92 protein-coding genes and 1 pseudogene (1 of these 93 running past the window's edge) are annotated in these 113,900 nt (G+C 73.3%); 44 read left to right on the forward strand and 49 right to left on the reverse strand.

The genetic code is table 11. From position 1 onward, the window contains the following. The 6 genes from ACWCYY_RS20005 to ACWCYY_RS20030 all read left to right on the forward strand — a co-directional run. Nucleotides 1-432 carry the final stretch of a nicotinate-nucleotide--dimethylbenzimidazole phosphoribosyltransferase gene (locus ACWCYY_RS20005; protein WP_380150198.1) on the forward strand. The gene continues 687 nt to the left of window position 1, outside the view, so the window shows 432 of its 1,119 coding nt (coding positions 688-1,119); its start codon lies beyond the left edge, outside the window; its stop codon occupies nt 430-432. A gap of 5 nt (nt 433-437) precedes the next feature. Continuing rightward, nucleotides 438-1,181, forward strand: coding sequence for an adenosylcobinamide-GDP ribazoletransferase (locus ACWCYY_RS20010; protein ID WP_449796803.1), 744 nt, complete (start codon nt 438-440; stop codon nt 1,179-1,181). Nucleotides 1,182-1,423: 242 nt separating this feature from the next. Further along, nucleotides 1,424-2,917: a leucyl aminopeptidase gene (locus ACWCYY_RS20015; RefSeq protein ID WP_380150197.1), complete on the forward strand. Its 1,494-nt coding sequence runs from the start codon at nt 1,424-1,426 to the stop codon at nt 2,915-2,917. Between the two features lie 379 nt (nt 2,918-3,296). Then, nucleotides 3,297-4,685: a dihydrolipoyl dehydrogenase gene (gene lpdA / locus ACWCYY_RS20020; protein WP_449796804.1), complete on the forward strand. Its 1,389-nt coding sequence runs from the start codon at nt 3,297-3,299 to the stop codon at nt 4,683-4,685. A 63-nt stretch (nt 4,686-4,748) separates the two neighbouring features. Further along, on the forward strand, nt 4,749-6,515 hold the full coding sequence (gene sucB / locus ACWCYY_RS20025; protein ID WP_449796805.1) for a 2-oxoglutarate dehydrogenase, E2 component, dihydrolipoamide succinyltransferase: 1,767 nt from the start codon (nt 4,749-4,751) through the stop codon (nt 6,513-6,515). 155 nt (nt 6,516-6,670) lie between these two features. Further along, nucleotides 6,671-7,186: a DUF4240 domain-containing protein gene (locus ACWCYY_RS20030; RefSeq protein WP_380150216.1), complete on the forward strand. Its 516-nt coding sequence runs from the start codon at nt 6,671-6,673 to the stop codon at nt 7,184-7,186. An 83-nt stretch (nt 7,187-7,269) separates the two neighbouring features. Here the strand turns inward: ACWCYY_RS20030 and ACWCYY_RS20035 are convergent. After that, nucleotides 7,270-8,109 (reverse strand): annotated as a pseudogene (locus ACWCYY_RS20035) (DMT family transporter); the annotation flags it as partial. Nucleotides 8,110-8,238: 129 nt separating this feature from the next. Between ACWCYY_RS20035 and ACWCYY_RS20040 the strand changes: the two are divergent. Next, nucleotides 8,239-8,838 carry a phosphoribosylanthranilate isomerase gene (locus ACWCYY_RS20040; RefSeq protein ID WP_449796806.1) on the forward strand — a complete coding sequence of 200 codons (600 nt, stop codon included), beginning with the start codon at nt 8,239-8,241 and terminating at the stop codon, nt 8,836-8,838. Between the two features lie 72 nt (nt 8,839-8,910). Here ACWCYY_RS20040 and pdxR read toward each other — a convergent pair whose 3' ends face one another. From pdxR to ACWCYY_RS20055, 3 genes are all read right to left on the reverse strand, one after another. After that, the gene (gene pdxR / locus ACWCYY_RS20045; RefSeq protein WP_449796807.1) at nt 8,911-10,398 is read right to left on the reverse strand and encodes a MocR-like pyridoxine biosynthesis transcription factor PdxR; all 1,488 of its coding nucleotides are present in this window, start codon (nt 10,396-10,398) and stop codon (nt 8,911-8,913) included. A gap of 338 nt (nt 10,399-10,736) precedes the next feature. Further along, on the reverse strand, nt 10,737-11,663 hold the full coding sequence (locus ACWCYY_RS20050) for a DUF2510 domain-containing protein (protein ID WP_449796808.1): 927 nt from the start codon (nt 11,661-11,663) through the stop codon (nt 10,737-10,739). Nucleotides 11,664-11,737: 74 nt separating this feature from the next. Next, complete coding sequence (locus ACWCYY_RS20055; protein WP_449796809.1) at nt 11,738-12,244, reverse strand: N-acetyltransferase family protein; 507 nt, start codon at nt 12,242-12,244, stop codon at nt 11,738-11,740. Between the two features lie 135 nt (nt 12,245-12,379). Between ACWCYY_RS20055 and ACWCYY_RS20060 the strand changes: the two genes are divergently transcribed. The 4 genes from ACWCYY_RS20060 (at nt 12,380) to ACWCYY_RS20075 (ending at nt 16,912) form a co-directional block, all read left to right on the forward strand. Then, nucleotides 12,380-13,288: a TIGR01777 family oxidoreductase gene (locus ACWCYY_RS20060; RefSeq protein ID WP_449796810.1), complete on the forward strand. Its 909-nt coding sequence runs from the start codon at nt 12,380-12,382 to the stop codon at nt 13,286-13,288. Nucleotides 13,289-13,640: 352 nt separating this feature from the next. After that, nucleotides 13,641-14,963 carry an FAD-dependent oxidoreductase gene (locus tag ACWCYY_RS20065; protein WP_345284785.1) on the forward strand — a complete coding sequence of 441 codons (1,323 nt, stop codon included), beginning with the start codon at nt 13,641-13,643 and terminating at the stop codon, nt 14,961-14,963. 480 nt (nt 14,964-15,443) lie between these two features. Beyond that, entirely contained in the window at nt 15,444-16,667 is a 1,224-nt protein-coding gene (locus ACWCYY_RS20070) for a cation:proton antiporter (RefSeq protein ID WP_449796811.1), read from the forward strand. Between the two features lie 74 nt (nt 16,668-16,741). Beyond that, nucleotides 16,742-16,912, forward strand: coding sequence for a hypothetical protein (locus ACWCYY_RS20075; RefSeq protein WP_449796812.1), 171 nt, complete (start codon nt 16,742-16,744; stop codon nt 16,910-16,912). Nucleotides 16,913-17,168: 256 nt separating this feature from the next. Here ACWCYY_RS20075 and ACWCYY_RS20080 read toward each other — a convergent pair whose 3' ends face one another. Next, nucleotides 17,169-18,866, reverse strand: a complete 1,698-nt coding sequence (locus ACWCYY_RS20080; RefSeq protein ID WP_449796813.1) for a regulator — start codon at nt 18,864-18,866, stop codon at nt 17,169-17,171. A gap of 297 nt (nt 18,867-19,163) precedes the next feature. Here ACWCYY_RS20080 and ACWCYY_RS20085 point away from each other — a divergent pair, with 297 nt between their 5' ends. Further along, nucleotides 19,164-19,925 carry a 3-hydroxybutyrate dehydrogenase gene (locus ACWCYY_RS20085; RefSeq protein ID WP_345284793.1) on the forward strand — a complete coding sequence of 254 codons (762 nt, stop codon included), beginning with the start codon at nt 19,164-19,166 and terminating at the stop codon, nt 19,923-19,925. A 320-nt stretch (nt 19,926-20,245) separates the two neighbouring features. Here ACWCYY_RS20085 and ACWCYY_RS20090 read toward each other — a convergent pair whose 3' ends face one another. The 11 genes from ACWCYY_RS20090 to ACWCYY_RS20140 form a co-directional block, all read right to left on the reverse strand. Continuing rightward, entirely contained in the window at nt 20,246-21,229 is a 984-nt protein-coding gene (locus ACWCYY_RS20090) for an IS481 family transposase (RefSeq protein ID WP_449796814.1), read from the reverse strand. A gap of 1,102 nt (nt 21,230-22,331) precedes the next feature. Beyond that, a complete protein-coding gene (locus ACWCYY_RS20095; protein ID WP_449796815.1) occupies nt 22,332-22,754 on the reverse strand; it encodes a tyrosine-type recombinase/integrase in 423 nt (140 codons plus the stop codon). A 237-nt stretch (nt 22,755-22,991) separates the two neighbouring features. Beyond that, the gene (locus ACWCYY_RS20100) at nt 22,992-23,867 is read right to left on the reverse strand and encodes a GNAT family N-acetyltransferase (protein ID WP_449796816.1); all 876 of its coding nucleotides are present in this window, start codon (nt 23,865-23,867) and stop codon (nt 22,992-22,994) included. Between the two features lie 67 nt (nt 23,868-23,934). Beyond that, a complete protein-coding gene (locus ACWCYY_RS20105) occupies nt 23,935-24,069 on the reverse strand; it encodes a hypothetical protein (RefSeq protein WP_449796817.1) in 135 nt (44 codons plus the stop codon). Further along, the gene (locus ACWCYY_RS20110; protein WP_449796818.1) at nt 24,066-25,196 is read right to left on the reverse strand and encodes a radical SAM protein; all 1,131 of its coding nucleotides are present in this window, start codon (nt 25,194-25,196) and stop codon (nt 24,066-24,068) included. Before ACWCYY_RS20110 ends, ACWCYY_RS20105 begins: the two co-directional genes overlap by 4 nt. A gap of 105 nt (nt 25,197-25,301) precedes the next feature. Then, nucleotides 25,302-25,493 (reverse strand): hypothetical protein, encoded by a 192-nt coding sequence (locus tag ACWCYY_RS20115; RefSeq protein ID WP_449796819.1) that lies wholly within the window; start codon nt 25,491-25,493, stop codon nt 25,302-25,304. 142 nt (nt 25,494-25,635) lie between these two features. After that, a complete protein-coding gene (locus ACWCYY_RS20120) occupies nt 25,636-25,854 on the reverse strand; it encodes a hypothetical protein (RefSeq protein WP_449796820.1) in 219 nt (72 codons plus the stop codon). 40 nt (nt 25,855-25,894) lie between these two features. Beyond that, nucleotides 25,895-26,347, reverse strand: a complete 453-nt coding sequence (locus tag ACWCYY_RS20125; RefSeq protein WP_449796821.1) for an ATP-binding protein — start codon at nt 26,345-26,347, stop codon at nt 25,895-25,897. Nucleotides 26,348-26,443: 96 nt separating this feature from the next. Beyond that, nucleotides 26,444-27,292, reverse strand: coding sequence for a helix-turn-helix domain-containing protein (locus tag ACWCYY_RS20130; RefSeq protein ID WP_449796822.1), 849 nt, complete (start codon nt 27,290-27,292; stop codon nt 26,444-26,446). A 26-nt stretch (nt 27,293-27,318) separates the two neighbouring features. Next, entirely contained in the window at nt 27,319-27,843 is a 525-nt protein-coding gene (locus ACWCYY_RS20135) for a DUF6879 family protein (protein ID WP_449796823.1), read from the reverse strand. Beyond that, the gene (locus ACWCYY_RS20140; protein ID WP_449796824.1) at nt 27,824-28,078 is read right to left on the reverse strand and encodes a hypothetical protein; all 255 of its coding nucleotides are present in this window, start codon (nt 28,076-28,078) and stop codon (nt 27,824-27,826) included. Before ACWCYY_RS20140 ends, ACWCYY_RS20135 begins: the two co-directional genes overlap by 20 nt. Nucleotides 28,079-28,483: 405 nt before the next feature. On the opposite strand from ACWCYY_RS20140, the gene ACWCYY_RS20145 reads away from it, so the two are divergent. The 6 genes from ACWCYY_RS20145 to ACWCYY_RS20170 all read left to right on the forward strand — a co-directional run bounded on the left by ACWCYY_RS20145 (nt 28,484) and on the right by ACWCYY_RS20170 (nt 35,054). After that, on the forward strand, nt 28,484-29,836 hold the full coding sequence (locus tag ACWCYY_RS20145) for an MFS transporter (protein ID WP_449796825.1): 1,353 nt from the start codon (nt 28,484-28,486) through the stop codon (nt 29,834-29,836). Nucleotides 29,837-29,917: 81 nt separating this feature from the next. Further along, a complete protein-coding gene (locus ACWCYY_RS20150; RefSeq protein WP_449796826.1) occupies nt 29,918-31,828 on the forward strand; it encodes a helix-turn-helix domain-containing protein in 1,911 nt (636 codons plus the stop codon). Nucleotides 31,829-32,043: 215 nt separating this feature from the next. Next, nucleotides 32,044-32,814, forward strand: coding sequence for a lipoyl(octanoyl) transferase LipB (gene lipB, locus ACWCYY_RS20155; protein ID WP_380150215.1), 771 nt, complete (start codon nt 32,044-32,046; stop codon nt 32,812-32,814). Between the two features lie 144 nt (nt 32,815-32,958). Further along, nucleotides 32,959-33,912: a lipoyl synthase gene (lipA, locus tag ACWCYY_RS20160; RefSeq protein WP_449796827.1), complete on the forward strand. Its 954-nt coding sequence runs from the start codon at nt 32,959-32,961 to the stop codon at nt 33,910-33,912. 152 nt (nt 33,913-34,064) lie between these two features. Beyond that, the gene (locus ACWCYY_RS20165; RefSeq protein ID WP_396292401.1) at nt 34,065-34,256 is read left to right on the forward strand and encodes a hypothetical protein; all 192 of its coding nucleotides are present in this window, start codon (nt 34,065-34,067) and stop codon (nt 34,254-34,256) included. A gap of 108 nt (nt 34,257-34,364) precedes the next feature. Continuing rightward, nucleotides 34,365-35,054 carry a DUF4191 domain-containing protein gene (locus ACWCYY_RS20170; RefSeq protein WP_345284803.1) on the forward strand — a complete coding sequence of 230 codons (690 nt, stop codon included), beginning with the start codon at nt 34,365-34,367 and terminating at the stop codon, nt 35,052-35,054. 74 nt (nt 35,055-35,128) lie between these two features. Here ACWCYY_RS20170 and ACWCYY_RS20175 read toward each other — a convergent pair whose 3' ends face one another. Next, nucleotides 35,129-35,596 carry an RDD family protein gene (locus tag ACWCYY_RS20175; protein WP_345284805.1) on the reverse strand — a complete coding sequence of 156 codons (468 nt, stop codon included), beginning with the start codon at nt 35,594-35,596 and terminating at the stop codon, nt 35,129-35,131. A gap of 260 nt (nt 35,597-35,856) precedes the next feature. Between ACWCYY_RS20175 and glnA the strand changes: the two genes are divergently transcribed. Beyond that, nucleotides 35,857-37,269 (forward strand): type I glutamate--ammonia ligase, encoded by a 1,413-nt coding sequence (gene glnA / locus ACWCYY_RS20180; protein WP_345284807.1) that lies wholly within the window; start codon nt 35,857-35,859, stop codon nt 37,267-37,269. Nucleotides 37,270-37,386: 117 nt separating this feature from the next. Here glnA and ACWCYY_RS20185 read toward each other — a convergent pair whose 3' ends face one another. Next, the gene (locus ACWCYY_RS20185; protein ID WP_449796828.1) at nt 37,387-38,079 is read right to left on the reverse strand and encodes a hypothetical protein; all 693 of its coding nucleotides are present in this window, start codon (nt 38,077-38,079) and stop codon (nt 37,387-37,389) included. A 146-nt stretch (nt 38,080-38,225) separates the two neighbouring features. On the opposite strand from ACWCYY_RS20185, the gene ACWCYY_RS20190 reads away from it, so the two are divergent. Then, nucleotides 38,226-39,494, forward strand: coding sequence for a hypothetical protein (locus tag ACWCYY_RS20190; RefSeq protein ID WP_449796829.1), 1,269 nt, complete (start codon nt 38,226-38,228; stop codon nt 39,492-39,494). 7 nt (nt 39,495-39,501) lie between these two features. On the opposite strand, the gene ACWCYY_RS20195 is transcribed toward ACWCYY_RS20190, so the two are convergent. Beyond that, the gene (locus tag ACWCYY_RS20195) at nt 39,502-40,392 is read right to left on the reverse strand and encodes a GNAT family N-acetyltransferase (RefSeq protein ID WP_449796830.1); all 891 of its coding nucleotides are present in this window, start codon (nt 40,390-40,392) and stop codon (nt 39,502-39,504) included. Nucleotides 40,393-40,452: 60 nt separating this feature from the next. Continuing rightward, complete coding sequence (locus tag ACWCYY_RS20200; RefSeq protein WP_345285832.1) at nt 40,453-41,202, reverse strand: VOC family protein; 750 nt, start codon at nt 41,200-41,202, stop codon at nt 40,453-40,455. 131 nt (nt 41,203-41,333) lie between these two features. Here ACWCYY_RS20200 and ACWCYY_RS20205 point away from each other — a divergent pair, with 131 nt between their 5' ends. Further along, nucleotides 41,334-41,975: a TetR/AcrR family transcriptional regulator gene (locus ACWCYY_RS20205; RefSeq protein WP_449796831.1), complete on the forward strand. Its 642-nt coding sequence runs from the start codon at nt 41,334-41,336 to the stop codon at nt 41,973-41,975. A 513-nt stretch (nt 41,976-42,488) separates the two neighbouring features. Beyond that, nucleotides 42,489-42,812 carry a hypothetical protein gene (locus ACWCYY_RS20210; protein WP_449796832.1) on the forward strand — a complete coding sequence of 108 codons (324 nt, stop codon included), beginning with the start codon at nt 42,489-42,491 and terminating at the stop codon, nt 42,810-42,812. A gap of 69 nt (nt 42,813-42,881) precedes the next feature. Here ACWCYY_RS20210 and ACWCYY_RS20215 read toward each other — a convergent pair whose 3' ends face one another. Continuing rightward, nucleotides 42,882-43,700, reverse strand: a complete 819-nt coding sequence (locus ACWCYY_RS20215) for an isocitrate lyase/PEP mutase family protein (RefSeq protein ID WP_449796833.1) — start codon at nt 43,698-43,700, stop codon at nt 42,882-42,884. A 293-nt stretch (nt 43,701-43,993) separates the two neighbouring features. Here ACWCYY_RS20215 and ACWCYY_RS20220 point away from each other — a divergent pair, with 293 nt between their 5' ends. The 8 genes from ACWCYY_RS20220 to ACWCYY_RS20255 all read left to right on the forward strand — a co-directional run bounded on the left by ACWCYY_RS20220 (nt 43,994) and on the right by ACWCYY_RS20255 (nt 63,505). Continuing rightward, on the forward strand, nt 43,994-44,638 hold the full coding sequence (locus tag ACWCYY_RS20220) for a GNAT family N-acetyltransferase (RefSeq protein ID WP_449796834.1): 645 nt from the start codon (nt 43,994-43,996) through the stop codon (nt 44,636-44,638). Nucleotides 44,639-44,803: 165 nt separating this feature from the next. Continuing rightward, a complete protein-coding gene (locus ACWCYY_RS20225; RefSeq protein ID WP_345285842.1) occupies nt 44,804-46,963 on the forward strand; it encodes a hypothetical protein in 2,160 nt (719 codons plus the stop codon). Nucleotides 46,964-47,053: 90 nt separating this feature from the next. Then, the gene (locus ACWCYY_RS20230) at nt 47,054-47,599 is read left to right on the forward strand and encodes a WXG100 family type VII secretion target (RefSeq protein ID WP_345285844.1); all 546 of its coding nucleotides are present in this window, start codon (nt 47,054-47,056) and stop codon (nt 47,597-47,599) included. A 38-nt stretch (nt 47,600-47,637) separates the two neighbouring features. Continuing rightward, on the forward strand, nt 47,638-49,974 hold the full coding sequence (locus ACWCYY_RS20235; protein ID WP_449796835.1) for a WXG100-like domain-containing protein: 2,337 nt from the start codon (nt 47,638-47,640) through the stop codon (nt 49,972-49,974). Between the two features lie 8 nt (nt 49,975-49,982). Continuing rightward, complete coding sequence (locus ACWCYY_RS20240; RefSeq protein ID WP_449796836.1) at nt 49,983-50,813, forward strand: hypothetical protein; 831 nt, start codon at nt 49,983-49,985, stop codon at nt 50,811-50,813. Nucleotides 50,814-50,819: 6 nt separating this feature from the next. Further along, on the forward strand, nt 50,820-61,196 hold the full coding sequence (locus ACWCYY_RS20245; protein ID WP_449796837.1) for a WXG100-like domain-containing protein: 10,377 nt from the start codon (nt 50,820-50,822) through the stop codon (nt 61,194-61,196). A 153-nt stretch (nt 61,197-61,349) separates the two neighbouring features. Further along, complete coding sequence (locus ACWCYY_RS20250; RefSeq protein WP_449796838.1) at nt 61,350-62,567, forward strand: cytochrome P450 family protein; 1,218 nt, start codon at nt 61,350-61,352, stop codon at nt 62,565-62,567. Nucleotides 62,568-62,716: 149 nt separating this feature from the next. Then, the gene (locus ACWCYY_RS20255) at nt 62,717-63,505 is read left to right on the forward strand and encodes an L-tyrosine/L-tryptophan isonitrile synthase family protein (RefSeq protein ID WP_449796839.1); all 789 of its coding nucleotides are present in this window, start codon (nt 62,717-62,719) and stop codon (nt 63,503-63,505) included. A gap of 68 nt (nt 63,506-63,573) precedes the next feature. Here the strand turns inward: ACWCYY_RS20255 and ACWCYY_RS20260 are convergent, their stop codons facing one another. The 9 genes from ACWCYY_RS20260 to ACWCYY_RS20300 all read right to left on the reverse strand — a co-directional run bounded on the left by ACWCYY_RS20260 (nt 63,574) and on the right by ACWCYY_RS20300 (nt 72,150). Then, nucleotides 63,574-64,362, reverse strand: coding sequence for an ABC transporter ATP-binding protein (locus ACWCYY_RS20260; RefSeq protein ID WP_449796840.1), 789 nt, complete (start codon nt 64,360-64,362; stop codon nt 63,574-63,576). Further along, nucleotides 64,359-65,423 carry a FecCD family ABC transporter permease gene (locus ACWCYY_RS20265; RefSeq protein WP_449796841.1) on the reverse strand — a complete coding sequence of 355 codons (1,065 nt, stop codon included), beginning with the start codon at nt 65,421-65,423 and terminating at the stop codon, nt 64,359-64,361. Before ACWCYY_RS20265 ends, ACWCYY_RS20260 begins: the two co-directional genes overlap by 4 nt. Beyond that, complete coding sequence (locus tag ACWCYY_RS20270; RefSeq protein ID WP_449796842.1) at nt 65,424-66,497, reverse strand: ABC transporter substrate-binding protein; 1,074 nt, start codon at nt 66,495-66,497, stop codon at nt 65,424-65,426. A gap of 53 nt (nt 66,498-66,550) precedes the next feature. After that, the gene (locus ACWCYY_RS20275) at nt 66,551-68,821 is read right to left on the reverse strand and encodes a heavy metal translocating P-type ATPase (RefSeq protein ID WP_449796882.1); all 2,271 of its coding nucleotides are present in this window, start codon (nt 68,819-68,821) and stop codon (nt 66,551-66,553) included. Between the two features lie 137 nt (nt 68,822-68,958). Next, nucleotides 68,959-69,219, reverse strand: a complete 261-nt coding sequence (locus ACWCYY_RS20280) for a hypothetical protein (RefSeq protein ID WP_449796843.1) — start codon at nt 69,217-69,219, stop codon at nt 68,959-68,961. 105 nt (nt 69,220-69,324) lie between these two features. Continuing rightward, nucleotides 69,325-69,555 carry a heavy-metal-associated domain-containing protein gene (locus ACWCYY_RS20285; protein WP_345285864.1) on the reverse strand — a complete coding sequence of 77 codons (231 nt, stop codon included), beginning with the start codon at nt 69,553-69,555 and terminating at the stop codon, nt 69,325-69,327. A gap of 133 nt (nt 69,556-69,688) precedes the next feature. After that, nucleotides 69,689-70,357, reverse strand: a complete 669-nt coding sequence (locus ACWCYY_RS20290; protein ID WP_449796844.1) for a sigma-70 family RNA polymerase sigma factor — start codon at nt 70,355-70,357, stop codon at nt 69,689-69,691. Between the two features lie 211 nt (nt 70,358-70,568). Beyond that, nucleotides 70,569-71,363, reverse strand: a complete 795-nt coding sequence (locus tag ACWCYY_RS20295) for a hypothetical protein (protein ID WP_449796845.1) — start codon at nt 71,361-71,363, stop codon at nt 70,569-70,571. 271 nt (nt 71,364-71,634) lie between these two features. Then, nucleotides 71,635-72,150, reverse strand: a complete 516-nt coding sequence (locus ACWCYY_RS20300) for a pyridoxamine 5'-phosphate oxidase family protein (protein ID WP_449796846.1) — start codon at nt 72,148-72,150, stop codon at nt 71,635-71,637. Nucleotides 72,151-72,308: 158 nt separating this feature from the next. Here ACWCYY_RS20300 and ACWCYY_RS20305 point away from each other — a divergent pair, with 158 nt between their 5' ends. Further along, on the forward strand, nt 72,309-73,487 hold the full coding sequence (locus ACWCYY_RS20305) for a low temperature requirement protein A (protein WP_449796847.1): 1,179 nt from the start codon (nt 72,309-72,311) through the stop codon (nt 73,485-73,487). Nucleotides 73,488-73,678: 191 nt separating this feature from the next. Here the strand turns inward: ACWCYY_RS20305 and ACWCYY_RS20310 are convergent, their stop codons facing one another. Further along, nucleotides 73,679-73,954 (reverse strand): hypothetical protein, encoded by a 276-nt coding sequence (locus ACWCYY_RS20310; RefSeq protein ID WP_449796848.1) that lies wholly within the window; start codon nt 73,952-73,954, stop codon nt 73,679-73,681. 110 nt (nt 73,955-74,064) lie between these two features. On the opposite strand from ACWCYY_RS20310, the gene ACWCYY_RS20315 reads away from it, so the two are divergent. Further along, nucleotides 74,065-74,715 (forward strand): HAD family hydrolase, encoded by a 651-nt coding sequence (locus tag ACWCYY_RS20315; protein WP_345285874.1) that lies wholly within the window; start codon nt 74,065-74,067, stop codon nt 74,713-74,715. A gap of 15 nt (nt 74,716-74,730) precedes the next feature. Here ACWCYY_RS20315 and ACWCYY_RS20320 read toward each other — a convergent pair whose 3' ends face one another. The 5 genes from ACWCYY_RS20320 to ACWCYY_RS20340 all read right to left on the reverse strand — a co-directional run bounded on the left by ACWCYY_RS20320 (nt 74,731) and on the right by ACWCYY_RS20340 (nt 79,933). Continuing rightward, a complete protein-coding gene (locus ACWCYY_RS20320; RefSeq protein WP_449796849.1) occupies nt 74,731-75,015 on the reverse strand; it encodes a DUF6011 domain-containing protein in 285 nt (94 codons plus the stop codon). Nucleotides 75,016-75,212: 197 nt separating this feature from the next. Beyond that, nucleotides 75,213-76,721 (reverse strand): PTS transporter subunit EIIC, encoded by a 1,509-nt coding sequence (locus ACWCYY_RS20325; RefSeq protein WP_449796850.1) that lies wholly within the window; start codon nt 76,719-76,721, stop codon nt 75,213-75,215. Nucleotides 76,722-76,765: 44 nt separating this feature from the next. Beyond that, nucleotides 76,766-77,728, reverse strand: a complete 963-nt coding sequence (gene murQ, locus ACWCYY_RS20330) for an N-acetylmuramic acid 6-phosphate etherase (RefSeq protein ID WP_345285880.1) — start codon at nt 77,726-77,728, stop codon at nt 76,766-76,768. Next, on the reverse strand, nt 77,728-78,636 hold the full coding sequence (locus ACWCYY_RS20335) for a MurR/RpiR family transcriptional regulator (RefSeq protein ID WP_449796851.1): 909 nt from the start codon (nt 78,634-78,636) through the stop codon (nt 77,728-77,730). The genes murQ and ACWCYY_RS20335 overlap by 1 nt, the downstream gene beginning before the upstream one ends. Nucleotides 78,637-78,715: 79 nt before the next feature. Beyond that, nucleotides 78,716-79,933 (reverse strand): cytochrome P450, encoded by a 1,218-nt coding sequence (locus ACWCYY_RS20340; RefSeq protein ID WP_449796852.1) that lies wholly within the window; start codon nt 79,931-79,933, stop codon nt 78,716-78,718. Nucleotides 79,934-80,030: 97 nt separating this feature from the next. On the opposite strand from ACWCYY_RS20340, the gene ACWCYY_RS20345 reads away from it, so the two are divergent. Continuing rightward, nucleotides 80,031-80,390 (forward strand): arsenate reductase family protein, encoded by a 360-nt coding sequence (locus ACWCYY_RS20345; RefSeq protein WP_449796853.1) that lies wholly within the window; start codon nt 80,031-80,033, stop codon nt 80,388-80,390. Between the two features lie 142 nt (nt 80,391-80,532). Here the strand turns inward: ACWCYY_RS20345 and ACWCYY_RS20350 are convergent, their stop codons facing one another. Beyond that, nucleotides 80,533-81,003 carry a pyridoxamine 5'-phosphate oxidase family protein gene (locus ACWCYY_RS20350; protein WP_449796854.1) on the reverse strand — a complete coding sequence of 157 codons (471 nt, stop codon included), beginning with the start codon at nt 81,001-81,003 and terminating at the stop codon, nt 80,533-80,535. A 53-nt stretch (nt 81,004-81,056) separates the two neighbouring features. On the opposite strand from ACWCYY_RS20350, the gene ACWCYY_RS20355 reads away from it, so the two are divergent. Further along, nucleotides 81,057-81,611, forward strand: a complete 555-nt coding sequence (locus ACWCYY_RS20355) for a DUF1697 domain-containing protein (protein ID WP_449796855.1) — start codon at nt 81,057-81,059, stop codon at nt 81,609-81,611. Here ACWCYY_RS20355 and ACWCYY_RS20360 read toward each other — a convergent pair. After that, nucleotides 81,602-82,414, reverse strand: coding sequence for a LysR family transcriptional regulator (locus ACWCYY_RS20360; protein ID WP_345285890.1), 813 nt, complete (start codon nt 82,412-82,414; stop codon nt 81,602-81,604). The two genes, ACWCYY_RS20355 and ACWCYY_RS20360, sit on opposite strands and share 10 nt — an antisense overlap. A 69-nt stretch (nt 82,415-82,483) precedes the next feature. On the opposite strand from ACWCYY_RS20360, the gene ACWCYY_RS20365 reads away from it, so the two are divergent. Continuing rightward, entirely contained in the window at nt 82,484-83,188 is a 705-nt protein-coding gene (locus ACWCYY_RS20365; protein WP_345285892.1) for an SDR family oxidoreductase, read from the forward strand. 10 nt (nt 83,189-83,198) lie between these two features. Here ACWCYY_RS20365 and ACWCYY_RS20370 read toward each other — a convergent pair whose 3' ends face one another. From ACWCYY_RS20370 to ACWCYY_RS20385, 4 genes are all read right to left on the reverse strand, one after another. Beyond that, nucleotides 83,199-84,155, reverse strand: coding sequence for a DUF1152 domain-containing protein (locus tag ACWCYY_RS20370; protein WP_449796856.1), 957 nt, complete (start codon nt 84,153-84,155; stop codon nt 83,199-83,201). Nucleotides 84,156-84,200: 45 nt separating this feature from the next. Further along, the gene (locus ACWCYY_RS20375; RefSeq protein ID WP_345285896.1) at nt 84,201-84,929 is read right to left on the reverse strand and encodes a hemerythrin domain-containing protein; all 729 of its coding nucleotides are present in this window, start codon (nt 84,927-84,929) and stop codon (nt 84,201-84,203) included. Between the two features lie 173 nt (nt 84,930-85,102). Beyond that, complete coding sequence (locus ACWCYY_RS20380; RefSeq protein ID WP_345285898.1) at nt 85,103-86,128, reverse strand: alpha/beta hydrolase; 1,026 nt, start codon at nt 86,126-86,128, stop codon at nt 85,103-85,105. 380 nt (nt 86,129-86,508) lie between these two features. Continuing rightward, a complete protein-coding gene (locus ACWCYY_RS20385; RefSeq protein ID WP_345285900.1) occupies nt 86,509-87,801 on the reverse strand; it encodes an ROK family transcriptional regulator in 1,293 nt (430 codons plus the stop codon). Nucleotides 87,802-88,009: 208 nt separating this feature from the next. Between ACWCYY_RS20385 and ACWCYY_RS20390 the strand changes: the two genes are divergently transcribed. After that, complete coding sequence (locus tag ACWCYY_RS20390) at nt 88,010-88,753, forward strand: SDR family oxidoreductase (protein WP_345285902.1); 744 nt, start codon at nt 88,010-88,012, stop codon at nt 88,751-88,753. Nucleotides 88,754-88,830: 77 nt separating this feature from the next. Here the strand turns inward: ACWCYY_RS20390 and ACWCYY_RS20395 are convergent, their stop codons facing one another. Next, entirely contained in the window at nt 88,831-90,591 is a 1,761-nt protein-coding gene (locus tag ACWCYY_RS20395; protein ID WP_380150182.1) for a carbohydrate-binding module family 20 domain-containing protein, read from the reverse strand. A gap of 242 nt (nt 90,592-90,833) precedes the next feature. On the opposite strand from ACWCYY_RS20395, the gene ACWCYY_RS20400 reads away from it, so the two are divergent. Then, nucleotides 90,834-91,331, forward strand: a complete 498-nt coding sequence (locus ACWCYY_RS20400; protein ID WP_345285904.1) for a SigE family RNA polymerase sigma factor — start codon at nt 90,834-90,836, stop codon at nt 91,329-91,331. A gap of 11 nt (nt 91,332-91,342) precedes the next feature. Further along, nucleotides 91,343-92,176, forward strand: a complete 834-nt coding sequence (locus ACWCYY_RS20405) for a hypothetical protein (RefSeq protein ID WP_449796857.1) — start codon at nt 91,343-91,345, stop codon at nt 92,174-92,176. A gap of 7 nt (nt 92,177-92,183) precedes the next feature. Here the strand turns inward: ACWCYY_RS20405 and ACWCYY_RS20410 are convergent, their stop codons facing one another. From ACWCYY_RS20410 to pulA, 4 genes are all read right to left on the reverse strand, one after another. Then, nucleotides 92,184-92,522 (reverse strand): P-II family nitrogen regulator, encoded by a 339-nt coding sequence (locus ACWCYY_RS20410; RefSeq protein ID WP_345285908.1) that lies wholly within the window; start codon nt 92,520-92,522, stop codon nt 92,184-92,186. Further along, nucleotides 92,519-93,841 carry an ammonium transporter gene (locus tag ACWCYY_RS20415; RefSeq protein WP_345285910.1) on the reverse strand — a complete coding sequence of 441 codons (1,323 nt, stop codon included), beginning with the start codon at nt 93,839-93,841 and terminating at the stop codon, nt 92,519-92,521. Before ACWCYY_RS20415 ends, ACWCYY_RS20410 begins: the two co-directional genes overlap by 4 nt. A 208-nt stretch (nt 93,842-94,049) precedes the next feature. Next, on the reverse strand, nt 94,050-96,377 hold the full coding sequence (locus ACWCYY_RS20420) for a M4 family metallopeptidase (protein WP_345285912.1): 2,328 nt from the start codon (nt 96,375-96,377) through the stop codon (nt 94,050-94,052). Between the two features lie 609 nt (nt 96,378-96,986). Continuing rightward, nucleotides 96,987-102,518: a pullulanase-type alpha-1,6-glucosidase gene (pulA, locus tag ACWCYY_RS20425; RefSeq protein ID WP_449796858.1), complete on the reverse strand. Its 5,532-nt coding sequence runs from the start codon at nt 102,516-102,518 to the stop codon at nt 96,987-96,989. Between the two features lie 293 nt (nt 102,519-102,811). On the opposite strand from pulA, the gene ACWCYY_RS20430 reads away from it, so the two are divergent. Continuing rightward, on the forward strand, nt 102,812-103,765 hold the full coding sequence (locus tag ACWCYY_RS20430; RefSeq protein WP_449796859.1) for a phosphatase PAP2 family protein: 954 nt from the start codon (nt 102,812-102,814) through the stop codon (nt 103,763-103,765). Between the two features lie 33 nt (nt 103,766-103,798). On the opposite strand, the gene ACWCYY_RS20435 is transcribed toward ACWCYY_RS20430, so the two are convergent. Further along, nucleotides 103,799-106,813 carry a bifunctional [glutamine synthetase] adenylyltransferase/[glutamine synthetase]-adenylyl-L-tyrosine phosphorylase gene (locus ACWCYY_RS20435; protein WP_449796860.1) on the reverse strand — a complete coding sequence of 1,005 codons (3,015 nt, stop codon included), beginning with the start codon at nt 106,811-106,813 and terminating at the stop codon, nt 103,799-103,801. A 146-nt stretch (nt 106,814-106,959) separates the two neighbouring features. Here ACWCYY_RS20435 and ACWCYY_RS20440 point away from each other — a divergent pair, with 146 nt between their 5' ends. Next, entirely contained in the window at nt 106,960-108,090 is a 1,131-nt protein-coding gene (locus ACWCYY_RS20440; protein ID WP_449796861.1) for an acyltransferase family protein, read from the forward strand. A 4-nt stretch (nt 108,091-108,094) separates the two neighbouring features. On the opposite strand, the gene ACWCYY_RS20445 is transcribed toward ACWCYY_RS20440, so the two are convergent. After that, nucleotides 108,095-109,321 (reverse strand): hypothetical protein, encoded by a 1,227-nt coding sequence (locus ACWCYY_RS20445; protein ID WP_449796862.1) that lies wholly within the window; start codon nt 109,319-109,321, stop codon nt 108,095-108,097. Nucleotides 109,322-109,562: 241 nt separating this feature from the next. On the opposite strand from ACWCYY_RS20445, the gene ACWCYY_RS20450 reads away from it, so the two are divergent. From ACWCYY_RS20450 to ACWCYY_RS20465, 4 genes are all read left to right on the forward strand, one after another. After that, nucleotides 109,563-110,330, forward strand: coding sequence for a hypothetical protein (locus ACWCYY_RS20450; protein WP_449796863.1), 768 nt, complete (start codon nt 109,563-109,565; stop codon nt 110,328-110,330). Between the two features lie 113 nt (nt 110,331-110,443). Next, complete coding sequence (locus tag ACWCYY_RS20455) at nt 110,444-111,877, forward strand: hypothetical protein (protein ID WP_449796864.1); 1,434 nt, start codon at nt 110,444-110,446, stop codon at nt 111,875-111,877. Nucleotides 111,878-112,092: 215 nt separating this feature from the next. Beyond that, nucleotides 112,093-113,034, forward strand: coding sequence for an ABC transporter ATP-binding protein (locus tag ACWCYY_RS20460; RefSeq protein ID WP_449796865.1), 942 nt, complete (start codon nt 112,093-112,095; stop codon nt 113,032-113,034). Beyond that, a complete protein-coding gene (locus tag ACWCYY_RS20465) occupies nt 113,031-113,870 on the forward strand; it encodes a hypothetical protein (RefSeq protein WP_449796866.1) in 840 nt (279 codons plus the stop codon). Before ACWCYY_RS20460 ends, ACWCYY_RS20465 begins: the two co-directional genes overlap by 4 nt. Nucleotides 113,871-113,900 lie beyond the last annotated feature (30 nt).

Below are 113,900 nucleotides of genomic sequence, written 5' to 3' on the forward strand. Positions count from 1 at the left end.
CGCCCCGTGCTCGGCGACCAGCTGGCGCTGCTCGCCACCGTCGGCGGCGCGGACTTCGCCGCCGTCACCGGCTTCCTGCTGCAGGCCGCCGTGCGCAAGCTCCCGGTGGTGCTGGACGGCGTGGTCTCCGCCGCCTGCGCGCTGGTCGCCCAGCGGATCGCCTTCCGCGCCCCCGAGTGGTGGCGCGCCGGCCAGTCCACCGGCGAGCCGGCCCAGGCCAAGGCGTACGACCGCCTCACCCTGACTCCCGTCCAGACCCTCGGGGTCTCGATGGGCGAGGGCGTCGGCGCGCTGCTGGCGCTGCCGCTGCTCCAGGCCGCGACGGACACCCTCGCCGACCCCGGGGACGTCCCGGCCGGCACCGCGGTCGCCTTCGAGCCGCCCGCGCCGCGGCCGCTGCCGACCGCCGCCGAACTGCTCGGCCGGGGCTGAACCCCTTGCTCGACGGGCTCCGGTTCGCCTTCGGGACACTGACGGTCCTTCCGGTCCGGGTGGAGCGCTGGGACCGGGAGAGCGGCGGGCGGGCGATGGCGCTGGCGCCCGTGGCCGGCCTGATCCTCGGTGGTCTGGCGGCTCTCGTCGGCGCGCTGGTGTGCTGGCGGGGCGGGCCGCTGCTCGGAGCCGTCGCCGCGATCGGCGTGCTCGCTCTCCTGACCCGGGGGCTGCACCTCGACGGGCTCGCGGACGTGGCCGACGGGCTGGGCAGCGGAAAGCCCGCCGAGGACGCGCTGCGGATCATGAAGCAGTCGGACATCGGGCCGTTCGGGGTGCTGGTGCTGCTGCTGGTGATGCTGGGTCAGATCGCGGCGCTGGCCCAGGAGTTCGGGCGTTCGACGACGGGCGGGGCGATGGCGGTGCTGACCGCCGCGCTGGCCGGGCGGTGCATGCTCGGCTGGGCCTGCCTGCGCTCGGTGCCGGCCGCCCGCCCGGGCGGGCTGGGGGCGATGGTGGCGGCATCCGTACCCTTGCCGGCCGCCCTGGCCGGATCGGCCCTGGCCGCCGTGGCGGTGGGCCTCTACGCACCGCGGTACGGGGTGGCGCTGGTGGTGGGGCTGCTCTGCGGGTGGCTGCTGCTGCGGCGCTGCGTACGGCGGTTGGGCGGCACCACGGGTGACGTCCTGGGCGCGACGGTCGAGACGGCGACGACGGGCACGCTGGTCTGCCTGGCCGCGATTTGGTAATGCCGGGGGCGCGAGGAACTGCGCGCGGGGGAACGGCAGCACCTGCAACTGACTGACGGCGGTTCAGTTGCCGGTGGGCCGCCTTCCGGTTCGCGCAGTTCCTCGCGCCCCCAGCGGTCCTGACGTAGGTGACCAACGCGCTGCAGCGACATCCCAGCATGCGGACTACCATGCGGTGAGCACTGTGCCGGGTGCGGCTCCCGTACCGGCCGTGAACCCGAGAAAGAACAGGACTCGTTTACGTGACTGCACTGTCTGTGAGCACCTCCTCCGCCGCCTCGCTGCGTGCGGACACCCTGGTGATCGGCGTGGCCAAGGGCCCCAAGGGCCCGGTTCCGGCTGCCGGCTCGGAGGTGGTGGCCGAGGCGTTCGAGGGCAAGCTGGCCGAGGTCCTCGCCACCCTGGGTGCGACGGGTGCCGAGGGCGAGGCCGTCAAGCTCCCCGCCCCGGCCGGGCTGAAGGCCTCGCTCGTGCTCGCGGTCGGCCTCGGTGAGGGCGAGCAGGGCTTCGGGCTGGAGGCGCTGCGCAAGGCCGCCGGTACGGCCGCCCGCGCGCTGGCCGGTTCCAAGAAGGCTGCGCTGGCGCTGCCGGCCTCCTCCGCCGAGGAGGTCGAGGCGGTCGCGCTGGGCGGCCTGCTGGGCTCGTACTCCTTCGGCTCGTACAAGAGCGACGCCAAGGCGCCGGTCGGCGAGCTGGTCGTGCTGGTGGACCGCAAGGGCAACAAGGACGCCAAGGCGGCCGTCGAGCGTGCCACCGCGGTCGGCGAGGAGATCAACCGCGCCCGCGACCTGATCAACGCCGCGCCGAACGACCTCAACCCGAAGTCCTTCGCCGCGATCGCGACCGCGGCCGGCAAGGAGCACGGCCTCAAGGTCGAGGTGCTGGACGAGAAGGCGCTGGCCAAGGGCGGCTTCGGCGGCCTGATGGGCGTCGGCATCGGCTCGGCCAACCCGCCCCGGCTGGTGAAGGTGGCGTACACCCACCCGAAGGCCAAGGCCACCCTCGCCTTCGTCGGCAAGGGCATCACCTACGACTCGGGCGGCATCTCGCTGAAGCCGGCCGGCCACAACGAGACCATGAAGTGCGACATGTCCGGCGCCGCCGCCGTGTTCGCCACCGTGGTCGCGGCCAAGCGCCTGGGCCTGCAGGTCAACGTCACCGCCTGGCTCGCCCTGGCGGAGAACATGCCGTCCGGCACCGCCACCCGCCCGGGTGACGTGCTGCGGATGTACGGCGGCAAGACCGTCGAGGTGCTGAACACGGACGCCGAGGGCCGCCTGGTGCTGGCCGACGCGATCGTGAAGGCCGGCGAGGAGAACCCGGACGTCATCGTCGACGTGGCCACCCTGACCGGCGCCATGGTGCTGGCCCTGGGCACCCGCATCTTCGGTGTGATGTCCAACAGCGACGAGCTGCGCGACCGCCTGCACGCCACCGCCGAGGCGGCCGGCGAGCAGTCCTGGCCGATGCCGCTGCCGGTCGAGCTGCGCAAGGGCATGACCGAGAGCACCGTGGCCGACCTGGCGAACATGGGCGAGCGGATGGGCGGCGGCCTGGTGGCCGGTCTGTTCCTGAAGGAGTTCGTCGCCGAGGGCATCGACTGGGCGCACCTGGACATCGCCGGCCCGGCCTTCCACGAGGGCGCGCCGCACGGCTACACCCCGAAGGGCGGCACCGGTTCGGCCATCCGCACCCTGCTGCGCTTCGCCGAGGACACCGCCAACGCGAAGGCCTGAATCCTCCGCTAGCGCGCTCACGGGCCCGGCGCATTGCCAGTTACCTGCTGGTAATACGCCGGGCCCGTTTCTGACAACGTCTGTTCGCCATAGGCGAAACTTTGTTCCGTAGTGCGGAACAACTGGGGCGGCAGGGGTCCGGGCACCCCCTTCTCCCCCGCCGTTACCCATCCGTGAGCTGCGGAGATACCCTCACACAGGGGACATCGGGCACCGCTCGCCGCGGTCCGCCGGTGCCGCCTCGGTGGCCCCGGCCACCAGCCGCCGCGAACAAGTGCGAAGATGTTTCTCCGGAAGACGTGGGCGCCTTACGAGGGCGCACGCTCACCGGACCGCGACCGGCCCGGCGAACCGCACCCCTTTGCATGGAGGACGTGACGTGGCGAACGACGCCAGCACCGTTTTCGACGTAGTCATTCTCGGAGGCGGAAGCGGCGGCTACGCCGCGGCGCTCCGTGCCGCGCAGCTCGGCCAGAGCGTGGCGCTGATCGAGAAGGGTGAGCTGGGCGGCACCTGCCTGCACCGCGGCTGCATCCCGACCAAGGCCCTGCTGCACGCGGCCGAGATCGCGGACGAGACCAAGGAGGCCGCCGAGTTCGGCGTGCTGGCCACCTTCCAGGGCATCGACATCAACGGCGTCCACAAGTACAAGGACGACGTCATCGCCGGCCTGTACAAGGGCCTCCAGGGTCTGGTCGCCTCCCGCAAGGTCACCTTCATCCAGGGCGAGGGCCGGCTGTCCTCCCCGACCTCGGTGGACGTCAACGGCCAGCGGGTCCAGGGCAAGCACATCGTGCTGGCCACCGGCTCGGTGCCGAAGTCGATCCCCGGTCTGAACATCGACGGCGACCGCGTGATCTCCTCGGACCACGCGCTCAAGCTCGACCGCATCCCGCAGTCCGCCGTCATCCTCGGCGGTGGCGTGATCGGCGTCGAGTTCGCCTCGGTCTGGAAGTCGTTCGGCGTCGACGTCACCATCGTCGAGGCCCTGCCGCACCTGGCGCCGCTGGAGGACGAGAACTCCTCCAAGCTGCTGGAGCGGGCCTTCCGCAAGCGTGGCATCAAGTTCGAGCTCAAGGCCCGCTTCTCCGGCGTCGAGTACACCGAGACCGGTGTCCGCGTCTCCACCGAGAACGGCAAGACCATCGACGCCGACCTGCTGCTGGTCGCCATCGGCCGCGGCCCGGTCTCGGCCAGCCTCGGCTACGAGGAGCAGGGCGTCGCCATGGACCGCGGCTACGTCCTGGTCGACGAGTACATGCGCACCAACGTGCCGACCATCTCGGCCGTCGGTGACCTCGTGCCGACCCTGCAGCTGGCCCACGTCGGCTTCGCCGAGGGCATCCTGGTCGCCGAGCGCCTGGCCGGCCTGAAGGCCGTGCCGATCGACTACGACGGCGTCCCGCGCGTGACGTACTCCAACCCGGAGGTCGCCTCCGTGGGTCTGACCGAGGCCAAGGCCGTCGAGCTGTACGGCAAGGACAAGGTCGTCACCCTCAAGTACAACCTGGCCGGCAACGGCAAGAGCAAGATCCTGAAGACCGCCGGCGAGATCAAGCTCGTCCAGGTCAAGGACGGCGCCGTGGTCGGTGTGCACATGGTCGGCGCCCGCATGGGTGAGCAGGTCGGCGAAGCCCAGCTCATCTACAACTGGGAGGCGCTGCCGGCCGAGGTCGCCCAGCTCATCCACGCGCACCCGTCGCAGTCCGAGGCCCTCGGCGAGGCGCACCTGGCGCTGGCGGGCAAGCCGCTGCACGCGCACGACTGATCGCGCCCACCCCGGCAGTATCCCCATACCTGTACGCAAGACTTGATAGGAGTCGCTGAAACCATGGCGGTCTCAGTAACACTGCCCGCGCTGGGCGAGAGCGTTTCCGAAGGCACCGTTACCCGTTGGCTGAAGGCCGAGGGCGAGCGCGTCGAGGCCGACGAGCCGCTGCTCGAGGTGTCGACTGACAAGGTCGACACCGAGATCCCCGCACCCGTCTCCGGCATCCTGGCGTCCATCAAGGTCGCCGAGGACGAGACGGTCGAGGTCGGCGCCGAGCTGGCCATCATCGACGACGGCTCCGGCGCCCCGGTCGCCGCTGCCGCCCCCGTCGCCGAGGCCGCTCCGGCTGCCCCGGCCGCCGCCCCGGCCCCCGTGGCCGAGGCCCCCGCCGCCGCGCCGGCTCCGGCCGCCGCCGCTCCGGCCGCTGCCGCCCCGGCCGCCGACGCCACCCCGGTGCTGCTGCCGGCGCTCGGCGAGTCGGTCACCGAGGGCACCGTCACCCGCTGGCTCAAGGCCGAGGGCGACACCGTCGAGATCGACGAGCCGCTGCTCGAGGTCTCGACCGACAAGGTCGACACCGAGATCCCGTCGCCGGTCGCCGGCGTCCTGGTGAAGATCCTGGTCGGCGAGGACGAGACCGCCGAGGTCGGCGCCCAGCTCGCGCTGATCGGTGCGGCGGGTGCGGCTCCGGCCGCCGCTGCTCCGGCCCCGGCCGCCGCTCCGGCTCCGGTGGCTCCGGCCGCTCCGGTCGCCGCTCCGGCCCCGGTCGCCGCTGCTCCGGCCCCCGTGGCCGCGCCGGCCCCGGTCGCCCCGGCTGCCCCCGTGGCCGCGCCGGCCCCGGTCGCCGCTGCCCCGGCCCCCGTGGCCGCGCCGGCCCCGGTCGCTCCGGCCGCTCCGGTCGCCGACAGCTCGGACGCGTACGTGACCCCGCTGGTCCGCAAGCTCGCGGCCGAGCAGGGCGTCGCGCTCTCCTCCGTCACCGGCACCGGTGTCGGCGGTCGCATCCGCAAGCAGGACGTCCTGGCCGCCGCCGAGGCCGCCAAGGCCGCTGCCGCCGCTCCGGCGCCGGTCGCCGCCGCGCCGAAGGCCGCCGCCGCCCCGTCCCCGCTGCGCGGTCAGACGGTCAAGATGACCCGCATGCGCAAGGTCATCGGCGACAACATGCTGAAGGCCCTGCACGAGCAGGCCCAGCTGACCACCGTGGTCGAGGTGGACGTCACCAAGATCATGACCCTGCGCGGCAAGGCCAAGGAGTCCTTCCTGGCCCGCGAGGGCGTCAAGCTCTCCCCGATGCCGTTCTTCGTGAAGGCCGCGGCCCAGGCGCTGAAGACCAACCCGGTCGTCAACTCCCGCCTGAACGACGCCGAGGGCACCATCACCTACTTCGACACCGAGGACATCGGTATCGCGGTGGACTCGGAGAAGGGTCTGATGACCCCGGTCATCAAGGGCGCGGGCGACCTCAACATCGCCGGCATCTCCAAGAAGACCGCCGAGCTGGCCGGCAAGGTCCGCAGCAGCAAGATCAGCCCGGACGAGCTGTCCGGTGCGACCTTCACCATCAGCAACACCGGCTCGCGCGGTGCGCTGTTCGACACCGTGGTCGTCCCGCCGAACCAGGCGGCGATCCTCGGCATCGGCGCCACCGTGAAGCGCCCGGTCGTCATCGAGGTCGACGGCGCGACCGCCGTCGGCGTCCGCGACATGACCTACCTCTCGCTCTCCTACGACCACCGCCTGGTGGACGGCGCCGACGCCGCCCGCTACCTGGTCGCGGTCAAGGAGATCCTCGAGGCGGGCGAGTTCGAGGTCGAGCTCGGCCTCTGAGCCTGACGGCCCCTCACGGGCTCCGGCTCCGCTGAACGCACAGGTGCCCCACCGGTCTTCGGACCGGTGGGGCACCTGGCGTTTCCGCCGCCGCGTCCGCCGGTCGGACGGCAGAGTTAGCGTCCGATGCGGGGAACGAGGATGCTGGAGCGGTGATGTACGAGACGGACTTCTGGCAGTTGATCGACGAGAGCCGGGACACGGCCGAGGGCGATCCGGACGAGCAGGCGGACGCGCTGGTCGAGCGGCTGGCCCAGCTGACGCCCGATGACGTGGTGGACTTCGCCCGGCTGTTCGAGGCGCGGTTCCAGCGGGCGTACCGGTACGACCTGTGGGGGGCGGCGTACCTGTTGCTGGACGGGGCTTCGGAGGACAGCTTCGACTACTTCCGCTGCTGGCTGATCGCGCAGGGGCGGGAGGTGTTCGAGGGCGCGCTGCACGAGCCCGACGCCTTGGCCGAGCTGGTCCCGGACTTCGACGAGGAGGAGGACGGCGAGGCCGAGGACGTCGGCTACGCCGCCGACGAGGCGCACGAGCAGCTGACGGGGCTTCCGCTGCCGGACCTCGGCGTGCAGCAGCCGCGGCGTCCGGAGGGCGACTCCTTCGACTTCGAGGACGCGACGGAGATGGCGAAGCGGTACCCGATGCTCTGGGCGCGGTTCGGGGACTGACGGCCGCTCAGGAGGGCGCGGCGGATCCAGCTGGTGTCGGCCGGGCGACGTTGCGGCGGGGGCGTGACTCCGAGGGCGACCGCCGCGCCGACCAGGGCCGCGCCGAGGAGGACGGGCGGGGTGAGCTGGGTAGTGCCGAGGAGTGCGCCCAGGAGGACGGCGGCGAGGGGGACGAGGCCCGCGAAGAGGCCGGCGCGGTCGACGCCCAGGCGGGCGACGCCCGCGTACCAGAGGAAGAAGGCGAGCGCGGTGACGACGAGGGTGAGGTAGGAGAGGGCGAGGGCCTCGGTGGGGGTCGGGAGGTGGAGGGCGCGGCCTCCTTCGAGGAGGGCGGAGGTGGCCGCCAGGAGCGGAGCGGCGGTCAGGCAGGCGAGGGCGGAGAGGCGGCGCGGGCCGAGGACGGGGAGGAGCGGGACGGCGAGCAGGGAGAAGCAGCACTCGCAGGCGAGGGCCCCGGCCGCGTAGAGGAGTCCGGTGGGGGTGGCGGCGGTGCTGTGGTTCTGGATCAGCAGGACGCCGGCGACGGTGAGCAGGCTGCTGACGGCGATCCGGGCGGAGGGGCGGCGACGGTCGAGGAGCGGTCCGGTGACGGCGAGGAGGACCGGGGTGGCGCCGATCACGGCTCCGACGGTCGCTGCGTCGGCGTGGGCGACGGCGTTGAGCAGGCAGACGTTGAACCCGGCCATGCCGGTGGCAGCGAGGGCCAGGACACGGCCCCGCTGACGGGGGGTCAGGCGGGGTGGCGGTGGGAGGCGACGGCCGGGGAGCAGGAGGATCAGTCCGGCGGCCAGGTAGCGCCAACCCTGGCCGGCGAGGAGGGGGTAGGCGGCGAGCAGCGGGCTGACGGCGGCGGAGCTGCCGACGGCGGTCATCGCGGTGGCGGCGGCGAGGCTGCCGCGCAGGGTACGGGAGTCCGGGGTCATGGGCAGCAGCCTGCGGGACAGTGGTCCGGTACGCCCGACCACTTCGAGGTGGGGGCACCGGACCACTTGGGGTGCCGTCCGGGAACGGCACTAGGCTGGCAGGGCCGTCGAGTGGGAGTGAGCGGGGACGTGTTCGTCAAGATCTGCGGTCTGAGCACCGCGCCGGATGTCGCGGCCGCCGTCGAGGCCGGGGCCGACGCGGTCGGGTTCGTGCTGACCGAGAGCCCGCGGCGGGTGACGCCGGAGCTGGTGCGGGAGTTGCTGGCCGGAGTGCCCGAGGGGGTGCTGTCGGTGGCGGTGTTCCGGGAGGAGCCGGCCGCGTACGTGCGGGAGATGGTGCGGGCCTCCGGGGTCGGGGCGGCGCAGCTGCACGGGAACCATCCGCCCGCCGCCTTCGCGGAGTTGGCCGACCTCGGGGTGCCGCTGATCCGGGCGACCTCGGCGGCGGCCGCGGCGGGGGCGTCCTGCGGGGACTTCGGCGAGGACCTGCTGCTGCTGGACTCGCCGGTGCCCGGCTCCGGGGAGGCGTGGGACTGGGCCGAGTTGGGGGCGAAGCCGCCGGGCGGGACGTGGCTGCTGGCGGGCGGGCTGACGCCGGGGAACGTGCGGGAGGCGATCGCGGCGGCCCGGCCGTGGGGGGTGGACGTGTCGAGCGGGGTGGAGGTGCGGCGCGGGGTGAAGGACCCGGTGCTGATCACCGAGTTCGTGCGGGCGGCGAAGGCGGACTGACGGACTGACGCTCGGCAGGGCAGCGACCTCAGGGGCGCGGGGAACTGCGCGAGTCCGGAAGGCGGCCCAGTGCTAGATCGGGGCACGTGAGCCAGTTGCAGGTGGTGCCGTGCCCCTGCGCGCAGTTCCTCGCGCCCCCGGAGTGACCACTCGATGCTGCTCGGCGAGGGCGTCGCGGAGCGTGGTCAGGGCGTCGGTGATGCCGGCGAGCGGGAGGTGGGCATAGCCGATCACCAGGGCGGGGGGACGGGGGCCCGGGGTAACCTGGTGATGGGCGCCGCCGTGGATCAGGACGGAGCGGGTGAGCGCTGCCGCGGTGAGGGCCGACTCGTCGGTGGTGGGCGGGAGTTGGAGGTAGCCGTGGAGCCCGGCGGAGACGCCGAGCAGGGTGGCCTCGGGGAGGAGCTCGGCGGCGGCCCGGGTGAAGGCCTCGCGGCGGCGGCGGTAGCGGGCCCGGACCCGGCGGAGGTGACGGTCGAGCAGCCCGCTGGTGATCAGTTCGGCGAAGGCGCACTGGGTGAGGCCGTCGGTGCCGAGGTCGCGCCGGGAGCGGACCCGGTCGAGCGCGGCCGTGAGCGGCGGCGGGACGGCGAGCCAGCCGATCCGCAGCCCGGGCACCAGCGCCTTGCTGGCGGTGCCCGCGTAGACCACGTGCTCGGGCGCGAGTTCCTGGAGGGCGGCCGGACGGACCTCGCGGTCGAACCAGAACTCGCCGTCGTAGTCGTCCTCGACCACCAGGCCGTCGCTCTCCCGGGCCCAGCGGACCAGGGCCTGCCGCCGGGCGGGTGAGAGCACCACGCCGGTCGGGTACTGGTGCGCGGGCGTGACGAGCACGGCGCGGGCACCGCTGGCGGCCAACTCCCTTACGTCGATGCCCTCGTGGTCCACCCGGACGGGGACCACCCGCATCCCGCACTCCTCGATGAAACGGCGCTGGCTCCGGTGCCCCGGGTCCTCCACCGCGAGGGTGCGGATGCCGAGCCGGGGCAGCGCCTCGCAGAGCAGCGAGAGCCCCTGGGCGAAGCCGGCCGTCACCATCACCGAACCGGCCTCGGTGCGGACGCCGCGGACCCGGCCGAGGTAGTCCGCGAGGGCCCGGCGCAGCGACGGGTGTCCGGCGACCGGCGGGTAGTCCAACTCCTCCCGCCCGGCGGCGGCCAGGACGGTGCGGTAGCTGGCGAGCCACTCCTGGCGGGGGAAGCTGCCGGGGTCGGCACGGCCGGTGCGCAGGTCCCAGCGGACGGGGGCGGCCGGTTCGGGCTCGCGGAGGGCGACGGCGGGCGGCGGGGCGGCGGAGTCGGTGCCGCCGGCCCGCTCGGCGACGCAGGTGCCGGAGCCGTGCCGACCGGTCAACCACCCCTCGGCGGCGAGCTGTTCGTACGCCTCGACGGCGACGCTGCGGGAGACGCCGAGGTCCTCGGCGAGCCGTCGAGTGGAGGGCAGGCGGGTGCCGGGGCGCAGGACGCCGTCGGTGATCCGGTGACGCAGCGCGTCCTGGAGCTGCCCGGCCAGCGAGGTGGCCGAGCTGCGGTCGACCTCGACCGACAGGTGCCAGGCCACGACCGCCCTCCCCCCTCGCTCCCGGGCGGCCAGTCTGTCACAGCGGCCGTGCCAGGGTCCCGACGGCGATGCGGCGGGGCAGCGAGTGGGGCAGCGAAGCGACAAGCGCGCAGCAGGCAGCCGAGCAGCAACGGGGCAGCGAGTGGGCGGCGAAGCAGCAGGCAGGCAGGCAGCCGAGCGGCGAAGCAGCAGGCAGGCAGGCGACAGAGCGACGGCGGGCGGCGAAGCAGCAGGCAGGCAGGCGACAGAACGGCGGCGGGCGGCGAAGCAGCAGGCAGGCAGGCGACAGAACGGCGGCGGGCGGCGAAGCAGCAGGCAGGCAGGCGACAGAACGGCGGTCAGGTGCCGCCCTGGGTGGCCAACGGGCGGATGGCGGCGATGAGTTGGTCGAGGAGCTCGGCGGGCGGGGCGTCCGGGTGCTCGTCGACCGAGCCGACCAGGACGGCGTAGCCGCCGCCTGCGGAGGGGACCGCGACCACCACGGCCTGGCCGTTGACGCCCGTGGCCGGGTCGACCTGCCAGCGTTCGGCGTAGCCGGGGACACCGGCCACGGTGACCGGGCCGGAGGCGAGGCGGCGGTGGGAGCTGAGCTTGCCGAACATCAGCGGGGCGTACTCCTCCATCCGCTCCTCGGCCACGGCCTGGGCACTGGAGCCGCTGAACGCGTCGGCGATCACCTCGAAGACGCCGCGCGCGCAGGAGCCGTCGCCGATCGAGCAGTCGTAGGGCCGGGTGGTGAAGTTGAGCAGCACGGAGTCGCCGTCGGGCCGGTTGTTCTTCCAGCCGGCCGGGAGCGGCACCCGCCAGCCGTGGGTGGTGTCCGGGAGCGAGCCGAAGGACTGCAGCGGCGTGCTGCTCGGCACCGCCGGGGACGGGATGGGCTCGGACGTCTCCGTCGGCGTCGGGCTCGGGGTGGGCGAGGACGAGGGCGACGGTGAGGGCGAGGGGGTGGCGGAGGTGCTCACCGTGGCGCTCGGGGGCGGGAGTTGGGCCTGCTTCCCGTCGCCGCCGTCCCGGCCGAGCCAGAAGGCGGTGCCCGCCGCCAGGGCCAGCACCACCAGACCGGCGGTCACCAGCACCGTGCGGCGCCGACCGGGCGGAGCCGGGCGGTCCGGGAGCGCGTCCTGCGGTGCCGCGGCGCCGCCCTGGCCGGGCGGGCGGTACTCGTCGGTCCAGGCGGCGCCGTCCCACCAGCGCTCGCGGGGCAGGCCGTCCGGCCCCGGTTCGAGCACGGGGTACCAGCCGGGCGGGGTCGAGTAGCTCATCCCGGTACGGTAGCGCTCAGCCGTTCGAGCTGTCAGGGCAGTTGACGAAGCGTCAGTGCGCGGCGGGCGGCCGCTCAGGAGGCGAGCGGGCGGCCCATCCAGATGTCGTCCACGTAGCGGCCGTCGATCCAGAACTCCTCCGGCAGCACGCCGTCCACGACGAAGCCGCAGCGCTCGTACAGGCGGCGGGCGGGGGCGTTGTGACCCAGCACGCGCAGGGTCATCTTGCGGATGCCGTCGGCCTTGGCCACCGCGCAGGCCGCCTCGACCAGGGCCTGGCCGACGCCGCGCCCGCGGGCGTCGGGCGAGACCGCGAGGCCCTGGATCTGCCGCACGTGCCGGTTGCTGACCAGCGGGGTGGGCGGGGCCTGGCGGATGTGGCCGACCACCTCGCCGTCGAGTTCGGCGACCAGGAACTGCTCGGGCAGGCGGCGGTCGTCGAAGATCTCGGCGTTCTCCTCCGGCCGCGGGACGACGTCGCTCAGCCAGGACCAGGCCTCGCGGTCGATCCGGGCGATCACCTCCTCGTCCTCGTCCCTGGCGGTGCGTATCAACAGGTCGTCGGCTCCCATGGTCGTCATCGTAACGACGGGGGTGCCCGCCCGGCCGGGAATTCCCCCGGCTCACCCTGGGCGGTGCGGCCGGCGGTGCGGCCGGCGCTGCGGCCACGGCCGTGCCGGTGCGGAGCGTCCGGGGCGACCTGCCAGGATGGGGCCATGCGTATCGCGGTGACTGGATCCACGGGACTGATCGGTTCGGCGCTCGTCCGCTCGCTTCTGACGGACGGCCACGAAGTGGTGCGGCTGGTGCGGCAGCGGTCCCGGACCGGCGTGCAGCCGGACGGGACGGTGGGCGTCGGCTGGAACCCGACCCGGCTGGAGATCGACCGGGCCGGGCTGGCCGGTGTCGAGGCGGTGGTGCACCTGGCCGGGGCGGGCGTCGGCGACCGGCGGTGGACCGAGGCGTACAAGCGCGAGATCCGGGACAGCCGAGTGCTCGGCACCGAGACCCTGGCGGCCGCGCTGGCCGAGCTGAAGGAGCCGCCCCGGGTGCTGGTCAGCGGCTCGGCGGTCGGCTACTACGGGCAGACCGGCGAGCAGGTCATCGACGAACGGGCCCCGGCCGGCGACGACTTCCTGGCCCGGATCTGCGTCGAGTGGGAGGCGGCCACCGCCCCGGCCGAGGCGGCCGGGATCCGGGTCGCCCACGCCCGGACGGGGCTGGTGCTGGCCCCGGGCGGCGGCGCGGGCGGGCGGCTGCTGCCGCTGTTCAAGCTCGGCCTCGGCGGCCGGCTGGGCGACGGGCACCAGTACTGGAGCCTGATCTCGCTGGAGGACGAGGTGGCCGCGTTGCGGTACCTGGTCGACACGCCCGGGCTCTCCGGCTCCTTCAACCTGACCGGCCCGGAGCCGGTGACCAACGGGGCGATGACCGAGCTGCTCGGCCGGGCGCTGGGGCGGCCGACGCCCTTCCCGGTGCCGCAGTTCGCGCTCAAGGCCGCACTGGGCGAGATGGCGGTCGAGGTGACGGGCAGTCACCGGGTCGTCCCCGAACGGCTCCTGGAGGCGGGCTTCCGGTTCCGGCAGCCGACGGCGGAGGCGGTGGTCCGGGCGGCGGTCGCCTAGTACCCCGCAGGGGGCTTGCGCTTGCGGCGGGCGGGGCTCCGGTCGTGGTGGTTCCGGGTCGTTCCGAGGTGGCGCGGGCAGGTCACGGGAGGGTGGTCGCAGGGGGCGCACGGCAGCACTGCCGCAGCGCATTGCGCGCCCCCGGTGACGGAACGCGCCCACGAATCCGTCCGATGCGCCCTTCAGGCGCACGCTCCGTGACCGTGCCCCACCTCCTGTCCCCACTCCTCGGGATTCGAACCGAAGTCGCGGCCTGATCCGTCGACTGACGGGGCATCACCTCCCCGGACCGTGTCCCGGCACCCTGCGGCCTGCCCGGCCGCAGCCCCGGGACCAGGGAGGGAGCACACCCGTGCCCGCACACGACTTCAACCGCCGCACCCGTCGCCGGACCGACCCGGACGTGATCGTGGTCGGCGCCGGACTCGCCGGACTGGCCACCGCCCGCACGCTGACGGGCCACGGCCTCGCCGTCCAGGTCCTGGAGGCCACCGAACGGCTCGGCGGCCGGCTGGCCGCCCACGAGCTGGACGGCTTCCGGCTCGACCACGGCGGCCAACTGCTCAACACCGACTTCCCGGAGCCCGGGCGGCGGCTCGACCTGGACCGGCTGGAGCTGCGACCGCTCGCGCCCGGCGTCCTGGTGCACAGCGGCGGCCGACGGCACCGGTTCGGGGACCCGCAGGGCGCCACCAGGACGGCGAGCGTGCGCGGCCCGTTCGGCAGTCCGCTGGACCGGGCCCGGCTCACCTCCGCCCTCGGCCGGCTCGCCGCCACCCCGGCCGCCCGGCTGCTGGCCCGCCCGGAGACCACCACCGCCCGCGCCCTCGCCGACCGCGGCCACTCCCCGCGCACGGTGGACGGCCTGCTGCGGCCCCTGCTCGGCGCCCTGCTCAGCGACCCCGAACTCGGCACCAGCAGCCGGGTCGCCGACCTGGTGCTGCGCTCCTACGCCCGCGGCCGCCTCTGTCTCCCGGCGGCCGGACTGGCCGCCGTCCCCGAACAGCTCGCCGAGGGCCTGCCCGCCGGGACGCTGCGGCTCGGCGTCCGGGCCACCTCGGTCTCCGCCGACGGCGTCGAAACGGCCGCCCACGGCCGGATCGCCGCCCGCGCGGTGGTGCTCGCCACCGACGCCCGCTCCGCCGCCGACCTCCTCCCGGGGCTGCGGCTGCCCGCCTTCCACCCCGTCACCACCTACTACCACGTGGCCGACCACTCCCCGCTGGGCGAACCGGTCCTGCTGCTCGACGGGGACCGGACGGGCGGACGGGCGGTACTCTCGCACTCGCTGGTGCTCAGCGACGTCTCCGAGGGGTACGCCCCGGCCGGGCGGGCGCTGATCGCCACCACCGTGCTCGGCGCCCGGCACTTCGACCACGGCGGGGCGGCCGGGTACGAGCCGGTCCTGCGGCGGCGCCTCGCCGAGCTGTACGGGGCGGAGGCCTCGCGGTGGGAGTTCCTGACGGTGCGGCACCTTCCGGACGCGGTACCGGCGATGCCGCCGCCGCACAACCTCCGACGGCCCGTCCGGGTCCTGGCGGGCCTCTACGTCTGCGGCGACCACCGCGACACCAGCACCCTCCAGGGCGCCCTGGTCTCCGCCCGCCGCGCCGCCCACGCCGTCCTGCGCGACCTCGGCCTCCCGGCCACGGCCCGCGCGGCGGAGGCCGCCTGACGCACCGCCGACGGTGGCGATGCCGGGGGCGCGGGGAACGGCGCGGGGTGGAAAGGCAGCACGTGCAGCTGGCTGACGGCGGTTCAGTTGCCGGTGGGCCGCCTTCCGACCCGCGCAGTTCCCCGCGCCCCCGGGCCTCCCGGCCCGGCAGGGCAGCGCCCCGCAGGGGCGCGAGGAACGGCGCGCGGGGGGACAGCAGCACGTGCGACTGGCTGACGGCGGTCAAGTTGCAGGCGAGCCGCCTTCCGACCCGCGCAGTTCCCCGCGCCCCCGGGCCTCCCGGCCCGGCAGGGCAGCGCCCCGCAGGGGCGCGAGGAACGGCGCGCGGGGGGACAGCAGCACGTGCGACTGGCTGACGGCGGTTCAGTTGCCGGTGGGCCGCCTTCCGACTCGCGCAGTTCCTCGCGCCCCCGGCCTCACCTCTTTTCGCCGGGGGTCGTGCCAGGATGACGATATGACGCAGAGTCGGGCATATCGCCCATGACGGCCGAAGACGCCGATGCCGTCGCGCTGGTCCTGATCCCGGCCTGTGCCGTCGCCGCGCCGCTGCTGGCGGACCGCCTCCAACGGTGGCTCGCCGTCCCGACCGTGGTGTTCGAGATCGTGCTCGGCGTGCTGATCGGCCCGGACGTGCTGCACTGGGCCGACGTCGGCGACCTGGTGGACGCGCTGTCGCAGTTCGGCCTGGCGATGCTGATGTTCCTCGCCGGCTACGAGATCGACTTCGCCCGGCTGCGCGGCGGCCCGCTCAAGCGGGCGGTCGCCGCCTGGCTGGTCACCGTCGTGCTGGCGCTCGGCTTCGGTGCGCTGATCAACCCGAGCCCGCTGAACGGCGCCTTCGCCGGCCTCGCACTGACCACCACCGCACTCGGCACCATCCTGCCGATCCTGCGCGACTCGGGGGTGCTGCCGACGCCGTTCGGGTCGATGACGATGGCCACCGGGGCGGCCGGCGAGTTCGGCCCGATCGTGGCCATCGCGGTGCTGCTGAGCGGCAACACGCCCGCCAAGTCGGCGGTCATCCTCGGCGCGTTCGCCCTCATCACGGTCGCGGCGGTGGGCTACGCGCGCCGTCCGCGCCCGGACTGGGCGACCCGGCTGATCCGGCGGACCATGCGGACCTCGGGGCAGTTCGCGATCCGTCTGGTGATGCTGGTGCTGGCCACGATGGTGGGGGCGGCGATCTGGCTGAGCCTGGACATGCTGCTGGGCGCGTTCACCGCTGGGATCGTCTCCAGGTTGCTGCTCTCCGAAGTGGCGGAGGCCGAGGAGGAGGTGATCGAGGCCAAGCTGGAGAGCATCGGATTCGGCTTCCTGGTGCCGGTCTTCTTCGTGGTGAGCGGGATGAACTTCGACCTGAAGGCCCTCCTCGACGACCCGGGGACCCTCCTGCTGGTGCCGCTCTTCCTGCTCCTGCTGCTGGTGCTGCGCGGGGTGCCGGCCGCCCTGCTGGCCCCGCCGGAGCTGGGCCGGCGGGACAGGGCCGCGCTCGGGCTGTTCGGGGCCACGGCGCTGCCGCTGGTCGTGGTGATCACCACCATCGAGGTGGACGACGGGCGGCTGCCCTCGTCCACGGCGGCGGCGCTGGTGGGGGCCGGGATGCTCTCGGTACTGCTCTTCCCGCTGCTGGCGCAGCGGCTGCGCGGACAGGGCACGCCGCCCCCGCCGGAAGGAGCTCCCCGGGTGCGGGCCGAGAGCTGGTGAGGCGCGCGGCCGGAGGTGACGGAGTGTCGGTCACCACCGGGCGGCGCCCCGGCGCGCGGGCCTACCGTCTATGCATGGCAACCGACGGCCTGGCGATCCTCGCCTCCCACAGCACCGAGGCGGTGCCGCCCGTCGTCGTGATCCCGCCCGCTCCGCCCGCGCACCCGATACCAGTGGTCCCGCTCTGGCACGCGGCACCGGACCGGCTCCTCCGCGAGACCGGCCGCCCGCGCGACCCGGCCTGACGTCCAGCGCCACCCAGCGCCACCCGGCCCGACCGCACGGCACCGAACCGCACCGGCACCGAGCCGGCACCACCGCGAGGCAGCACAGCACCGGCCCGTCCGCACGGGCGTACCCCTCCCTTCCCCCGGCCCCACCGACCACGGCGAGACCGACAGGACTCCCCCACGCCGGTCAGGCTCGCCCTTCCCATCCCGCAGGCCCCGGCCCTCCCCCGGCCGGGGCCTGCGGCGTGCGGGGCCCGTACCTGACGGCCGGTCAGATCACCCCCGCCTGGCGGGCGGCCTCGTCGAAGGCGCGGGCGGCCTGGCCGGCCCGGTACGGGGTGAGGCGGCGGTGGAAGTCGCGGAGGTACTCCACCGTGCGGGCGGAGCGCATCTCGCCCGCCGCGCGGAGCGCCTCGGTGGCCAGGCCGCAGGCCTCGTCCACCTCGCCGAGGCCGAGGCGCGAGCTCGCGAGGACCAGGCGGCAGAGGATGCGGCTGCGGGCGAAGGCCGGGGTGCGCAGCCTCAGGGACTTCTCGGCGTGCTGGGCGGCGGGCCGCCACTGCTGGAGGTCGCGGTAGCAGTGGGCGAACTCGTCGGCCAGCTGGGCCTCGTCGAAGTACCGCGCCCAGGAGGGGAGTTCGTCGCTGGGGCGGGCGATGCCCAGGGCCCGTTCGCAGCGCACCAGGGCGGTGGTGCAGGCCCGGACGTCGCCGAGCAGGGCGTGGCCGCGGGCCTCGGCGGCGTGCATCAGGGCCTGGACGGTGGGCGCGGCGGCGGTGCCGACGCCCTGCTGGGCGACGCGCGCCAGCTGGATCGCCTCCCGGCCGTGGCCGAGGTGGACGGCCTGCTGGCTCATGGTGGTGAGCACGTAGCCGCCGAGCACGCGGTCCCCCGCGGCCTGGGAGAGCCGCAGCGCCTGGACGAAGTAGCGCTGGGCCAGGCCGTGGGCGGCGATGTCGAAGGAGGTCCAGCCGGCCAGCCTGGTCAGGTCGGCGACGGCGCCGAACAGCGCGCGGCCGATCTGCTCGCCGTACCGGCCGCGCAGCATCGGCTCGGCCTCGCTCTCCAGGTAGCGCACCAGGGCCTGCCGGGCGTGGCCGCCGCCGTAGGCGTGGTCGAGGGCGCGGAAGAGGTCCCCGACGGCGCGGATGGCGGCGATGTCGCCCCGGCCGACCCGCAGCGTCGGACGCTGCTCGCGGGCCTCCAGCTCACCGAGCGGCGGCAGGCCGCCGCGGCTCTGGGCGGGGACCCGGCCGGGCACCCGGGGGACGGCCGCGCCCCGGGCGGGCGGCACCACGCCGCGCGCACCGGCCGGCGGCGCTCCGGGCGCGGGCGGACGGCCGGCCGGCGGTGCGTCGGGCAGGCCGGGCACCGAGCCGTCGCGGGCCACCCGTTCGTCGGTGCGGCCGATCAGCCAGTCCCGGCTGGGCACCACCAGGCCGGCCGGGGTGAAGGCGATCCGGCGCAGCTCGGACTGCAGGCCGGTGTCCTTGCGCCACATGGAGGCGACGATGTCGACCGCCTCCTGCGGCGATTCGGCGAACTCCAGCCCGGCGTAGACCGGGGCGCAGGCGTCCAGGCCGATGTCCTGGGCGGTGAGCCGGCGGCCCAGGCGGCGGGTGAAGACCTCGGCGATCAGCGCGGGGGTGGCGCCGCGCGGCTGCTGCCCGCGCAGCCAGCGGGTGACGGAGGTCTTGTCGTAGCGGAGGTCCAGGCCGTGCTCCAGGCCGAGTTGGTCGACCCGGCGGGCCAGCCCGGCGTGCGAGAAGCCGGCCTCCTCGATCAGTGCGGCGAGACGTGGGTTCTGGGTCCGGTCCCCTGAGGTGGTGTCAGCGGCGCGGGCCCGGTCCCCGGGCAGCGCCTCGGCCCCGGCGGCCCGCTCGTGCGGATCGTCGAGGTGCGGGTCGTGCGGATCGTGCGGGTCGAGCTGTCCGTACGCCGGGCTGTCGGTTGCAGGCCGTTGGGGCATATCTGTCTCACCTCTCGAGCGCCCCACCAGCCCCCACCTGTCTGGAGGTGCGCCCCCTGTCGGGAATCGGCGCGAATGTAGCGAGCATTTCGCCGCTATGGGTGGATCTGGGCGGGCAATCCTCCGAACGGGTGATGCAATGGCGCCCGTTGTAGGGAAGGTGCGTCGGTGGGTGTTTGGCTTGGACCGAGCCTGTCGCCGAATGGACCACCTGGTTTCGTCCACCACGGCCCCGCGCCACCCTGTGTGGTCCCGGCACATATGAGCGAGGGCCGCCACTTCCTACCGTTCTCGGCCATGGACACCTCTTCAGCCCGGCCGCTGGACGGCCGTACGGCACTGGTCACCGGCGCCGCCTCGGGCATCGGCCGGGCCTGCGCCGAGGCCCTGGCGGCGGCCGGCGCCCGGGTCTACGTCGTCGACCTGGCCGCGGCCCCGGCCGAGGAGCTCGCCGCCCGGATCGGCGGCGTCCCGGTGGTCGCCGACCTGGGCGACCCGGCGGCCGCCGACGCGCTGCCGGACGACGCCGACATCGTCGTCAACAACGCGGGCCTCCAGCACGTCGCGCCGGTGCACGAGTTCCCGCCGGACCGCTTCGCCCTGATCCAGCGGGTGATGGTGGAGGCGCCGTTCCGCATCCTGCGCCGGACCCTGCCGCACATGTACGAGCAGGGGTGGGGACGGGTGGTCAACATCTCCTCGGTGCACGGCCTGCGCGCCAGCCCCTTCAAGTCCGCCTACGTGACGGCCAAGCACGGCCTGGAGGGCCTGAGCAAGACCGTCGCCCTGGAGGGCGCCCCGTACGGCGTCACCAGCAACTGCATCAACCCGGCCTACGTCCGCACCGCCCTGGTGGAGAAGCAGATCGCCGCCCAGGCGCTGGCCCACGGCATCCACGAGGACGAGGTGGTGGAGCAGATCATGCTCGAACGCACCGCCGTCAAGCGCCTGATCGAGCCCGACGAGGTGGCCCAGCTCGCCGTCTGGCTCTGCTCCCCGACCGCCTCCTACATCACCGGGGCCTCCCTCCCGGTGGACGGCGGCTGGACCGCACACTGATCCCCCCTGCAACTCCCCTCCCCCCAAGAAGTGGTGACGCATGCCCAGTTCTCCCGACGCCGCGAGAACCTCCGGCGCCTCCCTCAAGAAGGTCGTCGGCGCGAGCCTGATAGGTACCACCATCGAGTGGTACGACGCCTCACTGTAAGGGGCTCTCACCTGCGGCTTTACGGTCGGCATGTCGCCAAAGTCAGCACAAAACCAGCACCGTACGCCCGAGTGGCTCAGGTCTAGCACGGCTCGTCTCAAGCCGGCGGCGGCGAACTTGTCGCCGCCGGCTACTCCCAGCGAGATACTAGGCATCGGCAGACCGCCAAGGCCTAGATGTATTGACCCGCGGGGTTGTTGACGCGGCTGATCAGTGGTTGTCCTCCGATGGCGGTGTGGCAACGATGGTAGTTGTAGCGGTGGAGGAAGTCGGGGAGCGCTTCGGTTCGTTCCTGGTTGCTGGTGTAAGGGCGTTGGTAGGCCCATTCGTCGAGCAGGGTGCGGTTGAAGCGCTCCACCTTGCCGTTGGTCTGCGGCCGGTAGGGGCGGGTGCGTTTGTGGGTGATGCCCGAGGCGTGGAGGGTGTCGCGCCACAGGTGTGACTTGTAGCAGGTGCCGTTGTCGGTCAGGACTCGTTCGACGGTGATGCCGAGGCCGGCGAAGAACCGCTCGGCCCGGCGCCAGAAGCCGGCGGCGGTCTCCTTGCGCTCGTCGGGCAGGATCTCGCTGTATGCCAGCCGGGTGTGGTCGTCGACGGCGGTGTGGACGAAGCTGTAGCCGATCACCGGGTGGCAGTTGCGGCACTCGCGTGTGGTGGAGTGCCGGTTGTTCTCGCCGGACTGGCGGTCCATCACGCGGTGGCCGCCGCCGTCGGGGATGTTGCCGAGCTTCTTGATGTCGACGTGGACCAGCTCGCCGGGACGCTCGCGTTCGTAGCGGCGGATGACCTGGCCGGTGGGTCGGTCCATGAAGCGCAGGCGGTTCAGGCCGTGGCGGGTCAGGATGCGGTGGACGGTGGAGGCCGGGATGCCGAGGATCGGGCCGATCCTGGCGGGGCCGAGCTTGCGTTCCTGGCGCAGGGCGCACACCTTCGCCTCCACGGCGGTGGGTGTGCGGTGCGGTGTCGTGTGCGGGCGGCTGGGGCGGTCGTGCAGGCCCGCGTCGCCTTCGGCTCGCCAGCGGCGCATCCACTTGTGGGCGGTGGTGCGGGATATGCCCATCTCGGCGGCTATGTGGGCGACCGGGCGGCCCGCGGCGACGCGCTCGACCAGGAGCCGCCTGCCGTGCACGGTCAGCCGGGCATTACGGTGGGGCACGAAGACCTCCGATGGGTGCAGTCCTAGACAGCTCCACCACATCGGAGGTCTTCACCTTTGAGCAAGCCCAACCACCGTCAACAACGCTCGTGGTCAATACACCTAGAGAGTCGCCCAACTGTCTTTGATGTCAGCTAGCCTGACTGTGTGTCTGATCGAGAGCCCACGCGCGTTACCCCCGAGGAGTGGCTACGCGGCACCCTTGAAGCCGACAACTTGATCTCGTCTGGTCTCCTCCAGTCGAAGAAGTGGCTCTCCGTCGAACAGAGCATGGATCCTAACGAGTCCACGTCAGCCCCGGCCCCGACCAACGGACCGCTGCCGCCGACGCCGGCGAGTTGGACTTTCAACCTAGGCTCGCCCGACAGCGGCGGCGTAGACCTGGCTTGGAATTCCGCGCACGCTCCGGCCAGTCCTGGCGACATCCTCTTCGAACTCGCTGACCTGGCGCGCGAGATGCGCCAGGAACTGACGGACATCGGCTCCTCGCCAGCCCTGATCACATCAGCCGAGGCTAGCTTCTACGCAGCAATTCGTGCTGCGGCTGAGGCAGAAGAGCCTCCACAGCGACGTGGATTCGATCTCCCGGGTCTTGCATCCGACCTGGGTCGGCATTTCGCACTACGGATCGTGCGCCGATTTGTTGCCGCACTCCCCCCTTCTCTGAGCGGGCCGAAAACCTGGCCCGCCTTCCAGCAGTTGGTTCTGGGTTGGCATCGACAGGCAACACTTGCGCGGCTAGCCGCCCTTGAGTGCGCGTATGCCGAGCTCACTCAAACTTTCCCGCAGCCAAAACTTCAGCTGCCTGCCCCCTCGCACACGCCACGACTGTGGGTTTGCGTTTGCGGGTCGGAGCGACTAGCAGCCCCTGTGGTGCCTCGGGCGCCGCAAGAGGCGCCCCTGCCGACCGTCAGTCAGCAGGGGCGCCGAATGGCTCTCGCCCTGGCCGCGTAGCCGTTGGTGCCCCCTTCTTGGGAGGGACACCTTGCCTCAGATCAACTTGCCGCCGGACACCCCGTGGTGGTTCGTCGGTGCGCTTGCCTTCGTTCTCGTGGTTGCTCTCGCGTTCTGCCTGGTCGCCAACTCGGTTATGCCGAGGCAGTCACGCGACCGGCTGGCCTGGTGGAAGCTGTGGTTCAGCAGGCCGCGGAAGTAGTGCGGTAACAGCCGAGCCCTGGGAGCGCCAATGCGGCGCTCCCAGGGCCGCGCAGGCCGCTTCTACGAGCACATCGAACTTCAACGGGAGGTTCAGTTCCAGCTCTTGGAGGAAGACTCCGTCAATTACAGTCCGGAGACGCTCGGGCGCGTCCGGCATGATGTGCGCATAGGCCTGGAGGGCGATCTTCGGATCGCGGTGCCCGAGCCACTCGGCGACCTCGTTGGCCGGAACTCCATTGCCCAGCGCCGCTGATGCAAAGAAGTGCCTCAGCCAGTGCGGCGCGATCGGGCGGGTGATGCCGGCCAGTTCGAGTGCACGATCGGCACTCCGATGAAGCGGCCCTTCGCCTACCTCAGCTTCGGCCACACGTAGTTCGCCGCCTGGTCATCTGAGACACGGGCCGCTGTTCCTATGGCTGCGGGAGGATAGCCGTCACGGACTTCCCGGCAAGTGTCGCGTATCAGCTGCTCCTACCAGGAGCAGCTGAATCGCCAGTGGCTGGAGACGAGTTCGACTCTGCGCAGGTACGGATCTGGCTTCGGCTTCGAGCCTCGACGGCGCAGCGCCTGGGGACCGTCGGCTGTACCGTCTCTTGACATCTGGTCAGATCGCCTCGATCCGGACGAAGCCGAGGTTTCGCAGCCCTTCGGCCTGGCAGAGCACGTCTGAGGCCCCGCCGACTTCGGTCTGGAGCAGCTGGTAGGTGGCGCCGTTCAGTGCGCCCCACCTCATGGCCGCGCGCCAGAGCCGCTTGCCGTGTCCTTGCCCTCGGTGCTCCGGCAGTACCGCGAAGTACTGCGGGAGCAGCCGGAGGGTACCCCGGTTGTCGGGCAGTGTCTCCATCGGGCCGATGGCGCCGCAGACTTGGCCGTGCTCGACGGCGACCAGCACAGGGCCGACGGCGCGTGACTTCATCTGTCCGTGAAGGAATTTGAAGCCCTCGCCCGCCATCTTGTCGGCGAAGAGCGTGAAGGTGGCCTGCACTGCTGGGATGTGGGTGTCGAGGGTGCTGATCTCGGGCACCGGCACTGTGGGGTGGTCGGCGGTGAACTCGCGGAGCTGTATCCGGGTGCAGGTGCCGCCGGTGGCCGTCGTCTCCGGCGGCAGGAAGCTCACCAGGCGTGCCGAGGCGGCTCCGTGGGTCGCGGCCAGTTTGGCTGCGAGCTCGGTGGCCTGGTCGATCCCCTCGCTCCGGTCCCCGTAGACGTGGACCTTGACAAGTCCCTTGCCGCGGTGGGTGATGGTGGGGATCAGCACCACGTCGGGCCGGTGCACCAGGTCGAGCGGGAGGAGTTCCTCCTGCTTGGTGGCCGACCACCGCTTGTCCTTGTCGTACGGCAGGAACGCGCCCCTGCTTCCGGCCATCGCAACCACGTCCGCGAACACCTGGGGGGTGAGGCTGCGCGGGTGGACGGGGCCCAGGGTCGGCACGTAGGGCACGGTCATGGCTGCACTCAGCCAGTCCCAGTCAAATCGCATGTGGGAGACGCTACTTACTGGTGGCCGGCAGGCCCTGTCACCGGGGCCTGCCGGGTTGCACCGATCGCTAGAACGGGTTGTCGTCGCCTGCGTTGCAGGAGCACTTCGTGGACTCGGCGAGCACGTCCAGGTCGTCAACGAGCTCGATCTCGTTGAAGCTGGTGCGGGTCGTGCCGAGCTGGATCAGGGCAGTGGGGTTCATGCGGACACCTCCTCTCGGGGTCGGCCGTGCTGGCAGTAACTTGCCAGTGGTGCCTTCGCCTCCTGGTAGAGCTTGGCCATCGGCCGGCAGACTCCGCAGGAGCTGGACAGCTGACAGCCGGAGCACCCACCGGTGCGAAGCATGAGGGAATCGGCGATGGCGCCGAGCTTGCGCAGCCCGCCAACGCCTTCGGCGATCAGGTCCACGTTCGGGTCGCGTCCCACCTTGCAGATCGAGGCGACACCGTACGGGTCGGAGTGGAAGAAGGTGTGGCCCGCGTTGCAGCCGGAGAACACCTTGCGCTGGCGCAGGTGCTTGGCAGACTGAGCCGGGAGGCTCTCGGCGCCGCCGTAGATCGTCGGGGCCATGTTGACGTAGGAGTTGTTCTCCAGGCCCCAGTTCTCCGCCATCGCGACCATCGCCGCTTCCTCGTCGGCGGAGTGCTCGGTGACCACCAGGTTGAGGCGCATCGGGATGGCGGCTTCCAAGGCTGCCGCCATGCCCTTCTGGAAGGTCGCGAAGGAGCCCTTGCGGTGGGTCAGCCCGTCGTAGCTGGCGGCGCTCGCGCCGTAGACGCTGACCACCACCCGGTAGGCCGGCATCCTGGTCAGCGCGTCCAGGATCTTCGGCTGCCACAGCCGGGAGCCGTTGGTGGAGACCGTCACCATCATGCCCAGCTCGTTGGCCAGGGTGTACGAGTCCACGAAGTCCCGGTCCACCGTCGGCTCGCCGCCGGTGATCTGGAGCCACAGCACCCCGGCCTCCTGCATGGTGCGCAGGAGCTGCTCCTTCCCCGCCATCGGCAGGCCCTCGAACTTCTTCTCGCCGAGGTAGCAGTGCTCGCAGTCGTAGTTGCAGCCGAGGTTGATCTCCCACGACGCCCTGCTGTACTGCGGATCGGCCTTCGCCCTCATCAGCAGGTACTCCGCCGCCGGTCGGCCGGGCGCCAGCTCCATGGCCCAGCGCTGCCGCGCCGCCTTCAACAGCCAGGCCGGGGCGGGCTGGCCCGCCGCCGTCGTGCGCTCCAGTTCCTCGAACTGGCTTGTCGGGACCTTCATCCCGGCCGTACTGCCAGGAAGGACGATCAGGCGATCGTCCAGGAACCGGCTGCCGATCAACTTGTGCATGGTGGTGCCGTCCTCTCTCTGAGGGGGCCTTGGTGCCCGCTCCAACCCGGGGTCACTAGCGGGGGAGCCTGCGAACGTCACGGGCTGGAGCGGGAGTTCAGCGGATCACTGCGGGGCCCGGTAGGGCGGAAGTTGCAAGGTCGGCCAGTCCTCCTGGTACACGACCCGAAAACCACGCGGCAGGAGCGGCAGGAGGAGCTCGCTGTCGTCGGTGAGGTCGGCCGCCTCCTCGGTCCCAGGGAGCCAGTGCGGGCTACCGAGGCGGTCTCTGGCCGGGGCGGCGTCGAAGCCAGTCACTCGGCCCTCCTTGTTCAGCAGTTCAGAATCATGAGGGCCAGGGGGAGCCCTACGACGGCCAATCCGGCAAGCAGAAGGGCCACGGTCTCGATAGCTGTCGTTCGGGTGCTCTGGGAGTCTTCCGGGCTCTCCCGGGACTCCGTCACCTGGTCTCTCGCTCCGGCATCCGGGACATTCGGCTGGTGATCTGGTCCGCCTCCAGGTGGACCAAGGCGGCTCCGTCTCGGTCGGCAACGACTGCCCAGGGGTCCTCGCCCTCGATGAACTCGTCCCCCGAGATGTCGGTCCTGTGTCCGTCCGGGGAAAGCCGGTACACCTTGAGGGTCATCCGGGATTGGGCGGCGCTGTACTTCTGAGCCATGGCTACCTCCGGGCATACTGGCGCTGGGTCGGGTGTCCAGTCAGCGAAGATTGAGATCGGCGTACGTGGTTTTTCCGTACGGCTCCAAGTTGCAGCCCCACTGGAGCGACAGAGCGTCGACCACCTGAAGGCCGCGGCCCGACACGACGAGGGGGTTACGGTCGTCGGTGATGATGCGTACCGGAAGCGCGCGGGAGCCGTCGCGGACATGTATCCGTAGGCGGTCCGGGCGAAGAAGCTGTACGCCGAGCTCTAGCTTGGTCAAGCAACCTGTCTTGATGGAGTTTGTGACCAACTCGCAGGCCACCAAGGCCGCATCGTGTACGGACCTGACGCCCCAGGCGCTCAGCGTCTCGGAGACCTTGGTCCTCGCCGCGCCGGCCGAAGCCGGAAGGTAGGGCAGCAAGAAGAGCTGCGTCCTCGCCGCGGTGAGCTTGGACCGCGAGGGCACCAACTCGACTGCCGTGAACACTGCTTGCGCGGTCATGGCCATGTGATCCCTCCCCTGCCGCTGGACGCTCGGTCACGACCTAGAAGCTAGGGGTAGCGAGGAGGAGGGTTCCATCACCTTGCACGGTCTTGCATGGAATCACCCGAGAGAGACGACAGCCTCCCTGACCAGCCCACGTGCGGCCTCGCCGTGTACGGCCATCGAAGAGAGGGTCTTGAATGCCTTCCCGTACAGGGCGATCTCGCTGGGCGCGGTGATCGTGAGGTTGGCTGACAACGTCTCGGCGATGACCTGCTCGTCGTCCAGCATCGTGAACGCTTCGAGAGGCCACATCTTCCGGGGCGCGGCGAACGGGATGATGCCCAGGCTCACGCGGGGAAGCTTCATGACTTCCACGATGCGAGCAAGCTGTGCCAGCATCGCCAGCCGATCGCCGAACGGGTAGCGGAGGACCGTCTCCTCAAGAACGATGGCGAAGCGAGTCGTGCCCTCGGTCAGCAACTTGCCGCGTTCGAGCCGCGCGGTCACAGCATCCGTGACGTCGTTCGGAGTGCCCTGGAAGTCAGTGAAGGCCCCCATCAGGGCCGTGGCGTACTCGCGGGTCTGAAGGATTCCAGGGGCGACGTTGGAGACGTAGATGCGACACAGGGAGGTGCGCTGAAGTAGAGCCTTGAAGTCCTCCTGAGACCGGCGCATCCCGTACCGGTGGACCTTCTTCCACTCCATGTACATCGAGTCCGCTGCGCGGCTTGCCGCGATGATGTCCGCGGCCCGGTCCTCCGCGCCACAGGCCGAACACCAAGCTCGGATATCTGAGTCCGAGGGCGGCGTCTTGGCGTGTGCGATGCGCGAGACCTTCGCTTCGCTGAAGCCGGTCCGACGAGCTACCTCATGACCGGTGATCCCGGCATCGCGCTGAAGGTCCCGGAGTCTCTTGGCGACGGCCGCACGGGCTGCTTGAGCGCTCGAAGATGGGGAGATGGCCATGAGGTAGCTCTTCAGTTTTCGACGGATCAGATGGAGTACTTCTCGTGCGGCGTAGCCCGACGCCAGACATGCTCGAAGGCGTTCGCACACAGCGACGCCACCTCCGGCTCCGTCGTGAAGTCCTCACCCAGGTACTCGCCGTCACCGGAAAAGTGCCCGAAGCGGACGACCTGACCATCGATCAGCCAAAAGTCGTTCCCAGGAAGCGCGATGTCCGACGCTTGACGACGGGCCAACCAGCGGACCTCTTCACCGGCATCGATGTTGACCTGAGTAGCCGCGTGCTCGTAGCGGATGTAGTCCGTCACCGGCTCGGAGACGATCCGGGCCCGACGAACGGATACCCCGCGCAAAACCAGCTCACTGATGATGGCGACCCATGGACCCCAGTAGTGCGAGTCCGGGTCAACGTCCCGTTCGCCGGTCTGACGCCACCGCTCGAAGTCCTCGGCTTCGTCGGAGACTCCGTAGGCGTCACGCATCTCAAGGTGGACTGCGCTGACCCGCGCGCCCTTGAGGAGTTCGATGAAGTCAAACTCGCTCTGCGTCATCGCACGCCTTCCTCAGGAGAGCCACCATCCGGCGCGGAATCCTGACTACCGTCTCGTGGTCGGGGATCGTGTTGTCGTGGTCGGGCCCGTGGCCGGCCTCCAACACCTTCGACAAGAGGTCGGCGTCCGCCGTGTACCCCTGGATGATGATGTCGCCGTCCTCGTCGTCGACCCACACGGTCGGACTGTTCGCTGTGCCGGTGTCCGGGTCAACCCCCACGAACCGTACTGCCATGACTGCCCCTCCTGTCACTTGGCTTGCGCGATCTTGCACCGTGACTTGCTCGGGCCATCGTGGCGCGTACACGTACGGGCTGTCCCCGCTTTTGGCCAACCCGTGAGCTGACCTTCGGCCAACCGTCCGGCAGTCCACCGCAGGTCACTCAGAGTCAGCACCAACTCAGCACGGGACGGGTGTGACCAGGTGTTTCGGGGCGCCTCCAGGTCAGCACCGAGTCAGCACCTGCGTCTCCAACACCCCGTCAGGAGTCACCCTTCGCCACCTTGCCTCCGCGTTCACTCGGAGGGTGGCGTGCCGCATCACAGGAGTCGCACTTCTTATGTGGTTTTCCCACATAGCCCACTGACCTGCGGTTTCCTACCGTGTGGCGACACCGTCCCCCGCCCGGAAGTGGTGACCATGGCCGCCTCGGCTCCTGCTAGACCTTCCACCAGCTCACTTCGCCGCGTAGTCGCCGCGAGCCTCATCGGCACGACCATAGAGTGGTACGACTACTTCCTGTACGGCACCGCCGCCGCGCTGGTCTTCAACAAGGTCTTCTTCCCGAACAGCGACCCGCTGACCGGCACCCTGCTCTCCTTCCTCACCTACGCCATCGGCTTCGCCGCCCGCCCGATCGGCGCGCTGGTCTTCGGCCACTTCGGCGACCGGATCGGCCGCAAGAAGCTCCTGGTGCTGAGCCTGCTGCTGATGGGCGGCTCGACCACCCTGATCGGCGTGCTGCCGACGTACCACCAGATCGGCGTGGCCGCACCGCTGCTGCTGACCGCGCTGCGGCTGGTGCAGGGCTTCGCGCTCGGCGGCGAGTGGGGCGGAGCGGTGCTGCTGGTCTCCGAGCACGGGGACGCGAAGCGGCGCGGCTTCTGGGCCTCCTGGCCGCAGGGCGGCGCCCCGGCGGGCAACCTGCTGGCGGCCGGCGTGCTCTCGCTGATGACCGCGGTGCTGTCGGACGAGGCCTTCGTGTCCTGGGGCTGGCGGGTGCCGTTCCTGCTCTCCGCGCTGCTGGTGATGGTCGGCCTGTGGATCCGGCTGGCGGTGGACGAGTCCCCGCTGTTCCAGCAGGCGCTGGCCGCGGCCGCGGCGCGCGAGGCGCAGGCGCCCGAGCAGCCGCCGCTGGTCGCGGTGCTGCGCCACCACTGGCGCGAGGTGCTCACCGCGGTGGGCGCGCGGATGGCGGAGAACATCTCCTACTACGTGATGACCACCTTCGTGCTGGCCTACGCGGTGGGCCACGTGCACCTGCCCAAGCAGACCGCGCTCAACGCGGTGCTGATCGCCTCGGCCGTCCAGTTCGCGCTGATCCCGCTCTTCGGAGCGCTCTCCGACCGGGTCGGCCGCAAGCCGGTCTACCTGGTCGGCGCGGTCGGGGTCGGCGTCTGGGCCTTCGTCTTCTTCGGACTGGTGGACACCAGGAGCTTCGGCTCGCTGCTGCTCGCGGTCACCGTCGGGCTGGTCTTCCACTCGGCGATGTACGCCCCGCAGGCGGCCTTCTTCTCCGAGCTGTTCGCCACCCGGATGCGGTACTCCGGTGCCTCCATCGGCGCCCAGTTCGCCTCGGTGGCGGCCGGCGCCCCCGCGCCGCTGATCGCCACCGCCCTGCTCAAGGACTACGGCAGCTCCACCCCGATCTCGGTCTACGTGGCGATCGCCGCCGTGATCACCGTGGTCGCCGTCCTCTGCGCCCGCGAGACCCGCGGCCGCGACCTCGCCGAGGTGGGCGCCGACGAGGCCCCCGCCCTGGCCAAGGTCTGATCGTTCGTCACGCGGCGGCCGGTACCAGTGCGGTACCGGCCGCTGCGCACCCGGCAGAGAACTGGCACGATGGCCCGCACCATGGACGACCCGCCCCTCCCCAGCAGCGCCGCCGCCCTGCGGCGGCTGCTCGACCTGCTCGCCTCCGGCGCCGCCACCGAGGACTTCGGCGAGGTGCTCGCCGAGGCGCGCCGCCGGGGCGCCCCGGCGGCGGTGCTGGCCGAGATCGACGACGCCACCTGGCTGGCCCTGCGGGTGCACCGGACGCTGCGTCAGCACCGGCGCCGGGAGGCCGAACTGACGGCGCTCTTCGACACCGCCGGGGACCTGGCCGCCTCCCGGGACCTGGACTCCGTCCTGCAGGCCATCGTCCGCCGGGCCCGGATGCTGCTCGGCACCGACACCGCCTACCTGACCCTGCCGGACCGGGCCGCCGGGGACACCTACATGCGGGTCACCGACGGCTCCGTCTCCGCGCTCTTCCAGAACCTGCGGCTCAGCCTCGGCGACGGCCTCGGCGGCCTGGTCGCGCAGTCCGCCCGCCCGTACGCCACCCCGGACTACCGGACCGACGAGCGCTTCCACCACACCGGCACCATCGACGCGGGCGTGCTGGACGAGGGCCTGGTCGCCATCATCGGCGTGCCGCTGCTGCTCGGCGGCCAGGTGATCGGCGTGCTGTTCGCCGCCGACCGCTCGGCCCGGGCCTTCTCCCCCGACGAGGTGGCCCTGCTCTGCACCCTGGCCGCGCACGCCGCCATCGCCCTGGACACCGCCAACTCCCTGGCCGAGACCCGGGCCGCACTGGCCGAGCTGAACACCGCCAACGCCGTCATCCAGGCCCACTCCGAGGCCGTCCAGCGCGCCGAACGGGCCCACGACCGCCTCACCGACCTGGTGCTGCGCGGCGCGGAGGTCCCGGACGTGGCCGCCGCGGTGGCCGCCCTGCTGGGTGGCGAGGTGGGCGTGTACGACGCCGAGGGGCTCGTACTGTCCGGGCGCGCGCCGGGGCCTGACGGACTGTCGGAGCTCGCCGCCGCCTCGCGCGCCGAGGGGCGCGCCGTCCGGCACGGCGACGCCTGGATCTGCGCGGTGCTGGCCGGCCAGGAACCGCTCGGCGCCATCGTGCTGCTCGGCCGGCCGGGGCTGGACGACGCCGACCGCCGCCTGTTCGAACGGGCCGGGGTGGTCACCGCCCTGCTGCTGCTCCTTCGCCGCTCGGTCGCCGAGGCCGAGAACCGGGTCCGCGGCGAACTGGTCGCCGACCTGCTCACCGCCCCCGGCCGCGACCCGGCGGGCCTGGTCGCCCGCGGCCGACGCCTGGGCGTCGACCTGAACCGCCCGCACCTGGTGCTGGTCGCCGCCGCCCCGCCCGCCGCCCCGCCCGCCGAACGGGCCCGGCTCGCCGGAGCCGCCGCCCGCTACCTGTTCGGCGCCCGCGGCCTCAGCGCGGAGCACGGCGAGGCCGTGGTGCTGCTGCTCCCCGACGAAGGGTCACCGAGCGCGGGCGAGGCCGCCGCCCAGGCCGCCGAGCGCCTGGCCCGGCTCACCGGCACGCCGGTGACGGTCGGCGCCGGACGGGTCGCCACCGGGCCGGTCGAACTGGCCGCCGCGTACGGGGAGGGGCTGCGCTGCGTCCGGGCCCTGCGGGTGCTCGGGCGGGACGGGGACGGCGCCTCCGCCGCCGACCTCGGCTTCCTGGGCGTCCTGCTCGGCGACGGGCACGACGTGGCCGCCTTCGTCCGGGCCACCCTCGGGCCGCTGCTCGACTACGACTCCCGGCGCGGCACGGAGCTGGTCCGCACCCTGCGCTCCTACTTCGACTGCGGCGGCAGCCTCACCCGCGCCAAGGACGAGCTCCACGTCCACGTCAACACCGTCGTCCAACGCCTCGACCGCGTCGAGGTCCTGCTCGGCCCGGACTGGAACCACCCGGAACGGTCGCTGGAGCTCCAACTCGCCCTCCGCCTCCAGCTCTTGGCACACGACTAGGCGCCCAGGGGCGCGAGGAACTGCGCGCAGGGGAACGGCAGCACGTGCAACTGACTCGACTGCCCCGACCTGACCCTGGTCCGCCTTCCGTACTCGCGCAGTTCCCCGCGCCCCTGGTGCCCTCCGGGCACCATGAGCCGGCGGCGTACAGTGGCGTGGTCGGTTTTGACGCCTGGCAAGGAGCAGCGGTGAGCGAGCACGTACGGTTCGTGCACATGGGCATAGGCGAGCGCTCGGTCCCCTACGAGGAAGCCTGGGCCGAGCAGCAGCGGCTCCACGAGCTCCGCGTCGCCGACGAGATCCCCGACACCGTGCTGCTGCTGGAGCACCAGCCGGTGTACACCGCCGGCAAGCGCACCAACCCCGAGGACTACCCCCTGGACGGCACCCCCGTGGTGCAGGTCAACCGGGGCGGCGAGATCACCTGGCACGGCCCGGGCCAGCTGGTCGGCTACCCGATCGTGAAGCTGCCGGACCCGATCGACGTGGTCGCGTACGTGCGCCGCCTGGAGGAGGCACTGATCCGCGCCTGCGGCGAGGTCGGCATCGCCACCACCCGGATCGAGGGCCGCAGCGGCGTCTGGAAGCTCGGCGCCGAGATCCCCGGCGCGGTGGTGGACCCGTCCGAGGTGGTCGAGATCGGCAAGCTGACCCTGCGGATGGGCCTGCCGCTCGGCATCGACCCGCGCCTGGCGGGCCCCGAGTACGCGCCCTCCAACGCGGGCCAGCGCGGCGACGACCGCAAGCTGGCGGCGATCGGCGTCCGGGTCGCCCGGGGCGTCACGATGCACGGCTTCGCGCTCAACTGCGACCCCGACATGACATGGTTCGACCGGATCGTGCCCTGCGGGATCCGGGACGCCGGGGTCGGTTCGATCAGTTCCGAACTGGGCCGCGACTTCGGCGTCGCCGCAGCCCTGCCGGTGGTGGAGCGGCACCTGCGCGAGGTGCTGGCCGAGCTGCCGGAGCCCGCCCTGGCCCGCTGAGGCCCCCGGCACCCCGCTCCGCGCGGGAATGCCACCCGCCCGTCACGCGCTGTCGTCCCTGCGAATACAGGGCCCGCGCCCGGTGAAACCCGCACAAGCACAGGCGTACCCTAGGGGTACCCCGTCTAGTTCTAGGAGTCGCACGTGTCCGCTGTCGCGCCCGACGGCAGGAAGCTCCTCCGCCTGGAGGTCCGCAACAGCGAGACCCCCATCGAGCGGAAGCCCGAGTGGATCAAGACCCGAGCCAAGATGGGGCCCGAGTACAACGCCCTCCAGTCGCTGGTGAAGAAGGAGGGGCTGCACACGGTCTGCCAGGAGGCCGGCTGCCCCAACATCTTCGAGTGCTGGGAGGACCGCGAGGCCACCTTCCTCATCGGCGGTGACCAGTGCACCCGCCGCTGCGACTTCTGCCAGATCGACACCGGCAAGCCCGCCGACTTCGACCGGGACGAGCCGCGCCGGGTCGCCGAGTCCATCGTCACGATGGACCTCAACTACGCCACCATCACCGGCGTCGCCCGCGACGACCTGGAGGACGGCGGTGCCTGGCTGTACGCCGAGACCGTCCGCCAGGTGCACGCGATGACCGCCGCCCGCGAGGCCGGCCGCACCGGCGTCGAGCTGCTCATCCCGGACTTCAACGCCGTGCCCGAGCAGCTGGCCGAGGTCTTCTCCTCCCGCCCCGAGGTGCTCGCGCACAACGTCGAGACGGTGCCCCGGATCTTCAAGCGGATCCGCCCCGCCTTCCGCTACGAGCGCTCGCTGGACGTCATCACCCAGGCCCGCGCGGCCGGGCTGGTCACCAAGTCCAACCTCATCCTGGGCATGGGCGAGACCCGCGAGGAGGTCAGCCAGGCGCTGGCCGACCTGGTCGGGGCCGGCTGCGAGCTGATCACCATCACCCAGTACCTGCGCCCCTCGGTGCGGCACCACCCCGTCGAGCGCTGGGTCAAGCCGCAGGAGTTCGTCGAGCTCCAGGAGGAGGCCGAGGAGCTGGGTTTCGCCGGCGTCATGTCGGGCCCGCTGGTCCGCTCCTCGTACCGCGCCGGGCGGCTGTACCGGCAGGCGCTGGAGCACCGCGAGCGCGCGGCGGTCTGAGTCGGACGTACGGCGGGAGGCCGGGGCGAACGCCCCGGCCTCCCGGCCGTTCCGGAGCACCGCGGACCGTTCAGCTCCGTTCCTGCGGGCTTTTCATCGGGCTTTGACCGTTCGGTCACCGCCCGGCAACACAGGAGGGGGACCCTGACAGCATGCAGAAGAAGACCGGAGTCCTGGTTTACGCACTGCGTCGCACCGAGCGGGTGCTGCTGGCCGGCGGCCAGCTGAGGGCCCGCCGCAACGCCTGGTCGGCGGTCGTGGAGAACCGGCAGCACGCCGCGGACCGCGCCGAGGTGGCCGGGCTCTTCCCCGCCGAGGCCGACGGACAGCGCCGCCACGCCTGACCTGCGCGGTCGCCGGACGGCCGGCGGGCACCCGTCGGGGGCGCGTCCGGGTTGCAGTTTGGGGGCGCCCTTGGATATCCCGTGCTCCCGCCACGTACCATGAGCGGTATGGCGAGGCAAACATCCGAAACCCCTGGGCGGCTCAAGCAGATCCGCCAGGCGTACACCATGACCAAGAAGGTCGACACCAAGATCGGCCTGATCATCGCGGCCGTCGGTCTGCTCACCTTCGGCGTGTTCCTCGCCATCGGCTTTGCGATCGACCACCCGATCTACCTGGGCATCCTCGGCTTCATCGTGGCCTTCCTGGCCATGGCGATCGTCTTCGGGCGACGCGCCGAGCGGGCCGCCTTCGGCCAGATGGAGGGTCAGCCGGGCGCCGTCGCGGCCGTGCTGAACAACATCCGCCGCGGCTGGAGCGCCAACCCGACCCCGGTCGCGGTCACCCGCAACCAGGACGCCGTCTACCGCGCGATCGGCCGCCCCGGCATCGCGCTGATCGGCGAGGGCAACCCGAACCGGGTGCGTGCCCTGCTGGCCGCCGAGAAGAAGAAGATGGCCCGCGTGGTCGGCGACATCCCGGTGCACGACATCGTGGTGGGCAACGGCGAGGGCGAGGTGCCGCTGAAGAAGCTCCAGGTGCACCTGATGCGCCTGCCGCGCTCCATCACCCCGGGCCAGGTCACCGAGACCAACGACCGCCTGCGCGCGCTGGGCGACCTGCTCTCCAAGGCTCCGATCCCCAAGGGCCCGATGCCCAAGGGCGCACGGATGCCCAAGGGCGGCCAGGTCCGCTGACCGCTCCCCCACCAACGCCACGGCCCCGCCGCGAGACTCTCGCGGCGGGGCCGTTCACTTGCTCCGGCGTCCGGTCAGATCCGCACCTCGACGGTGCGCACGGCCTTGTCGTGCAGCCCCCGGGTGTCGCGGTCCCAGACCACCGCCGGGATCACCAGGACGAGCAGCAGGGTGCGCAGCAGCACCTGCGGGATGCTCGCCCGCCCGCCGTCCAGCCGGACCACCCGCAGGCCGAACAGCCGCTTGCCGACCGTCGTCCCGGTGGTGGAGAGCAGGAGCACGGCGACGGCGTAGTAGAGCGGGGTGGTCCACATGTTGGCCGACCCCGGGGCGCCCTGGGCGATCAGCCCGAAGGAGACCAGGCTGCACAGCCAGCCGTCCACGAACAGCGCGCCGATCCGCCGGCCCGGGCCGGCCAGCGAGCCGGGGCCCTCCTTGGGCAGCCCGAGGCGCTCACCCCGGTACCCGAAGTCGGCGCCCATCTTCTCGGCGGCGGCCTTCGGTCCGTCGATCCACGATCCCAACGCTTCTCTGGTGTCCACGAATCCACACTATCCGGGCAGTCCCGGCGATCTTCGGGCCCCTCCCCCCGAGCGGGTGAATCGCTCTCGGCGGCCTTCACTGAGTGGTCTGGACCACTTGTCGGGCACCTGCCGTCCACGGGTGCTGATTTGCCCGGAACCGTACGCCTTTGACTCCCCCTTGAGCAGCCCGGTTAACATCTAGGAAACGAAAGGGTCACCAGCCGGAAACGGCCGATTCCTAGGGTTGACCCCTAAAACACGCTCGCTGAGGAGGATGGATGTTCAACAACGCCGCCGAGGTCAAGCAGTACATCGCGGACAACGACATCAAGTTCGTCGACGTGAGGTTCTGCGACCTGCCGGGCGTCATGCAGCACTTCTCCGTGCCAGCGGCGACCTTCGACCCGTCCGAGACCCTGATGTTCGACGGCTCGTCGATCCGCGGCTTCCAGGCCATCCACGAGTCCGACATGGCGCTCGTCCCCGACCTGGCCACCGCCCGGCTGGACCCGTTCCGCAAGGACAAGCACCTCAACATCAACTTCTTCATCCAGGACCCGATCACCGGCGAGGCCTACAGCCGCGACCCGCGCAACGTCGCCCGCAAGGCCGAGGCCTACCTGGCCTCCTCCGGCATCGCCGACACCGCCTACTTCGGGCCCGAGGCCGAGTTCTACGTCTTCGACTCGGTCCGCTTCGAGACCAGCGCGAACGCCTCGTACTACCACATCGACTCCGAGGCCGGCGCCTGGAACTCCGGCTCCGAGACCGGCGACGTGCGCGGCTACAAGGTCAAGTACAAGGGCGGCTACTTCCCCACCCCGCCGGTCGACCACTTCGCCGACCTGCGCGCCGAGATGTCGCTCGAACTCGCCGCCGCCGGGCTGGAGGTGGAGCGCCAGCACCACGAGGTGGGCACCGCCGGCCAGGCCGAGATCAACTACAAGTTCAACACCCTGCTGCACTCCGCCGACGACCTGATGCTGTTCAAGTACATCATCAAGAACGTGGCCTGGCGGAACGGCAAGACCGCCACCTTCATGCCCAAGCCGATCTTCGGCGACAACGGCTCCGGCATGCACGTCCACCAGTCCCTGTGGAGCGACGGCTCCCCGCTCTTCTACGACGAGCAGGGCTACGCGGGCCTCTCCGACACCGCCCGCTACTACATCGGCGGCATCCTCAAGCACGCCGCCTCGCTGCTCGCCTTCACCAACCCCTCGGTGAACTCCTACCACCGCCTGGTCCCCGGCTTCGAGGCCCCGGTCAACCTGGTCTACTCCCAGCGCAACCGCTCCGCCGCGATCCGCATCCCGATCACCGGCTCCAACGCCAAGGCCAAGCGCATCGAGTTCCGCGCCCCCGACCCGGCCTCCAACCCGTACCTGGCCTTCGCCGCCATGCTGATGGCCGGCCTCGACGGCATCAAGAACAAGATCGAGCCCCTCGAGCCCGTCGACAAGGACCTCTACGAGCTGGCCCCCGACGAGCACGCCTCCGTCCCCCAGGTCCCCAACTCCCTCGGCGCCGTCCTCGACGCCCTGGAGGCCGACCACGAGTACCTGCTCGCGGGCGGCGTCTTCACGCCCGACCTGATCGAGACCTGGATCGACTACAAGCGCACCCACGAGATCGCCCCGATCGCGCTGCGCCCGCACCCGCACGAGTTCGAGCTCTACTACGACCTGTAGAGGCACCACCGAGCTGCTGGACGCAGTTCGGGACCGCCAACGTTTCCGCAGGTCAGGGACTCTCCTGGCCTGCGGAAACGCATGTCGCGGGGCCGTGGCCGGCCCGTGCTGCGGCGCTCACTCCGAGGCTCGCTCCGGCGTTTGGTGGAAGCGGTCCACGCCGGTCGGTGTGAGTTCCCATCCGCCGAGGAACTCGTCGCGGACCCGGACCGCGAGGAGGACCGCGTCGGGCGGCGTCCGGTCGTCCGGGTCCGGGTCGGTCCGCGCGGAGCCGAGGTGGAAGGCGACGACGGGGGCCGCGGGATCGTCGGTGGCGTAGCTGAGGGTCTTGGGTCGGTGCGGGTCCGGCGGACCGAACGTGACGGACGGCGGGCCGAATTCGGCCAGGACGTCGGGCAGGGAGCGGTCGCTCTCCGTCCAGGTCACGGCCCGGTCGACGACGGCGGCGTGCTCGGTGGGCGTCAGGCTTCGGTCCAGCCGGAGCCAGCCCCGGCGGTGGGCGTCCTCGCCGTACTGGGACGCGATCACGTAGGTGTCGGAGTCGGGGAACGAGCCCCGCAGCAGCGCCGACGGGGCCAGGCGGGCGTTGGTATCGGGGATCCACACCTGACCCGAGGGACGCCGCTCGCCCGCTGCGAGCCGGTCGAGGAGGCGCGCCACCTCCGGCAGGCCGCCGAACTCCTCGGGCCGGCGCACCGCCTGGTTGAACTCCTCCCGCAGCCGTCCACCGTCCCCGTCGACCCGCTCCGGCAGGACCACCTCGGGCGCCGCGCGACGGGCTCGGGACCGTGACGAAACGTCAGACACCATGGCGCCAGTCTCCCAGCGCCTCCAGGGGGTCGGCAACGATCATCCGCACCGGGCGTTCGCAGGACCTGCGGAGGTGGGTGCCCGGGCCCCGAGGGCTCGATCGCCGTCGGGGTGCCGCTGTCGGTGACGCTGGTTAGCGTGTCGGCGTGACGGATCTCCAGGTCGTGGCAAGGGCGTTGGTCGGCGGCGGGTCTTCGGTGGAGCGGTTGGTGTGTCATCCGCGGCTGCCGTTGGTGGCCGTGTGGGAGTCCGAACGCCCGGTGGTGCGGGTGTGGGACCACGAGGGGGCGCAGCTGCGGGAGCTCGGGTTCGTGGGCGCCGAGGACGAGGGGTACGGCGATGCCGTCGGGTGGGACCGGATGGAGTTGATGCCGGCGGCGGCGTGGCATCCGGAGCGGGCGCTGCTGGTCGTGGCGACGGGGGAAGAGCTGTGGCAGTGGACTCCTGACGGGGTGTCCGTCATCGGTGGGGGCTCCTCGTACCGCTGTCTGGCGTTCAGTCCGGACGGGCGGGCGCTGTGGGCCTCGCCGTCGTACCGGGACGGGGCCGAGGACTGGGAGAGCTCGGACGTGATCGACCTCGGGTCCGGGGCCGTCGGCGGCGGGCCGAGGTGGGACACCGGGGTCACGGTGCATCCCGGCGGCGGGCTGGTGGCCACCCTGGCCAGTGACCAGGGGGCAACCTTCTGCGTGTTCGCCTCCACCGGGAGCGGCGACGGTGACGCGCCGTCCGCGATGAGGTGGCTGCGGCACGCGCTGATCCTGGACTGCGACGGCTACGAGGCCCCGGTCTTCAGCGCGGACGGCCGCCACTTCGCGATCCGCGGCAACGCGTACGGCAACTACGTGGAGGTCTTCGCGTTCCCCTCGCTCCGGCGCGTGCTGTCCGCGCCGCTGGGCGACCCCGACCCCGGCTTCCCGTATCCGCCCGGCTGGCTCGCGCAGATGGAGTCCTGGGCGGGGTACAACCTGGCCTTCGCCGAGCGCCCGGGCGTGCTCTGGATCGCCACTCCCGACGGTTCCCTGCTCGAGGTGGAGGTCGAGAGCGGCGCCACGACGGAGCACGGCGGCCCGCCCGGGGCCCGGCTGACCGCGCTCGCGGCGACCCCGGCGGGCGAGCTCCTCACCGCCACCGATGGTGGTGGGCTGCTCCTGCTCTCCGTGCTGACCGACGCCGCGACGGCGGCGGCCACCGTGGACAGCAAGGAGCTCGCCGGAGCCGCGGTCGCCGCGTTCCTGGCGGCCACCTCCGAGGTTCCCGCCGAGGGCGACCCGGAGGCCGGCCTCGTCCTGACCGACGGCACCCGGACCTGGGAGGACGATGACCTGTCGACGGTGGAGGAGGCCGACCCGACGGATCCGAGCTGGCTCCGACTCCGGGCCGCCGTCAACAAGATGACGGCCGAGGGCGCGTGACCGGTCCTCAGCCCAGGTCGAGCTGGTACTCGTGGGCGACGTGGGTGGGGAGGTAGCCGAGGGCGTCGTTGACGTGGCGCATGTGGGGGTTGTTGTCGGCGGTGTCGGTGAGGAGGCCGTCGAGGCGGGGGTGGTGGTCGCGGGCGGCGAGGATCGCGGCGGACTTCATCCAGCGGGCGAGGCCTTGGCCGCGGTGGGCGGGGAGGACAGCGGTGCCGTAGTGCTGGGCGTCGCCGGTGCCGTCGGCGGGGACGACGAGTTCGGTGAAGCCGACGACGCTGCCGTCCGCGGTGGAGACGGCGGCGACGGTGTGGAGGGTCTCGCCGCGGGCGGCGACGGCGACGGCCGCGGCGTGGACGCGGTCGAGGTCCCAGACGACGGTGCCGTAGTCGACGGCACCCATCGGCATGTCGTCCATCGCGGTGCGTGAGGCGACGTAGGTGTCGGCGAGGTCCTCGGGGACCCGGCCCTCCCAGGAGGTCAACCGGTAGCCCGGGTGCGGGGATCGGGCGGCCGCCTCGAGCGCCGGCAGATCGGCGTCGGCCAGGGCGAGGCGGGCGTAGGTGAGGGTCAGGGCGACCCGGAAGCCGCGGGCGGCGAGGAAGGCCTGCCCGGGGGTGCCCTCCTCCGCCTGGGCGATGACGCTGCGTCGGCCGTCGGCGCGGGCGGCCGCCACGACGGCGGCGAGCAGCTCGGTGCCCACCCGCCGGCGCCGCTCGGCGGGGTGGACCCGCAGGTCGAGTTCGGCGAGGTGGCGCTGGCCCTGCTTGTCGAACAGGCGGAGGGCGGCCGACCCGACGGGGTTGCCGTCGGCGTCGGAGGCCAGCCAGGTCAGGCGGCGGCTGGCGGCACCGGGGGCCTGCTCGGCGTCGGTCAGGGCGGTGATGCGGAGGGACAAGCTGACTCCGTTGCTGGCGGTCGTGCGGACGGCGTGCTCAGGAAGGGTACTGACGGTACGTCACTGCGCCCACGGCAGACCCCGGGTGCCCTCGGTGCCCGCCACGGAGGCGACGCCGTCCGCGCGCATCGCGACGTGGGCCTCGGCGTCCCGTGGGGCGTGCACCCGGCGCGGCAGGTCGGGCGGCAGGACGAGGGTGTGGCCCGCCGGGACGGTCTCGGTGCGGCCCGAGTGGCTGACCTCGAGCGCGCCGGCGGTCACCGTCCAGACCTGCTCCCGGCTGACGGCGTGCTCGGGGCCGGTCTGACCGGCCGTCATGGCGACGGTCCAGGTGCTGAGTTCGGAGCTGCCGCGGCTGGGCGCGGCGAGGCCGGTCATCCGGGCGTTCGGCGTCTCGGTGACGTGCTCGGCGGCGGGGGCGACGACCCGGGCGGTCGGCGGCTCGGCCCCTTCCGGGGTGGCCCACTCGACCAGTTGGACGACGACGCCGTTGGGGTCGGTGAGCTGGAACAGCCGCTCGCCCCAGGGCTCCTCGCACAGCGGGAGGGTGATCGGGGCGCCGGCCTCGCGCAGCCGCCGCTCCTCCCCGTCGAGGTCGGTGACGGTGAGCGCGAGGATCAGCCCGGTGGCCCGCTGGTGACGCTGCTCGGGCGGGAGCACCTCGGTGCCGGTGCGCAGCAGGACGACATCGGCGGCGGCGTCCTCGCGGCCGAGCGAGACGAAGCCCTCGGCAGCGACGGTGACCCGGTACCCGAGGTGGGTGCAGAGGAACTCGCGGGAGGCGTCCACGTCGTCGACGGTGAGGGACACGGTGGTGGTGGTGACGTTCAGAACTGCTCCTCAGTTGGGGTTACTCGGACTAACTTTGCGACGGACGTAACTTTAGGGCGGGCATAGCCAGTAGGGCAAGCATAATTTTGCGTCGGGGGTAAGATTTTCCCGTGACGACCGAACCGGGGCTCCGTGAGTCCAAGAAGCAGGAGACCAGGCAGCTGATCTCCGACTGTGCGACCAGGCTCTTCGTCGAGCAGGGCTTCGAGCAGACCACCATCGCCGAGATCGCCGCCGCCGCCCGGGTGGCCAAGAAGACGGTCACCAACTACTTCGCCCGCAAGGAGGACCTGGCCCTCGACCACCACGCCGAGTTCACCCAGGGCCTCGCCCGGGCCGTCGCCGAGCGCGGACCGCAGGACGCGCCGCTGACGGCCCTCGGCCGGACCTTCCGGGCCGCCCTGCTGGCGCACGACCCGGTGGTCGGCTTCACCGGCCCGACCTTCGCCAGGATGGTCGCCGACAGCCCGACCCTGACCGCCCGGCTGCGCGAGCTGCACGACCTGCGCGAGGAGGCCCTGGTCATCGCCCTGGCCGAAGCCGCCCCGCCGAACACGCCGTCCATCGCCCCCCGGGCCACCGCCGCGCTGATCGCGGCCTCCGACCGGCTGCTGTTCCGCCGCATCCAGAAGCTCACCCTGGCCGGCCGCAGCGACGACGAGATCGAGGCCGCGCTCCTCCCCGAGGCCGACCACCTGTACGCCCTGCTGTCCGCCGCCGTCGCCAACGACCCGACCGGCACGCCCTGGTGAACCCGTCTCAGGGACGGGCGCACGGTCTCCCGCGCGACACGCCCACCACCTCCGGGGTGCGCTCTACGTCACTGGGTGGAATGCCGCCCCGGACCCGTGACCCCGTCGGCGAGTGGTAGTTGGACCCGGCGTGACAGAGCCTGCGCATACCGGCCCCCTGCCCGTGGCCCCTCTCCCCTGGACGACGGTCCAACCCCTGCTCGCGGCGTTGACGGCGGCAGGGGTCCCCCTGCGGACCGGCGACCTGGAGCAGTTGAGACTCGCGGCGGTGATCGGCCCCGACTTCGCCCGGGTGCTCGCCCGGTGGATCCGGGACGCGCACACGGGATCAGGGGCAGGCACCGGGACCGGAGCGGGGACGGGCACGACCTCGGCGCCGCTGCCGTCCGGCCCGGTGCTTCGGAGCATCGCGCCCCGGCCCGAACGGCCCGCACTCGGCGGACCGTCACCGACCGTCCGGAACCTGCAGGCCTCCTGACCGACCGCACCCCCACCACGACCGACGGACCGGACATGCCTCTGATCAACGAACCTCGCCGCTCCCGGAGCGAGTTGGCGCACCCCTCTGCGCACACCGCGACGCACTCGTCGGCGCACTCATCGGCGCACTCCGCGCACCGGCAGGGCGAGCCGTCCGAGCGCGCCGACGCCGGCCTGACGACCGGTCACCAAGCCGCGGCGCAGCTGCTCGGCCTGCGCGAGGTGGCCCTGCCGGCCGCCGTGGTCGCGGCGGCCGACCTGCTGCTGGACGACGCGCTGCACAGCGAGGACCCGGTCACCCGTGAGGCCGCCGCCGTCACCCGGGGGAGGTTGCGGGCCGCGCTCGGCCTGCACTGACGCCGGGCGGCAGGCGGCAGGCGGCAGGCGGCAGGCGGTTCAGCCGACCGGCCGCAGCCGCCGAACCGCTCAGCCGACGGGCGGCTCGCCGAGCAGGACCGCGTTGACGGCGGCCCAGTCGAGCTGACCGGCCAGCTCGGCCGAGGTCCCCGCGCCCAGCAGCTCGCGGGCCGCGCGCTCGGCGAGGGAGTACGCCGCCTCGGCGATCGAGGAGCCGGCACTGACCCGGGCCGCACCGGCGGCGGCGTACTCGGGGACGGTGAGCGTGCCGGGGCCGGTCAGTACGTTCACGGGGACGTCCACCGCGCCCACCAGGGAGCGGAGTTCGTCCGCGTCCAGGGCGCTGAGGACGAAGACGCCGTCGGCTCCGGCGGCGGTGTAGGCGTGCGCACGGCGGACGGTCTCGTCGAGGCGGGCCGCGCCGGGCGGCAGGCGGTGGGTGTCGATGCGGGCGTTGAGGTAGAGCGGGATCCCGGCGGTGTCGGCCGCCTCCCGCGCGGCGGCGATCCGTTCGGTCTGCTCGGCGACGGGGCGGAGGGTGTCCTCCAGGTTGATGCCGACGGCGCCGGCCTCCAGCACGCCGGTGACGGTGCGGTGGACGCCTTCGGGTTCCTCCGCGTAGCCGCGTTCGATGTCGGCGGTCACCGGCAGGTCGGTGGCGGAGGCGATCCGGGCGATGGCGGCGAGCGCCGGTCCGCGCTCCAGCCGTCCGCCGTCGGGGGCGCCCAGGGACCAGGCGACGCCCGCGCTGGTGGTGGCGATCGCCCGCGCTCCGGCGCGTGCGACCAGGAGTGCGGAGGCGACGTCCCAGGCGTTCGGCAGGACGAGCGGGCGGCCGGGCACGTGCAGGGATCGGAAGACCCGGGCCTTGTCGAGGAGTGTCGGCATGCGGGCATTCCATCACGCGCCTTCACGCGCCTTGACGCGGTCCGGGCGTGACCACCGTCACCGCCGAACGGGCCCTGGTGGCGACCCCCGCGAAACCTCCACATCGGTGCCCGGGGGCGTTCCTGCCCTGGTCGGCGCGGTGCGCCCCCGGGCTGGGGGCCGTTCCGTGTGCTGACGAGTGGTCAGACTCTGTCGACAAATCGCTCTTCCGGGGGTCGAGTTGACCTTACCCACAGGTAGGGGCGGGTCGAGCCGGGTTGATTGACCGGCTTCAAGGTGCTTCGATACGGGCCATGGGGAGGAACCGAGGCGCCACCTGTTCGCTGAGCACGGTGAAAGCGCTCTCAGGTCTGCGCGACGGCCAGGTGCTGATCCGCAGACCTCAGGAGCGGGACGCCGACACGCTGCTGGCCGGGTCGCACGACCCGCTGGTGCGCGAGTTCATGCAGGGCATCCTCAGCCACCCCGACCGCGAGTCGGCCGTCCGCTGGATCACCGAGGTGGCACCCCGGCTCTGGGAGGCCGACCGGGCCGCGTACTTCGCGGTGGCACTGGCGGCCGAAGGCGGGCCCGCGGAAGAGGGTGAGCCCGAGGCCGAGCCCGAGGCCGAGGGCGGGCCCGCGATCGGACTCGCCGAGCTGGTGGACCTGAGACCCGAGGAGGGCGCGGCCGAGATCTCGTTCTGGCTGCTCCCCGAGCACCGGCGGATGCGCACCGCGGCCTCCGCGATGCGGCTGGTCTGCCGTTTCGGCTTCGAGGAGCTGGGGCTGCGGCGGATCGACGCCTACGCCGCCGCCGAGAACATGGGGGTGCAGGTGGTCGGGGCCTCCATCGGCTTCCGCCGGACCGGCTTCCGCCCCGCGCTGTTCCGCAGCTCCCGCACCCAGGAGCTGCGCGACGCCGTCTACGCGACCCTCGTCCCCGAGGACCTCTGCTGAGCGACGACCGCTCCGTGCAGGGTGCGTTCACCCGTCAGTGCGCGGTCCGTTCGTCGCACGTTGGCTCCACGCACGCTCGCTCCACACACACTCGTTCCACGAGTACTTGATCTACGCGCATCGCGCGGCTGGTTTGTCCATGTACCAGGGCTGGGGGTTCGGAAGATGTCGGGACCGGTGGAGTTCTCGGTCGGCGGGGAGCAACTGCCGGGAGGCAGGCTCGAACTGACCCTTGATCAGGTGGGCGCGCTGCGGGTGCGCCACCGCAGCGGCGACACCGAGGTGGTGCGCACCGCCACGGTGGACCCGGCGGTGCCCGCCCGGGTGCTGAACGCGCTTCGAAACGCCGGCCCCGGAACCGGCGGCGGGGTCGCCGAGGCCCGGCGGCTGACGCTCGGCGAACTGGCCTGGGCCGACGGCACCGACACCCCCGTCCCCGGCATCGCCCGGCTGCTGGAGGCGCTCGCCGGCCAGCTGATCCGCCCCGAGGCACCGGCCCAACTTCCGGGCAACCTGGTGCAGTTGGCGGCCGTCGACCCGGCCGAGGCCGCCCCGACGGCCGCCATCGGCACCGTCTCCGGCCGCCCCGCGTTCGCGCTGGCGGTCGCCGGGCGCGGCTTCGGCCTGGCCGAACTCGCGGACGGCGGAGCCTCCCTGGGCGACTCGGACGAGGAGGCCGGACTGCTGCCGACCGCCGTGGCGCTGGGCCGGGTCGCCGAGCGGGACCTCTTCGCGGTCGGTGCGCAGGACGGGGCCGTCCAGGTCTGGGACGCCACCACCGGGGCCCTGCTGCACGGGACTTCGGGCGGCGAAGGCGCGCAGGTGGTGGCCGCCGCGGTGGTCGAGGGCGTGCCGCTGGCGTTCTCCGGCGGCCGTGAGGGCGAAGTCCGGGCCTGGCGGGCCGAGGACGGCAGGGGCCTCGGGCTGCTCGCGGTGAACGGCCGCGGCGCCTCCGCCGTGGTCCACGCGAACTGTGCCGGGCTCGACCTGGTGGCGGCCGCGGGCAGCGGTGACCACAGCATCCGGGTCTGGGACGCGGCGGCGGGCGCCCGCCTGCACCTGCTGGTGGGCCACACCGAGCGGGTCACCTCCCTCGCGGTGCTCTCGCTGGGCGACCAGGCGGTACTGGCCTCCGGCGGCGTGGACCGGGAGATCCGGCTCTGGGACCTGGCCACCGGCGAGCCGCTGGCGGTCCTGGCCGGCCACTCGGCCACCATCACCGGCCTGGCCTTCACCGAGCTGGCCGGCGAGCCCGTGCTCGCCTCCTGCGCGCTGGACGGCACCGTGCGCACCTGGGACGTCTACCAGGGCACCGGCCTGAACGGCTGGGCCACCGGCGGCGCCTGGCTGACCGCGCTCGCGGTGGTGCGGCAGGGCGCCGGCTCGGCGCTGGCCGTCGGTGACGAGCGCGGTCGGATCCGGCTCTTCGACCCGGCCGACGGAACGGCGCTGGCGACCTGGGAGCCGGCCGGCCCCGCCACCGGCCCCCGCCCGCTGAACGCCCTGGCCACCGCCGTGCTCCCGGACGGCACCCAGGTGCTGGCCGCCGGGTACGGCGACGGCACCCTCCGGCTCTGGGAGGGAGGCCTCGAACGGCTCCAACTCGCCGAGGACGGCGGAGCGGTGAGCTCCGTCGCGGCGACCGACGGCCTGCTGGTCTGCGGCACCGTCACCGGCGCGGTGCGCTGCCACCGCCTCCCCGACGGCGCCCCGGTCTCGGTGCCCACCCCGCACACCGGCCCGGTGACCAGCCTGGTGCTCGGCGAGACCACCCTGGTCTCCGGCGGCGCGGACGGCGTGGTGCGGGTGCGCGGCGCGCTGGACGGCGCACCGCTGCTGCGGCTGGCGGCCCATCAGCAGGGCGTCACCGCGCTGGCGCTCGGCCCGCAGCTGCCCCGCCCGCTGCTCGCCACCGCCGGCGGCGACCGCACCGTCCGGATCTGGGACGCCGTCAGCGGCGCGCCGGGCCCGGTCGTGGACGGCCTGACCGCCCCGGTGGCGGCGCTGGCCTTCGCCACCCACGCCGGACGTCCGGTGGTGCTGGCCGGCACGGCCGACGGCGCCGTCCGGGCCTTCGACGCCGAGAGCGGGCAGGCCGTCACCGAACTGTCCGGGGGTGCGGCCCGGGTGCGCACGCTGGTCTGCCAGGAGATGGACGGCGAGGCCCTGGTCGCGGCCGGGGACGAGCGGGACACCGTGCGCCTGTGGCACCTGGGCAGCGGCACGCTGCTGAACGAGGCGCCGCTGGACCGCGCGCCGCTGGCCATCTCGTTCACCGAGACGGGCCTGTACGTGGTCGGCCCGGGCGGGGCCGTCACGCTCTGACGTCACGTCAGGTCATTTGGCGCGGCGAATAGTTGATGGTCGGCGGACTGGGCCGCCGACCACCGGTGGGGCAACGAGCGAGGGGTGGAAATGGCGGAGGGGAAGAAATTCCGGGTCGACCTGGAACAGGTCGAAGCGGCGGCGAAGATGATCCAGACCATGCTGGACGATCTGGAGGCGCCCACGGCGCAGCTGAAGGCGGCGGTGGAGCAGATCAAGCCGACGGTCTACGGCAGCGACCGGCTCGCCAAGTCGCTGACCGGCAGCACGGGTTCGGTCGGCGGTCTGTCGGACCACCAGAAGCAGGTGCTGGACGGCATCCAGAAGTTCCTCGCCAACAGCGCCCAGGTCGCGGCCAACCTGCGCACCGTGGTCGCCAACTACCGCAGCGTGGACGAGTCGAACGCGACCTCGCTGCGGGCCATCGAGGGCGCGGACGCGACCGTCGCCCCGGTCAAGCCGGACCCCCGGAGCAAGCCGGTCACGGTGGTCGTCGCGGGCGAGACCGGCGGACCGGTCACCGCCAACTCCACCTTCAACTCGGCCGACGCGCCGACGCTCGACTACAACGAGTGGGACGACCCGGAGCCCCCGCCGCCGCACCCCTCCGGTGGTAGCGGACCGAAGCTCGCCTGACCCCTGCCCGTGTCGACCCTCGCAGAAGGACGGACACCGTGATCCAGCTGCCCCCCGACCTGGCAGAAGTGCTCAAGGTCATCCAGAGCAACGAAGACGGGAAGGCCATCGTCTTCCCCGACGCCAACGAAGACCTGATCGGCGACCTGGCCCTCGCCTGGGAGAAGTGGAACACCTTCGCCGAGACCCGGGTCGGCGCCATCGTGGCCAACGCCAAGCTGGCCATGGAGGCCATGGAGGGCGAGGCCGCCGAGAGCTTCGCGGGCTACCTCCGCAAGTTCTGCGAGGGCGACGCCTCGCACGTCACCACCACGGTCACGGCGGCGAACGCCATCGCCCAGTCGCTGCGCGGCGCCATCGAGGCGGTCACGCAGACGAAGAACGAGATGATCCGCGAGCTCCAGTACACGAAGGAGTACATCGAGGACAACCCGGCCGGCAAGAACGACGACATCGCCAAGTCCGAGGGCATCAAGGAGGCCGTGGCCACCTACAACACGTACGTCGGCCAGGTCGGCAACAACGTGGACTCGATGCTCCGTCAGGGCTCGGGCCACTTCCAGGCGATGACGGCGGCCGCCGAGGTCGCCTCGCTCACCGGCGGCAGCGGGGGCGGCGGAGGCGGAGGCGGCACCGGAGCACCGCCGCGGACCGGCCTCGACGGGGTCTCGACGGTCAACGCGCCCAACGTGATGCAGACCGGGCTCACCATGCCCGGCGGCGTCGGCGCCCCCGCGCCGGTGGACATCCAGGGCTTCAACCCGGGCGGCGTGGGCCCCGGCGGCCTCGGCGGCCCGGGCGGCCTCCCGGGCGGCGGCACCGGGATGCCGGGCGGTGCGCCCGGCGGTGGCACCGGCGGCGCACCCGCCCTGCAGCCGTTCAAGATGCCGACGGCACAGGCGCCGACCCCGTTCAGCAGCGCCAGTCCCGCCCTGTCGCGCTCCCTCGGCAGCGGTTCCCCGGGCAGCTTCGGCAGCGGCGGGACCGGAGGCTCCTCGCTCGGCCCGGACGGGAAGCCCTCGTTCAAGCTGCCGTCGGCCGGCACCCCCGGCGGCCTCACCCTGGCGGGGCACCAGCCGCCGAACACCGAGGGCACGACCACGGGACAGCTGCGGCCGATGACGGCGCTGCGCCCGTTCACCCCGGGCGGGTCCGAGCCCGGCAGCATCGGTGGCATCGGCGGCCTCCCGCTCGGCAGCCGCGGCGGCACCGGCGGCACGCCGCTCAGCCCGCTGACCGGCCGCCCGGCCGGTCTGCCCGGCGGCACCCTGCCGAGCCGTTCAACTCCCTCGACCTTCTCACCCGGTGGACGCACGCCCGGCTCGATCGGCGGCTCCGGCGGAACCGGTTCCCGGATCGGTGGTGGCGGCTCCCTGGGCGGCAGCGGCCTCGGCGGCGGCGCCCGGGTCGGCGGCGCGGGTGGCGGCGGGTCCGCACTCGGTGCCTTCAACCCCGGCGGCGGACGGTCCGCGGGCGGCCTCGGCGGCAGCGGCGCGCACCCGCTCGGCACGCCCACGACGGCGGGCGGCGTCGGCGGCCGCGGTATCGGCGGCACCTCCGGTACCGGCCTCGGTGCGGGCGGCGTCGGTGCGTCCGGCGCGGCCGGTGCGGCCGGAACGTCCGCGCGAGGCATGGCCGGTGGCGGCATGCCCGGCATGCCCGGGATGGGGGCCGGGCACGGTGGTTCCGGCGCGGGCAAGTCCGGCTCGCGATTCGTCCGACCGACCCGCTTCGGCGTGGAGGAGGACGAGGAGGAGCCGGTGGCGCTGCGCGATGCCGGGATCCTCGGCCAGGCCGTCCACCACGACCCGCAGGACCGGCACTGGCAGCGGATGCGGCAGCGCTGGGTCGAGGAGTCGGGCATGGCCCCGGCTCCCGAGCCCGTGCACACCGCCGTGGCGGGTGTCGGGCAGGAGGCACCGGCGGCGGGTGGCGACTTCATGAGCCAGCTGAGCGCCGCCGTGCTGGGGCCGGAGGCTGCGGCCACGCTCAACGCGACGTCGGAGTCGGGCGGTTCGGGCTCCGGTTCGGGCGCGGGCTCGGCCTCGGGTGGCGAGACCACGGCCACGCCCGCAGCCGGCACCACGGGTTCCTCCGACGACGCGTACCTGGAGCGTGCCCGGTCGGTGGCCGAGCGGCGCGGTCGCACCGACGAGGACGCGCCCACCCTCGAACCGGCGGCAGCAGCGGCGCCCGCCGCTCCGGCTGACGGTCCGCCACCGCTCCGCGAGGAGGGCGGCTTCCAGGTGCCGACGCCGTTCATGCGGGCGGCACTCGCCCGGCTCGCCACCTCGGGGGGCTTCCCCGAGGGCAGCGGTGAGGCACCCGCCGCCCCGGCCGGCGCGTCCGGCGCGGCCACCGGCCAGGGACGCTGAGGAGCGATATGGAAGAACAGGAACTGAGGCGCACCGAGGCGGTGGCGGCCACCGAACCGGTGGCCGCCCGGGTCGCGGCGGATGCCGTCCAGCCCGCCGAGCCCCTCCAGGCGCGGCTCCAGCCGATGCAGATGGCCGAACCCGTGCAGGCCACCGCCCGGTTGGAACCCATGCAGATGGCCGAGCCGGTGCAGAGCACTGCCCGGTTGGAACCCATGCAGATGGCCGAACCCACCCGGGTCACCGAGCCCCTGCGGGCCACGGACCGGTTGACGCCGCTGGAGCCGACGCACGCCACGGACCGGCTGGCACCGCTGGAGCCGATGCAGGCGGCCGAGCCCCTGCGGGCCCGGGTCGCCGCCCAGCCTGCGGAGCAGGTCAAGCGGGTGGCGCAGTCCGCCGCTCCGTCCGGCGGGCCCGATGCCGGGCAGGGCTTCAACGTCGACCCCGAGAAGTACCGCGCGGCGGCGGGCCCGGTGCTCTCGGCGTCGGACCAACTCACCGAGCTGACGCGAGGGTTGACCGCCTACATGTCGGGGATGAGCGCCCGCGCCCCGTGGGGCAACGACGACTCGGGCGAGAAGTTCGCCAACGGCGAGAAGGGCTACCTCACCTACAGCGGCAAGGTGTTGGAGGGTCTCGGCAACCTGCCCGCCGCGCTCAAGTACATCGCGGACGGCCTCAAGGTGATGGCCGAGAGCTACGACAACGCCGAGGAGGGCCTGAAGACCGGCCTCACCTCGATGGAGGCCGAGCTGCCCGAGACCGCCCTGTTCCACCCCGACCTCGCCATGCGGGACATCGCCAAGGGACGTCCCCACCACACCGGAAGGCCCTGATAGAACATGGCGGTTGAGCTGCCCGAACCCCTTCAGTGGGTCCTTCTCCTGCTGGCCGGCACCCGCTGGCCGGAAGGCGAGGAGGACTTGATGCGCGAGATGGCCGACCGTTGGCGCGAAGCCGGGAAGACCCTGGCGGACGTCGGCACGTCGGTGGACTCGACCATCAAGCGGGCGCTCGACGGCCAACAGGGCAAGGCGGCCGAGGGGCTGTCCACGCACTGGGCCAAGTTCTCGGTGGGCAAGGGCACGGAGGAGGATCCCGGGTTCTTCCCCAGCATGGTCAAGTCCTGCGAGGGCATGGCCGAGATGCTGGACAACATGGCCAACTCGACCGAGTCAGCCAAGATCCAGATCGTCGCCCAACTGGGCATCCTGGCCTTCGAGATCGCGACCGCCGAGGCCTCCGCCCCGTTCACCGCCGGGGCCTCGCTGGCCACCATCCCGGCGGCGGTCGCGGTCAGCCGCGTCGTGGTCCAGCAGATCCTCAAGAAGCTGCTCAAGGAGGCCCTGGAGTTCGCGGCCAAGGAGGCCGCCCAGGAAGTCGCCATCAACCTGCTCGCGCAGACCATCCAGATCGCCGAGGGCAACCGCAAGGGCCTGGACACCAAGGAGCTCGGCCAGAGCGCCATCGGTGGCGCGGTCGGCGGTGCCGCCGGTGGCATGATCGGCAAGGGCATCGGCGCGGGCGCCGGCAAGGCCGGGTTCGGCAACGCCGCGAACAGCGTCGGCGGCAAGATGGCCAGCGGCGCGGTCTCCGGCGTCGGCGGGGACGTCGCGGCCCAGCTCGCCACCACCGGCACGGTGGACGGCGGCAGCCTGCTCGGCTCCGGCCTGAGCGGCGGCTCCAACGTCGGTCTCCAGCACGGGGCTTCGGCACTCAAGGGCAAGTTCGGCGGCGGCGACATCCCGAACGTCCCGACCGGCGGCACCCTGCCCGGCGCCGACGCCCCGCCGACCTTCGGCGGACGGCCCGGCGGCGGTTCCTCCTCGTCCGGTTCGGCCGGCACGCACGGCAGCGCGGACGGGACCGGCTCGACCGGCGGCGCCGAGGCGTACCGCGGCCCGAGTGGCGCCACCACGGACACCGGCGGCACCGCGGGCTCGTCCACCGGCGGCGGCCGCACCCTCTCGCCGTTCGGCTCGGACCGAGGCGGCTCCGGCTCCCACGACACCAACACACCCACCAGCAGCGGTGGTTCGGCCTCGGCCGGCTCCCACTCCGGTGGTGCGGGCGCCGCCTCGCGCGGTGGTGACTCCGCCCCCTCCGGCGGTACGCCCTCCGGTACGTCCAACCACAGCCCCACCCCCGACAGCAGCGGCGCCCCGCGACCGCAGTCCGCCACCGCACACACCGATGCACCGGCCCCGACGCCGACCCCGGCCCGCGCCGACACCCCGGCGGCCACGGCCCACCCGGACCCGACGCCCCGTCAGGCCGAGCCGACCCCCCGGGCTGCCGATTCCGCCCCGCAGCACGCCGCCACGCCCGACCGCACGCCGCAGGGCGACGCCTCGCCGACCCCGCGGCAGGCCGAAGCGCCCGCACCGACGGTCCGTCCCGAGCCCGAGGCCACCTCCGCCCGCCCGGAGCCGACCTTCCGCCCGCCGGTCGACCACACGCCGGTCGCCGAAACCGTCCGCCCGCAGCAGGACACCCCTCCGGCGGCCCGTCCGGAGAACTCCGTCCCGCACCAGGCCCCGCCCGCCGAGCACACCCAGGAGACCCCGGTCAGCCGGCCCCGGCCGACCGAGACCCCGATCGAGACCCCGGCCGCCGTCCGGCCCGAGCCGACCGTCCCGCACCAGCAGGCCGACCCTTCCGACCCGGTCCGTCAGCAGCCCGCTACGCACGAGGCCCCGCCCTCCCGCCCCGAGGCCGAGGCCCGCCCCACCCCCGTCCGGGCCGACTCCGAGCCGAACACCGTGCCGCAGGCCCAGCCGCGCCCGGAATCCGACCCGACGCCGCGTCAGCAGCAGCCCCAGGCCCAGGCCGAACCGCAGCCGCACACCACGGCCCCGGAGCCGACGTCCCGCCCGCAGCAGGACCCCCAGCCCCGGCCGGAGGCCCAGCCGCACGCCGCCGAGACTCCGGACCCGACGCCGCGTCAGCAGCAGCCCCAGCCGGAGGCCCAGCCGCAGCCGCACGCCCAGCCCCGCCCGGAGCCGGTCGCGTCCCCCGCGCCCGTGGCTCCCCCGCGCGGCGACGCCACCCCGGACGGCACCGCTCCGCACACCCCCCTGCCCGAGGGCACCCGCATCGCGGGCGGCCCGATCACCGCCCCGCGCCCGTCGGCGACGCCCACCGCGGACCGTTCGGACACCTTCCTGCCGCCGTCCACCGACCCGGCCGCCCCGCAGCAGCAGCCCCCCGCCCAGGTCCCGCCGGCCTCCCACGTCTCCCCGCCGCCCCCGGCCGCCGGCACGCCTACGCCGACGCCGACGCCCACACCCAACCGTGGCGGCCTCGGCCCGGTGGGCCGACCGTCCGGCCCGGGCCGGGACACCGCACCCCGCACCGACCGTCCGCAGGACCAACGCCCCACCGACGGGCCCCGGTTCACCCCCCGCCCCGCCACCGACACGACGCCGGCTCCCGCCCCCGAGCCGCGCGGCACCAAGCGCGGCCGCGAGGACGACACCCTCCCCCAGGGCCGTCCCGAGGGGCCGAAGCGGCAGCGCACGCCCGCCTACGAGAACACCGCCGGCCCGCTCCGCGACCGCGGCTACGAGCCGGCCACTCGGGAGCAGTACCAGGCCCTCACGGATCACCTGAACCAGCACGGCTCCAGCCCGCACCCGGACCTGACGCCCGAGCTCCTCGACCACGTCAACCCGCACACCGCCACCATGGACGGCGGCGACCTCTTCAGCTGCCTGGAGGCGGTCGAGGCGCTGCGCGACACCCACTACGGCAACCCGCGCCCCTCCGGCCTGCCGCACGCCTCCGTCCCGGAGAACAACTCCGCCTGGACGCTGACCAAGCGTCACGGCACCCCCGTGCCGCTCGGCACCGGGCAGCACGGCGTGGACACGGTGATCGACCAGGTCCGCAAGGCCGGGCCCGGCAGCTTCTCCACCGTCCTGTTCTCCGACGGCCCCGGCACCACCGGCCACGTGGTGGCGCTGGTGCACGGCCCGGACGGCACGCTGCGCTGGGCCGACCCGAGCACCGGCGAGGTCCGCGAGGCCCGGCCGGGCTCCCTGCCCGGCGACTGGGCGGGCGGCGACAAGCACGTCTGGGCCGCCACCTCGGACACCGACGGCGACTCGGTCACCCCGCGCGCCGACCCCTCGGTCTTCGACGGCGACGCGCCGAGCTTCGGCGTGCTCGCCGTCACCATCGACGGCAGCACGCTCAACCAGGCGGACCGCGCCGTGGTGGTCAAGCTCGCCGAGGCCATCGACGCCCAGGTGGAGAAGGCCGCCGCAGTGGCCCTGGCCAACCCTGATTCGGTGCCCAACCTCGACGGCCACACCGAGCGTTGGACCGACAGCTACACCAAGTGGGCGGACCCCGCGACCTCGACCGAGGACCGCCAGCGGATCGAGAAGCTGCTGCCCCGGCAGTTCGGCTACGCGGTCGAGTCGATGGTCACTCAGATGATCAAGGACGACGTCAAGCTGGACGCCGGCTACACCATCGAGACCCAGGTGACGCACGGCTCGACCCGCCCCGACCTGGTGATCATCAAGACCGAGGGTGGCGTCAAGCAGGAGCTCGGCTGGCTGGACATCACCGCCGACAAGTCCAAGGGCCACATCAACGACAAGCAGAGCGGACTCTGGCAGACCCGCCCGTACGTGGCCGAGGTGCTCTACCCGTCTCTGGAAACCGGTCAGTTGGCCCACGGTGGCACGCCCGATCAGCAGGCCTTCGTCCAGGCCCTGGTCGAGAGCCGGAAGGCCGAACAGCAGCAGTTCGCGCAGAAGTTGGACGACTTCGCGGACAAGGTCCCCGACCCCGTCGAGGGTTCCAAGGAGAAGAAGCGCGCCGACATCGAGAAGCAGCTCGGCGACCTCCTCGGCCGTCCCAAGAAGCTGACCCCGACCGAGGCCCGGAACGTGCTCAAGGCTCTGGCCGAGCACTACGAGGACTCCAGCTACAACCCGACCCAGTACGGCTACAAGAGCAGCGACCACACCTCATTCGTGGACGGTCGTCGCCTCCTCGGCGAACACTTCAACCCGCCGCCGACGCCCGATCCCGCCCAGCCCACGGCCGGCCCGTCCGGCACCAGCCGGACCGACGGCACCACCACCGACACCGACGCGCCGGACAACGACCGCTCCGAGAGCCAGGGTTCGGAGGACCGGATGCGGACCACGCCGGACCCGGAGCCCGCACCCGTGAAGGCCGACAGCCAGAAGTCCGACGACAGCATGCGGGACGCCTCCCCGCCGCCCGCCGCCACCTCCCGCGGGCTCGACTCCCCCGCCCTGGAGGGCTCGCGCTCCGCCCCGCCGCGGGACGACTACGCCGTCACCCGCCCCGCCGACGTCGCCGGCCTGACCCGCGACCTGCCCCAACTCCCGCCCCGGGACCGCGAGGCGGCGATCGCCGCACTCCCCGCCTCGGACCGGCGTGGCCTCGCCCAGGACCCGGCCTTCGTCTCGGCGCTGCGCGACTCCCTGCCGCCCGGCGACTTCGCGAGGACCGCCGCGCAGCTGATGGTGGACGTGGACGGCGGCGCCGACCGGCCCGCCTCCGCGCGCGCCGAGGCGACCGCCCAGCTCACCCGGATGCTCCAGGACCCGGACACCGCCGCCAGGCTGCTCACCGAGGGCAGCCGGATCGTCGTGGTTCCCAAGGACACGGCGATGACCGACCTGGCCCCGTTCGCCGACCTCGGCGGCCGGACGGCCGACAGCGAGGCGGGCGGCGGCCGCGGCTGGGACGACGTCCGCGGCGCCGGCGGCAAGTGGGCCGCCGTCACCGAGGAGAACCTGCTCGGCGAGCGCACCTCCGTCGGCCCGGACCAGCACTACGCCGACGGCTACTCCACCACCACCCACGAACTCGCCCACACCATCCACAAGTTCGGCATCACCGACGCGGACCGGCAGCTGATCCGCGACACCTTCGACAGCAAGCTGGACAACGAGGCGATCCCCCGTCTGTTCGGTGAGGACGGCCCCTCCGAGTGGTCCGACGGCGCACGCCGTCACGTCGACGGCAGCGAGGCGGAGAACTACGCCGCCCGCGACGAGTACGAGTACTTCGCCCAGGTCAGCAACGCCTACCTCGGCACCAACCACGGCACCGACCCGTACACCGGCCAGCCGCGCAACAACGGCGCGGACTGGGTGCGGGCCAACGAGCCCGAACTCCTCCCCCTGCTGGAGCGGTTGTACGGCCCGGACCCGTCCGCCGTCCACGACGCCCCCGCGAACCCGGTGCGCGCCACGGACGCCGACAACGACATGTACCAGGGCCTGCGCGAGTTCACCGCCCAGGTCGAGGGCGGCGACCTCCCGCCGCAGACGACCGACGCCGGGCATCACGAGCCGGCCGAACGCGGCGTGCCCGCCGACCAGGACACCGACCTCCCGTCGCCGCCCCCGCGCGCCGCCACTCCCCGCACCGAGGGCGAGCCGCCGCAGCACAGCTGGCCCTCCACCGGCCGCACCCTGGCCGATCCGGCCGACCGGGCGGCCGAGTTGGCCTCGCGCCACGGCGTCGCCGACCCCGACGCCCTCGCCCAGCAGATCCGGGACGTCCGCGCGGGCGACCTGGACGCCGTCCGCGACCTGCTCGGCGCCGAGCACGGCCCGGAGCTGCTCAAGGATCTCGGCCGCGAAGTGCCCGAGCACACCCTCTGGCGGCTCGGCACCCAGGACCCGGGCAGCGCTGACCAGTTGAAGGAGATCATCACCCACCGGCGCGGCGGCGTGCCGCCCACCGATCTGGAGGTCGAGGCCCGCCAGCAGGTGGCGCGGACGCTGGCCGAGCAGTCCCCGGTCACCGTCGTGGTCGCCTCCGGCCCCGGCTCCGGCCACCAGGCGGCGGCGGTCAACATGATCCGGTCGCTCCGCGAACTCGGCTACGACGGGCAGATCGACCTGGTCGCCCCGACCAACGTCCGCTCCCGCCTCGACCGGATGCTCGACGCCGGACTCCTCGGCGGCGGCCAGGTCCACTACGCGCCGGACGAGTTCGACCCGCACGGCGAGAACCAGCCGGCCCCGGTCGGGCAGGGCGGGCTCACCCTGGTCGCGGCCAGCGACGAGATCGGCGCGGACGGGGACAACTCCAAGGCGCTGCTCGACTACACCGGCGCCGACAAGGCCGTGGTGCTGGCGCCGTACGCCTGGGGCATGTCCACCCGTGCGGTCTTCTCCCGCACCGAGGACGGCGGCTTCGGCGTACTGCCGCTGGAGGGCACGGTCGACAAGAAGAACGCGCTGTTCCAGCAGCACGTCCCGGCCCCCGACCCGCACTCCTTCCCCGACAGCCCCGCCCTGCAGTCGATGGCAGGCCGGATCAACTCCGGCTCCCTGGACCTGATGCCGCTCTACGGCCTGGCCCGGCTCACCCCGGACCGCCAGGCGGCAGCCCCCGACAACCTCGCGGCGGGCATCCACCAGGCCGGGCTCGGCAAGCCGGCCGTCCTGCTCCAGGTCGGCAACCACGACGTCCCGTACGCCCCGCGGTACGAGGCCCCCTGGCTCAAGCGCGCCGACCTCGCGACCCTCGACGCCGACGGCATGAACCGACTGCTGGACACCCTCGGCCCGGACGACGTGCTGGTGCTCCGCTCCGGCCCGCTCAGCCAGGACTCCTTCGAGAAGGTCTTCCAGCTCGGCAGCCTGCCAGCCGTCCAGGAGGGCGCCAACACCACCGGCACCAGCCAGCTCACCGGCCGCCCCTACTTCTCCCCTGTCACCGGCACGACCCCCTACCCCGAGGCGGTTTCCTCCACCGCCGCCCAGGACCTCGGCTCCCGGGCCGGCGACCACCTGCCCGGCGACGCCAAGGAGCGGCTCGACGACTCCTGGGACGCCGCCCTGAAGCCCGACGCCTCCAAGGCCGAGGTCGACACGGCCGTCCGCGAACTCCGCGCTGCCGCAGACCTGTTGGCGGACCGCGCGGACGGCCTGACCGACCCGGCCGAGCAGCGCGCCCTGCGCGAGCTGGCCGAGAGCGGCACCAAGAGCGCCGACGCCCTGGAGCGGGCGCACGCGGCGGTCGCCGTCCGCGACCAACTCCAGAAGGTCACCGACGCACTGGCCTCCGGCAACGACTGGACCGCGGCGGTCGAGTTCGCCCCGGCCTACGACAGCCTGCGCAAGGCGGTCTACAACCGGGAGATCGCCGACGGCTGGCTCAACACCCTTCCCGCCGACGACACTTCGGGGCGCCCGTTCGAGCTCAAGAGCGACCAGTTGGAGGCCTTCGCCGAGGGGCTCGGCGACGACCACGAGCGGCTCGCCGAACTGCTCGGGGCCGGCATGACCCCCGATCAGCGGGCTGCGCTCGACCGCGCCCTCTCCCCGGAGGGCCGGGCGGCCGAGGAGCGCCGGATGATGCGGGGGGACGACCTCTCCCAGATCCCGCTCGGCACCGTCCCGGAGGCCAGGCAGCGGCTGGCCGAGGTCTCCGCCGCGATCCGCGAGCGGGAGAACGGCTTCGTCCAGGAGCTCAAGGACGCGGCCGACCTGCAGGCCGAGTCCACCGCCCCTGACCGCGATCAGGCCCAGGTGATCGCCGACGTACTCAACGGCTTCGCCCAGCAGGGCTCGCCGTACCAGCAGTACACCTCCGAGCTCACCGGCCGCGCGAACGACTGGCAGCAGAACCAGCTGCTGGTGGCCCTGGTCCACCTGAACGACCAGCCCACCGAGACCCTCCGCAGCTCCCCGCCCCCGTCGGTCGAACCCGAGACCGCCCCCGTCGTGGAGCCCACCCCGGTGCCGACCCCCCGCCAGGAGTCGACCCCGTCCACCCCCGAACCGCCGCGCGCCGCCACTCCGCAACCCCCGAGCCCGGAGCGGCCGTTCCAACTGCACCCGTCCGCCGAGGGTCCCAGCATCTTCGATGAGGACTTCACCCTCAACGACGACAGCGACGCCGAGGCCGGTCCGAGCATCTTCGACGACGACTTCACCCTCAACGACGACAGCGACAGCGAGACCGAGGCCGCAACCGCGACCCAGGGCCACCAGACCTCCCCTCCGCCGCCCGCCGCCCCGTTCCAGCTCGGCCCGGTCCGCGCCCCGGCGTCCGAGGCCGTGTCCGAGGCCGACGGCCCGTCCTCCGGCTTCGGTTCGACGAACCGTCCGCCGGTGGCCGGCCACGTCTCGCCTCCGCCGCCCGCCTCCGACCGCCGTTCCGTGCCGCCCGCCCAGGACCGTGGCGAGCCCCCGGCCAAGCGGCGTCGCACGCCCGCGTACGAGAACACCGACGCCGTCCTGCACGACCGCGGCTACCGCCCGGCCGACTCCGAACAGCACGCCGCGCTGCGCGAGTTCACCGACGGCCGGCGCTTCCCGCAGCCGACCCCCGAACTCCTCGGCCTGATCACCCCGCACGGGCAGCCCGTCTCCCCCGGGCCGGACTTCCGGCTCGGCGACGACCTCCAGAGCTGCCTCGAAGCCGTCGAGGCGTACCGCGACACCCACTACGGACGCCCCCGCCCGTCCGGACAGACCCACACCGGCGCGGTGGAGCAGCACGCCGCCCAGGTGCTCAACCGCCGCCACGACCTGCCGCACCTGTTCGGCGAGGGGCAACCCGCCGTGGACTCCCTGATCGACCACGTCGGCCGGGGCGGTCCGGGCTCCTTCGCCACCGTGCTGGTCGGCCGCGAGGGCGAGGTCGGCCACACCGTGGCGCTCGTCAACGGCGCGGACGGGACGCTCCGTTGGGTGGACCCGAGCACACGGCAGTCCTGGGAGGCCACCCCCGGCTCGCTCCCGGACCCGCGCACCGCCGGCTGGAAGGTCTGGGCCTCGGCCGCCGGACCGGACGAGTCCACCCTGCCCGGTCTCACCCCCGACCGGAACTTCCGGGCCGACTTCGGCGCACCGTTCCTGAGCTCGCTCTTCGGCAACTCCACCTCGGACACGACCCCCCAGACCGCGCCCCCGGTGGCCGCGCCGCAGCCACTCACCCTTCCCGACCCGGTCGAGGCGAACCGTCAACTCACGGACTCCCCGGCCGACTTCCTCCGGGACCACATCCTGTCCTACGACGGTGCACTCGGGATGGAGCTCAGGCGACCGGGACTCGACCAGCAGGAGGCGCGCCAGTTCATGGCCTGGGCCAACACCCAGCCCGACAACTGGTTCACCCTGGTCCCGGACCCGCGCCGCAACAACGCGCTGATCCTCACCCCGGCCGTCGAGAAGTACGTCGAGGCCCACCCGGACGACCCGTTCGTCTCCCGCTTCGCCGAGCGCTTCGCCAACCCGCCGGCCGACCAGCGGTACCTGACCGCCTCGTACATCCCCTACCTGGCCGGCGCCCCCGGCGGACAGCTCCACACCGTGGGCTCGACCCCCGTGCCCCTCGACCCCGATCCCACCGTCCCCGGCTCGGAGTTCGTCTTCACCGCCGTGATGAACGGCTGCGCCCTCGCCGTCACCCCGGGGGCCACCCCGGACGTCTTCACGGCCTGGCACTACCAGTCCAGCACCACCAACAACTCCAGCGCGCTGGACTTCCGCCGCACCCAGCAGCCCACCGACTGGTTCGGCTCGGAGGAGTACGAGAGCGGCACCCAGTCCGCCTTCTACGAGGTCACCAACTTCCTCTGGAAGAGCCCCACCGACGGCTGGCAGGTCGTCAGCCAGGAGACCAGCGTCGACCCGACGAACGAGGCCGCCTCCACCGTCACCGCCGTCCGTCAGCGCCCCCTCGACCTCACCCCACCGACCCCCTCCCAGGAGGCGGTGCACCTGGCCCGGATCTACACCGGCATGGCCGAGGCCGAACTCAAGCGCTTCGACACCGACGTGGCCGGCATCCTCAACCAGAACTGGGGCCCCAAGCGGGCTGAGGTCGCCCAGGAGCTCCAACGCCTGCGCAGCACCCTGCTCGTGGACCTCATCAGCCTCCGCGAGCAGGGCCACCTGGACCCCCGCGTCCCGTTCTCCGGCACCAACCCGGCGGCCGTCCCGCTCGGCACCCCGGCCCCCGGCGCGCTCACCTTCGCCACCCTCAACCAGGTCGCGCAGGCCGTCCCCGCCGCCCGCCAGACCGCCGGCACCCTCGCGGCGGAACGCCTCAACGCCCTCAACGCCGCCACCCCCGCCAAGGACCGCGACTGGCGCCAGGGCAAGCTCGACCAGCTCCTCACCACCTTCCTCCCCACGCCCCACACCCCCACCCCCTGGCACCAGCACCTCATCACCGAGACCACGGACCACCCCCGCGCCTGACCCACCGAACACACGTGCCAGGCCCGGGAACTCCGGGCGGCCGGCGGCCGACTGCTCTGGCGGGCGGCCCGCCGGTCGTCCGTCGTCGGTGGGAAGGGCCTGTGCGCCGTGTCGGGTGGAGAACGTCCAGCGGGGTCGTCGTCGGGGTGTCCGGTGCAGCGGGTGCCGCTGTACGGGGAGAGGTTCAAGCGGGATCCGTACCCGCTGTACCGGGAGCTGCGCGCGGCCGGCCCGGTGCATCCGGTGCGGTTCCCGTCGGGGGTGGCGGCCTGGCTGGTGACGGGGTACCGGGCCGCAGTGGAGACGCTCGGGGACGGGCGGTTGGGGAAGAACCACCGCCTGGGGAACGAGGGTTGGCGGAAGCTCGCGTCGATCATGCCGGAGCCGCAGCACTCCCGCCTCCAGGTGCACCTGCTCCACCAGGACCCGCCCCGGCACACCGCGATGCGCGGGCTGCTGGGGGAGGCCTTCGCGCCCCGCAGGGTTGAGGCCCTGCGGCCGAGGTTCCAGCGGATCGCGGACGGGCTGGTGGACGCGCTGCCGGAGCACGGCGGGGCGGACCTGGTGGCCGGGTTCGCGGCGCTGTTCCCGTTCCGGGTGCTGGCCGAAGTGATCGGGCTGCCGAGCGAGTTGGCGGAGCGCTTCGACCGGGACTGGGGGAAGGTGGTGCAGCCGGTCGGCCCGCAGGACCCGCGCCGGCCGGCCTACGAGCGCCGCCTGCGCGAGCTGGAGGGGTACATCGCCGAGGTGGTGGAGCGCTGCCGACGGCAGGAGGAGAGCGGGCTGCTGACGCGACTGGTGGCGGCATGCGACGCGGGCGAACTGACCCCGGCCGAGCTGGACTCGATGGTGTTCCAGCTCCTGGTGGCCGGCCAGGAGCCCGTCACCAACCAGATCAGCACGGCACTGGTGGCCCTGCTCCGCCACCCCCGCCAACTGGCCCGGTTGCGGGCCGAGCCGGACCTGCTGCCCCGGGCGGTGGAGGAACTGCTGCGCTACGACAGTGCGTTCGAGCTGACCACCTGGCGCTTCCTGGCCGTCGACGACGAGCTGCACGGCACCCGCGTCCCCGCCGGGGACTCGGTGATCGTCTCGCTCGCCGCCGCCAACCGCGACCCGGAGCGCTTCCCCGACCCCGACCGGCTCGACCTGGACCGGACGCCCAACCCGCACCTGGCCTTCGGCCACGGCATCCACTTCTGCCCCGGAGCCGCCCTCGCCCGGGCCGAACTCCAGATCGCCCTCGGCACCTTGGCCGGCCGCCTCCAGGGGCTGCGGCCGGCCGGCGAGCTCGACGCGCTCGCCTGGACACCCGCCGTACTGGCCCGGGGCGTGGACCGCCTGCCCGTGGCGTACGACCGTCGCTCCTGATCCAGCACCACCGCACCTACCGGAGAACCCTCTTGTCACGCGCCGCCGACGTTCTTGCCCTGCTGCTCCCCCACTGCCGGTCCACTCAGCGGGGGCGCCCGCTCACCACGGAGGACTTCCCGGAGCAGATAAGCCAGTTGGAGGGATTCGTGGCCGCCGGGGAGGAGATCACCTTCACCCTCCCCGGCTTCCCCTGCAAGTCACCCAGCCCCGAGAAGGTGCTCGGCCACCTGCCGGACGAGGGCGAGCGCCGCGCACTGGCCTTCCTGCACGGGCTCTGCGAGCGCGTCTCGACGGTGCACCCGCCCGGCGCCCGGCTGGTGGTCTGCTCCGACGGACACGTCTTCGGCGACCTGATCGGCGTGCCGGACGCCCATGTGGACTCCTACGCGGACGAGTTGGCCGCGATGATCCGTCAGGACGGCCTGCACCGTCTCACCCTCTTCGACCTGCGGGACGTGTACGGCGAGCGCACCCACGACCAGAAACGGGCCCTGGTGCACGAGCGCCACGCCCCGACCGTCGCCCGCCTCCGCGACGAACTCCGCGAGGACGAGCAGGCCTTGGCCCTCTACCGGGGGATCACCCGCTTCCTGGTGGAGGACGCGGCCGGCCGCTTCACCGGCACCCGCTCCGCCCTGCAGCGCGAGTGCCGCCGCCGCGCCTACGGGGTGATCCAGCGCAGCCGGGCCTGGGGCGAGCTGATAGCCGAGCAGCACCCCCGGGCCGTCCGGCTGTCGATCCATCCGCAGCCGCCCGGCTCGGCCAAGTTCGGCATCCACCTGCTGACGGCCGCGGACGGCTGGGCCACCCCCTGGCACGCCACGCCGCTGTACCGCGCCGACGGGCGCTGGGAGTTGGTGCGCCGGGCGGAGGCGGAGCGGTGCGGCCGGCTGGTCCTGCGGGACGGCCGCCCCAGCCACTACAGCGCCGCGTAGCCGGGGAACACCGGGGGCCCGATACCTGACGCCAGCAGGTACCGGGCCCTCGGTGCGTCCCGTCCCCGTCAGGGGCGGGCGGGCACCGCCGGTCGGCGGTGGTCGAAGGCGATCAGGGGATCGCCGGTGAGGGGGTGTTCGGTGACGGCGGCCCGGACGCCGAAGACCTCGGCCAGCAGGGCCGGGGTGAGCACCGAGCGCGGCGGCCCGGAGGCCACCACCGCCCCGTCCGCGAGGACGTGGAGGTGGTCGCAGACCGAGGCGGCGGCGTTGAGGTCGTGCAGGGCGACCAGGGAGGTGGTGCGCTGGGCGCGCAGCAGGGCGAGGAGTTCGACCTGGTGGCGGATGTCCAGGTGGTTGGTCGGCTCGTCGAGCACCAGGACCTCCGGCTGCTGGGCCAGGGCCCGGGCCAGCAGCACCCGTTGGCGCTCGCCGCCGGAGAGCTCCGCGAACCGCCGCCCGGCCTTCTCGGCCATGCCGACCTGCTCCAGCGAACGCGCGACCACCGCCCGGTCCTCGGCGCTGTTGGCGGCGAAGGCCCGCTGGTACGGGATGCGGCCGGTCGCGACGATCTGCCGCACCGACAGCTCGAAGCCCTCGCCGCGCTCCTGGGGCAGCGCGGCCAGATGACGGGCGGACTCCGAGCGGCTGACGGCGGCCAGGTCGCGGCCGTCCAGCAGGACCCGTCCGGCCCTCGGGGCGAGGTGGCGGTAGACGACCCGCAGCAGCGTCGACTTGCCGCTGCCGTTGGGGCCGACCAGCCCGGTGACCCGGCCCGACTCGGCGATCAGGTGGACGCCGGCCAGGACGGAGCGGCCGGCCAGGGTGAGGTGCAGGTCCTCGACGGCGAGTCTCATCGGGCGGCCTCCGCCTGTCGGTCCAGCAGGTAGAGCAGTACGGGTGCGCCGAGCAGCGCCGTCACCACGCCGATCGGCAGCTCCTGCGCGTCCAGTGCGGTCCGCGCCAGGGTGTCCACGGCGGTCAGCAGGACGGCCCCGGTGAGGGCGGAGAGCGGCAGCAGGCGGCGGTGCTCACCGCCGACCAGCAGCCGGCAGAGGTGCGGCACCAGCAGCCCGACGAAGCCGATCGCCCCGGCGCTCGCCACCAGCACTCCGGTCAGCAGGCTGGCCGTGACGAAGAGTTCGCGGCGCACCCGGTCGGCGTCCACGCCCAGCCCGGCGGCGGTCTCGTCGCCGAGGGTGAGCGCGTTGAGGGCGCGGGCCCGGCCCTGGAGCACGACCGCACCCAGGGCCACCGCCACCACCGGCAGCGGGAGTTGCCCCCAGCTCGCACCGCTCAGGCTGCCCATCAGCCAGAACAGCACGCCCCGGGTCTGCTGCTCGTCGCCCGCCTGGAGCACCAGGTAGCTGCAGAGCCCGGCGAGGAACTGGCCGACGGCGATGCCGCAGAGCACCAGCCGCAGCGGGGCGAAGCCGCCGCCGCGGCGCGCCGCCAGCCAGACCAGCAGGAAGGCCCCGAGCGCACCCGCGAAGGCGGCGGCGGAGACGCCGTAGGTGCCGAGCGCCCCTCCCGCCCCGAGGCCCAGGACGATGGCGCCGACCGCGCCGAGCGAGGCCCCGGAGGAGATCCCCAGCAGGTAGGGGTCGGCCAGCGGGTTGCGGACCAGCGCCTGGACGGCGGCGCCGACCAACCCGAGTCCCGCCCCGACCGTCGCCGCCAACAGGGCGCGCGGGAACCGCAGTTGCCAGACGATCAGGTCGCGGGAGCCGGGGACCGGCGCCCGGCCGGTGAGCCGCCGCGCGGTCACCGACCAGACCTCGCCGGGCGGGACGTCCACGCTGCCGAGCCCGACGGCCAGGGTGAGCACCACCGCCAGGGCGAGGACCAGCGCCGCGGCCACTGCGGAGGGGCGCGGGCGGAACCCCTCCCGGGTGGCGGCCGGGGCCGAAGTCACCATCTACGGACCGACCTTGACCAGGTCGGGGTGGAGCGTGCGGGCGATCCGCTGGACGGTGTCGGCGTTGCGGACACCGGCGATGGTGGTGACCTCGGAACCGATCCGCAGGAAGCGGCCCTCGCGGACGGCGGCGAGGCCCTGGGTGGCGGGGAAGGTGCGCAGGAACTGCTCGGCCTCCTCGTAGGCGCGGCGGTTCTCCTCCTCACCGCCCTTGTTGCGGATGCCCAGTTGGATCCAGTCGGGGTTGCGCGCGACCACCTCCTCCCAGCCGACCGGGCGGAACGAGGCGTCGCAGTCGGCGAAGACGTTGCGGGCACCGGCCAGGGTGATCACCGCGTTGGCCACCTGGCGGTTGCAGACCGCCATCGGCTGCTTGGTCCCGGCGTCGACGTCGAAGAAGAAGTAGGAGGGGCGCCGGTCGGCCGGCAGGGCGGCGAGCGCGGCGGTGACCTGGCCGGTCTTCTCGGCCATGGCGGCGGTCAGCCGACGGGCCCGGTCGGCGGTGCCGGTGACGGCACCGAGGCGCTCCACGTCGCGCTGGACCTCGGCCAGGTCGGTCCGAGGCGCCTTGCCCTGGGCCGCACAGGCGGTGGAGAGCAGGAACACGTGCTTGATGCCGGCGGCGGCGAACTCCTGCTCGCTCGGCGCCGCGCCCGTCCCGCCGCCCATCGCCATCGGCCCGAAGGTGTCCACGTACAGGTCGGCGCCCGAGCCGAGCAGCTTCTCCTTGGCGATGCCCTGCTGCCCGAGGACCGGTACCCGCGCCCCCCGCTCGGCCAGCGCACCGGGCAGGTAGCCCTGGCCGGGCGGGTAGCCGGTGCCCACCACCCGCTCCCCCGCGCCGAGTTCGAGCAGCATCTCCAGGGCGGCGGCGTTGCTGGTGACGATCCGGCCGGGCGGGCCGTCGATGACCGTCTCGCGGCCCGCGCAGTCCGCGACCGGGACCGGGAAGCCCGCCGTGGCGGCCGGGGTCCCCGTGGACGGCGCCGGGGAGGGGGCGCCGCCTCCGGACGAGCACCCGGATATGAGCAGGGCCGCGGCGGCGGCCACGCCGGGCAGGACACGGGTACGCATGGATGGTTCTCCTGACGCGGGGTCACGGACCGGGCCGGTCTGCACGGTCCGGATCAGTGGTCGGCCCGCGCCCGCCCCGAGTTCCCGGACCGCGCGCCGTCGCCCCGGCCTGACCGCCCGCCACCGCCACCGCCCCGGCCGGGCCTCCAGGTGCGCAGGCGCAGGCTGTTGGCGACCACCAGCACCGAGCTGGCCGACATCGCGAGGGCGGCGAGCATCGGGTTGAGCAGGCCCAGGGCGGCGAGCGGCAGCAGCACCGCGTTGTAGCCGAAGGCCCAGAGGAGGTTGGCCCGGATCGCGCTGCGGGTCCGCCGGGCCAGCCGGACGGCGGTCACCAGGGTCTCCACGTCGCCCCGCACCAGGGTCAGCCCGGCCGCTCCGATCGCCGCGTCCGTGCCGGAGGCCAGCGCGATGCCGAGGTCGGCGGTGGCGAGCGCGGCCGCGTCGTTGACGCCGTCGCCGACCATCGCCACCGTCCTCCCGGCGGAGCGGAGTCGCCCGATCACCTCGGCCTTCCCGGCCGGGGTGGCGGCGGCGTGCACCGTGCGGATGCCCAGCTCCTCGGCAACCGCGCGGGCCGGTCCCGGCCGGTCGCCGGTCAGCAGGACCACGTCCAGCCCCAGCCCGCGCAGCCGGTGCACCGCCCGCCAACTGCCCGCCCGCAGCGCGTCGCCGACCGCGAGCACCGCCGCCGGGCGGCCGTCCAGCTCGACCAGCACGGAGGTGCGGCCCTCGGCGTCGGCCGCGGCCAGGGCGGCCGCCAGGGCGGGGTCCTCGACCTCCCGGTCCGGCCTGCCCATCCGGACCTCGCGCCCCTCCACCGTGCCCCGTACGCCGAGCCCGGCGGTGGCCAGAAAGCCCTCCACCGGCGGGAGTTCGCCACCGCCCCGCCGGGTCGCCTCCGCGACGGCGCGGGCCACCGGGTGTTCGGACCCGCGCCCGAGCGCCCCCGCCAGCCGCAGCACCCGCTCCGGGTCCACGCCCGGCGCCACCGCCACGCCGCCCAGGGTCATCCGGCCGGTGGTCAGGGTGCCGGTCTTGTCCAGCACCACGGTGTCCACCCGGCGCAGGCTCTCCAGCGCCTCGGGTCCGCGCACCAGGACGCCCAGTTCGGCCCCGCGCCCGGTGGCGGCCAGCAGTGCCGTCGGGACGGCCAGGCCGAGGGCGCACGGGCAGGCCACCACCAGCACCGAGACGGCGGCGGTGACCGCCGCCTGCGGCTCGGCCCCGGCGCCGAGCCAGAAGCCGAGCACGGCGACGGCGAGGGCCAGCACCGCGGGCACGAACACCTCGGCCACCGCGTCCGCCAGACGCTGGGCCTTCGCCTTGCCGGTCTGCGCCTCGGCCACCAGGGCGGCGATCCGGGCCAGTTGGGTGTCCGCCCCGACGGCGGTGGCCCGCACCACCAGAAGCCCGCCGACGTTCAGCGCCGCCCCGGGCGCCTGGTCGCCGGGGCCCACCTCGACCGGAACGCTCTCGCCCGTCAGGACGCTCAGGTCGAGCGCGGATCCGCCCTCGACCACCACCCCGTCGGTGGCCACCCTTTCGCCCGGACGGACCGTGAACTCCTGCCCCGGGAGCAGCAGTTCGGCCGCCACGGTACGCTCGCCGCCGTCCGGTCCGCGCAGGCTGACCTCCCGGGCGCCCAGCGCCGCCAGGGCCCGCAGCGCGGCACCTCCGCGCCGCCGGGCACTCCCCTCCAGCAGCCGTCCGGCCAGCACGAACAGCGGGACGCCGACGGCGGCTTCGAGGTAGACGTGGGCGGCGCCGCCGCCGGCCCCGGCGGTCAGCGAGAACGGCATCCGCATCGCGGGATCGCCCGCCCCGCCCCACCCGAGCGCGTACACGGACCAGCCGAAGGAGGCGGTCACGCCCAGGCTCACCAGGGTGTCCATGGTGGCGGTGGCGTGCCGCAGCCCCTGCCAGGCCCTCCGGTGGAACCCGGCCGAGCCCCAGGTGACCACCGGCAGCGCGAGCGCGAAGCAGAGCCACTGCCAGGCCGGGAACTGCCACGAGGGCACCATCGACAGCAGCAGGACGGGCACCGCCAGGGCCGCCGTGACGGTCAGTCGGATCCGTTCGGCCCGGACCTCGGGCGAGGCGGCCGAGGGCTCCTCGGCCTCGGCACGACGGCGCTCGCCGGCCGGGTCCACCAGGGAGGCGGTGTACCCGCCGGCCTCCACCGCCGCGACCAGCTCGGCCGGGGGCAGGCCTTCGGGGTGGAGGACGCGGGCCCGGCCGGTGGCGAGGTTGACGGCGGCGGTCACGCCCGGCAGCCGGGCCAGGCGCTTCTCCACCCGGCCGACACAGGCCCCGCAGGTCATCCCGCCCACGAGCAGGTCGGTCACCGTCTCGGGCCCGGTGGCCGGGGCCGACGGAGCGTCGGACGAAAGGCCGACCGGAGCAGCGGCGGCCCGGGCTGACGGAGCACCGGACGAGAGGCCGCTCGGGGGAACGGCGCTCACCTGCCCGCCCCCGCCCTGCTGCCGGGCATGCCCGCGGTGTGGTCCATTCCGTCCATGCCGGGCATCCCGTCCATCCCGCCGTCCGTCGGCCCCGGGCCGCCGCCGGCGGGGCGCGGCCCCGGGGTGAGCGGGCCCGCCGCGTGGCCGGCGGCGAGGGCCCCGGTGAAGACCAGGGCGAGGAGCAGGGCGAAGCCCAGGAGGGCGGAGCGTGGCCGGAGACCCGGCCCGAGCGCTGTGGGGTTGGCGTTGACGTTCACACCGGAGCAGTCGGGGCCGGGCCCGGCCGAGTTCCCGCCCCGCCGGGCCCGTTCATCGGGACGGCGGACCGGACGGGCGGGCCGGACGGGCGGGGCGACGAGGCGTCAGACCCGGCCGCTGTACTCGAAGCCCGCCGTCTCGACGGCCGCCCGGACGGCCGCCTCGTCGAGTTCGGCCGCCGAGGCGACGGTGACCCGCTCGGCCTTGGCCTCCGCGGTGACGTCGCTGACGCCGGGGAGGGCGGCGAGCGCGGCGCTGACGGTCCGTTCGCAGTGGCCGCAGCTCATGCCCCCGACGGCGAGGACGGTGGTGACGGCGGCAGCGGTGGTGGACATGGCGGTGGCCTCCAGAGGATTCGGGACCCGGTCGGTGGACCGGTCCGGTGGTCGTCAACGACAACGCACGCACGGGGGCGGGGGCACCGGGACACGCCGCCCGGTGCCCCCATCGTGTGGTTCCGGGAACCGCTCAGGCCGCGCAGCCGACGAGGTCCGCGCGGGCCGCCTCCGCGAGCTGGCGGACCAGCGCGGCGCGGGCCCGGTTCACCCGGGATCGGACGGTGCCGATCGGACAGCCGGTCAGCCGGGCCGCCTCCTCGTACGGGAGCCCGCGCACGGCGGTGAGCACGAAGGCCTCCCGCCGCTCGGCGGGGAGCGCGGCCAGCAGTTCGGAGAGCGCCACGCCCTCCTCGAAGCCGGGCAGGTCGCAGTACTGGGCCCGCTCGACGGCGCCCTGCCAGTCGTCGGTGTCCAGCAGCCGGGGGCGGGCGGCGGCGAACCGGAAACGGTCGACCACCGCCCGGCGGGCGATCGAGAGCAGCCAGGTCCGCGCCGAGGAGCGGCCCTCGAAGCGGGGCAGGCTGCGCAGTGCCCGGAGGAAGGTCTCCTGGGTGAGGTCGTCGGCGGCCTGGGGTTCGCCGCTCAGGTGGGCGACGTACCGCCAGACGTCCATCCGGGTGGCCCGGACGAACCGTTCGACGGCGGCCGGATCGCCCTCCCGGGCGGCCAGCGCCCAACCGGTGACGGTGGCGTCGTCGGGGCCGGTGCGGCGGGCGGCCGCGCGCGGGGCGGTCGGTGACGGGACGGTGGGCGACGGGGCGGTGGGCGACGGGGCGGAGGTGGGCAGGACAGGGTTCAACGCCGTGGGTCTTTCTCGGAGTCGGAAGCGGCACGGACGGCCGCAGGACCGGCCCGGGGGCACACGGGTGCACGGATGCGCGGATGCGCGGATGCGCACGTCCACGGATGCGGAGGCGCACCGACGGGCGCGGCGCACGGGCACGCGGCAGCGGCGCCACGGCCCGTACGGGCGCGGCGTCGGCCGGGTGCGGCCCCGGGGTGACGGGCCGTCAGAGGACGGCGGTCCCGGGCGGCGGGCCCCGAGAGGTGATCGCGTGGACGAGCAGCAGCAGCCGCAGGCGCGGTGCCGGGTCCGGGCGGCGGCGCGGACGGGGCGGGGTCGCCGGGGCGAAGGCCCGGAGCAGGAGCAGCACGGGCGCGAACAGCCAGGCCGCGACGGTCCGGCCGAGGCGGAACACCGCGCGTTCCCCCGCCGCCAGCCAGAGGCCGAGCAGCAGGGCGGCCACCAGGTGGGCGGCGAGCATGCCGAAGCCCCCGCCGGTCATCTGGTGGGCGGCCGGGGCGGCCGCGGCGTGCAGGTGGCCACCCGCGAGGTGACCGGCGGCGTGGGCGTGGGTGCCCGCCGTCGCGGCCGGGACCACCAGGGCGGCGAGTCCGTCGACCGGCGGGCCGAGCGCGTCCAGGTCCAGCCCGGCGTCCTCGACCAGCCGGACGGCCTCGCCGGGCGAGAGCGGGTGGCCGTTGCAGAGCAGCAGCCGCGCCCACTGCACGGCCGTCCCGTCGGCCCCGGCGGCCACCGCCCCCCGGTCGGTGGCCTGGCCGAGCGAGAAGAGCAGGTGCAGCGCGGCCTGCACGCCGACCGTGAGCCCGGTGACCAGCAGCGGCCCGCGTTCCCGACGGGCCGTCAGCCAGCCGAGCACCCCGACCGCCCCGAAGGCGGCGGCGAGCACCCACCCGGGGACGGTGTCCCCGGACATCAGCACGTGGCCGGCCGCGCCGAGCAGCACGCAGGTGGCGGCGAACACCGCAGCCCGCCCCGCTCGTACGACTCGTCCCGACTCCATGGCCGACTCATCGTCGCACCCTTCACCCCCGTCCGGAGCCCTCGCCCCGGGGGTACCGACGCTCCGTCAGCCCGTTCGGAGCACGTGACGGGCGTCACCCCGGCCGTTCGGGAACCGGCGGCCCCCGGCGTCCGACTCCTGAGTGGGCATCAGCTGTGCGTCCGCCCGGCACGGGCCGCCCGACCTGCGGGAACGCCCCTCGGTCGACAGGCCGGCGGACCGCCCCCGACCCCGGTGTGAGAAGCGCCACGGGACGGCGCCCGAGAGGTGGTCAGACCAGCCACTCGCCGTCGCGCATCAGTTCGCGACCCGAGAGCTCGTCCGCCTCCCGCCAGGCCTGGATGCGGCGCGGGGTGATCCGGAACCAGCGGTACCGGGTGGCCGAGGCGGCCGGGTCGAACCCGGTGCGGGCGGCGAAGCGTTCCCGCTCCGGCGTCGGCAGGGCGTCCATCTCCAGGTGCTCGACCGCACCCTCGATCATCGTGACGTCCCTGGTCGGGCCGAGCGCCAGCCGGGTGGTTCCGGAGGCGGCGAGGTTCCGCCCGGTCGGGCTCCCGGCCGGGGTGGCCACCAGCAGGGCCGTGCCGTCCCAGTCGAAGGAGAGCGGCACCAGGTACGGGACGCCGTCCGGGGAGGCGCTGGCCAGCCAGAGGTCCACGTCGGCGGTCAGCCGGCGCTCGGTGTCGCTGCGGCGCTGCGCACCCGTGCGGGGACCCGTCGGGGCAGCAGCATCAGCAGCATCAGCGGTCACAGTGGTATCGGTGGTATCGGTGGTATCAGTGGTCATGGTCACAGCCTCCCGCCGGAGGCCCGTCCGCGCCGCCGAATTCCAGATTCCACCACGCCACCTGACCCTCCGTCGGCTTCAGCCGCCCGAGGCAACCGCCGGCCCCGCCCCCGGCGCGCCCGCCCCGCCACCGCCGGAGGCCGCCGCACAGTGGTCGGGTGAGCGACGCGGCGCAGGCGCAGCCCCCGGGAGCGGACACGGCGGCGGAGGGCGAGGAGCCCCGGGCCGGCTGGTTCGAGCTGTTCTTCGACCTGGTCTTCGTGGTGACGGTCAGCGTGCTGGCCCACGGGCTGCACGGGGACCCGGGGCCGGGGGACTTCGCGAAGTTCCTGGTGCTGTTCTTCCCGGCCTGGTGGGCCTGGGCCAACCTGACCGTCACCGTCAACCTGTTCGGCTCCGGCAGCCCGCGCATCCAGGCCATGCTGCTGGCCGCGATGCCCGCCCTCGGGCTGATGGCGGCGGCCTCCCCCGAGGGCCTGCACGAACGGGCCTGGGCCTACGCCCTGGGCGCCGCCTGGGTGCGGCTGGTGCTCTTCCTGATCTGGTGGGGCCACGCCCGGGCCGCCGACAACCCGCTGCCGCTCTGGCGGCCGGTGCTCTACTGCCTGGTGCCCGCCGCGCTCTGGGCGGTCTCGGCGGCACTGCCCTCCACCGCGCGGTTCGTGCTCTGGGGCGTGGCGATCGTGCTGGAGGTGGTGCTGCTGGCGGTCCGCACCGGCCTCGGCACCGGGCCCTACGACCGGCTCTCGGTGGAGCTGCTGGTGGAGCGGATCGGCCTGTTCGTGGTGATCGTGCTCGGCGAGAGCGTCTTCACGGTGGTGGTGGCCCTGGAGGAGCACTTCGTGCTCGCGGCCGGGGTCACCGCGCTGTTCGCCTTCGTGGTGGTCGCCGAGCTGGCCATGATCTTCTTCACCTGGGGCACCGAGAACGCCGCGCAGGGCCTGACCCGGGCTCAGAGCGGCCACGCCACCCGGGCCATGCGGGACACCGTGATGTACCTGCCGTTCGTCCTGGTCTCCGGCATCACCGTGATCGCCGCCGCCCTGGGCACCGCCGTCGCCGAGCCCGACCACGCGCTGCCGCCCGGCTCCCGCTGGGCGCTCTGCGGCGGGGTGCTCGCCTTCTACACCGCCAACGCCGCCATCTCGATGCGCTACGGCGACGGCATCCGCCGCGTCCTCGGCTGGTACCTGCCCTGCCTGGCCCTCACCGGCTGCCTGCTCCTGCCGGCCTCGATCCTGCTGCCGGGCTGGGCGGCGGTGGCCTGCGCGGCCGGCCTGGTCTTCCTGCTGGCCAAGCTCTCCCGGCGCCACGTCCGGACCCACCGGCGCGGCTAGGGGCTGTCTCCTTGATGGGGTCGGATCAGGCCGCGTCGTCGGGGTGCGTGCCTCGGCGGCGCCGAGGAGGGAGTCCATGCGGAACATCGGCGACCGACGAGAAGCCGGCGAAGGGCCCCTCCTGCCCGTCGGCGGGCAAGGAGGGCGCGTGCCCCGGCGGCGCGGACCCGGCCCCATCAAGGAGACAGCCCCTAGGGGCGCGCCCCCGCCGTGACGAACGCCTCCGCACTCGCGGCGGGCTTCTTGTCGTTGGGGCCGATGATCACGTCGATCCAGAACAGCGAGGCCAGCACGCACCAGACGGTGAGCACCACCTTGGCCGCCACGTGCAGGCGGCGGGAGTCCCAGAGCCAGATCGCGGCGACCGGCGGCAGGAACACCAGGGCACCCGCGCGCAGCAGTCGGTCGGTGGTGCTGCGGGGCGCGGCGGGCTGGTCGTACGGGTTCACGGCTGGTCCATCGTTCACGTGTGCGGGGGTAGCGGGGGCAGACGCGAACCGTACACGAACCGGTCTCCGATCCGGCATTCTCTGACCCGCCGTCAGGCCGTCCGCCGCAGCCCTCCTATCCTGCGCGGATGAACAGAGCGATCGAACTGGTGGTCTTCGACTGCGACGGCGTCCTGGTGGACAGCGAGCGGATCGCCGTCCGGGTGAACGTCGAGCTCGGGGCCGAACTCGGCTGGCCGCTCACCGAGCAGGAGGTGGTGGAGCGCTTCATCGGGCGCTCCTCCGCCTCGATCGCCGAGCAGTGGGCCGAGCGGCTGGGGCCGGAGGCCGGGCCGCTGTGGAGGAAGCTGTTCGCCGAACGGCACGCGGCGGCGGTCGACACCGGACTGCTCCCGGTGGACGGGATCGCCGAGGCGCTCGCCGGGCTCACCCTGCCGAGCTGCGTGGCCTCCAGCGGGGAGCACGCCAAGATGCGGCACACCCTCGGCCGCACCGGCCTGTACCCGTACTTCGAGGGCCGGATCTTCAGCGCCACCGAGGTCGCCCACGGCAAGCCCGCCCCCGACCTCTTCCTGCACGCGGCCCGGCGCTCCGGCGTCGACCCCGCCGCCTGCGTGGTGGTCGAGGACAGCCGCTACGGCGTGCAGGCGGCCCGGGCGGCGGGGATGCGCTCGCTCGGCTACGCGGGCGGCCTGACCCCGGCAGCCTGGCTGGAGGGCCCGGGCACCACGGTCTTCACCGACATGCGGGACCTCCCGGCCCTGGTCGCCTCGCTCTGACCGCGGACGCCCGCCTCAGAGCCCCGGCAGCGAGTCCTGCTCCCCCGGTACCACCCTGGTGCCCTCCTCCGGCCCCCGGCAGCCCGGGCCCAGGCGCAGGATGCGGGACTCCGGGTCGTGCAGCGGACGGCCGCAGCGGCGGCAGCGGAGCACCGGCGGCTCGGCGGCGGCGCCGGCCGGCGCGGGGATCAGGGCGGACTCCTCGGACTGTATCGGGCCAGTCTGACGGACCGTCCGTCCCCGGACCACCGCCGGGGGCCGCCTCCCCGCCCCGTCGCCCACCGGCTGCCCGGGTGACAAGACGTTTCCGCTGCGCCCGGCGGGCCGTTGGGAAGGGCATGACGAAGACGTGGAAGATCCTCATCGCCCTCCTGGTCGCCCTCGGCCTCGGCGGCCTCCTGGCCGCCGCCGCGGCGGCCCGCGAATGATCCGCGGACGGCGGCCGTCCGCCGCCCGGTGATCACAACTCCCGGGCGGCGGACGGTGGTTCGGGCCGGTCAGACCCCGACCTGCGTGCGTTCGTGGCTGGCCTCGGCCGCTGCGGGCACCGCGTCCGGCACCGACTCCGGCACCGCGTCCGGCTCGCCGTCCGTGTCCTCGGGGTCGGCGTTGAGCTCGGTGAGCATCTGCGGGGTGAAGCCGAAGAAGTAGGTGGCGAGGAAGCCGACCAGGTAGCCGGTGAGCAGCCCGCCGGCGTAGACGGCGACGGTGGTGGCCAGGCTGCCCTCGCCCTGGAGGAGCGGGAAGAGCGCCCAGCCGGAGGGGCCGATGGCGGTCGAACCGACCGTGGTGCCCAGCTGGTTGAAGAGTCCGACGAAGGCGCCGCCGGCCGCGCCGCCGACACAGGCGGTGACGAAGGGGCGGCCGAGCGGGAGGGAGACCCCGTAGATCAGCGGCTCGCCGACGCCCAGGAAGCCGGCCGGGAGGGCGGACTTGATGGTGGCGCGGATCGAGCGGTTGCGGCGCAGGCGGTGGTAGACCGCCACCGCGCAGCCGACCTGGCCCGCCCCGGCCATCGCCAGGATGGGGAGCAGCACGGTGTAGCCCTGCTGCTCGATCAGGGTGGTGTGGATCGGGATCAGCGCCTGGTGCAGGCCGAGCATCACCAGCGGGAGGAAGAGCCCGCCGAGGACCAGTCCGGCGAAGGCGCCGCCGCTGGCCAGCAGCCAGGTGGCGAACGAGCCGATGGCGGTGGAGACCTCACCGGCCAGGAACATCAGGCCGTAGAGCGTGACCAGGCCGGTGAGCAGCACGGTCAGGGTCGGGGTGACCAGGACGTCCAGTGCCTCGGGCACCCAGCGGCGGCACCACTTCTCGATGTACACGGCGAGCAGGGCGGCGCCCAGCGCCCCGAGCACCCCGCCCTGGCCGGGCGAGAGCGTCTCGCCGAAGACGGTGACCTTGGCGACGCCGGCGAAGACGATGACGGAGGCGACCGCGCCGCCGAGGATCGGGGTGCCGCCGAACTCCTTGGCGGTGTTGTAGCCGACGAAGACGGCGATCAGCGACATGAAGCCGGAGGCGATCGCACCCAGGGCCGGCACCAGGGCCGGGGCCCAACCGAGGTTGGCCAACAGGCCGTTGAGGCCGGCCACGATGCCGCAGCCGATCAGGGCGGGGATCAGCGGCACGAAGATGTTGGCGATCCGGCGGAGCATCAGCTTCACCGGGGTGGCGTTCTTCGCCTTCTGCGCCGCCTTGATCTCGGCGCCCCGGTCGGCGAGCTGCTCGGCGCTCTGCGCCTTGGGAGCGGCGTCCACGAGCTTCTGCAGCTCGGGGGTGACCTTGGCGACGGTGCCCGGGCCGAGCACGATCTGGTAGGTGTCGTCCTCGACGGTGCCCATCACGGCCGGGAGCGCCTTGAGTTCGGCCTCCTGGACCAGGGAGCGGTCACGCAGCCCCAGGCGCAGTCGGGTCATGCAGTGGGCGATGGAGGTGATGTTGCCGGGGCCTCCGACCAGCGGAAGTATCGCGGCGGCGGTGGCGCGGTTCTTGTCGTCCGTCATGGTGCTTCTGCCTTGCTGAAAGGGGGTGTTGAGGTGGGTCGGGGTCAGACCGCGAGCAGCGCTGCGCGCAGGTGGCCGTGGTGTTCGTCGAGGAGGCGGGCGGCGGTGGGGCCGTCGACGTCGGCGAGGACCACCAGGATGGCGTTCTTGACCTCGCCGTCGGTGGCGGTCAGGGCGGCCTCGACGGTGGCGTCGTCGGCGCCGGTGGCCTGGGCGACGATCCGGCGGCAGCGGGCGCGGAGCTTCTCGTTGGAGGCCCGCACGTCCACCATCAGGTTCCCGTAGGTCTTGCCGAGCCGGATCATGGTCACGGTGGAGAGCAGGTTGAGCACCAGCTTCTGGGCCGTACCGGACTTCAACCGGGTGGAGCCACTGAGGAATTCGGGGCCGACCTCCACCTCGACGGGGTGTTCGGCGGCCGCTCCGAGCGCGGAGTCGGCGTTGCAGGAGAGCCCGATGGTGAGCGCGCCCAGGCGGCGGGCGTACGCGACGGCGCCCACCGCGTAGGGGGTGCGGCCGGAGGCCGAGATGCCGACCACCACGTCGTCGGGGGTCAACTCCAGGGCGGCCAGGTCGGCTTCGGCGAGCTCCACGCTGTCCTCGGCGCCCTCGACGGCGGTGACCATGGCCTGGCGGCCGCCGGCGATCAGGCCGACCACCTGGCCGGGACCGGTGTTGAAGGTGGGCGGGCACTCGCTGGCGTCCAGGACGCCCATCCGCCCGGCCGTCCCGGCTCCCGCGTAGACCAGCCGGCCGCCCCGGGCCATCCGTCCGGCGGTGGCGTCGATCGCCGCGGCGATCTCCGGAAGCCGGCGGGCCACCGCCTCCGCGACGGTGCGGTCCTCGCCGTTCATCAGGGTGACGATCTCCAGGGTGGAGAGCCGGTCGATCTCGGCGAGTTCGGGGCGGAACGCCTCGGTGGCCAAGGTCTCCAGCTGGGCGCGGAGTTCGGCGTACGGGGCAGGGGTCGCGGCGGTCCCGGCGGCGGTGGCGGGCTGACTGGTCATCAGGGGTGGCCTTTCTTCGGGGAGGCGTGGCCGTGGCGGGGCGCCAGGGCCTGGTAGGTGGCGGCCAGGGCGGGGGCCGCGGTGGCGTAGGTGCGCTGGACGACCCCGATGCAGAGGCAGTCCACGACGAAGAGCTGGCTGAGCCGGGAGGCCATCGCGGCGGGCCGCAGCGAGGTCTCGTAGCCGCTGCTGGTGGCCAGCACCAGATCGGCGGCCAGGGCCACCGGCGAGTCGGGGCGGGCGGTGAGCGCGATGGTGAAGGCGCCGTTCCCGGCGGCGCGGCGCAGCGGCTCCACGACGTCCTGGGTGGAGCCGGAGTCGGAGACGGCGATGGCCACGTCCCCCGGGCGCAGCTGCACGGCGGTGGTGAGCGCGAGGTGCGGGTCCAGGTGGGCCTGGGCGATCAGGCCGATCCGCTGGAGCTTCTGCATCAGGTCCTGCGCCACCAGACCGGAGGCGCCGATGCCGTAGACCTCGGTGCGGCGGGCGGCGGCCACGGCCGTCACGGCCCGCTCCAGCCGCGCCGGATCGAGGAGTTCCACGGTGTCGGCCAGCGTACGGCGCCCGTCGCGGGCCAGCTTGGCGATCACCTCGGCGGGCGGGTCGTCCACCGTGATGTCCCCGGTCACCGCCGGCCCGCCGGCCGGGCGCCGGGCCGCGTCCTCGGCCAGCGCCAGCCGCAGGTCGCGGTAGCCGGGGTAGCCGAGCAGGCGCGCGGTGCGGACCACGGTGGCCTCGCTGGTGCCGGTGCGGCCGGCCAGCTCGGTGACGCTGAGGCGGGCGCACCCGGCCGGGTCCGCCGCCACGGCCGCGGCGACCCGGCCCATGGCCGGGGTCATCTCCGCCTGCCGCTCACTGATCCGGGCCGCCAGCGGGCGGGGGAAAGTTTCCTTCTCCGATGCGCTCACATCTGAAGGATATTTTCATCCCCGCCCGCCCACACCGTCCGAAGGTCACCAACCCGCCCGGGACCTTGGGCCCGGGGCCTCAGCCGAGGGTGACCGGCTGGGTGCGGTAGCCGCGCAGGACCAGGCGGTCGGTGCGGGTGCGCGGCCCGGCCGGGGCCAGCCGGGGGAAGCGGCGCAGCAGCTCGGGCATCGCCAGCGCGGCCTCCTGGCGGGCGAGTTGGGCGCCGAGGCAGAAGTGGGCGCCGGCGCCGAAGCTGAGCGGCTGACTGTCGGTGCGGTACGGGTCGAAGCGGTCCGGGTCGGCGTATCGGGACGGGTCCCGGTTGGCCGCACCGATCAGCAGGAAGAGGGCCGTCCCGTACGGGGTGGGCACCCCGCCGGCGGTCAGCTCGTCGCTGAGCGAGATCCGCGAGGTGAGCTGCACGGGCGAGTCGAAGCGCAGCACCTCGTCCACGAAGGAGGCCGGGGCGAGGGCGCCGGTGCGCAGCGCCTCGCGCTCGGCGGGGTGGTCGAAGAGCAGGGCCAGGCCGTTGCCCAGCAGGTTGGTGGTGGTCTCGAACCCGGCCACCAGGAGCAGCACCAGATTGGCCAGCAGCTCCCGCCCGGATATCCGGCCCGGGTCCTCGGCGGCCACCTGGACCAGTGCGCTGACCAGGTCGTCGGTCGGCTCCTTGGCCCGACGGTCGGCCAACTCGGTGAAGTAGCCGGACAGTTCGTCCGCAGCCTGGTCGGCGGCGGTCAGCTCCTCCTCGGAGACCAGCAGCTCCAGTGCCGCCGTCAGGTCGGAGGCCAGCGGCCGAAAGCGGTAGCGGTCCTCCTCCGGCACGCCCAGCAGCTCGCAGATCACCCCCACCGGCAGCCGGAAGGCGAAGGCGTCCATGAAGTCGACCGGGTCCCCGCCCGCCCCCGCCTCGGCCAGCTCGTCCAGCAGCCCCGTCACCGCGGCCCGGACGGCCGGCTCCAGGGCGGCCACCCGGCGGGCGGTGAAGACCGAGGCGATCAGGGAGCGCATCCGGCTGTGGTGCGGTGCGTTGGTCTCCAGGATCGAGCGGCTGAACAGGGTCTTGGAGCTGTGGTCGAGGAAGCCCTCCTCCCAGCGCTCGCGCAGCACCGCGTCCGGCACGTGGAAGGCCGTGGAGCGCAGCACCTGGTTGACCTCGCGGTGGCCGCAGACCAGCACCGCGTTCTCGCCCGCGGCGGCGGCCGGCCCGAGGCCGTGGGCCATCCGGTAGAGCGGGTACGGATCGGCCCGCCCCTCCAGGCCCATCAGTTCGCCGATGATCTGTTCGCCGTCCATGGACGTCCCTCCCCCGGTTCGACCGTCTGTACGGCTCAACCGGCGGCCGCGTCGGCGAGTTCCCGGGGCGCGGCGGGCCGCTCGGTATGTTGGGGGGATGGAGATCTGGATCAACCCGCGCTGCACCAAGTGCCGCGTCGCCATCAGTGAGCTGGACGCCGCCGGGGCGGAGTACACCGTCCGCCGGTACCTGGAGGACCCGCCGAGCGCGGCCGAGTTGGAGCAGGTGCTGGAGCGGCTGTCGCTGGAGCCGTGGGACATCACCCGGACCGACGAGGCGGTGGCCAAGGAGCTCGGCATGAAGCAGTGGGGCCGCACCCCGGCGGACCGGTCCGCCTGGATCGCGGCGATGGCGGAGCACCCGATCCTGATCCAGCGGCCGATCATCACCGCGGACGACGGCCACGCGGTGGTCGCCCGCTCCCCGGAGACCCTGGCCTCCGTCGTACCGAGGTGATGCCTCCGGGGGCGCGAGGAACTGCGCGCCGTGGAAAGGCAGCACGTGCAACTGGCTGACGGCGGTTCAGTTGCCGGTGAGCCGCCTTCCGATTCGCGCAGTTCCTCGCGCCCCTGGGTCGCTGCCCTGCCGGCCCGCCTGCCTAGCGTCGGCGGATCTCCCGGACGGGATTGCCCGGCTGCCAGATGCGGATGCGGAGTTCGTCGCCGTCGACCTCGGTGAGGACGACGGAGGTGGGGTGGAGGCGGAAGGCGTGGAAGGGGCCGGGGGCGGCCTCGGGGAGGTCGGCGAGGTAGGCGGTGAGCTCGGCCTCGTCGGTGATCTCGTGGGCGGTGCCGGAGACCTTGGCGTCGCCGCCGGCCATGCTGGAGTCGCCGGGGTGGCTGTGCAGGGCGAAGCGCCCGTCCCGCTGGAGGTCGAGGGCCTTCACCGCGCCGTACATCGAACCGATCGTCAGATCGGCTCCGCCGAACCGCACTTCGGTCCCGCTCACCCGGGGCGCCCCGTCCTTGCGGAGGGTCGCCAGCACGTGGTGCCGGTTGGCCTCGAAGCGGGCCCGGACCGCCGGCGCCAGGTCGGGCGCCTCCTGCTCGAAATCCTGCCAGGTCGTCATGGTCGACAGTGTCCCAACGCCCGGCGGACGCTCCGGCCTGCGACACTGCCCGCATGACAGAGAGCTACGTCGCCTTCCTCCGGGCGGTCAACGTCGGCGGCCGAACGGTGAAGATGGAGCGGCTTCGCGCGCTCTTCGCCGAGCTGGGCCTGGCCGACGTCCGCAGCTACATCCAGAGCGGGAACGTCTTCTTCACCACCGGGAGGACCGACCGCGCCGCCCTCACCCGCCGGATCGAGCGGCACCTGGAGGACGAACTGGGCTTCGCCGTCCCGGTGATGCTGCGCACCGTGGACGAGGTGGCGGCCGTCGTCGAGGCCGATCCCTTCGCCGCCGTGGAGGTGACGCCGGACGTCCGGCTGTGCGTGGTCTTCCTCTCCGAGCCGCTCCCGGAGGACCTGGAGTTCCCGGTCCGGGACCCCAAGGGCGGCTGGGAGATCCTCTCCGCCACCCCGGGTGCCGCCTTCACCGTCTTCCACCTGAAGAACGGGCGGCTTTCCGGAGATCCGGCCAAGTCCTTCCCCAAGTCCTACGCAGGCCAGGGCACTTCCCGCTTCTTCCACACCACGGTCAAGATCCTGGCGGCCGCCCGGAAGGATCAGGCCTGACGGCGCAGGACGGCGGTGGCGATCTCCAGGAAGCCCGCCACCAGCTCGGAACGGTCGTCCACCGGTGCGGCCAGGCAGGTCTCGACCGGCGGGTGGTCGGTGACCGGCAGGACGACCAGCTCGGGGCGGACGTAGGAGGCGGCGACGCTGACCGGGATCAGGGCGACGCCCTGGCCCGAGGCGATGAGTTCGAACTTCTCCTCCAGCGAGGCGGTCCGCCGGGCCTTCGCGTCCAGCACCGGTTCACCGTCCAGGTCGGCCAGGGTGAGGGACCGGCGGCCCGCCAGCCGGTGCGCGGCGGGGAGGCAGGCGACCTTGGTCTCCACGCCGATCGGGACGGTCCGCAGACCGGTGTCGTCGAACGGACGGCGCAGGTGGCCGACCTGGGCGCGGCCGTCGCGCAGCGGGGCGTCGCGTTCGGCCCAGGGCAGCGGCAGGACGTCGACCGCCACCTCCGGGTGTCGCGCCGTGAACTCCCGGATCGCCTCCGAGACCCGCAGGCCGGCCGAGAAGCCGACCACCAGCCGGTGCTCCCCCCGGGCGGCCTCCGCGACCCGGCGCAGGGCCCGGTCCACCGTGGCGCCGATCCGCCGGGCCTCCTCGTACAACTGCCGCCCGGCCGCGGTCGGTTCCACGCTCCGGGTGGTCCGGTCGAACAGCCGCTGTCCCAACTCCTGCTCCAGTGCGCGGATCTGACGGCTGAGCACGGGCTGGGCGATGTGCAGCTCCCGTGCCGCCCGGCCGAACCCCCCGTGCTCCACGACCGCACGGAAGTACCGGAGCTTGCGCAGGTCGAGATCCATACCCGCACGGTATCAACGGGCTCCAAAGGGTATTGGACGCACCGCCCCGGCCGTTCGGAGACTGGGGCCATGAACGACACAGGACAGCAGACCGCACTGATCGTCGGCGCCTCCCGCACCATCGGCCTCGGGATCGCCGCCGAGTACCTCCGCCGCGGCTGGGAGGTGATCGGCACGGTGCGCGGCGAGCACCGCACCGGCCTGCACGAGCTCGCCGGGACGGCCGGCGGGCGGCTCACCGTCGAGGAGCTGGAGATGACCGACCAGGGGCAACTCGCCGCCCTGCGCGACCGCCTGACCGCGGCCGGCCGCTCCCTGGACCTGCTCTTCGTGAACGCCGCCGTCGCCCGCGGCGACCTGCCGATCGGCGAGGTGCCGACGGAGATGTTCACCGAGGTCATGGTGGTCAACGCACTGAGCCCGATGCGGGTCGTGGACGTCCTCGGCCCGCTGGTGCGGCCCACCGGGACCGTCGGCGTGATGTCCTCCGACCAGGGCAGCGTCTCGCGCAACACCAGGGGCGGTCAGGACCTCTACCGGGCCAGCAAGTCCGCGCTCAACCAGCTGATGCGCTGTCACGCCGCCCGGCACGCCGACGACCCGAGGACCTTCCTGCTGATGGACCCGGGCTGGGTGCGGACGGAGCTGGGCGGGCCGGGGGCCGAGCTGAGCGTGGAGGAGAGCGTGCCGGGCGTGGTGGAGACGGTCGAACGCCACCGCGGCGCGCGGGGGCTGCGCTTCCTGGACCACCTCGGCGAGACCGTCCCCTGGTGAGCCGCGGGCCTCAGTGCGGGAACTGCCGGGGCGGCCGCTGGGCGGGCAGCCCGTCGCGGAACTCCTCGATCACGGTGCTGATCTGACGCATCAGCACGGTGCGTTCGATCCGGTCGAGGTAGCGGTTGCGGGCGGCCAGGGCCTCCACCGTGACGGTGAAGTACATCGACATCAGCGGGTTCACGAAGAGCGCGGTCCCGTTGGTGCGGTCGGTGAAGCGGACGTCGCCGAACTCGCCGCGCAGGGCGGCCGCGACCGAGCCCTGGACGATGCTGGGGTGCTCGGGGAAGGCGGCCCTGGCGTGCTCGACGGCGTCCAGGTAGAGCTGCCCGGAGCGGCTCTGCCGGGTGAGGGAGAAGGCGCCGAGGTAGCCGCCGTCGCGGTCCAGGGCGGCCAGGTTCTCCAGCACCAGGGAGTGGTTGACGCCGTGGTAGGCGTCGACGCCGAAGCCCAGGCAGGCCACCAGCCGGGTCGCCACCTCGGGCATCCCGGCCACCGCGGCGAGGCTGGCCATGTCCTCCTCGGGGGTGCCGAGGCCGGCCTCGTCGCCGCACATCAGGATGTCGGTGCCCCCGTCCACCAGCACGATCGCGTCGATCTCCAGGTGCCGCACCAGGGCCCGGTACGCGGCGCGCAGCGGCTTGACCCCGACGGAGCCGAAGGCCCAGACGGTGTCCGGGAGTCCGTGCAGCCGCAGCCAGCGGGCCAGCGTGCGCTCGGGGAAGTACCGTTCCGCCGAGGCGGTGTCCGGGGTGATCCGGGCCAGTTCGGGCTCCAGCCAGACCTCGCCGGGCAGGCCGTAGAGGTGGCTGAACGAGAGGCTCGCCAGGTGCACCTCGTGCCCGGCCTCGCGCAGCTCCAGCGCGAGCGGCAGCCCGGCGTAGACGTCGAAGCCACCCCCGGCCCCGGCCACCAGCACCCGCCGGGCATCCTTCAGACGGCTCATCAGCAACGGCTCGAACGACATCCGCGCATCGTAAGCCACCGCGCCGCAGGACCGAGGAGAGAGCCCCTACGGGCGCGGGCCCCACAGCTCGTCGGTGCAGCGGGCGTAGGTGTCGCGCCAGTGCGGCCAGTGCCGGGCGGTGGTGTCGTCGCAGTCGGCGAGCAGCCGGTCCACCTGCTCGGGCTCCACGCCCTCCAGCAGCCAGGCCAGCGCGTCCGAGCTGCCGGGGCCGTCGGCGGCGCGGATCAGGTCGAGCAGCTCCGGCAGGGTGCCCATCCGGGAGCCGGCCGGGAAGATCCCGTCCATCCGGGGCAGCAGCTGCCGCTCCTCGATCCGCAGGTGGGTCTCCAGCCGGGCGGCCAGCTCCTCCACCGCGTAGGCCACCGACCAGCTGCTGGCGGGGTCCCGGGTGGCGATCCGCACCAGGGTGGTGACCCGGGTGAAGGAGTGGTCGAGGTTGTGGTGGTCGGACTCCAACCAGTTGAGCAGCAGCCGCAGTTCGGGCGCGAAGCGGCGCAGCAGCGGCCACAGCCGGGTGTCCTGCTGCTCGTGGTGGCAGGTGAGCATGGCGGTCAGGAAGTCCCAGTGCCGCTGGATCGCCTCGGCGGTGGCGGTGTCGTCGGGCTGCAGCAGCCGCAGGGCGTTGGGGATCCGGGCCAGGTCGCGGCGGAGAGCGGCGTGCACCAGGCGCAGCCCGGCGAACGGGATCGCCTCGACGGCGGGCTGCGTCTCACGCGGCCCGCCCGCCTGGGCGGGGACCTTCGGGGATTCGACGGGCAGCAGGTGGCTGGGCATGGCACTCTCTTCACGACTGGCTGAGACCGGGCCGGTCGGGCGCCGCACTCGACGGCGCCCCGGCATGGTCTCCAGGGTGATGACAGCTCATCAGAGTCGAATCAATGTCTGATTGACGTGCAGGTCAGCGACCTGACGGGGACTCAGCCGCCCCCCGGGCCCGCCCGCCGCGCTCAGTCGTCGCCCTGCGGCCCGGCGAGGTTCTTGGAGAGCCACTCCAGGGTCACCGGGATCATCTTCTTGAAGTCCGAGGTCAGGTGCTTGCCCCCGGGCTGCTCGTAGTACTCGACGGTGGCGGGCGCCGCCGCCTTGGCGACCCAGTTCTTCACCAGCTTGACCTCGTAGGCGTTGGCGCCGCCCGCCGTGGCGAGCAGCCGCACGTCGGCCTTGCCGGCCGCGACCAGCTGGTCCGGGCTGTTCGCCAGCCGCTCGGTGTCGTGGCCCTTCCAGAGCGGGGAGTCCGGGTTGAAGTAGCCGTCGATCGGGACGGCGGCCTTGAACACGTCGGGGTGCTGGAGCGCCAGCTTGGCGCTGCAGAACGCGCCGGTGGAGGCGCCCATCAGGCCCCAGCCGTCCCGGCCCTTGACGGTGCGGAAGTTGGCCCGCACGAAGTCCGGGACGTCCTGGGCCATCCAGGTGCCCATCTTGGGCTGGCCCGGGATGTCGCTGCACTCCAGCGCCTTGGACTCGTTGGAGTCGAGGTTCTGCACCGGCATCACCAGGATGAACGGGTGCGCCTTGCCCTCCTTGGAGAGCTGCGCGCCGATCTCCTGGATCGGCAGCTGGTTGTCCGTCCAGGTGTTGTAGCCCGCGCTCTGTCCGCCGGCGTACAGGGTGAGCACCGGGAAGCCGGTCTTGGCGAACTTGGGGTCCTGGTACTCCGGCGGCAGCCAGACCCAGACCTTGCCGCTGACACCGGACTTGGCGCCGGTCAGCGTGGTCAGCATGATCGGCCCGGCCGAGGTGTCCCGGACCTTCTTCAGGTCGGCCGCCGGACCGGTCGGCATCAGCACCTTGCTCGGCTTCGGCGGCGGGGTGCTGCTCTGACCCGCGCTCGGACTGCCCGAGGAACCCCCCTTGCCCCCGGCCTTGCCGTCCTGGGCGGACGGCGCCGGGGTGCTGCCGCAGGCGGCCAGACCGAGGGCCAGTCCGAGGACGCCGACGGATGCCAGGACGGAACGGGCGGGCTTCAGGAACAAGGTCTTCTTCTCCGAGCGGTCGATCGCCCGGGCGTCTCCGGACGAGGTCCCCGGTGCGGGGCCCGGGCCGGGCGTCTCCTGCGGCCACCGCGGAGGTGCCCGGAACGCCGACCCTGGTCGGCGACCCGCTCCCGGCGGGGCAGGTGTGCCGTCCGTGATCCTACGACGCGGGCCCGGCGCGGGCCGGTTGCGATCTTCCCCTCCCGACCTCCGCCTTCCCGCCGTTCGACGGGGGTCACCCCCGCTGGTCGGCGGGGATGCGACCGCATTCGAACGGCCCGGCCCCGGTGGCGGCGTCGACCCGGCCCGCCGTCGGCGGCGTTGACGTGACCGGGGTCACGGCGGAAGCGGGAGCAAGGTCACACCCTCCCGGGGACGGGTCAGAGCTGTGAGCGCAGCAGGCCGAGCGCGGTGAACGGCTCGGTGATCACCCGCTCCAGCACCGGCACCGCCGAGGAGCGCACCAGCGTCCGCGAGCCGAACACCGCCGGCAGGATGTCGTCGGCCACCGCCAGGCCCCGGTGGCTGCGGCGGCCGACCTCGGTGCGCAGCTCGTCCAGGTACTCGTCGGCCACCAGGATGCCGCCCGCCAGCACCACCTTGCTCGGGTTGAGCAGGTCCACGATCCCGGCCACCGCGCGGCCCACCCGGCGGGCCCGGGTGCGCAGCAGCTCCTGCGCCCGCTCGTCGCCGCTGCCCGAACCGGCCGGGCGGGCCAGCGCGATCAGCCGCTCCAGGGCCAGCGAATCGCCGCCGTCCGGGCCGTCCGCCCGCCGCCGCTTCGGCAGCACCCCGAGCTCCCGGGCCCGGGCCACCAGGGCGGTGTCCGAGGCGGTGACGACCAGGCAGCTCGCCCCGCAGACCGGGCAGCGCGGGGCGTCCGGGTCGTCGGTGGCGGGCAGGTGCTCGATCGCCCCGGCCGCGGCGCCCGGACCGCGGTGCACCGTGCGGTCCACCACGATCGCGGCGCCCAGCACGTTGCCGATCATCACCAGCACGAAGTCGTCGGTCTCCCGGCCGGCGCCGAACCAGAGCTCGGCCCGGGCGATCGCACGCACCGTCTGCTCCAGCACCACCGGGCCGGGCAGCCGGCCCTCCAGCAGCTCCAGCAGTCTGACGCCGTGCCAGTCCAGCGGGCCGTGCTCCACCACCAGGCCGCGCGCGCCGTCCACCCAACCGCCGACCGTCACGCCGGTGCCGACCAGGCGGCGGCCGCCGAGACGGTCCCTCAGGAAGGCCGCCACGCCCGCGACCGCCTGCTCGACGATCCGCTCCGGGGAGAGGTCCGGCAGTTCGTGGTGCGGGAGTTCGCGCTCGGCCACCACGCTGCCGTCCGGGCCGACCAGGCCGAAGGTGGTGCGCAGCAGTCCGATGTGCAGGCCGAGCGCCACCACGTGGTCGCCGTCCAGCGCCAGCGGCACCCGAGGGCGGCCCTGGGTCGGCTCCACCGGGGCCAGCTCGGTGAGCAGCTGCGCCTCGATCAGGGCGGCGGTCAGCTTGGTCACGCTCGGTGCGGAGATCCCGGTGTGCCGGGCGATCTCGGCCCGCGAGACCGGCCCGTACGCCAGCACCGCGCGCAGCACCGAGGAGGCGTTGCCCTGCCGCATCAACTCGGCGCGCTGCCCCGACGTCACCAGGCCCGCGGGCATGGGCCGGCCGTCCTGCTTCTCCACTGTTCTCCCTGCCTCCTCCCGGACACTCTAGCGATCACCCCCCGCGGCCCCTGTGGCGCGCGTCACCTCCCCGTACGTCCCGCCAAGCCCCGCCCCCCTCCTGCGGCGCGCCGCTGGACGCTCCGACCAGTGACCCGCCCGCCCTCCGTACGCGATCATCGAGTCCCCTCACCGACTCACCGACCCCACCGATCCCGGGAGCCCAGCCATGGACCATCAGGTCGCCGTCGTCACCGGAGCGGGCAGCGGGGTCGGCCGCGCGGTGGCCCTCGAACTCGCCGCCCACGGCTGGCGGCTGGTCCTCGCCGGACGACGGGCCGACGCGCTCGACGCCGTCGCCGCCGAGGCCGCCTCCCCCGCGCTGGCCGTGCCCACCGACGTCACCGACCCGGCCGCGGTGGACGCGCTGTTCGACGCCGCCGTCTCCGCGTACGGCCGGGTCGACCTGCTCTTCAACAACGCCGGCAGCTTCGGCACCCCCACCCCCGTCGAGGACCTCGCGGTCGCCGACTGGCGCGCGGTGGTCGACCTCAACCTCACCGGTGCCTTCCTCTGCGCCCAGGCCGCCTTCCGCCGGATGAAGCTCCAGACCCCGCAGGGCGGACGCATCATCAACAACGGCTCCATCTCCGCCCACGTCCCCCGTCCGTACTCCGTCGCCTACACCGCCACGAAGCACGCCGTCACCGGCCTCACCAAGTCCCTCTCCCTGGAGGGCCGCCCCCACCGCATCGCCTGCGGCCAGATCGACATCGGCAACGCCGCCACCGACATGACGGCCGCCATGTCCACCGGCGTCCGCCAGGCGGACGGCCGCACCGCCCCCGAACCCACCATGTCCGTCGCCGACGTCGCCCGCACCGTCCGCCACATGGCCGCCCTCCCCCTGGAGGCCAACGTCCAGTTCGCCACCGTGATGGCCACCACCATGCCCTACATCGGCCGCGGCTGACGGACCGTCCGGAACGGGACCGGCCGCCCCTCCCCCGTGCGCTGGGGGTGGGGCGGCCGGCCGTACGGGGGAGGGTGTCAGGGGCGCCAGGTGTCGTTCAGGGTGACGGTGCCGTTGGTGGGGACGGTGGCGGTGCGGTTGGCGCCGGACTCCCAGGTGACGGCGCCGTTGGACTCCTTGCGGACGTACTTGTACTCGAAGGAAGTACCCGCTGCCATCGGGACGTTGAGCTTCCAGACCGGGTAGGCGGCGGAGGAGAGCAGCAGGGCCTTGGAGGTGTCCCAGCCGCCGAGGGCGGTGGTGTTGCCGACGACGTAGATGTTCTGGCCGTAGACGGTGGTGGCGTTCACCGCGAAGGCGGCGGCGGTGGCGGCCGTGGGCGAAGGCGTGGGGGTCGGGGTCGGGGTGGCGGTGGCGGAGGTCCGGGCGCCGACGTGCAGGGCGACGGCGTCGCCCGCGCCGACGGTGGCGGTGAACTTCCCGTCGGAGCCGACCGCGTAGCTGGTCCCGGAGCAGCTGCCGGACGCGAAGTCGCCGTGCTGGACGTCGCAGTAGGTGCCGGCCGGGAGCGAGGTCTGGAAGGTCTGGGTCAGCGCGCCGCCCTCGCGGTTGATCGCGACGTAGCCCTTGTCGCCGCGGCCGAAGCCGATGGCGTTGTTGCCGTTGGACCACCAGTTGACGATGCCGGTGCCCGCGACCGCGTTGCGGAACCCGACCATGTTGGCCACCTGCCGCCAGGCGTGGGTGCAGTTCCAGCCGTCGGTGTAGCAGGAGTTGACGGTGCCGCCGTTCGGCGGGCCGGCGTCGTGGTCGGTGAAGGCGTACCCGGAGTAGACGTTCGGCGAGCCGTACGGGTGGGCCAGCAGGAAGACGTTGGCCAGGGTGTAGGCGGAGCCGTAGGTGTAGTTGAGGGTGGAGCCGTTGCGCTCGGTGTCCCAGTTGTCGACGAAGGTGCGGGCCTGGGAGCTCGCCAGCAGGCCGTTGCCCCAGCCGGAGAGGTCGGAGATCCGGCCGCCGTTGAAGGCGCTCTTCAGCCAGGTCGCGGAGCGGAACTCGTCCACGTCGCCGACGCCGGTGTACTCGCCGGGCTGCACGGCCTCGCCCGCGCCGTAGATGACCTCGCTCACCCAGTAGGCGTTCGGGTTGCTCATCTTCGCCTTGATGCCGGCCAGGTCGGCGGCGGCGATGTGCTTGGCGGCGTCGATCCGGAATCCGTCCACGCCGAGCGAGAGCAGGTCGCTGAGGTAGGTGGCGATGGTCTGCTGGACGTACGCGGAGCCGGTGTTGAGGTCGGAGAGGTTGACCAGCTCGCAGTTCTGCACGTTGGAGCGGTCGGCGTAGTTGTTGCCGATCGCGGTGCGGCAGGAGTGGAAGTCCCAGTCCTGGTAGAAACCGGGGTAGTTGTACTTGGTGTAGTTGGTGCCGCCGGTGCCGGTGCCGGAGCCGGCCGACATGTGGTTGACCACGGAGTCGGCGATCACCTTGACGCCTGCGGCGTGACAGGTGTTCACCATGGACTGGAACTGGGCGCGGTCGCCCAGCCGTCCGGCGATCTTGTAGCTGACGGGCTGGTAGGAGGTCCACCACTGCGCGCCCTGGATGTGCTCCTGGGGCGGCGAGACCTCGACGTAGCCGTAGCCCTTGGGGCCGAGCGTGTCGGTGCAGGCCTTGGCGACGGAGTCGAAGCGCCACTCGAAGAGGGTGGCGGTGACGTCCTTGGTGCCCGGCGGGGTGGCCTGGGCGGTGGGGGCGAGCGAGAGTCCGGTGCCGAGCGAGAGCACCAGGGCGGCGGACGCGCCGAGGGCGCCGACGGCGCGGCGGGGGGAGGTGGTGACCACGGTGTCTCCAGGGGGCTGGGTGGGGCAGCCTGGGGGGGATTCGGAGGCCTGGGAAGCCTCTTGCGCAAGCTCGTTGAAACTTGCTGGAAACTTGCAACGCGCTGAACTTATGGCCGCCGCCCAGGAGCGTCAAGACTCCCGGAGGACACGGATCGGTCACCTGACCGAATCGTGTGATACCTCTGTCCCTTCCGAAGCGTCAGGTTCCATGACGTCAGCGGGAACCACGGTCGGGCGGGGGCATGGAGTTCGAGGAGTTCGCGAGTACCAGGAGCAGGCGCCTGTTCCAGATCGCGTACCTGATGTGCGGGGACTGGCACCAGGCGCAGGACCTGGTGCAGATCACCCTGGCCAAGATGTTCACCGTCTGGGGGCGGCTGCGGCGCGGCCGCGACGAGCCCGGGCTGGACGCGTACGCACGCAAGGTGCTGCTGCGGATGTACCTCTCGCAGCGCCGCCTGCGGCGCTCCACCGAGGTGGTCTCGGCCGAGCTGCCGGAGCAGCTGACGCTCGGGAACGAGGAGTCCGACCTGCGGGTCACCCTGGTCGCCGCGCTGGCCCAACTGCCGCCCCGCAACCGGGCGGTGGTGGTGCTCCGGTACCTGGAGGACCACAGCGTGGAGTCGGTGTCCGAGCTGCTCGGGTGCTCGCCCGGCGCCGTCAAGACCCTCACCACCCGCTCGCTGGCCAAGCTCCGGGGCATCCTCGGGGCGGACCGCGAACTCCTGCTGAGTCTGTGACGGAGCACTTCATGACCAGGAGCACGGACGACATGCCGCACGACCCCGGACTCGACGAACTCTTCGACGCGGTCCACCTCATCGACGCCCCGGTCGCCACCATGGTGGCCGAGGGCCGACGCCTCGGGATCCGGCTCCGGCGCCGCCGCCGGCTGCGGATCGCCGGCACGGCGCTCGCCGTGGCCACCTTGGTCACGGTGGCGACCCCGAACCTCTGGCGGCCCGACGAGGGCGGGGCCCGGGCCACCGTGGCCGCCAGCCCCCTGACGGAGCCGACGGCGCCGGCGTCGCCGACACCGACACCGACCGCAGCCGACCCCGAGTCGACCGTGCCGCTCACCCGGGAGGCGATGTTCACCGTGCTGTCCCGGATGCTGCCGAGCACCGGGACGGCCGTCCTGCTGCCGGAGGCCGCCCCGGGCACCGGGCCGGCCAAGGCCAACTGGCGCCCGGTGGACGGCTACTACGAGATCAGCGTCCGCTACCAGGACACCCGCGGCCGGGCCGACGTCCGGGTCGCGCTCTCCCGGCCGTCCGCCGAACGCTTCGACTGCGCCCGGGGCTCCGACTGCACCAGCCTGGTGCTCCCCACCGGGGAGCGGAAGTTGGTGGAGGACGCCGACTACCGCGACGGCCTCCGGCTGCTCACGGTCCGCCGCGAACGGCTGGACGGGATGGCCGTCACCATCGTGACCGGCAATGCCGTCATGGGCTCCGACGGCATCCCGGTCGGCTCGCGGTCCACGGTGCCGTTCTCCGCCGAGCTGCTCTGGGCCTGGACCGGCGCGCAGGAGTGGCAGGAGCTGGTGCCCCGGCGGCTCACCGAAGCGAGCGGCCGCCGCTGACGGACCCTCAGACCGCGTCCGGGCCGCGCTCGCCGGTCCGGACGCGGACGATGCCGTCCACCGGGACGACCCAGACCTTGCCGTCGCCGATCTTGCCGGTGCGGGCGGCGGAGACGATGGCGTCCACCACCAGGTCGGCCTCCTCGTCCTCCACCACGACCTCGATCCGCACCTTGGGCACCAGGTCGATCCGGTACTCGGCGCCGCGGTAGACCTCGGTGTGACCGTGCTGGCGGCCGTAGCCGCTGGCCTCGGTGACGGTCAGTCCGTGCACGCCGTGCGACTGCAGGGCGGTCTTCACCTCGTCCAGCTTGAAGGGCTTGACGACGGCGGTGATCAGCTTCATGACTGAGGGGCCTTCAGGACGGAGGGGGTGGCGGCCGGCCGGGTCGCGGCGGTCGCGCTGCCGTGGCCCAGGACGCCGTGATCGTACGCGGTCTCGGCGTGCACGGCGAGGTCCAGGCCGGTGAGTTCGTGCTCGGCGCTGGCCCGGAAGCCGATGGCGCGGTCGATCGCCTTGCCGATCCCGTACGTCACCGCGAAGGCGTAGCCGCCGACCACCAGAACCGCCAGCAGCTGCTTGCCGAGCTGCCCGAAGCCGCCGTGCAGCAGGCCCGCCGGGCCGCCGGTCATCACCGCGGAGGCGAAGACGCCGATCAGCACGGTGCCGATCACCCCGGCCACCAGGTGCACGCCCACCACGTCCAGCGAGTCGTCGTAGCCGAAGCGGAACTTCCAGCTGACGGCGTAGCAGCAGACCACACCGGCCACCGCGCCGATCACCAGCGCGCCGAGCAGGTCCACCGACCCGCAGGAGGGGGTGATGGCGACCAGTCCGGCCACCGCCCCGGAGGCGGCACCGAGGGTGGTGGCGTGGCCGTCCTTCTTCTTCTCCACCAGCAGCCAGCCGAGCAGGCCGGTGCAGCCGGCCGCCTGGGTGTTGAGCAGCACGGCGGCGGCGGTGCCGTTGGCGCCGAGCGCCGAGCCCGCGTTGAAGCCGAACCAGCCGAACCAGAGCAGGCCCGCGCCGAGCACCACCATCGGCAGGTTGTGCGGGCGCATGGCCTCCTTCCGGAATCCCAGCCGGGGGCCGAGCACCAGGGCCAGGGCCAGGCCGCTGGCCCCGCAGTTGACCTCGACCACCAGGCCGCCGGCGAAGTCCAGCACGCCCAGCCTGCTGAGCAGCCAGCCGCCGGGGGCGAACACCCAGTGCGCGACCGGCACGTAGACCAGCAGCGTCCAGACCACCGTGAACAGCACCCAGGCACCGAACTTGGCACGGTCCGCGACCGCGCCGGAGATCAGCGCGGCGGTGACGATCGCGAAGGTCAGCTGGAAGGTGGCGAACAGCAGGGTGGGGACCTTGCCGGTGAGCGAGGCGGGGGTGATCCCGGCCATCCCCAGGTGGTCGAGCCCGCCGATCAGGCCGAGCCCGCCGAGGTCCGGGCCGAAGGCCAGCGAGTAGCCGGCCACCAGCCAGACCACCGTGACGGTGGCGATCGAGACCAGGCTCATCATGATCATGTTGAGTGCGCTCTTGGTGCGGACCATGCCGCCGTAGAACAGCGCCAGGCCCGGCGTCATCAGCAGCACCAGCGCGGTGCTGGCCAGCAACCAGGCGGTGTCGCCGGTGTCCGGCCCGGCGGGGGTCTCTGCGAGCAGCATCTGCGGCCTTCCCGGGGTCCCTCGACGCGCCGGGGTGGGGTTGCGCGCCGGATGGGAGCCGAGTCTGGACGGGCCGGATTTCCGGATGCGGACGTACGTGTTTCGGGGGCGTTTCGTGTTGCCGGGCCGTTTCCGGATGCTCACGGAAGTACCCCGGCCCGACGGATGGGATCCGCCGGGCCGGGGCTCAACTACCGCTGAGGGTGCGTCAGCTGGTGGCGATGGAGGTGTCGTCGATCAGGAAGCTGGTCGCGAGCGACGCGTCCTCGACACCGTTGAACTTCAGGGTGACGCTCTGGCCGGCGTAGGCCGAGAGGTCGAAGGTGCGCAGCTGGTAGGAGGAGACGGCGTCCACGTTGGAGTAGGTCTTCAGCGCGGTGCCGTTCACCGAGACGGTGAGCTTGTCGTACTGGGTGGTGCCGGTCTCGGCGGTGTCGATGCGCAGGTAGAAGCCGAGGGTGGCCTTGCAGCCGGCCGGGATGGAGACGGTCTGCGAGGCGCTGTCGGTGTGCGAGGAGCCGTAGCCGTTCAGCCAGGCCTTGTAGGAGCCGGTGCGGGCGGGCTTGCTGGTGCCGCTGTCGATCACGCCCGAGGTCGTGGTCCAGGTGGTGTTGCCGGACTCGAAGCCCGCGTTGCCGAGCAGCTGCGCCGGGGTGCAGGTGCTGGTGACGTTGTTCACGGTCCAGGTGAAGCTGGCCGTGCCCGACTTGTTGGCGGCGTCCGTGGCGGTGACCGTCACGTTCGAGGTGCCCTCGGTGGTCGGGGTGCCGGTGATCTTCCCGGAGGTGGAGATCGACAGGCCGGCCGGCAGGCCGGTGGCCGAGAAGGTCAGCGGGGCGGTGCCGCCGCTGGCGTTGATCTGCAGGTTCACCGCGGTGTTGACCTTGGTGGTCTGGTTGCCGGGGCTGGTCACGGTGACGGTGCCCGGGTTGGTCGGCGGCTGGCCGACCGCGACGCCGGCCCACGCCATGCCGACCTGGTAGAGCTCGGTCGAGCCGGCGCCGTACAGGTCCTTGGCCGCGTTCTCGGTGGCGGTGCGGGCCTGGGCGTAGTTGGTGCTGGAGGTCATGTAGACGGTCAGCGCGCGGTACCAGATCGCCGCGGCCTTGTCCCGGCCGATGCCGGCGACGGTGATGTTGTTCACCGTCGGGCTGTTGTAGCTGACGTTGTTGACGACCTTCGCGCCGCTGCCCTCGGACAGCAGGTAGAAGAAGTGGTTGGCCGGGCCGGACGAGTAGTGCACGTCCACGTTGCCGATGCCCGAGTACCACGAGTCCTTGGAGGAGCCGTCCTTGGAGGGCTTGTCCATGTAACGGAGCGGCGTGCCGTCCCCGTTGATGTTGATCTCCTCGCCGATCAGGTAGTCCGGCGGGTCGGCGGGCAGGTTGGCGTACCACTCGACCATGGTGCCGAAGATGTCCGAGGTGGCCTCGTTCAGACCGCCGGACTCGCCCGAGTAGGTGAGGTTGGCGGTGTTGGAGGTGACGCCGTGGGTCATCTCGTGGCCGGCCACGTCCAGCGCGGTCAGCGGGGCGTTGTTGCCCGAGCCGTCGCCGTAGGTCATGCAGAAGCAGCCGTCGTCCCAGAAGGCGTTGACGTAGTTGCTGCCGTAGTGGACCCGGCTGAAGGCGCCGACGCCGTCGTTGCGGATGCCGCTGCGGTTGAAGGTGTTCTTGTAGTAGTCCCAGGTCGCGCCCGCGCCGTAGTGCGCGTCGACGGCGGCCGACTCCTTGTTGGAGGCGAGGCCGTTGCCCCAGGCGTCGGTGGCCTTGGTGAACAGGGTGCCGTTCCCCGAGGTCCCGTTGTTCAGGTTGGTGGTGTACTGGCCACCGCGCGCGGTGTCCTTCATCTGGTACGTCGAACCCGACAGCGAGGTGCCGATGGTGACGTTGCCGACGAAGACGCCCTGGCCGGTGCCCTTCTTGATGCCCTCGTACTTCTGGATCAGGGCGCCGGTCTGGGCGTCCGTCACCACGTGCATCCGGGACGGGGTGCCGTCCGACTCGACGCCCGAGACCACGGTCTCGTAGGCCAGCCGCGGGGCGCCCGAGGCGGCCCAGACGACCAGGCGGGGAGCGGTGTCCAGGCTGGAGCCCTGCTCGGCGGCGAGCGCCGAGGACTGGGCGGCCGGGGCGGCCAGCTTCGGGGTGGTGCTGAAGCCGGTCAGCGCCTCCGAACTCGCCTTGTCCACGCCCTTGGTGAGGCCACCGGCGGTCTGGTGGACGACCAGGTCGCCACCGAGCACCGGGAGGCCCGCGAAGGTGCGCTCGTAGCGCAGGTGGCGGGAGCCGTCGGCGTCGACCACGACGTCCTTGGCGACCAGCTTCTCCTGGCCGCCGAGGCCGAGGGACTGGACCAGGCCGGCGCCCTGCTGGTCGGCGGAGGCGAGGAGGCTGGCCTTGCCGGCCGCGATCGAGTTGACCTGGGAGGGGGCCTGCGGGGACGCCTGCGCCATCGTGGGCAGGGCGGTCACCACCAGGGCGGTGGTCGCGGCGAGCGCGGCCATCGTCACCCGGGCGTGGGTGTAGCGGGACATGCGGACTCCTTTTCCGACCGCCCGCGGGGTGCACGGACGGTGGAGAGAACCTGGCCGCGGGGTTGCGGCACAGCGGGGGCCCCGGGCTGCCTGTGCGACGCCCGGGTCGGTGCGTTGAAAGGAGTGGTGCTTGGTAGCGCCTTGCCTGCGCTGGAACGCCGCGTCGGTTGGGGACTTGGGGCCATCTCGTCCGCGGCAGGGGGAATCGTGGCAGCAAACCCGCCGTGAATGACAGATGCACGTCACGGATTGGCCGATATCCGACCCAGGCACACGAGCCTCGCACCGGTGCCAACTCCCGTGGTGCGCAAGGGGCTGGCGAAAACGCTTGTCGCCTTCCGGAACCGCTTCGCATCCGGCAGATCCGCACTGAACAGCGGCAGGATCGCCACCCGTCCGGACGGTCGGTCGGTCGGCGGCGCCGGCCCTCCGTGGACCCCGAAACAGCGCCGCCCGGCGCCCGGGTGTCACCACCCCGGGACGCCGGACGGCGATTTCCGGCCATGCGACTTGACGATGACTCGTATCAGCCACATGTCGTGCCTGTGAACGGGCCCGTCCGCTGTGAACGGACGGGCCCCTGTGAACGGACGGACCCCTGTGAGGGCGTCAGCCCTGGACGAAGACCGCCACCGTCCGGGCCGGCACCGTGAAGGTCCCGGTGGCCGGCTCGAAGCGGGCGCCCTTCACCACCGGATCGGCCCCGTCCGCCTGCACCCGGTGCAGGCGCTGCGCGCTGCCCGCCGCCCCGGGCACGGTCTGGCGCTGTTCGGCCGGGGTCGCGTTGAACACCACGGTGATGCCGCGCTCCGCGCCGGGCAGGCCGGTGCCGTCCAGGTGCATGGTGATCACGCCCGGCTGCTCGCCGGCCGTACCGGAGAGCGGGAAGGAGAGGCGGCGCTGCACCTCGGCCGTGGTGGCGAGGGCGAACAGCGGCGAGGACTGCTTGATCCGGACGAACTGCCGGTACTGCTCGTCCGCCGAGGAGATCTCGTTGCAGCCCACCCGCAGCTTCGGGTCGGCCAGCAGCTGCTTGGCCGCCGGCCACATCGCCTTGTTGTCGGCCGCCATCGGCAGGCCCCGGCCGAAGCCGTTGCCCTTGGCGCAGTCCCACTCGATCGCGTTGAACCAGTCACCGGAGTCGTAGGAGTTGGCGTCCAGCGACTTGGAGCGCAGCCGCTCGCTGCCGGCCTGCAGGAAGCCCGGGCCCTGGCTCAGCGCGGTGAGCGAGAGGCCGAGCGCCTGCATCCGGGCCCGGTCGGCGGGCGCGGTGGTGACGGGCAGCTTGTAGGCCAGCGCGTCGAACAGGTCCGCGTTGTCGTGCGCGTCGAGGTACTCCAGCGCCTCCCCTGGGTCGGCCGCGTAGCCGGTCGGGGCGCCGTTGTAGTCCACGCCCTCACCGGTGACGGTCCGTCCGCTGCTGTCGGTGAAGGAGTACCCCGCCAGGTTCCCGGTCAGTCCGACCTTCACCTGGTCCATCTGCCGCAGCAGCCGGGCCCGCTGCTCCTCGGGGGTGCCGTTGGCCGCCGAGCCGTTCGGGTCGGTGAAGAGCCCGGAGGCGAAGCCCTGCTGCGGCGCGGAGTCGAGCATGAAGTTGCCGCCGCGGGCGGCATCCCGGATCCGGTCGTTGAAGGTGGCGATGCCGGTTCCGGCCATGTTCAGCTGGGTGGCCTGGACGAAGCGGGCGTCGTTGGCGACGACGCCGAAGTTCCAGCCCTCGCCGTAGAGGAAGAGGTCCTTGCCCGCCACCCCGTCCTGGCGGAGCGTCAGCCGGTCCAGCGCGGAGCGGACGTCCAGCATGGTCTGCTTGGGGTCCAGGCCCATCAGGTCGAAGCGGAAGCCGTCCACCCGGTACTCGCGGGCCCAGGTCACCACCGAGTCGACCACCAGCTTGTTCATCATGGCGTGCTCGGGCGCGGTGTCCGCGCAGCAGGAGTCGGTGGTGACCTTCCCCGTGTCGCTCAGCCGCTGGTAGTAGCCGGGCACCACCTTGTCGAGCACCGAGTGCTCGGCCTGCCCGGAGGCGGCGGTGTGGTTGTAGACCACGTCCAGCACCACCCGCAGCCCGGCCTCGTGCATCGCCTGCACCATCTCGCGGAACTGCACGGTGCGCGCCAGGCCGTTCGGGTCGGTGGCGTAGGAGCCCTCCGGCACCGTGTAGTGCAGCGGGTCGTAGCCCCAGTTGTAGGCGTCGCCCGCCTGGACGGCCGCCACGCACTCCTGCTGCTGCTCGCCGTCGGCCGGCAGCGCGGCCAGGTCGCAGGCGGGCAGCTGCTGCTGGGCCCGGTTCTCCCGGATGGTGGCGATGTCGAAGGTGGGCAGCAGGTGGACGGTGGTGACGCCCGCCGCGGCCAGCTCCTTCAGGTGCTTCATCCCGGCCGACTTCGACTCGGTGAAGGCCTTGTAGGTGCCGCGCTCGGCGGCCGGCACGGTGCTGTCGGTGGCCGAGAAGTCCCGTACGTGCAGCTCCTGGATCTGCTGCTTCTGCGGCGGCACGGCCTGCGGGGCGCGGTGCTGGTCCCAGCCGCGCGGCTTGGTGTCACGGGCCGTCAGATCGGCCACCAGGGAGCGGGTGGAGTCGGTGGAGAGGGCCACCGAGTACGGGTCGGTGACCAGGTTGGTCACCACCTTGCCGACGCTCGGCGCCCAGACCTTCACCTGGTACAGGTAGTACCTGCCGTCCAGCTCCCCGGCGTCCCTGGTCAGCGACCAGACGCCGGTGGCCTCGTCCCGGCGCAGCGGCACCGTCCGCGGGGTGCCGCCGCTCGGCCCGTCGAAGAGCTGGACGGAGACCTCGGTGGCGGTCGGCGCCCAGAGCGACAGCGTCACCCGGCGCTCGCGCCACCAGCCCCAGCCGCCGGCCTCCCGGTACACCGGGCCGAGTTGGGCCTTCGCGGCCCCGGCCGCGTACAGGTCGTCCAGCACGCCGGGGATCTGCACGCCGGTGGCGGCCAGCGCGGCGCCGTTCGGCAGGTGCTCGGTGAAGAGCAGCTGGCCGCGGAGCGCCTCGGTGGTGCGGCGGGCGTCCCGGGCGTCCACGGTGAAGGCGCGGTACCCGGCCAGGTGCGGGTACTTCTTCTTCTGGTCCGCCGTCAGGGAGCCGGGGGTGAGCCGGATCCACTGCCCGGGCTTGCTGAGCACCCCCTTGTCGACGGTGATCCCGCCGGCCGGGTCGTAGATCAGCTGGGCGCTGGTGCCGCCGTTCAGCGCGGCGTCGCCCGCGCCGTAGTTCGCGGGCACCACGACCGTCTTCGCGTCGATCCACTGGGCCCGCGCGGAGGAGAGGTCCAGCTGCGAGGAGGCCCCGGCCGACTGCGGCAGCAGGTGGCCCTCCTGACCGCCGATCAGCCAGACCTCGCGGCCGCTGGTGGCGAAGTCCAGCGACTGGTCGTTGGGCAGGTCCTTGTCGTTGCCCCGGTGCAGGATGTAGCTCAGGCTGGTCGCCCCGGGGGCCAGCGGCACCTCGAAGACGGCGCCGTAGGAGTCCTTGCGGGCGGGCATCAGCGGGTTGCCCCAGTCGGTGGGGCTGGCCGCGCCGGTCCAGTCGTGCAGGCCCCAGCCGTCGTAGTTCCCGTCGGCCCGCTGGTAGTGGATGACGGCGGTGTTCGCCGGGACGGGCACGGCCGGGTCCGGGTTGCTCGTGTAGACCTTCGGATCGCCCTCCTTGACCCAGACCTCACCGGTGGTGCCGAGGTCGACGTGCCGGTCGCCGTCGGTGTCCTTGGTGCCGTTGTTCTCCACCACGAAGCCGACGTCGGCCGCGCCGCTCTTCAACTTCACGTAGGCGAAGGCCCCGTAGCCGTCCCGCCCGCTGAAGGCGTGCCCGGCCGGCCACTGGGTCGACTCGCCGTCCGCCAGGTCGCCCCAGGCGTACATGTTCCAGCCGTCGTAGTCGGCGTTCTTCCGCTGGTAGTGCACGACCGCGTACGGGCGCGAGGTGGCGCTCGGCACCGGCTTCGGGGCGGGGGTGCCGGTGGTGAAGCTCGCGGTCGCGGAGCGCAGGTTGCCGCTGCCGTCGCGGACCACGGCCTTGTACCGGACCACCGTGCCGGGGGCCACCCCGGTCAGGTCCTGGGTGGCCTTGTACGTCCCGTTGTCCGCCGAACCCAGCTGCTGCCAGGGCCCGTTGCCGATCTGCGCGGCGAACGACACCCGGTTGAACCCGCCGCCCGGCACCTCGGCGCCGACGGTCACCGTGCCGGTCGAGCCGTTCTCCGGTGCGCGCAGCGTGAGTTGGGGCGCGGCGGTGCTCTTCGCCAGCTTCTTGGCGGCCTTGTGCACCACCGAGGAGTACGCCGGGACGGTGACCGTCACCTTGCGGTCGGCCCCGCTGGTGAGCTTCTGCCCCGCCGCCGGGTAGAGCTGCTCGAAGTCGGTGCCGGCCGAGAAGGTGTCCAGCGTGACGGTCTTCGGCTCGGCCGCGTTGTTGACCGCGACCAGGTACTCGACCTGCTCCTTGGCGTCGATCCGGGAGAAGGCGTACACCCCGGCCCCGTCCGCGGCGTACCGCTCTATCTGCGCGCCGTCCGCCAAGGCCGGGTGCTGCCTGCGCAGTCGGGCCAGGTCGGCGATGCCCCGGTAGAGCGCACCGCCGGTGCCGTACCGGTCGGCCGGGCCCTTGGTGCCGCCGATCACCTCGTCCGCGTTGTACGAGGCGGTCTTCGAGGCGAACATGTCGTGCCGGGCGTCCTTGTCCCCGCCCGCGCCGGTGAAGCCCTGCTCGTCGCCGTAGTAGACCACCGGCTGACCCCGGGTCAGGAACATCAGCTCGTTGGCCAACCGGTCCTTGCGCAGCAGCAGTTCGGGGCTCGCGCCCTGGTTGTCGGCCTGCAGGAAGCTGCCGAAGCGGCCCATGTCGTGGTTGCCGAGGAAGGTCGGCAGGCCGTAGGCGTTGGTGTCGGCGGTGGTGTAGCGGTAGTCCTGCGCGTACAGCTCGGAGAGCACCCGGGCCGAGCCGCCCTGCGAGACGTACCGGCGGGCGCTCTCCTGGAAGCCGAAGTCCAGGGTGGCCTGCAGCTTGCCCTTGGTGACGTACGGGGCGGTCACCGCCGGGTCGCCGGAGTAGACCTCGCCGAACATGAAGAAGTCGTCGTTGCCCAGCTTGGCCGCGTAGCCCTTGAGTTCGGGGGCCCACTGGGACCAGAAGGCCGTGTTGACGTGCTTGACGGTGTCGATCCGGAAGCCGTCGACCCCGGTCTCCCTGACCCAGGTCTTGTAGATGTCCTGCATACCCTTGACCACCCGGGGGTTCTGGGTGTCCAGGTCGTCCAGGCCGGAGAAGTCGCCCTCGGTGGCGGACTCGCCGACGAAGGTCGAGTTGCCCCGGTTGTGGTAGAGCGCGGGGTCGTTCAGCCAGTTCGGGGTCTTGGCCCGCTTGTCGGCCTCGGTGCGGAAGACCGGGCTGTAGGGGAAGGAGTCGGCGGTGGTCCTCGGCCACTGGGCGGCCGCGTCGGCGATCGCGGTCTCGTCCACCGGGCGGCCGTCGGCGTCCAGGGTCGGGTAGGCGCCGGCCGAGCGGTAGTCGTACTTCTGCTCCTTGAAGTCGACCACGTCGGCGGTGTGGTTGGTGATGACGTCGAAGAAGACCTTGATGCCCCGGGCGTGCGCCTTGGCGATCAGCTCCTTGAGCTGGTCGTTGGTCCCGAAGTGGGGGTCGACCTTGGTGAAGTCGGTGATCCAGTAGCCGTGGTAGCCGGCCGAGGCGTCCGCCCCGGTGCCCTGCACCGGTCGGTTCTCGAACAGCGGGGCCATCCAGATCGCGGTGGTGCCCAGGTCCTGGACGTAGTCCAGCTTCTCGATCAGGCCCTTGAGGTCACCGCCGTGGTAGAAGCCCTTGTCCGCCGGGTCCAGGCCGTTGGCCATCCGGTCGCCGGGGATGCCGCCGGTGTCGTTGCCGCGGTCGCCGTTGGCGAAGCGGTCGGGCAGGACGAAGTAGAACTGCTCCCGCGTCAGGTCGTGCCGGTCGGCGCGCTCGGCCATCGCCCGGTCCGAGGGCGGCGCGGCCGGCGCCGGAGCGGCCACCGCGAGCGGGGCGGCCCCCAGCCCGGTGGCCAGCAGCGAGGCGGCGATCAGCACGGCCGTCCGGCCGGGTCGCTTGTAGGGGGTCGTGCTCCGTGGGCGGCGGGGCTGGACTTCGGCCACAGCTGGGCTCCCTTGAGGCGGCTCGTCGTCGAGTGGGTGGCTGGACGCTAGCGATTGCAAAATGTTTCAGCAAGATGCAGAAATCGTTGCAGGAGCAGTCTTGACCGAACCGTTGCCTCGGCGGGCCGCAGCCCGGGGGGCCACGTCGACCGGCCGTACCCGAAGGGGCCACAATGGACTCCATGTCAGCCTCCGGTACCCGACCCCCTACCCCCGAAGGGGGACGGGCGGTGAAGAATCCACTACCGCAGGATGAGCAGGCAGCCACAGCACGTCTGGCAGACTTCTCGTCCATGGGGGAACCGACCGAGATCCGCACCGCCGACGCCACGAGCGCACCGGCCGCGGCCCGGGCAGGTTCCGTCCCTGGCGAGGCCCGTACGAGCCACCAGCCGGACGGAGCCACCCTGGCCGCCCAGTCCACCGGCGCCGCGCTGCGCAGCCGCATCCGGGGGCAGCGCCGCTCCCCCGCCCGGCCCCGGCTCTGGTTCGAGCTCGCCCTGATCGGCATCAGTTACTGGATCTACTCGTTGGTCCGCAACGCGGTGCCCGAGCAGGAGGCGACCGCGCAGAAGCACGCCTCGTGGATCTGGGACCTGGAGCAGAGCCTCGGCATCGCGGTCGAACGCTCGGTCAACCACGCGGTCGACTCGGTCACCTGGCTGATCGTCGGGATGAACTACTACTACGCCACGCTGCACTTCATCGTGACCATCGGCGTGCTGGTCTGGCTCTACCGCTCCCACCCGGGCCGCTACGCGGCGACCCGCACGGTGCTCTTCCTGACCACCGGGCTGGCCCTGATCGGCTTCTACTTCTTCCCGCTCGCCCCGCCCCGCCTGATGACCGGCGGTGACTTCATCGACACCGTCAAGGTGCACGACACCTGGGGCTCGATGGCCTCCGGCGCGGCGGCGAACGTCTCCAACCAGTACGCGGCGATGCCCTCGATGCACATCGGCTGGTCGCTCTGGTGCGGGCTGACGATCTTCTTCCTGGCCCGCCCGCTCTGGGTCCGGCTGCTCGGCCTGCTCTACCCGGCGGTCACCCTGCTGGTGATCGTCTCCACCGCCAACCACTTCTGGATGGACGCCGTCGGCGGCATCCTCTGCCTGGCGGCCGGCTTCGCCGCCGCCCGCGTGGTCTACCACGTCTGGGCCTACCAGCTCCCCCGCATCCCGGGCGAACCCGAGGACGACACCCCGGTCACCGTCCCCGCCGCCTGGACCGAGAAGGCCGCCGCCTGACCCAGCACCACCCCGAGGGCCCGCCCCCGTCGATCAGCCGTAGAACAGGCGCTCGACGACGGAGCGGGCCCTTCGCGTGGTGCGGCGGTAGTCGTCGACCAGCTCGCCGGTGTGGCCGCTGCCGTAGCCGAGGTAGCGGGCCACCCCGGCGAGTTCGCGGGCGTCGGCGGGGAAGCTGTCGCCCGGGCGGCCGCGGACCAGCATCACCGCGCCGCGCACCCGGGAGGCCAGCACCCAGGCGGCGTCCAGCACCGCCGCGTCCTCGGCGGCCAGCAGCCCGGCCGCCTCGGCCGCCGCCAGGGCGGCCCTGGTCCGGGTGGTGCGCAGGGCGGGGACGCGGTGGCCGTGGAGCAGCTGGAGCAGCTGCACCGTCCACTCGACGTCCGCCAGGCCGCCCCGGCCGATCTTGGTGTGGGTGGTCGGGTCGGCCCCGCGCGGCAGCCGCTCGGCCTCGATCCGGGCCTTGATCCGGCGGATCTCCAGCAGATCCTTCTCCGGCACGCCGCCGCCCGGGTAGCGCAGCGGGTCGATCAGCGCCCGGAACCGCTCGCCCAGCTCCGCGTCGCCCGCCACCGGCTCGGCCCGCAGCAGCGCCTGGGCCTCCCAGACGTGCGACCAGCGCCGGTAGTACGCCTCGTACGAGGCCAGCGTGCGCACCAGCGGGCCCTGCCGGCCCTCCGGGCGCAGATCGGCGTCGACCAGCAGCGGCGGCTCGGTGGAGGGGGCGCCGAGCAGGGTGCGCAGCTGGTGGACGACGGTCTGGGCGGCCTTCGCCGCGTCGTGCTCCAGCGCGCCGAGCCGGGGCTCGTGGACGAAGAGCACGTCGGCGTCGGAGCCGTAGCCCATCTCGCGGCCGCCGAAGCGGCCCATCGCGATCACCGCCAGCCTGGTCGGCAGCTCGCCGTTGGCCGCCTCCCACTCGGCGGTGCAGGCCCGCAGGGCGCCCTGGAGGGTGGCGGCGTTGAGCGCGGTGAGCGCCTCCCCGGCCGCGTCGACCGCCTCGCCGGGATCGTCCCCGAAGCGGCCGAGCACATCGGCCGCCGCCGTCCGGAACAGCTCCCGCCGCCGGACCGACCGGGCCGCCGCGACACCCGCCGCGGCGCTGCCGGCCCGGCCGACGGCGGCCAGCACCTCCGCCTCCAGGGCGGGGCGCCCGCGCGGCGCCAGCCCGTTCGGGTCGCCCAGCATGGCGACCGCCTCGGGGGCCCGCAGCAGCAGGTCCGGGGCGAGCCGCCCGGCCGAGAGCACCCGGGCCAGCTGCTCGGCGGCGGCGCTCTCGTCCCGCAGCAGCCGCAGGTACCAGGGGGTGCGGCCGAGCGCGTCGGAGACCTGACGGAAGTTCAGCAGCCCGGCGTCCGGGTCGGCCGAGTCGGCGAACCAGCCGAGCAGCACCGGCAGCAGGGTGCGCTGGATCGCCGCCTTGCGGCTGACCCCGGAGGCCAGTGCGGTCAGGTGGCGCAGCGCGGCGGCCGGGTCGGCGTAGCCGAGCGCCTCCAGCCGGGCCTTGGCGGCGGTCGGCGAGAGGCCGGTCGCCCCGGCGGGCAGCTCGGCGACGGCGTCCAGCAGCGGGCGGTAGAACAGCTTCTCGTGCAGCCGCCGGACCTCCACCGCGTGCCGCCGCCACTCCCGTTGGAGCGCGGCGACCGCGTCCGCGTTGGTGTCGTCGTTGATCTGCGGGGCCAGCGAACGGGCCAGGCGCCGCAGGTCGGCCGGGTCGGTGGGCATCAGGTGGGTGCGGCGCAGCCGGTGCAGCTGGATGCGGTGCTCCATGGCGCGCAGGAAGCGGTACGCGGCGTCCAGCGACGCGGCGTCGGCCCGGCCGACGTAGCCGCCGGCGCTCAGCTGATCCAGGGCCTGGAGGGTGTTGGGGCTGTGCACCCCGGGGTCGGTGCGGCCGTGCACCAGCTGGAGCAGCTGGACGGCGAACTCGACGTCGCGCAGGCCGCCGGGGCCGAGCTTGAGCTGCCGGTCCAGTTCGGTGGCGGGGATGGCGTCCACCACCCGGCGGCGCATCTGCTGGACGTCGGCGACGAAGTTCTCCCGCTCGGCGGCCTGCCAGACCAGCGGGGCGGTGGCCTCGGCGTAGGCGGCGCCGAGCTCGGCGTCCCCGGCCACCGGACGGGCCTTCAGCAGGGCCTGGAACTCCCAGGTCTTGGCCCAGCGCTGGTAGTACGCCAGGTGGCTGGCCAGGGTGCGCACCAGCGGACCGTTGCGCCCCTCGGGCCGGAGGTTGGCGTCCACCGGCCAGATGGTGCCCTCGCCGGTGGTGTCGGAGCACAGCCGCATCAGCCGGGCGGCCAGCCGGGTGGCGGACTGCAGGGCCCGGTGCTCCTCGACCCCGTCGCGGGCCTCGGCCACGAAGATCACGTCCACGTCCGAGACGTAGTTGAGCTCCCGGCCGCCGCACTTGCCCATCCCGATCACCGCGAGCCGGCACTGCCCGGCCGCCTCCGGGTCCTCCTCCTCGGCGATCTCCAGTGCCGTCTGCAGGGTGGCCCCGGCCAGGTCGGCCAGCTCGGCGCCGGTCTGCGGCAGGTCGGCGGTGCCGCTCAGGTCGCGGGCGGCGATGGCCAGCAGGCAGCGGCGGTAGGCGGCGCGCAGCGCGTCGGCGGGCGGGGCGTCGGCGGCGCGCACCCGCTGGCGCAGCACGTGCTGGAAGTCCTCCCTCGCCGGGTGCACGTCGCGCAGTTCGAAGGTGACCAGGGCGTGCCAGTCGCGCGGGTGCCGGGCCAGGTGGTCGCCGAGCGCGGCGGAGGCGCCGAGCACCGAGAGCAGCCGGTCGCGCAGCGGCTTGGAGCTGGTCAGGGTGTCCCGCAGGGTCTGCCGCTCGGGCCCGTCGAGCGCCTCCAGCAGCCGGGCCAGGCCGAGCAGCGCCAGGTCCGGGTCGGCGGTCGCGCCGAGCGCGTCCAGCAGCACCGGGTCCTCGGCCAGCCCGTCCAGGCCCGGACCACCCAGCCCCGGCCCCGCCAGCAGCCGGACGGCCGCGTCCGGATCGGAGAACCCACGCCGCACCAGCCGTACTTCCAGCCGACTGCTCCGCTCCGCCACTGCGGCCCGCCTCCCTGTTCGCACCTGGGACGAGCGTACGGGCTCCCGGCCCCGGTGACCCGGACGACGGTGCGTCAGCTGGCGCGGCGTCAGGCCCGCCCGCCTCCGGGAGCAACCTCCGTGCCGCCGGTGGCGTTGGGCCCGGTGTGCGTCCGCCCTCCCGTCCGCCTTCCCGTCCGCCCTCCCGTCTCCCCTCCCTCACCGGCCTGCGGTTCTGGGCCGCCCTGCTGGTGGTGCTCTACCACCTCTCCCGCCAGCTGGGCGAGCTTCCGCTGATCAGTCCGCTGGTCTGGTACGGGCGCAGCGGGGTGACCTTCTTCTTCGTGCTCTCCGGTGCGGTGCTGGCCTGGACGTACGACGGGGCCCGGGTGCCGGTGCACGTCTTCCTGCGCCGCCGGCTGGCCCGGATCTGGCCGTTGCACGCGCTCAGCACCGCGCTCTCGCTGGCCGCCTACGCGGCGATCGGCGCCGCCGTGCCGGTGGGTGCCGCGCTCTGGTCGCTGCCGCTGCTGCACGCCTGGCTGCCGGCCACGGCCAAGGGCGGGAACCCGGCGAGCTGGTCGCTCGGGGACGAGGCCTGGTTCTACCTGCTCCTCCCGTTCCTGCTCGCGCTGCTGACGGGGCGCCGGCTGCGGGCGGTGGCGGTGGCGTGTCTGCTGAGCGGCCCGCTGCTCTGGCTCGCCGGTGCGGCGGTGGACGATCCGGCGCTGCGCAGTTGGCTGCTGGACTACCTGCCGCTCACCCGGACGCCGCAGTTCCTGCTCGGGGTGGTGCTCGGCCTGGCACTCCGCCGGGGCACCGCGCTCCGGGTGCCGCTGCTCCCGGCCGGGCTGGCGGTGCTCGCCTTCCACGCCGCGCTGGTGCCCTGGCACCTGGCCGTGCCGGACCAGCGCTGGTACGGACCGTGGTGCGCCTCGCAGTTGCTCGCCGCGCCGCTCTTCGCCGCGCTGATCGCGGCCGCCGCGCAGGCCGACCTGAACGGCCGGCGGGCCTTCGGGCAGCGGCCGCTGGTCCGGCTCGGCGAGTGGTCCTTCGCCTGGTACCTGGTGCACGAGATCGGCTTCCGCTGCTGGCTCGCGGCGTACGGACGCCCGGACGGGACCGCGGTGCTGCTCGGCGTCTGGCTGCTGCTGGCGGGCGGCTCACTGGGCGTGGCCGCAGCCCTCTTCCGGTACGTGGAACGGCCGTTGGAGCGGGCCCTGCGCGCGGGCCCGGTCGTGCGACTGCCGCGCCCCCGCCGGGATTCGGCGAAGGCGCGGCAGCGGAGCGCGGTCTGACGGGTCAGTCCTTCGGGGCCAGGCCCTCCTGCGACTCGTCCATGTTCACGTAGGCGTAGAAGACGCCCAGGTTGTAGCCGTCCTCGTCGGTGTCGACGGTGGCGGTGATGTCCGTGTCGCCGTTGCGCAGGATCTTCGAGATGTCCCACCGGTTGGAGTCGTAGCCGAAGTTGTTCCGGTTGTACGGCACCCGGACGAACTGGTCGGCCGGCGTCAGCTCCTCGATGGTGGAGTTGAACGCGTCCTTGGAGAAGTGGTTCTGGTCGGTGAACTCGGTCTTCGGGCCGTTGGTGGACTTGGCGTAGAAGGTGTCGCCGGTCCACTTGAGGTCACCGTCGTAGACCACGTAGCCGAGCTTGGCCTGGATCGGGCCGGTCGCCGGGGTGACCAGGCCGTCGAGCTTGAGGCTGATCTCCGGGCTGTTCGGCAGCTCGGGGACGAAGCCGTCCCAGAGGTGGATGTGGCGCAGCGGCTTGCAGTCGTTCTCGTAGGCCACCACGATCGTCCAGCCGCCCCAGCTGTGCGGCTTCACCACGGAGTCCATGTTGGCCACGGTGTAGGTGCCGTTGCCGTGCTTCTTCACCATGTCGGTGATGTCGGCCGAGGCCTGGTAGCTGCTCTCGGCCTCGGTGGTGATGTAGCCGATGCTCGGCTGCTGGTTCTCGATGTTGGTGTACTGCGCGTCGCCCGGGAGCTTGAGGTAGACCTCGTCGATCTGGCTCTGCGGCAGCACCACGTCGTCGATGCCCCGGGTGCCGCCCCAGTACAGGCGGGCGTACTTGACCTTGGAGCCCTCGACCAGATTCAGGTCGGCGGAGCTGGCGGAGTAGATCTCGTCGCCCTCCGGACCGATCGAACCGGGATCGATGTTGATGTACTTCATGTGGTAGTTGTTGTTGATCGGACGCGAGCCCTCGCCCGTCCGGGCCTGCTCGCAGGGCGGCTGGTTCGGGTCGACCGGCGGCTTGGTCTCGTCGCAGGTCATCAGCGAGTTGCTGATCCGGGTGATCGAACCGTGGAACAGGCCGTCGAAGCGGGTCTTCATCGGCAGGACGTTCTGCTCGATCGTGTCACCGTGCCCGGGGGAGCGGCGCCCGTCGCCGGAGCCGCGCGCGTCGGCGGACGGCAGGGTCATCATCTGGCCGGCGACGGCGACCAGGGCCGCGCTGGCGATGGCGAGTCGGCGCGCGGTGCGGCGCTTCCCGGTGGCACGGCTGACGGTGGAGGGCATGGGTACCTCTCGGTTCAGGCGGCCGGGCGCGAGGCGCACCCCCGCCGACGTTCTGGGGTTGACGCCACCCATCGGAACACAACTCTCCGCAACATTCCCGTCACGTACCGCCATCAGGGGGGGACGACCGCAACCTCGCACTGACCACCCGTCAACTCCTCACCCGGCCGGGCTATCCGCGCCGCCCCAGCAGCCCGTACCCTCACCCGAACGGACTGATCAGGACGGGGGTGCGGTGACCGTGACGGGCCATCAGGACACACCCCGGGACGCCGTCCCGGGCGGCCCCGCGGCGGACGCACCACCCGCCACCACCCCGGTGGACGCGCCTCCGCCCCCGCCGCCCGTCCCCGCCGTCGAGCCCACCCGCGACCCCGCCCCCGCGCACCGGCTCCCGACCGTCTGGACCAGGGCCACCGGTGCGCTCGCCGCCCTGGCCACCCTCGGCCACCTGCTCTCGGCCGCCCTGACGCCCTGGCAGCCCTCGGTCCGCCCGCTCCCGCTCGCCCTCCTCGCCGCCGGCGCCGCAGCCACCGCCTCCTGGGTGGCCGCAAGCTGGTTCGCCCTGGCCGCCCCCTCCCCCGCCCCCTCCCCCCGCTCGCCCTGGCCGCGCGCCGCGCGCCACGCGGTGGTCGCCGGACTCTCGGTCGGCGCGGCCCTCTCCCTCTTCGCCCCGTTCGGCCCCACCGCCGCCCGGGTCTGCCTCGGCCTCGCCCTCCTCGCCGCCGCAATCACCCTCGTGGGAAGCCGAGTTCACCGGTCACGAACCCGACTCGCCCCGGTCAACCGCGAACTCCGCCTGCTGACCACCGCCTACCTGGCCGCCTGGCCCACCGCCTGGAGCGCCTACCAGCTGCTCTTCCCCGGCGACGGCCCGCTGCCCGTGCTGACGCGGCTCGGCCAACTCCTCCTCGTCCCGTCCGTCGGCGCCATCGTCCTGACCGGCCTCCTCACCCTCGGCACCGCCGTCCACGGCCTCGTCCGCCGCCTCCTCGGCCACGACAACTGACCTGCCGCACACCGTTCTTGACCATCCGTTCACCTCCACCGCCTGGCCACCTCCACCCCCGGTCCGTATCCTCGCCCGGACGGACCGACGACCGGCACGGGGGAGCACGGGTCATGACGGCTGACCAGAGCGGCACGCCCAGGGACGCGGCCACCACCGAGCCGCCGCCCGAGCACCAGGAGCGCACCGGACTCCGCAGCCCCACCGTCTGGACCCGTGCCACCGGAGCCGTCACCCACCTCGCCTTCCTCGCCTACCTGGTGGCGATCCTGCTGGAGCCGTGGCGCCCCGGCGTCCGGACGCTCCCGCTCACCCTGCTCGGCCTGGGCGTGCTGTGCGGCCTGCTCTGGCTGGTCGCGGGCAGTCTGGCGCCCAGGAGCGACGTGTTCCCCGAGGTGGCCGAGGCCACGGCGCCGCCGACCGCCGCCGACCTGGTGGCCGTCCAGACCGCGGCGAACGCCGTCGAACGACGACGGGCTCCCTGGTACTTCGCCGTGGCACTGCCGCTGGTGGCGCTGGTACCCGCCCTGTTCGTGCCGTTCAGCGGCGCGCACCCCGAAGTCTCGGCCCGTCAGGCCGAGTTGGTGGCGGCGGGGGCGCAGTGGGGCGAGTACGTGCTCCTCCCGCCGGAGGAGAACGGCGACCGCCTGCCCGCCTACCGCTCCGACCAGGACTACCGGTTCGCGCCGGTCGCCGGCACCCCCGGGGAACCGTTCGGCACGGCGCAGTCCAGGTCGCTGGCCGGCGTCGAGGTCGACCACCGGGTCCGCCTGCTCACCGCCCCGGGCCAGGCGCCCCTGGCCGCCCCGGCACTCGACGCGGCCACCGAACCCGCGCCGATCGAGCGGACGGCCGTCCGGGTCTGGATCGGGATCGTGCTGCTCGGCACCGTGATCTCGGGCGCGTCCTGGACCGGGCTCGGCGGGAGCCGGGCCGTGGAGCGGATCGAGGAGTTCTACGCGACCGGCCCGCAGTGGCACCGCATCCGGGTCACCGGGAAGACCGTCACCCGCGACCTGCCCGAGGAGGAGATCGACCGCAACGTCGACGGCGCTCCCACCACCACCGAGGAGTGCCTGCACCTCGACCTGGCCGGCAGCACCGGGCACCTGCTCTACCTCGGCGACCGCCCACCGCAGGGCCTCGCCTGGCTGGGCCTGTGGCCCGAGCTCCGCTCCGGCACCGGGTCACCCCGCGCCTTCCACACCGCACTGATCGTCCCGGACCGCCACGGCTCGTACTGGGGAACGGTCCGGCCACCACTACCGACCCCCGTCGACGCCCCGGCCCCGCGGCCCCGCCCCGTCCGACCCGACCCGGCGCACGCCTCCCTGGACGTCGACAGCCGCCTGGCCCTCGCCGTCCTGGCCCTCTGGCCGATCGGCTGGACCGCCTACCACCTCCTCTCCCCCACCGACGGCACCCTCCCCGCCTGGCCCGCCGTCGCCCAGCTCACCCTCTTCCCGCTCGCCCTCTTCCTCGCGCTGGTGGTCCTTCTCGGCATCGGCACGGGGCTGCACTCCCTCTACGAGCGGATCTTCGGCTGACCCCCTGGCAGGCTGACGTCCCCTCACCCGTCATCCGACCGGGGGATCCACGCCGGGTGGGGGGCAAACGACCCGTCTTCTCGTCCTCAGGGATTATGCGTCCGGGCATTTACGGCTGACAGGATTTCGACGTCGGGGGGCGGGGATATCGGCATGAATCCCGGACTCTTCCCGATCCGATGGGTAAAGTCCGGGCAATGAAGGGGTATGGGGACGTGCAAGCGCACGATCGGAGCGACGGACCGGAGATCCTGGTCTCCGCCCAGGGGCTGGGGAAGCGCTTCGGCCGCCGGACCGTCCTCGACGACGTGTCACTGGACCTCCCGGCCGGGACGGTCACCGGCTTCCTCGGCGCCAACGGCTCGGGCAAGACCACGGCCATCCGCCTGATGCTCGGCCTGGCCACCGGTCCGGGCCGCACCCTCTACTTCGGCAAGCCCCTCGGGGCCCACCGCGCCCCCGCCCGGATCGTCGGCGCCGTCCTCGGCGGCGTCGCCGGGCACCCCTCCCACAGCGTGCGCACCCACCTGCGCGCGGTCGCCGCCGGGATCGGCGTCGCGACCCCGCGGGTGGACGAAGTCCTGTCCCTGGTCGGCCTGTCGGAGGCCGCGGGCCTGCGCCTCAAGGCGCTCTCGCTCGGCATGGCGCAACGGGTCGGCATCGCCCAGGCCCTGCTCGGCGACCCGGCCGTGCTGGTCCTGGACGAGCCGGCCAACGGCCTGGACCCGCACTCCCTGACCTGGCTGCGCGGCTTCGTGCGCGACCTCGCCCGCTCGGGGAAGGCGGTCCTGATCTCCAGTCACCTGCTGGGCGAGATGGAGCAGACGGCCGACCGGGTCGTGGTGCTCGCCCACGGCCGGGTGGTGGCCACCGGAGAGGTCGGCGAACTCACCGCGCGCGCCTCGGGGTTCGTCACCGTCGAGAGCCCGCGGGCCGCCCGCCTCGCCGAACTGGCCACCGAGGCCGGCGCCCGGGTGCGCCCGCAGCACGGCGCGGACCCGACCGGCACCCGGCTGGGCGTCGAGGGCCTGGACCGCTTCCAGGTCGGCGAGCTGGCGGCCCGTCACGGCATCGCCCTCTCCTGGCTCGACGAGCGCCGCCCCACCCTCGAAGACTTCTACCTCTCCGTGGCCGACGAGGAGTTCCGGATCCGATGAGCACCACGATCACCCCGCCCCCGGCCGTCTCGAGGGGGGCGGCGCTCCGCCGTGCCACCGCCTACGAGTACCGCCACCTGGCGGGGCTGCGCTCCACCTGGGTGGTGCTCGCCGTCGCCCTGGTGCTCGGCATCGGCAACGGCGTGGACCTGGGCTTCACCGACGCCCCCACCCCCGCCCTCGCCGCCGACGCACTCCAGTGGCAGCCCGTCGCCATGCAACTTCCCCTGCTCGCACTGCTGTTGATCGCCTTCGGCACCGGCCCGGCCGGCTCCGACCTCGCCCGGGGCGCGGCCCGGACCACCTGGCTGGTGGCCGCCTCGCGCGGCACCGCGTTCGCGGCCAAGCTCGCCATCGGCGCCGCCGTCTGCGCGGCGACCGCGGCGGCCCTGGCCCTGCTCGCGGCCGCGGCCGCCGCGACCACCCTCGCCCTGCGCGGCACCGCCCAGCCGGACTGGGCGGCCTGCGTCCCGGCCGTGCTCCGCTACCTGCTGGTGATGGCCTGCTGGCCCGTGCTGGCGGCCTCGACCGCCGCGATCGTCCGCAACCGTGCGGCCACCGTCCTGCTCCTGGTGGGCTGGCCGCTGCTCGGCGAACGGCTGGTCGGCGCGCTGCTGGGGCGGCTGCTCGACGCGGACGGGCTGGGCGGGTGGCTCCCGTTCGCCGCCGCCCGCGCCGCGATGGCCGGCACCTCCGACGACGCGCCCCAGGACGGCTTCACCCAGGCCCTGTTGGGCAGCGAACTCTCCCCGGCCGCCGGACTGTCGGTGTTCCTCGCATTCACCGCCGCGACGGCACTGGCCGGCGCCTTCGCCTACCAACGACGGGACGCCTGACCGTCCCCCGAAGACTTCCCGGAAACGGCC

Source organism: Kitasatospora sp. NPDC001664, from assembly GCF_053596675.1.

What these genes read in the sequence shown, in the direction of transcription:
- sucB (WP_449796805.1), top strand. Translation starts at nt 4,749, where the DNA reads ATGGCGGTCTCAGTAACACTGCCCGCGCTGGGCGAGAGCGTTTCCGAA.
- ACWCYY_RS20030 (WP_380150216.1), top strand. Translation starts at nt 6,671, where the DNA reads ATGTACGAGACGGACTTCTGGCAGTTGATCGACGAGAGCCGGGACACG.
- ACWCYY_RS20050 (WP_449796808.1), bottom strand. Translation starts at nt 11,663, where the DNA reads ATGAGCTACTCGACCCCGCCCGGCTGGTACCCCGTGCTCGAACCGGGG.
- ACWCYY_RS20055 (WP_449796809.1), bottom strand. Translation starts at nt 12,244, where the DNA reads ATGACGACCATGGGAGCCGACGACCTGTTGATACGCACCGCCAGGGAC.
- ACWCYY_RS20060 (WP_449796810.1), top strand. Translation starts at nt 12,380, where the DNA reads ATGCGTATCGCGGTGACTGGATCCACGGGACTGATCGGTTCGGCGCTC.
- ACWCYY_RS20070 (WP_449796811.1), top strand. Translation starts at nt 15,444, where the DNA reads ATGACGGCCGAAGACGCCGATGCCGTCGCGCTGGTCCTGATCCCGGCC.
- ACWCYY_RS20075 (WP_449796812.1), top strand. Translation starts at nt 16,742, where the DNA reads ATGGCAACCGACGGCCTGGCGATCCTCGCCTCCCACAGCACCGAGGCG.
- ACWCYY_RS20080 (WP_449796813.1), bottom strand. Translation starts at nt 18,866, where the DNA reads ATGCCCCAACGGCCTGCAACCGACAGCCCGGCGTACGGACAGCTCGAC.
- ACWCYY_RS20085 (WP_345284793.1), top strand. Translation starts at nt 19,164, where the DNA reads ATGGACACCTCTTCAGCCCGGCCGCTGGACGGCCGTACGGCACTGGTC.
- ACWCYY_RS20100 (WP_449796816.1), bottom strand. Translation starts at nt 23,867, where the DNA reads ATGCGATTTGACTGGGACTGGCTGAGTGCAGCCATGACCGTGCCCTAC.
- ACWCYY_RS20105 (WP_449796817.1), bottom strand. Translation starts at nt 24,069, where the DNA reads ATGAACCCCACTGCCCTGATCCAGCTCGGCACGACCCGCACCAGCTTC.
- ACWCYY_RS20110 (WP_449796818.1), bottom strand. Translation starts at nt 25,196, where the DNA reads ATGCACAAGTTGATCGGCAGCCGGTTCCTGGACGATCGCCTGATCGTC.
- ACWCYY_RS20120 (WP_449796820.1), bottom strand. Translation starts at nt 25,854, where the DNA reads ATGGCTCAGAAGTACAGCGCCGCCCAATCCCGGATGACCCTCAAGGTG.
- ACWCYY_RS20125 (WP_449796821.1), bottom strand. Translation starts at nt 26,347, where the DNA reads ATGGCCATGACCGCGCAAGCAGTGTTCACGGCAGTCGAGTTGGTGCCC.
- ACWCYY_RS20130 (WP_449796822.1), bottom strand. Translation starts at nt 27,292, where the DNA reads ATGGCCATCTCCCCATCTTCGAGCGCTCAAGCAGCCCGTGCGGCCGTC.
- ACWCYY_RS20135 (WP_449796823.1), bottom strand. Translation starts at nt 27,843, where the DNA reads ATGACGCAGAGCGAGTTTGACTTCATCGAACTCCTCAAGGGCGCGCGG.
- ACWCYY_RS20140 (WP_449796824.1), bottom strand. Translation starts at nt 28,078, where the DNA reads ATGGCAGTACGGTTCGTGGGGGTTGACCCGGACACCGGCACAGCGAAC.
- ACWCYY_RS20145 (WP_449796825.1), top strand. Translation starts at nt 28,484, where the DNA reads ATGGCCGCCTCGGCTCCTGCTAGACCTTCCACCAGCTCACTTCGCCGC.
- ACWCYY_RS20150 (WP_449796826.1), top strand. Translation starts at nt 29,918, where the DNA reads ATGGACGACCCGCCCCTCCCCAGCAGCGCCGCCGCCCTGCGGCGGCTG.
- lipB (WP_380150215.1), top strand. Translation starts at nt 32,044, where the DNA reads ATGGGCATAGGCGAGCGCTCGGTCCCCTACGAGGAAGCCTGGGCCGAG.
- ACWCYY_RS20165 (WP_396292401.1), top strand. Translation starts at nt 34,065, where the DNA reads ATGCAGAAGAAGACCGGAGTCCTGGTTTACGCACTGCGTCGCACCGAG.
- ACWCYY_RS20170 (WP_345284803.1), top strand. Translation starts at nt 34,365, where the DNA reads ATGGCGAGGCAAACATCCGAAACCCCTGGGCGGCTCAAGCAGATCCGC.
- glnA (WP_345284807.1), top strand. Translation starts at nt 35,857, where the DNA reads ATGTTCAACAACGCCGCCGAGGTCAAGCAGTACATCGCGGACAACGAC.
- ACWCYY_RS20185 (WP_449796828.1), bottom strand. Translation starts at nt 38,079, where the DNA reads ATGGTGTCTGACGTTTCGTCACGGTCCCGAGCCCGTCGCGCGGCGCCC.
- ACWCYY_RS20210 (WP_449796832.1), top strand. Translation starts at nt 42,489, where the DNA reads ATGCCTCTGATCAACGAACCTCGCCGCTCCCGGAGCGAGTTGGCGCAC.
- ACWCYY_RS20215 (WP_449796833.1), bottom strand. Translation starts at nt 43,700, where the DNA reads ATGCCGACACTCCTCGACAAGGCCCGGGTCTTCCGATCCCTGCACGTG.
- ACWCYY_RS20220 (WP_449796834.1), top strand. Translation starts at nt 43,994, where the DNA reads ATGGGGAGGAACCGAGGCGCCACCTGTTCGCTGAGCACGGTGAAAGCG.
- ACWCYY_RS20225 (WP_345285842.1), top strand. Translation starts at nt 44,804, where the DNA reads ATGTCGGGACCGGTGGAGTTCTCGGTCGGCGGGGAGCAACTGCCGGGA.
- ACWCYY_RS20230 (WP_345285844.1), top strand. Translation starts at nt 47,054, where the DNA reads ATGGCGGAGGGGAAGAAATTCCGGGTCGACCTGGAACAGGTCGAAGCG.
- ACWCYY_RS20240 (WP_449796836.1), top strand. Translation starts at nt 49,983, where the DNA reads ATGGAAGAACAGGAACTGAGGCGCACCGAGGCGGTGGCGGCCACCGAA.
- ACWCYY_RS20245 (WP_449796837.1), top strand. Translation starts at nt 50,820, where the DNA reads ATGGCGGTTGAGCTGCCCGAACCCCTTCAGTGGGTCCTTCTCCTGCTG.
- ACWCYY_RS20260 (WP_449796840.1), bottom strand. Translation starts at nt 64,362, where the DNA reads ATGAGACTCGCCGTCGAGGACCTGCACCTCACCCTGGCCGGCCGCTCC.
- ACWCYY_RS20265 (WP_449796841.1), bottom strand. Translation starts at nt 65,423, where the DNA reads ATGGTGACTTCGGCCCCGGCCGCCACCCGGGAGGGGTTCCGCCCGCGC.
- ACWCYY_RS20270 (WP_449796842.1), bottom strand. Translation starts at nt 66,497, where the DNA reads ATGCGTACCCGTGTCCTGCCCGGCGTGGCCGCCGCCGCGGCCCTGCTC.
- ACWCYY_RS20275 (WP_449796882.1), bottom strand. Translation starts at nt 68,821, where the DNA reads ATGACCTGCGGGGCCTGTGTCGGCCGGGTGGAGAAGCGCCTGGCCCGG.
- ACWCYY_RS20285 (WP_345285864.1), bottom strand. Translation starts at nt 69,555, where the DNA reads ATGTCCACCACCGCTGCCGCCGTCACCACCGTCCTCGCCGTCGGGGGC.
- ACWCYY_RS20295 (WP_449796845.1), bottom strand. Translation starts at nt 71,363, where the DNA reads ATGGAGTCGGGACGAGTCGTACGAGCGGGGCGGGCTGCGGTGTTCGCC.
- ACWCYY_RS20300 (WP_449796846.1), bottom strand. Translation starts at nt 72,150, where the DNA reads ATGACCACTGATACCACCGATACCACCGATACCACTGTGACCGCTGAT.
- ACWCYY_RS20315 (WP_345285874.1), top strand. Translation starts at nt 74,065, where the DNA reads ATGAACAGAGCGATCGAACTGGTGGTCTTCGACTGCGACGGCGTCCTG.
- ACWCYY_RS20325 (WP_449796850.1), bottom strand. Translation starts at nt 76,721, where the DNA reads ATGACGGACGACAAGAACCGCGCCACCGCCGCCGCGATACTTCCGCTG.
- murQ (WP_345285880.1), bottom strand. Translation starts at nt 77,728, where the DNA reads ATGACCAGTCAGCCCGCCACCGCCGCCGGGACCGCCGCGACCCCTGCC.
- ACWCYY_RS20340 (WP_449796852.1), bottom strand. Translation starts at nt 79,933, where the DNA reads ATGGACGGCGAACAGATCATCGGCGAACTGATGGGCCTGGAGGGGCGG.
- ACWCYY_RS20345 (WP_449796853.1), top strand. Translation starts at nt 80,031, where the DNA reads ATGGAGATCTGGATCAACCCGCGCTGCACCAAGTGCCGCGTCGCCATC.
- ACWCYY_RS20350 (WP_449796854.1), bottom strand. Translation starts at nt 81,003, where the DNA reads ATGACGACCTGGCAGGATTTCGAGCAGGAGGCGCCCGACCTGGCGCCG.
- ACWCYY_RS20355 (WP_449796855.1), top strand. Translation starts at nt 81,057, where the DNA reads ATGACAGAGAGCTACGTCGCCTTCCTCCGGGCGGTCAACGTCGGCGGC.
- ACWCYY_RS20360 (WP_345285890.1), bottom strand. Translation starts at nt 82,414, where the DNA reads ATGGATCTCGACCTGCGCAAGCTCCGGTACTTCCGTGCGGTCGTGGAG.
- ACWCYY_RS20365 (WP_345285892.1), top strand. Translation starts at nt 82,484, where the DNA reads ATGAACGACACAGGACAGCAGACCGCACTGATCGTCGGCGCCTCCCGC.
- ACWCYY_RS20370 (WP_449796856.1), bottom strand. Translation starts at nt 84,155, where the DNA reads ATGTCGTTCGAGCCGTTGCTGATGAGCCGTCTGAAGGATGCCCGGCGG.
- ACWCYY_RS20375 (WP_345285896.1), bottom strand. Translation starts at nt 84,929, where the DNA reads ATGCCCAGCCACCTGCTGCCCGTCGAATCCCCGAAGGTCCCCGCCCAG.
- ACWCYY_RS20390 (WP_345285902.1), top strand. Translation starts at nt 88,010, where the DNA reads ATGGACCATCAGGTCGCCGTCGTCACCGGAGCGGGCAGCGGGGTCGGC.
- ACWCYY_RS20400 (WP_345285904.1), top strand. Translation starts at nt 90,834, where the DNA reads ATGGAGTTCGAGGAGTTCGCGAGTACCAGGAGCAGGCGCCTGTTCCAG.
- ACWCYY_RS20405 (WP_449796857.1), top strand. Translation starts at nt 91,343, where the DNA reads ATGACCAGGAGCACGGACGACATGCCGCACGACCCCGGACTCGACGAA.
- ACWCYY_RS20410 (WP_345285908.1), bottom strand. Translation starts at nt 92,522, where the DNA reads ATGAAGCTGATCACCGCCGTCGTCAAGCCCTTCAAGCTGGACGAGGTG.
- ACWCYY_RS20415 (WP_345285910.1), bottom strand. Translation starts at nt 93,841, where the DNA reads ATGCTGCTCGCAGAGACCCCCGCCGGGCCGGACACCGGCGACACCGCC.
- ACWCYY_RS20420 (WP_345285912.1), bottom strand. Translation starts at nt 96,377, where the DNA reads ATGTCCCGCTACACCCACGCCCGGGTGACGATGGCCGCGCTCGCCGCG.
- ACWCYY_RS20430 (WP_449796859.1), top strand. Translation starts at nt 102,812, where the DNA reads ATGGGGGAACCGACCGAGATCCGCACCGCCGACGCCACGAGCGCACCG.
- ACWCYY_RS20445 (WP_449796862.1), bottom strand. Translation starts at nt 109,321, where the DNA reads ATGCCCTCCACCGTCAGCCGTGCCACCGGGAAGCGCCGCACCGCGCGC.
- ACWCYY_RS20455 (WP_449796864.1), top strand. Translation starts at nt 110,444, where the DNA reads ATGACGGCTGACCAGAGCGGCACGCCCAGGGACGCGGCCACCACCGAG.
- ACWCYY_RS20465 (WP_449796866.1), top strand. Translation starts at nt 113,031, where the DNA reads ATGAGCACCACGATCACCCCGCCCCCGGCCGTCTCGAGGGGGGCGGCG.